At 38.6% G+C, this 115,343-nt stretch carries 104 protein-coding genes and 2 tRNA genes (1 of these 106 only partly in view); 63 read left to right on the top strand and 43 right to left on the bottom strand.

Annotated features, from left to right (window positions below):
• The first annotated feature begins 602 nt into the window (after positions 1 to 602).
• Positions 603 to 1,676, top strand: a complete 1,074-nt coding sequence (gene prfA / locus ACFE6N_RS01540; RefSeq protein ID WP_090983623.1) for a peptide chain release factor 1 — start codon at positions 603 to 605, stop codon at positions 1,674 to 1,676.
• Positions 1,677 to 1,779: 103 nt separating this feature from the next.
• Positions 1,780 to 1,853, top strand: a tRNA-Asp gene (locus ACFE6N_RS01535).
• 196 nt (positions 1,854 to 2,049) lie between these two features.
• On the opposite strand, the gene ACFE6N_RS01530 is transcribed toward ACFE6N_RS01535, so the two are convergent.
• Positions 2,050 to 3,180: a DUF2268 domain-containing putative Zn-dependent protease gene (locus tag ACFE6N_RS01530; RefSeq protein WP_378933131.1), complete on the bottom strand. Its 1,131-nt coding sequence runs from the start codon at positions 3,178 to 3,180 to the stop codon at positions 2,050 to 2,052.
• Between the two features lie 540 nt (positions 3,181 to 3,720).
• On the opposite strand from ACFE6N_RS01530, the gene ACFE6N_RS01525 reads away from it, so the two are divergent.
• Positions 3,721 to 4,842 carry a DUF4932 domain-containing protein gene (locus tag ACFE6N_RS01525; protein WP_378933128.1) on the top strand — a complete coding sequence of 374 codons (1,122 nt, stop codon included), beginning with the start codon at positions 3,721 to 3,723 and terminating at the stop codon, positions 4,840 to 4,842.
• Positions 4,843 to 5,116: 274 nt separating this feature from the next.
• Positions 5,117 to 5,190, top strand: a tRNA-Asp gene (locus ACFE6N_RS01520).
• A gap of 121 nt (positions 5,191 to 5,311) precedes the next feature.
• Here the strand turns inward: ACFE6N_RS01520 and ACFE6N_RS01515 are convergent.
• Together ACFE6N_RS01515 and ACFE6N_RS01510 are read right to left on the bottom strand one after the other, a co-directional pair.
• Positions 5,312 to 6,295, bottom strand: a complete 984-nt coding sequence (locus tag ACFE6N_RS01515) for a transposase (protein ID WP_378933125.1) — start codon at positions 6,293 to 6,295, stop codon at positions 5,312 to 5,314.
• Positions 6,288 to 6,641, bottom strand: a complete 354-nt coding sequence (locus ACFE6N_RS01510) for a transposase (RefSeq protein ID WP_378933122.1) — start codon at positions 6,639 to 6,641, stop codon at positions 6,288 to 6,290. Before ACFE6N_RS01510 ends, ACFE6N_RS01515 begins: the two co-directional genes overlap by 8 nt.
• A gap of 233 nt (positions 6,642 to 6,874) precedes the next feature.
• Between ACFE6N_RS01510 and ACFE6N_RS01505 the strand changes: the two genes are divergently transcribed.
• Positions 6,875 to 7,294, top strand: a complete 420-nt coding sequence (locus tag ACFE6N_RS01505; protein WP_378933119.1) for an Arm DNA-binding domain-containing protein — start codon at positions 6,875 to 6,877, stop codon at positions 7,292 to 7,294.
• On the opposite strand, the gene ACFE6N_RS01500 is transcribed toward ACFE6N_RS01505, so the two are convergent.
• The gene (locus ACFE6N_RS01500) at positions 7,226 to 9,088 is read right to left on the bottom strand and encodes a peptidase domain-containing ABC transporter (protein WP_378933116.1); all 1,863 of its coding nucleotides are present in this window, start codon (positions 9,086 to 9,088) and stop codon (positions 7,226 to 7,228) included. The genes ACFE6N_RS01505 and ACFE6N_RS01500 overlap by 69 nt on opposite strands.
• Before the next feature lie 492 nt (positions 9,089 to 9,580).
• Between ACFE6N_RS01500 and ACFE6N_RS01495 the strand changes: the two genes are divergently transcribed.
• Positions 9,581 to 10,597, top strand: a complete 1,017-nt coding sequence (locus ACFE6N_RS01495; RefSeq protein ID WP_378933113.1) for a hypothetical protein — start codon at positions 9,581 to 9,583, stop codon at positions 10,595 to 10,597.
• Positions 10,598 to 11,168: 571 nt separating this feature from the next.
• Complete coding sequence (locus ACFE6N_RS01490) at positions 11,169 to 11,507, top strand: hypothetical protein (protein ID WP_378933110.1); 339 nt, start codon at positions 11,169 to 11,171, stop codon at positions 11,505 to 11,507.
• A gap of 794 nt (positions 11,508 to 12,301) precedes the next feature.
• Here the strand turns inward: ACFE6N_RS01490 and ACFE6N_RS01485 are convergent.
• Positions 12,302 to 12,823, bottom strand: coding sequence for a hypothetical protein (locus ACFE6N_RS01485; protein ID WP_378933109.1), 522 nt, complete (start codon positions 12,821 to 12,823; stop codon positions 12,302 to 12,304).
• A gap of 124 nt (positions 12,824 to 12,947) precedes the next feature.
• Positions 12,948 to 13,715: a glycoside hydrolase family 11 protein gene (locus ACFE6N_RS01480; protein WP_378933106.1), complete on the bottom strand. Its 768-nt coding sequence runs from the start codon at positions 13,713 to 13,715 to the stop codon at positions 12,948 to 12,950.
• A gap of 218 nt (positions 13,716 to 13,933) precedes the next feature.
• Between ACFE6N_RS01480 and ACFE6N_RS01475 the strand changes: the two genes are divergently transcribed.
• Positions 13,934 to 14,353, top strand: coding sequence for a hypothetical protein (locus ACFE6N_RS01475; RefSeq protein ID WP_378933103.1), 420 nt, complete (start codon positions 13,934 to 13,936; stop codon positions 14,351 to 14,353).
• Between the two features lie 83 nt (positions 14,354 to 14,436).
• Here ACFE6N_RS01475 and ACFE6N_RS01470 read toward each other — a convergent pair whose 3' ends face one another.
• Positions 14,437 to 15,576: a hypothetical protein gene (locus ACFE6N_RS01470; protein WP_378933100.1), complete on the bottom strand. Its 1,140-nt coding sequence runs from the start codon at positions 15,574 to 15,576 to the stop codon at positions 14,437 to 14,439.
• Positions 15,577 to 15,595: 19 nt separating this feature from the next.
• Positions 15,596 to 16,489: a TssN family type VI secretion system protein gene (locus tag ACFE6N_RS01465; protein WP_145857868.1), complete on the bottom strand. Its 894-nt coding sequence runs from the start codon at positions 16,487 to 16,489 to the stop codon at positions 15,596 to 15,598.
• A gap of 118 nt (positions 16,490 to 16,607) precedes the next feature.
• Between ACFE6N_RS01465 and ACFE6N_RS01460 the strand changes: the two genes are divergently transcribed.
• Positions 16,608 to 17,546, top strand: a complete 939-nt coding sequence (locus ACFE6N_RS01460) for a type VI secretion system baseplate subunit TssG (RefSeq protein ID WP_378933097.1) — start codon at positions 16,608 to 16,610, stop codon at positions 17,544 to 17,546.
• A 182-nt stretch (positions 17,547 to 17,728) separates the two neighbouring features.
• Here the strand turns inward: ACFE6N_RS01460 and ACFE6N_RS01455 are convergent, their stop codons facing one another.
• Positions 17,729 to 19,594 carry a hypothetical protein gene (locus ACFE6N_RS01455; RefSeq protein ID WP_378933095.1) on the bottom strand — a complete coding sequence of 622 codons (1,866 nt, stop codon included), beginning with the start codon at positions 19,592 to 19,594 and terminating at the stop codon, positions 17,729 to 17,731.
• A 27-nt stretch (positions 19,595 to 19,621) separates the two neighbouring features.
• Positions 19,622 to 20,056, bottom strand: a complete 435-nt coding sequence (locus ACFE6N_RS01450; RefSeq protein ID WP_145857863.1) for a GPW/gp25 family protein — start codon at positions 20,054 to 20,056, stop codon at positions 19,622 to 19,624.
• Positions 20,057 to 20,235: 179 nt separating this feature from the next.
• Here ACFE6N_RS01450 and tssO point away from each other — a divergent pair, with 179 nt between their 5' ends.
• The 23 genes from tssO to ACFE6N_RS01335 all read left to right on the top strand — a co-directional run bounded on the left by tssO (position 20,236) and on the right by ACFE6N_RS01335 (position 45,910).
• Entirely contained in the window at positions 20,236 to 20,757 is a 522-nt protein-coding gene (gene tssO / locus ACFE6N_RS01445; protein ID WP_378933092.1) for a type VI secretion system TssO, read from the top strand.
• 10 nt (positions 20,758 to 20,767) lie between these two features.
• Complete coding sequence (locus ACFE6N_RS01440) at positions 20,768 to 21,253, top strand: type VI secretion system transmembrane protein TssO (RefSeq protein WP_159435233.1); 486 nt, start codon at positions 20,768 to 20,770, stop codon at positions 21,251 to 21,253.
• Between the two features lie 34 nt (positions 21,254 to 21,287).
• The gene (locus ACFE6N_RS01435) at positions 21,288 to 22,271 is read left to right on the top strand and encodes a PKD domain-containing protein (protein ID WP_090983650.1); all 984 of its coding nucleotides are present in this window, start codon (positions 21,288 to 21,290) and stop codon (positions 22,269 to 22,271) included.
• A gap of 41 nt (positions 22,272 to 22,312) precedes the next feature.
• On the top strand, positions 22,313 to 24,688 hold the full coding sequence (gene tssR / locus ACFE6N_RS01430) for a type VI secretion system protein TssR domain-containing protein (protein WP_378933088.1): 2,376 nt from the start codon (positions 22,313 to 22,315) through the stop codon (positions 24,686 to 24,688).
• A gap of 5 nt (positions 24,689 to 24,693) precedes the next feature.
• The gene (locus ACFE6N_RS01425) at positions 24,694 to 27,180 is read left to right on the top strand and encodes an ATP-dependent Clp protease ATP-binding subunit (RefSeq protein WP_378933085.1); all 2,487 of its coding nucleotides are present in this window, start codon (positions 24,694 to 24,696) and stop codon (positions 27,178 to 27,180) included.
• Positions 27,181 to 27,266: 86 nt separating this feature from the next.
• The gene (locus ACFE6N_RS01420; protein ID WP_090983656.1) at positions 27,267 to 27,713 is read left to right on the top strand and encodes a hypothetical protein; all 447 of its coding nucleotides are present in this window, start codon (positions 27,267 to 27,269) and stop codon (positions 27,711 to 27,713) included.
• An 18-nt stretch (positions 27,714 to 27,731) separates the two neighbouring features.
• A complete protein-coding gene (locus ACFE6N_RS01415) occupies positions 27,732 to 29,120 on the top strand; it encodes a DUF5458 family protein (protein WP_090983658.1) in 1,389 nt (462 codons plus the stop codon).
• Between the two features lie 123 nt (positions 29,121 to 29,243).
• On the top strand, positions 29,244 to 29,816 hold the full coding sequence (locus ACFE6N_RS01410) for an NAD(P)H-dependent oxidoreductase (RefSeq protein ID WP_378933081.1): 573 nt from the start codon (positions 29,244 to 29,246) through the stop codon (positions 29,814 to 29,816).
• Between the two features lie 340 nt (positions 29,817 to 30,156).
• A complete protein-coding gene (gene tssD, locus ACFE6N_RS01405) occupies positions 30,157 to 30,552 on the top strand; it encodes a type VI secretion system tube protein TssD (RefSeq protein WP_090496868.1) in 396 nt (131 codons plus the stop codon).
• 122 nt (positions 30,553 to 30,674) lie between these two features.
• Positions 30,675 to 31,070: a type VI secretion system tube protein TssD gene (gene tssD / locus ACFE6N_RS01400; RefSeq protein WP_090983662.1), complete on the top strand. Its 396-nt coding sequence runs from the start codon at positions 30,675 to 30,677 to the stop codon at positions 31,068 to 31,070.
• A gap of 350 nt (positions 31,071 to 31,420) precedes the next feature.
• On the top strand, positions 31,421 to 33,283 hold the full coding sequence (locus ACFE6N_RS01395; RefSeq protein ID WP_378933077.1) for a type VI secretion system Vgr family protein: 1,863 nt from the start codon (positions 31,421 to 31,423) through the stop codon (positions 33,281 to 33,283).
• Positions 33,284 to 33,285: 2 nt separating this feature from the next.
• Positions 33,286 to 33,456: a hypothetical protein gene (locus ACFE6N_RS01390; protein WP_378933074.1), complete on the top strand. Its 171-nt coding sequence runs from the start codon at positions 33,286 to 33,288 to the stop codon at positions 33,454 to 33,456.
• A 344-nt stretch (positions 33,457 to 33,800) separates the two neighbouring features.
• Positions 33,801 to 34,790 carry a hypothetical protein gene (locus ACFE6N_RS01385; protein ID WP_378933071.1) on the top strand — a complete coding sequence of 330 codons (990 nt, stop codon included), beginning with the start codon at positions 33,801 to 33,803 and terminating at the stop codon, positions 34,788 to 34,790.
• 12 nt (positions 34,791 to 34,802) lie between these two features.
• Positions 34,803 to 35,282, top strand: a complete 480-nt coding sequence (locus tag ACFE6N_RS01380; RefSeq protein ID WP_378933068.1) for a DUF4280 domain-containing protein — start codon at positions 34,803 to 34,805, stop codon at positions 35,280 to 35,282.
• Positions 35,283 to 35,308: 26 nt separating this feature from the next.
• Complete coding sequence (locus ACFE6N_RS01375; protein ID WP_378933065.1) at positions 35,309 to 38,035, top strand: OmpA family protein; 2,727 nt, start codon at positions 35,309 to 35,311, stop codon at positions 38,033 to 38,035.
• Between the two features lie 10 nt (positions 38,036 to 38,045).
• Positions 38,046 to 38,720, top strand: a complete 675-nt coding sequence (locus tag ACFE6N_RS01370) for a hypothetical protein (protein WP_378933062.1) — start codon at positions 38,046 to 38,048, stop codon at positions 38,718 to 38,720.
• Between the two features lie 2 nt (positions 38,721 to 38,722).
• The gene (locus tag ACFE6N_RS01365; protein ID WP_378933059.1) at positions 38,723 to 39,487 is read left to right on the top strand and encodes a hypothetical protein; all 765 of its coding nucleotides are present in this window, start codon (positions 38,723 to 38,725) and stop codon (positions 39,485 to 39,487) included.
• A gap of 172 nt (positions 39,488 to 39,659) precedes the next feature.
• Positions 39,660 to 40,634 (top strand): hypothetical protein, encoded by a 975-nt coding sequence (locus tag ACFE6N_RS01360; RefSeq protein WP_378933056.1) that lies wholly within the window; start codon positions 39,660 to 39,662, stop codon positions 40,632 to 40,634.
• A 2-nt stretch (positions 40,635 to 40,636) separates the two neighbouring features.
• Entirely contained in the window at positions 40,637 to 41,572 is a 936-nt protein-coding gene (locus tag ACFE6N_RS01355) for a hypothetical protein (RefSeq protein ID WP_378933053.1), read from the top strand.
• 93 nt (positions 41,573 to 41,665) lie between these two features.
• Positions 41,666 to 42,448 carry a hypothetical protein gene (locus ACFE6N_RS01350; protein WP_378933050.1) on the top strand — a complete coding sequence of 261 codons (783 nt, stop codon included), beginning with the start codon at positions 41,666 to 41,668 and terminating at the stop codon, positions 42,446 to 42,448.
• A gap of 64 nt (positions 42,449 to 42,512) precedes the next feature.
• Positions 42,513 to 43,295 (top strand): hypothetical protein, encoded by a 783-nt coding sequence (locus ACFE6N_RS01345; protein ID WP_378933048.1) that lies wholly within the window; start codon positions 42,513 to 42,515, stop codon positions 43,293 to 43,295.
• Between the two features lie 1,072 nt (positions 43,296 to 44,367).
• Positions 44,368 to 45,330: a hypothetical protein gene (locus ACFE6N_RS01340; RefSeq protein ID WP_378933046.1), complete on the top strand. Its 963-nt coding sequence runs from the start codon at positions 44,368 to 44,370 to the stop codon at positions 45,328 to 45,330.
• Positions 45,331 to 45,448: 118 nt separating this feature from the next.
• Positions 45,449 to 45,910 (top strand): hypothetical protein, encoded by a 462-nt coding sequence (locus ACFE6N_RS01335; RefSeq protein WP_378933043.1) that lies wholly within the window; start codon positions 45,449 to 45,451, stop codon positions 45,908 to 45,910.
• Here ACFE6N_RS01335 and ACFE6N_RS01330 read toward each other — a convergent pair whose 3' ends face one another.
• A complete protein-coding gene (locus tag ACFE6N_RS01330) occupies positions 45,911 to 46,804 on the bottom strand; it encodes a LysR family transcriptional regulator (RefSeq protein ID WP_378933039.1) in 894 nt (297 codons plus the stop codon).
• A 77-nt stretch (positions 46,805 to 46,881) separates the two neighbouring features.
• On the opposite strand from ACFE6N_RS01330, the gene hutH reads away from it, so the two are divergent.
• Both hutH and ACFE6N_RS01320 read left to right on the top strand, forming a co-directional pair.
• On the top strand, positions 46,882 to 48,417 hold the full coding sequence (hutH, locus tag ACFE6N_RS01325; RefSeq protein ID WP_378933036.1) for a histidine ammonia-lyase: 1,536 nt from the start codon (positions 46,882 to 46,884) through the stop codon (positions 48,415 to 48,417).
• Positions 48,418 to 48,435: 18 nt separating this feature from the next.
• Positions 48,436 to 50,442 carry a urocanate hydratase gene (locus ACFE6N_RS01320; protein ID WP_378933033.1) on the top strand — a complete coding sequence of 669 codons (2,007 nt, stop codon included), beginning with the start codon at positions 48,436 to 48,438 and terminating at the stop codon, positions 50,440 to 50,442.
• Positions 50,443 to 50,613: 171 nt separating this feature from the next.
• On the opposite strand, the gene ACFE6N_RS01315 is transcribed toward ACFE6N_RS01320, so the two are convergent.
• Positions 50,614 to 53,109, bottom strand: a complete 2,496-nt coding sequence (locus ACFE6N_RS01315; RefSeq protein ID WP_378933030.1) for a PAS domain S-box protein — start codon at positions 53,107 to 53,109, stop codon at positions 50,614 to 50,616.
• 85 nt (positions 53,110 to 53,194) lie between these two features.
• Positions 53,195 to 54,097, bottom strand: a complete 903-nt coding sequence (locus ACFE6N_RS01310) for a LysR family transcriptional regulator (RefSeq protein ID WP_378933027.1) — start codon at positions 54,095 to 54,097, stop codon at positions 53,195 to 53,197.
• A gap of 98 nt (positions 54,098 to 54,195) precedes the next feature.
• Between ACFE6N_RS01310 and ACFE6N_RS01305 the strand changes: the two genes are divergently transcribed.
• Both ACFE6N_RS01305 and ACFE6N_RS01300 read left to right on the top strand, forming a co-directional pair.
• The gene (locus tag ACFE6N_RS01305) at positions 54,196 to 54,783 is read left to right on the top strand and encodes an NAD(P)H-dependent oxidoreductase (RefSeq protein WP_378933025.1); all 588 of its coding nucleotides are present in this window, start codon (positions 54,196 to 54,198) and stop codon (positions 54,781 to 54,783) included.
• 12 nt (positions 54,784 to 54,795) lie between these two features.
• Positions 54,796 to 55,080 carry a putative quinol monooxygenase gene (locus ACFE6N_RS01300; protein ID WP_378933022.1) on the top strand — a complete coding sequence of 95 codons (285 nt, stop codon included), beginning with the start codon at positions 54,796 to 54,798 and terminating at the stop codon, positions 55,078 to 55,080.
• Here the strand turns inward: ACFE6N_RS01300 and ACFE6N_RS01295 are convergent, their stop codons facing one another.
• Both ACFE6N_RS01295 and ACFE6N_RS01290 read right to left on the bottom strand, forming a co-directional pair.
• On the bottom strand, positions 55,081 to 55,932 hold the full coding sequence (locus ACFE6N_RS01295; RefSeq protein ID WP_378933019.1) for a DMT family transporter: 852 nt from the start codon (positions 55,930 to 55,932) through the stop codon (positions 55,081 to 55,083).
• 115 nt (positions 55,933 to 56,047) lie between these two features.
• Entirely contained in the window at positions 56,048 to 56,395 is a 348-nt protein-coding gene (locus tag ACFE6N_RS01290) for a hypothetical protein (protein WP_090983697.1), read from the bottom strand.
• Positions 56,396 to 56,513: 118 nt separating this feature from the next.
• Between ACFE6N_RS01290 and ACFE6N_RS01285 the strand changes: the two genes are divergently transcribed.
• Positions 56,514 to 57,044, top strand: coding sequence for a superoxide dismutase family protein (locus ACFE6N_RS01285; protein WP_378933016.1), 531 nt, complete (start codon positions 56,514 to 56,516; stop codon positions 57,042 to 57,044).
• Positions 57,045 to 57,155: 111 nt separating this feature from the next.
• A complete protein-coding gene (locus ACFE6N_RS01280) occupies positions 57,156 to 57,689 on the top strand; it encodes a biopolymer transporter ExbD (RefSeq protein WP_378933013.1) in 534 nt (177 codons plus the stop codon).
• A gap of 429 nt (positions 57,690 to 58,118) precedes the next feature.
• Here the strand turns inward: ACFE6N_RS01280 and metK are convergent, their stop codons facing one another.
• Positions 58,119 to 59,369 (bottom strand): methionine adenosyltransferase, encoded by a 1,251-nt coding sequence (gene metK / locus ACFE6N_RS01275; protein WP_090983701.1) that lies wholly within the window; start codon positions 59,367 to 59,369, stop codon positions 58,119 to 58,121.
• A 223-nt stretch (positions 59,370 to 59,592) separates the two neighbouring features.
• On the opposite strand from metK, the gene ACFE6N_RS01270 reads away from it, so the two are divergent.
• The 5 genes from ACFE6N_RS01270 to hisS all read left to right on the top strand — a co-directional run bounded on the left by ACFE6N_RS01270 (position 59,593) and on the right by hisS (position 65,064).
• On the top strand, positions 59,593 to 60,474 hold the full coding sequence (locus ACFE6N_RS01270; protein ID WP_378933011.1) for a diacylglycerol/lipid kinase family protein: 882 nt from the start codon (positions 59,593 to 59,595) through the stop codon (positions 60,472 to 60,474).
• A gap of 88 nt (positions 60,475 to 60,562) precedes the next feature.
• Complete coding sequence (locus ACFE6N_RS01265; RefSeq protein WP_145857810.1) at positions 60,563 to 60,913, top strand: translation initiation factor; 351 nt, start codon at positions 60,563 to 60,565, stop codon at positions 60,911 to 60,913.
• 267 nt (positions 60,914 to 61,180) lie between these two features.
• Positions 61,181 to 62,854: a sensor histidine kinase gene (locus tag ACFE6N_RS01260; RefSeq protein WP_378933009.1), complete on the top strand. Its 1,674-nt coding sequence runs from the start codon at positions 61,181 to 61,183 to the stop codon at positions 62,852 to 62,854.
• 1 nt (position 62,855) lies between these two features.
• The gene (locus ACFE6N_RS01255; RefSeq protein WP_378933007.1) at positions 62,856 to 63,599 is read left to right on the top strand and encodes a LytR/AlgR family response regulator transcription factor; all 744 of its coding nucleotides are present in this window, start codon (positions 62,856 to 62,858) and stop codon (positions 63,597 to 63,599) included.
• Between the two features lie 73 nt (positions 63,600 to 63,672).
• Positions 63,673 to 65,064: a histidine--tRNA ligase gene (gene hisS, locus ACFE6N_RS01250; protein ID WP_378933004.1), complete on the top strand. Its 1,392-nt coding sequence runs from the start codon at positions 63,673 to 63,675 to the stop codon at positions 65,062 to 65,064.
• A gap of 133 nt (positions 65,065 to 65,197) precedes the next feature.
• On the opposite strand, the gene ACFE6N_RS01245 is transcribed toward hisS, so the two are convergent.
• Positions 65,198 to 65,929: a class I SAM-dependent methyltransferase gene (locus tag ACFE6N_RS01245; RefSeq protein ID WP_378933001.1), complete on the bottom strand. Its 732-nt coding sequence runs from the start codon at positions 65,927 to 65,929 to the stop codon at positions 65,198 to 65,200.
• A 193-nt stretch (positions 65,930 to 66,122) separates the two neighbouring features.
• On the opposite strand from ACFE6N_RS01245, the gene ACFE6N_RS01240 reads away from it, so the two are divergent.
• The 5 genes from ACFE6N_RS01240 (at position 66,123) to ACFE6N_RS01220 (ending at position 72,030) form a co-directional block, all read left to right on the top strand.
• Positions 66,123 to 67,421: an MFS transporter gene (locus tag ACFE6N_RS01240; RefSeq protein WP_378932999.1), complete on the top strand. Its 1,299-nt coding sequence runs from the start codon at positions 66,123 to 66,125 to the stop codon at positions 67,419 to 67,421.
• 240 nt (positions 67,422 to 67,661) lie between these two features.
• On the top strand, positions 67,662 to 68,942 hold the full coding sequence (locus tag ACFE6N_RS01235) for a replication-associated recombination protein A (RefSeq protein WP_378932996.1): 1,281 nt from the start codon (positions 67,662 to 67,664) through the stop codon (positions 68,940 to 68,942).
• 66 nt (positions 68,943 to 69,008) lie between these two features.
• Positions 69,009 to 70,481, top strand: a complete 1,473-nt coding sequence (locus ACFE6N_RS01230) for a DUF5687 family protein (RefSeq protein ID WP_378932994.1) — start codon at positions 69,009 to 69,011, stop codon at positions 70,479 to 70,481.
• A gap of 2 nt (positions 70,482 to 70,483) precedes the next feature.
• Positions 70,484 to 71,176, top strand: coding sequence for an ABC transporter ATP-binding protein (locus tag ACFE6N_RS01225; protein WP_378932991.1), 693 nt, complete (start codon positions 70,484 to 70,486; stop codon positions 71,174 to 71,176).
• 176 nt (positions 71,177 to 71,352) lie between these two features.
• The gene (locus ACFE6N_RS01220) at positions 71,353 to 72,030 is read left to right on the top strand and encodes an OmpA family protein (RefSeq protein ID WP_378932988.1); all 678 of its coding nucleotides are present in this window, start codon (positions 71,353 to 71,355) and stop codon (positions 72,028 to 72,030) included.
• Positions 72,031 to 72,485: 455 nt separating this feature from the next.
• Here the strand turns inward: ACFE6N_RS01220 and ACFE6N_RS01215 are convergent, their stop codons facing one another.
• A complete protein-coding gene (locus ACFE6N_RS01215; RefSeq protein ID WP_378932986.1) occupies positions 72,486 to 72,836 on the bottom strand; it encodes a hypothetical protein in 351 nt (116 codons plus the stop codon).
• Between the two features lie 105 nt (positions 72,837 to 72,941).
• On the opposite strand from ACFE6N_RS01215, the gene ACFE6N_RS01210 reads away from it, so the two are divergent.
• The 3 genes from ACFE6N_RS01210 to ACFE6N_RS01200 are packed head-to-tail and all read left to right on the top strand — an operon-like array spanning position 72,942 to position 75,669.
• Entirely contained in the window at positions 72,942 to 73,979 is a 1,038-nt protein-coding gene (locus ACFE6N_RS01210; RefSeq protein ID WP_378932983.1) for a Gfo/Idh/MocA family oxidoreductase, read from the top strand.
• Positions 73,980 to 73,987: 8 nt separating this feature from the next.
• The gene (locus tag ACFE6N_RS01205) at positions 73,988 to 74,761 is read left to right on the top strand and encodes a zinc-dependent peptidase (RefSeq protein WP_378932980.1); all 774 of its coding nucleotides are present in this window, start codon (positions 73,988 to 73,990) and stop codon (positions 74,759 to 74,761) included.
• Positions 74,762 to 74,778: 17 nt separating this feature from the next.
• Positions 74,779 to 75,669, top strand: coding sequence for a DUF6263 family protein (locus ACFE6N_RS01200; RefSeq protein ID WP_378932978.1), 891 nt, complete (start codon positions 74,779 to 74,781; stop codon positions 75,667 to 75,669).
• A 48-nt stretch (positions 75,670 to 75,717) separates the two neighbouring features.
• Here ACFE6N_RS01200 and ACFE6N_RS01195 read toward each other — a convergent pair whose 3' ends face one another.
• The 5 genes from ACFE6N_RS01195 to ACFE6N_RS01175 all read right to left on the bottom strand — a co-directional run bounded on the left by ACFE6N_RS01195 (position 75,718) and on the right by ACFE6N_RS01175 (position 79,716).
• Positions 75,718 to 76,704, bottom strand: coding sequence for an alpha/beta fold hydrolase (locus ACFE6N_RS01195; protein ID WP_378932975.1), 987 nt, complete (start codon positions 76,702 to 76,704; stop codon positions 75,718 to 75,720).
• Between the two features lie 127 nt (positions 76,705 to 76,831).
• Positions 76,832 to 77,593, bottom strand: coding sequence for a GIN domain-containing protein (locus tag ACFE6N_RS01190; protein WP_378932972.1), 762 nt, complete (start codon positions 77,591 to 77,593; stop codon positions 76,832 to 76,834).
• An 88-nt stretch (positions 77,594 to 77,681) separates the two neighbouring features.
• Complete coding sequence (locus tag ACFE6N_RS01185) at positions 77,682 to 78,056, bottom strand: GntR family transcriptional regulator (protein ID WP_378932969.1); 375 nt, start codon at positions 78,054 to 78,056, stop codon at positions 77,682 to 77,684.
• 16 nt (positions 78,057 to 78,072) lie between these two features.
• Positions 78,073 to 78,885 (bottom strand): hypothetical protein, encoded by an 813-nt coding sequence (locus ACFE6N_RS01180; protein WP_378932966.1) that lies wholly within the window; start codon positions 78,883 to 78,885, stop codon positions 78,073 to 78,075.
• A gap of 3 nt (positions 78,886 to 78,888) precedes the next feature.
• The gene (locus ACFE6N_RS01175; protein WP_378932963.1) at positions 78,889 to 79,716 is read right to left on the bottom strand and encodes an ATP-binding cassette domain-containing protein; all 828 of its coding nucleotides are present in this window, start codon (positions 79,714 to 79,716) and stop codon (positions 78,889 to 78,891) included.
• Between the two features lie 244 nt (positions 79,717 to 79,960).
• On the opposite strand from ACFE6N_RS01175, the gene ACFE6N_RS01170 reads away from it, so the two are divergent.
• The 3 genes from ACFE6N_RS01170 (at position 79,961) to namA (ending at position 82,534) form a co-directional block, all read left to right on the top strand.
• The gene (locus ACFE6N_RS01170; RefSeq protein ID WP_378932960.1) at positions 79,961 to 80,356 is read left to right on the top strand and encodes a DoxX family protein; all 396 of its coding nucleotides are present in this window, start codon (positions 79,961 to 79,963) and stop codon (positions 80,354 to 80,356) included.
• Between the two features lie 2 nt (positions 80,357 to 80,358).
• Positions 80,359 to 81,348: an aldo/keto reductase gene (locus tag ACFE6N_RS01165; RefSeq protein ID WP_378932957.1), complete on the top strand. Its 990-nt coding sequence runs from the start codon at positions 80,359 to 80,361 to the stop codon at positions 81,346 to 81,348.
• Between the two features lie 106 nt (positions 81,349 to 81,454).
• Entirely contained in the window at positions 81,455 to 82,534 is a 1,080-nt protein-coding gene (namA, locus tag ACFE6N_RS01160) for an NADPH dehydrogenase NamA (RefSeq protein WP_378932955.1), read from the top strand.
• Between the two features lie 131 nt (positions 82,535 to 82,665).
• On the opposite strand, the gene ACFE6N_RS01155 is transcribed toward namA, so the two are convergent.
• The 6 genes from ACFE6N_RS01155 to ACFE6N_RS01130 all read right to left on the bottom strand — a co-directional run bounded on the left by ACFE6N_RS01155 (position 82,666) and on the right by ACFE6N_RS01130 (position 90,783).
• Positions 82,666 to 84,984: a TonB-dependent receptor gene (locus ACFE6N_RS01155; RefSeq protein WP_378932952.1), complete on the bottom strand. Its 2,319-nt coding sequence runs from the start codon at positions 84,982 to 84,984 to the stop codon at positions 82,666 to 82,668.
• Positions 84,985 to 85,095: 111 nt separating this feature from the next.
• On the bottom strand, positions 85,096 to 85,383 hold the full coding sequence (locus tag ACFE6N_RS01150; RefSeq protein WP_145857769.1) for a hypothetical protein: 288 nt from the start codon (positions 85,381 to 85,383) through the stop codon (positions 85,096 to 85,098).
• A gap of 340 nt (positions 85,384 to 85,723) precedes the next feature.
• Positions 85,724 to 87,130 (bottom strand): TolC family protein, encoded by a 1,407-nt coding sequence (locus ACFE6N_RS01145; protein ID WP_378932950.1) that lies wholly within the window; start codon positions 87,128 to 87,130, stop codon positions 85,724 to 85,726.
• Entirely contained in the window at positions 87,114 to 88,421 is a 1,308-nt protein-coding gene (locus ACFE6N_RS01140; protein WP_378932947.1) for an HlyD family secretion protein, read from the bottom strand. Before ACFE6N_RS01140 ends, ACFE6N_RS01145 begins: the two co-directional genes overlap by 17 nt.
• An 11-nt stretch (positions 88,422 to 88,432) precedes the next feature.
• Positions 88,433 to 90,100 (bottom strand): peptidase domain-containing ABC transporter, encoded by a 1,668-nt coding sequence (locus tag ACFE6N_RS01135; protein ID WP_378932944.1) that lies wholly within the window; start codon positions 90,098 to 90,100, stop codon positions 88,433 to 88,435.
• Positions 90,100 to 90,783, bottom strand: a complete 684-nt coding sequence (locus ACFE6N_RS01130) for a TetR/AcrR family transcriptional regulator (protein ID WP_378932941.1) — start codon at positions 90,781 to 90,783, stop codon at positions 90,100 to 90,102. The genes ACFE6N_RS01135 and ACFE6N_RS01130 overlap by 1 nt, the downstream gene beginning before the upstream one ends.
• 363 nt (positions 90,784 to 91,146) lie before the next feature.
• Between ACFE6N_RS01130 and ACFE6N_RS01125 the strand changes: the two genes are divergently transcribed.
• The 3 genes from ACFE6N_RS01125 (at position 91,147) to ACFE6N_RS01115 (ending at position 93,907) form a co-directional block, all read left to right on the top strand.
• Positions 91,147 to 91,719 (top strand): TlpA family protein disulfide reductase, encoded by a 573-nt coding sequence (locus tag ACFE6N_RS01125; protein WP_378932938.1) that lies wholly within the window; start codon positions 91,147 to 91,149, stop codon positions 91,717 to 91,719.
• Positions 91,720 to 91,836: 117 nt separating this feature from the next.
• On the top strand, positions 91,837 to 92,895 hold the full coding sequence (locus ACFE6N_RS01120; protein ID WP_378933825.1) for a nucleoid-associated protein: 1,059 nt from the start codon (positions 91,837 to 91,839) through the stop codon (positions 92,893 to 92,895).
• Between the two features lie 451 nt (positions 92,896 to 93,346).
• Complete coding sequence (locus tag ACFE6N_RS01115; protein ID WP_378932935.1) at positions 93,347 to 93,907, top strand: transposase; 561 nt, start codon at positions 93,347 to 93,349, stop codon at positions 93,905 to 93,907.
• Between the two features lie 75 nt (positions 93,908 to 93,982).
• Here the strand turns inward: ACFE6N_RS01115 and ACFE6N_RS01110 are convergent, their stop codons facing one another.
• The 6 genes from ACFE6N_RS01110 to ACFE6N_RS01085 form a co-directional block, all read right to left on the bottom strand.
• The gene (locus tag ACFE6N_RS01110) at positions 93,983 to 95,329 is read right to left on the bottom strand and encodes a DUF58 domain-containing protein (protein ID WP_378932932.1); all 1,347 of its coding nucleotides are present in this window, start codon (positions 95,327 to 95,329) and stop codon (positions 93,983 to 93,985) included.
• Positions 95,330 to 95,397: 68 nt separating this feature from the next.
• A complete protein-coding gene (locus ACFE6N_RS01105) occupies positions 95,398 to 96,375 on the bottom strand; it encodes an AAA family ATPase (RefSeq protein ID WP_378932929.1) in 978 nt (325 codons plus the stop codon).
• A gap of 4 nt (positions 96,376 to 96,379) precedes the next feature.
• Entirely contained in the window at positions 96,380 to 97,546 is a 1,167-nt protein-coding gene (locus ACFE6N_RS01100) for a DUF4350 domain-containing protein (protein ID WP_378932926.1), read from the bottom strand.
• Positions 97,543 to 98,271: a DUF4129 domain-containing protein gene (locus tag ACFE6N_RS01095; protein WP_378932923.1), complete on the bottom strand. Its 729-nt coding sequence runs from the start codon at positions 98,269 to 98,271 to the stop codon at positions 97,543 to 97,545. The genes ACFE6N_RS01100 and ACFE6N_RS01095 overlap by 4 nt, the downstream gene beginning before the upstream one ends.
• A gap of 1 nt (position 98,272) precedes the next feature.
• Positions 98,273 to 99,157, bottom strand: a complete 885-nt coding sequence (locus ACFE6N_RS01090) for a hypothetical protein (protein WP_378932920.1) — start codon at positions 99,155 to 99,157, stop codon at positions 98,273 to 98,275.
• Entirely contained in the window at positions 99,141 to 100,100 is a 960-nt protein-coding gene (locus tag ACFE6N_RS01085; protein WP_378932917.1) for a stage II sporulation protein M, read from the bottom strand. Before ACFE6N_RS01085 ends, ACFE6N_RS01090 begins: the two co-directional genes overlap by 17 nt.
• A gap of 195 nt (positions 100,101 to 100,295) precedes the next feature.
• On the opposite strand from ACFE6N_RS01085, the gene ACFE6N_RS01080 reads away from it, so the two are divergent.
• Positions 100,296 to 101,039 (top strand): RDD family protein, encoded by a 744-nt coding sequence (locus ACFE6N_RS01080; RefSeq protein ID WP_378932915.1) that lies wholly within the window; start codon positions 100,296 to 100,298, stop codon positions 101,037 to 101,039.
• Here the strand turns inward: ACFE6N_RS01080 and ACFE6N_RS01075 are convergent.
• The 5 genes from ACFE6N_RS01075 to ACFE6N_RS01055 all read right to left on the bottom strand — a co-directional run bounded on the left by ACFE6N_RS01075 (position 101,036) and on the right by ACFE6N_RS01055 (position 104,119).
• Positions 101,036 to 101,362 (bottom strand): DUF2752 domain-containing protein, encoded by a 327-nt coding sequence (locus ACFE6N_RS01075; protein ID WP_378932912.1) that lies wholly within the window; start codon positions 101,360 to 101,362, stop codon positions 101,036 to 101,038. The genes ACFE6N_RS01080 and ACFE6N_RS01075 overlap by 4 nt on opposite strands.
• A 7-nt stretch (positions 101,363 to 101,369) precedes the next feature.
• Entirely contained in the window at positions 101,370 to 101,876 is a 507-nt protein-coding gene (locus ACFE6N_RS01070) for a DUF5684 domain-containing protein (protein WP_378932910.1), read from the bottom strand.
• Positions 101,877 to 101,963: 87 nt separating this feature from the next.
• Positions 101,964 to 102,689, bottom strand: a complete 726-nt coding sequence (locus ACFE6N_RS01065; RefSeq protein ID WP_378932907.1) for an SGNH/GDSL hydrolase family protein — start codon at positions 102,687 to 102,689, stop codon at positions 101,964 to 101,966.
• Between the two features lie 42 nt (positions 102,690 to 102,731).
• Positions 102,732 to 103,460, bottom strand: a complete 729-nt coding sequence (lipB, locus tag ACFE6N_RS01060; RefSeq protein ID WP_090983782.1) for a lipoyl(octanoyl) transferase LipB — start codon at positions 103,458 to 103,460, stop codon at positions 102,732 to 102,734.
• 11 nt (positions 103,461 to 103,471) lie between these two features.
• Positions 103,472 to 104,119 (bottom strand): 4'-phosphopantetheinyl transferase superfamily protein, encoded by a 648-nt coding sequence (locus tag ACFE6N_RS01055; RefSeq protein WP_090983784.1) that lies wholly within the window; start codon positions 104,117 to 104,119, stop codon positions 103,472 to 103,474.
• A gap of 71 nt (positions 104,120 to 104,190) precedes the next feature.
• Between ACFE6N_RS01055 and dcd the strand changes: the two genes are divergently transcribed.
• The 5 genes from dcd (at position 104,191) to purD (ending at position 112,053) form a co-directional block, all read left to right on the top strand.
• A complete protein-coding gene (gene dcd, locus ACFE6N_RS01050) occupies positions 104,191 to 104,727 on the top strand; it encodes a dCTP deaminase (protein WP_090983786.1) in 537 nt (178 codons plus the stop codon).
• Between the two features lie 1,437 nt (positions 104,728 to 106,164).
• On the top strand, positions 106,165 to 108,855 hold the full coding sequence (locus tag ACFE6N_RS01045) for a TonB-dependent receptor (RefSeq protein ID WP_378932902.1): 2,691 nt from the start codon (positions 106,165 to 106,167) through the stop codon (positions 108,853 to 108,855).
• Between the two features lie 95 nt (positions 108,856 to 108,950).
• Complete coding sequence (locus ACFE6N_RS01040) at positions 108,951 to 109,712, top strand: enoyl-CoA hydratase/isomerase family protein (protein WP_378932900.1); 762 nt, start codon at positions 108,951 to 108,953, stop codon at positions 109,710 to 109,712.
• Between the two features lie 121 nt (positions 109,713 to 109,833).
• Positions 109,834 to 110,709 (top strand): SDR family oxidoreductase, encoded by an 876-nt coding sequence (locus ACFE6N_RS01035; RefSeq protein WP_378933823.1) that lies wholly within the window; start codon positions 109,834 to 109,836, stop codon positions 110,707 to 110,709.
• 72 nt (positions 110,710 to 110,781) lie between these two features.
• Entirely contained in the window at positions 110,782 to 112,053 is a 1,272-nt protein-coding gene (purD, locus tag ACFE6N_RS01030; protein WP_378932897.1) for a phosphoribosylamine--glycine ligase, read from the top strand.
• A gap of 107 nt (positions 112,054 to 112,160) precedes the next feature.
• Here purD and ACFE6N_RS01025 read toward each other — a convergent pair whose 3' ends face one another.
• From ACFE6N_RS01025 to ACFE6N_RS01015, 3 genes are all read right to left on the bottom strand, one after another.
• Entirely contained in the window at positions 112,161 to 113,315 is a 1,155-nt protein-coding gene (locus tag ACFE6N_RS01025; protein ID WP_378932895.1) for a redoxin domain-containing protein, read from the bottom strand.
• Between the two features lie 98 nt (positions 113,316 to 113,413).
• Entirely contained in the window at positions 113,414 to 114,574 is a 1,161-nt protein-coding gene (locus tag ACFE6N_RS01020; protein ID WP_378932892.1) for an ATP-binding protein, read from the bottom strand.
• A 137-nt stretch (positions 114,575 to 114,711) separates the two neighbouring features.
• Positions 114,712 to 115,343, bottom strand: the 3' portion of a protein-coding gene (locus tag ACFE6N_RS01015) for a formimidoylglutamase (RefSeq protein WP_378932889.1). The gene runs 550 nt beyond the window's last position; 632 of the gene's 1,182 nt are visible here — the last part of the coding sequence; its start codon lies beyond the right edge, outside the window; it ends in the stop codon at positions 114,712 to 114,714.

The raw sequence follows: 115,343 nt of genomic DNA, 5'->3' as shown, positions 1-115,343 counted from the left end.
TGTACCTAAACCCGATAAAACGAAAAGCCCGGAGCGCAGCGAGGACTTGAAGGATAGCGGGACTGCTGGCCGCCATAGTATCGGAACCGTCCATTTTCAAAACTGCTAAAATAATGCCTTACCTGTTAATCGATCTTTAAACTGAAAACTGATGTGTTTTTGGAAAGCAGTGTCTGTAGCATTGTTTAATGTTCGTCGGGCTTTCCGTTATAGTCCCGGTGAAAAATCGGGAGCTGCCACTGCAATCCCGTTTATTAAGGGAGGCCGGTACTACTATTTGAGGTTGTATTAAGCCTAAAATCTACCATACTTTGTTCCTAAACCCGATAAAACGGAAAGCCCGGAGCGTAGCGAGGACTTGAAGGGATAGCGGGACTGCTGGCTGCCATAGGGGAGGAACCGCTCATTTCCAAAACCTTTAATAGTAAGATAACTTTCCTTTTTTCCATTCCTTTGCTGAATGCCCTGTACAGTTAACCGATTTGAACAGTTAACCAATTAACCATTCTCCCCAACTAACTAATTCATCTTTTTTCCTTATTTTTGCATTTCCTGAATTTTTGGGCCTATGCCAACCATCAGGAATTTCAACAACAATAAATATGTTAGATAAATTAGAAGCTATAAAGCTGCGTTGGGAAGATGTAGAGGAATCGTTGAGCAATCCGGATGTAATTCAGGATATGAAACGTTTTGCGGCTTTAAATAAAGAATATAAAGACTTGGGCAAGATTGTAGACGAGTACAAAATCTACAAAAATGTGATGAGCAACATCGATGCCAACAAAGAAATTTTAGCTACTGAAAAGGATCCTGAAATGCGCGAAATGGCAAAAGAGGAACTCGATCTGCTGTTAAAGCAACAGGAAGAAATGGAGAGTAATATCCGTTTGATGTTGATTCCTAAAGATCCGGAAGATGCTAAAAATGCCGTTTTTGAGATCCGCGGTGGTACGGGTGGCGATGAAGCAGCTTTATTTGCCGGCGATTTATACCGCATGTATACCCGATATTTCGAATCTAAAGGCTGGAATGTTGAAGTGGTTGATGTGACTGAAGGTACAGCGGGTGGTTACAAAGAGGTTATCTTAAAAGTGAGCGGTGAAGATGTTTATGGTCAACTGAAATACGAAAGTGGTGTACACCGTGTGCAGCGTGTACCAGATACCGAAACCCAGGGTCGTGTGCATACTTCAGCTGCCTCGGTAGCTGTTTTGCCGGAAGCAGAAGAAATTGATCTTTATATTAACCCTGCCGATATTGAACTGCAGACCTCACGCTCAGGTGGTGCTGGTGGGCAGAATGTAAACAAGGTGGAAACCAAGGTGCAATTAACACATAAACCATCGGGTATCGTAGTGGTTTGCCAGCGTGAACGTTCGCAACTGGGTAACCGTATAATTGCAATGGAAATGCTGCGCAGTAAGCTTTACGATATCGAATTGCAGAAAAAGAACGGGGATATTGCTGCTAAGCGTAAAACAATGGTATCAACCGGTGACCGTTCGGCGAAGATCAGAACGTATAATTACCCTCAGGGCCGCGTTACCGAACACCGTATCGGCTTAACCATGTATAACCTGCCAGCGATTATGGATGGCGACATTCAGGAAATTATTGATGCGCTTCAGTTTGCAGAAAATGCAGAGAAGATGCAGGAAGGTGCTGTTGGTTAAGAAGTTAAATGTTTTTTAAAAAAAAATTTGCGAATTAAGATATAGTCTCTATATTTGCAACCTCGAAAGAGACAAGAGGTTCGAACTTTAAAGAAGAACAAAAGGAGTGGTAGTTCAGCTGGTTAGAATGCCTGCCTGTCACGCAGGAGGTCGCGGGTTCGAGTCCCGTCCATTCCGCAAAAAGCCTTAACTTGAAAAAGTTGAGGCATTTTCGTTTTATGGTTGTGGCAATAATCCGGATCAATACCAAAAGTTGTGGAGCAGGATAACAACATATATAGCTTTGTTTTTTACTATTTTCATTTCACACGCCTTCTACCATAGTCTGTTCTGCTCCCGGCAGATCAAGGTGGGATGGTTGCGGGCGAATAAACTACATTACTTTAAAATGCACAGTATACGGTTGTAACGGATAACCTGTTTTGGACTTGAATGATCTATCGGTAATTACAAAATCATAAGTTTGCCCGGATTTTAAGGCTAATTTAAGCTTAAATGATTTACGGTTGTCTGTAAAACCTATTACACCCGAAAGAGGAAAATGCTCTTTACCGCCTTCTCCAAGGTTAATCGAATAACCTTCGCCCATGGGTTCAGAGAAATTGACGGTGAGTTCAGTTAAAGATGCAGAAACATCTTCCCTCCCATTAATGTCTGGCGTAAGGCTTACCACCAGCGGTTGCAGCTTTTTAAGCTTATTTAATAGCTCCTCCTTGTTAAACGGCTCCTTGTAATATTCCGAATCCTTAAGGAAATCTAAAACCTGCTTTTCATTGCTGTAATCCAATTCTATGATTTTTTTAACCGCCAGTTTTTTGTCGGTTTGGCGCTCATAATAAGCCTTACAGATAACATAACCCATAAAGTAGCCCAGATCCGGATGAGGATTTTTAGAGCCATTGTACAGCCAGTTATCTGTAGCGGTGCCAAACATCTCAATTTGAAACTTTTCCTTGAGTTCCTGTTCATGCTCGCGGCCGTATTTCATATAAGCATTGTTGTTTTTCTTGTGGGTTACCAGTTCCGCAATAAAATCAGCCGATCCTTCCATAATTGTTTGTGCAAGCAAAAGCCCTTCACCAGCTTTTTGTTGTGTATGCACATATTCGTGAACATTAAGGCTAACCAGGTTTGAGGTTTGCTGATCTTTAAATACATTTTTTAACCAATCGCTCAATTCAGAGGCTTCAGTATTTTTGTCTGCCGTTGCAATTTCTGTTCCCACAAGAACCATATCATCTGTCGTAGTACCCCCTGAACGCAGGCCGCCAACGGTGAAATACATTTTAGCCGGGCGCATTTCAGGATACAATTTCCTGAAATTATCTATACTGCTCGTAATGGCCGGCACCTGTTTTTTAATACTGAGCGTGTTGTTCCTGATGCTCTTCCAAAACTCAGGATATTTATGGATTAGTGTAACCCACAATTTTGCATCGTAGTCTCGGGCTTTCATAAAAGCTTTCAGCCCCGGAGTACCTTTGTCCACATATAGCCTTTGCATAAGATCGACTTGCTTTGCAGTATCAATAGTAGTTACAACGCTGTCATATGCTTGCCAATAACGGTCAATATCATCGGTGTTGACGGTTTTTGAATGGTGTTGTTGCGCGTGAATTAGCGGAGGAAAACAAAAAGTAAAAGCGAGTAGGTAAATGTATTTCATGTCAGTTTGAAGGCAATTTTAATTTAAATGTGATATCAATATAAGATTATTTCATCATTACCCTTAAATAAATTGTTGTAAAAATCCTCGCCTTTGATATCGAAACCAGATTATTAGGATTTGCATCCGGTGCCATGCAGACTCATTCCACTTAAGTCCAGCCTGATTCTTTTACTGTTGTATAAGTCGTATCATGGCAATAAATTGCGGTAATAGCGCGTAGATTCGAGTACCGCCTAGTCGGCAAACAAAGTTGAATTATAAAAAATGTCAGATTGTTAATTAAGCGTTTTTTTATGATCAAAATCTGCAAAATACCTAACATTTAAGCCCTGATTTTTATATTTGCTCATCAATAAAACTACGCCATAAAACTCCGTGAAAAAAATTACTATTCTACTACTGTTATTAACAACAGGTCTATTACGTGCCAATGCGCAGGAAAAAGCAAGCTTTGACAAAGCTTTTCAAAAGGCAAACAACGGTAAATCCCGCATAGAGATACCGCCCCTTAAAGAACTGCTGCACATTATGCTGGCCATTACTAAAACCGGGCTTGGCAATGATGATATGGTGAATCAAAGTGGTACATACTATCAGGATGTACTTAAGCATTTTAAGCCATATGCAAACGAGCCCATTATAAAAACCTTTGATTCATTGCTGAACGTTTCGCTCTATAATTATATTTTCATCTCCGGAAATGCGATGTCTTATGATTTTTCGGGGACTACACTAAAGCGCAACCCTAATTACATTTTTCCGGCGCGTGGCGTGGCTAATATGGTGATCAGCACCAATCCGTTAGATACCTATAAAAAAGATATAGAAGCGTTTGCTAAAAAATCGCGGTTTCAGGATTTTTATAGTCAGCAAAAGCCATATTATACTAAAATAATTGCAGAATATAAGTCCGGTACAGACCTGGATAAACAATGGAAATGGCTCGAAAAGAACTTCAAAACCAGCATCAACAGCTACCTGATCCTGTGTTCGCCCCTCATTAACGGGCTCAATTATACCACTGAGTTTAAAGACAAAGGCTTTAGGCAGATCGTTATGGTGCTTCCCATGCTCGACCATGATCCTAAACTTTCAGCTATTCAAAACGAACTTTTCAATACGAGGGTGATGTTTTCGGAAATAGACCATAACTATGTAGGGGTGCCATCAAGTTTTCATAAAGTCAGCATAGATAGTGTATTTAAGGACAGGGCAACCTGGGTAAATGAGAAAGCTGACGGCACCTATGCTTATCCAACGCCGGTTCAGGTTTTCAACGAGTACATGACCTTTGGTACTTTTTTGCTGTATTGCCAGGACAATTATAATAAAGCGCTTTATGCTGAAACCCGAAATAATGTAATCAGTTTGATGACAGCGCGCGGCTTCCCGAAAATGGAGCTGTTTGTATCGTGTTTAGAGCAGGCAAGATCGGCAGCTCCTCAGAAAAAGATTGATGATCTGTATCCACACCTGCTGAAATTGTTGAGTAAATAGCGTTATGCAGTTGACTTTGTTTATTAACTGTGATAAAGGGCTATTCTTATGAATAGAAAGATGATGAAAAAAGTATTGGTCACTAAACAAGCCGCAACAAAAGAAGTTAAGGTTTTTGTTTGGTAGCAGATATAATTAAATATATAGAATGAGGATCAGTGTGTTACGGGCTTAGTGGTTAAAAAAATCGGATACTATGCTGATAAACTGAATATAGTGTCTATATTTGCAATCCTGAAAAGGGAAAGAGGTTCAAACTTTAAAGAGAACAAAAGGAGTGGTAGTTCAGCTGGTTAGAATGCCTGCCTGTCACGCAGGAGGTCGCGGGTTCGAGTCCCGTCCATTCCGCAAAAATAATTTTAAATTTAACTAAAAGCCTGTAAATTAAATACTTACAGGCTTTTTCGTTTTTTGGAAACACCAAATTATTCATTTTTTCGGATCAAGCGGAATTCTTGGGGGAAAGCTTTTAAGCGTATATTTTTGATAATCTGAAAAGAAAGAAATTGATGTCTCTGACGCCTCTGGATGTTGCTCTGAACGCTTTGACTTTGGCATTGAAGGATTCGGCCGATGCATTTGTACTTCTGTTAATGAAGAAGTTTAAAATCGAAAGGTAATGTGACTGTATTGACCTGGCCACCGTACGGAAAGCTTCAATCCCGCAATCCTCAACCTGATTGTACCATAATGCCAGCTTTTTAAAGGCTTGTTCTTTACTCTTGCAGACTTTAAAGATATCCCCGAGCCTTAGTGATAGTTCATAAGCATGTTTCAATTGCGGATATCGTTCAAACAATAGTTCAGCACGTTTGCTTTGTACGGCTGTCCATTTTGAATGGTGTTTGAAAAGCAGGTATCTGCTTCTGGCAAGTAGTTGTTTGAGCGTATCTCCGTTAGAAAGCACCTCTGGCTGATAACCTGCTTTGTCCTTCCTGGCCTGCGCAATAGCTTGGTTTTCAAGATCCAGGGCAGCCCAGCGGTACTTTATCCTGCATTCCTGAACTGCATCGTAAGCCAGTTTCTGTACATGGAAGCGATCAATTACCCGGTGTGCATTGACAAAACACCGCTTAATGGCCAGTTGCATATTTGCAGCCATGTCCATGGTTACCTCCTGTACACGTTTTCTGGAACGCTCAGGAATCTTCTTAAGCACACCGATGATATCTTCTGCTACAGTTCCCTTTATCATTGCTACGATGGCCCCTTTGCGGCCTTTTGCTTCCTTATTGGTAATGATGGTATAAAGTTCTCCGTTGGATAAGGCGGTCTCATCAATGCTCAGCCTGCTGCTTAGGTTACCAGCAAAAAGCATCCATTCATGGGCATGATCCTTTTGATCCCAGCCAGAATAATCGCTGATATGTTCTTTGTACTGCTCCTGGAGCTGCTTGCCCTCAACCTGGAAATAATGCCCAAGGTGATAGCAGCTGATGGGATGGTTATCCAAATATTCCTTTTAAAAAAAGACCGAATTCCGTTGTCATTCGCGCCCCTTTTCTGATCAGCTCCCAGTCCCTGCTGATGATTGTATTGGTCTTTTTAACCTTCCAGCGTCGTCTTCTGATGCGAAGGGCTACCTTTTGTCCTCGGATGGGAAAGTCCTGGATGCTAACCTCAGGAAAGAATCCCTTGGATTCAAGATCTTCCTTCAGGTAGCCTGAAGGTGCGATATTTTTCTCTTCCAGATAGATCTGCAGCTCTTTCTGTTCCTTTTCAACCTTGGTCAGTTCGAAATAATCCAGGATCCCATCGGGAAGTAATAAACTAATAAGGGTTTGCTCGGCTTGGTTCAATGTAAATCAGTAATTGTTCAGAATACAAAGGAACAAATTATTCTTTTCCCCCCAAGAATTCCGCTTGATCCATTTTTTCGCAAGAAAATGGTGAGCAATTCGGTGAGTACATTAAACGATATGAATGCTCACCAATTATAGTTTAAACATTTGTTTATGAGCTAGTTCAATCATTAAACATCTTGACTGTAAGTGACAGAATTAACAATTTTGTTTCACTTTAATCATTTGTCATGAGAACAAACATGAATCTGCTTTTTTATCTAAAAAAGCGCTCCACTTACAAAAACGGTCCGGTAACCATCTATTTAAGGTTTACGGTAAATGGTAGACGGGCAGAAACCTCTACGGGAAAGTCATGTGATCCCAATCGCTGGAACGCACAGGCTGGAAGAGCATCAGGCACAAAAGAAGATACCAAGGTTTTAAATTCTTATCTGGATAAGTTACAGTCGAAAGCTCAGGAGCTTCACCAATTGATGACGGTAGGGAACGAAACCGTTACGGCAGAAACGGTTAAAAATCGTTTTGTCGGAAAAGCTCTGCAATCACGAACTCTTGTTACGGTTTTTGAAGATCACAACTCAAAAATGAAAAGCCTCATCGGAAGGGAAACCGCGCCCTTGTTCGCCCATCATGGTTTGATAACCTAGTGGTAATTGTTCTATTTCTTGCGCAATATTAGCTGTGTGCAAGGCTTTTTTTAGTTTTTCATAATCTATTTTCTCGTCGTCTAAGACGATATTATTCATTATTGTGTCGTTAAAAATTTTACCATCCTGCATTACTGCTCCACACTTATCCCGCCATTGTCGCAGACTAATATTATTTATGTTCATATTTCCAATCATGATTTCTCCATGGGTGGGTTTATATAATCGCAACAATAGCTTTAGCAAGGTAGATTTACCACTTCCACTATCCCCAACTATAGCAGTTACTCTACCCTCTGGGATTACTAATCTGATGCCTTGTAATACTATCTTGCTATTTGTGCTATATTGAAACATCACATTATTAACCACAAGGCTTTTATTTTCAGGTAGCTCAACGTTATTATTTCCTGCATTTTCATGTTCATCCTCTAGTTGATGGATCTCATTCAGTCTTAAAAAGCTTATTTTAGCGAACTGAAAGGAAATAATAAATTGAATAAACTGTACAACAGGGGCATTTAACATTCCAATAATAAACTGGGTGGAAATCATCACGCCAAAAGTAATTTCTCCAGCAATAACGGCTTTGGCACAGTAGAATGTAATAAATAAATTCTTTAAACTATCAATAAACTGAGCTCCAAGATTTTGGGTATTTGTAATACTCAAAACCTTTAAATTTACTTTATATAACCTTGCTTGTATATCTTCCCACTTCCAACGTTTTTGTTTTTCATAGTTGTTGATTTTTATATCCTGTATGCTGCCGATCGTTTCCACCCAGTAACTTTGGTTCTTGCTTACAAGATCAAAATATTCCCAATCCAGTTTTTTGCGTATTTTTAAAAAGGCCATAACCCACATTACATATACTATACTGCCTGCAATGAAAATATAAAATATTGTTGGGTTGTAAATGAACATAATTACGCCGAATACTACAAATGTAAGTGTCGAAAAAATCATGTTTAGTGAATTGTTCATGATAAAACTCCGTATACGTTCGTGGTCTTGCGCGCGTTGCAGAATATCACCAGTCATCTTATTCTCAAAAAAAGTAACAGGTAAACGCATAAGTTTAATGAGATAATCGGATATGAGTGCAATATTTACACGCGATGTTACATGGAGTAAAATCCAATCCCTGACGAGATTGCTCAACATTACGCTAACAATGATTGCGATATTAGCAATTAATACAATATTGATAAAATCTACATCGTGGGTTTGTATCCCTACATCGATAACTGCTTTGCTGATAAAGGGCAATAAGCCTTGTAAAACGGTAACTAAAAACATTACTACAAAAAGATTTAGAAAGCTCTTTTTGTATGGCTTAAAATACGACAAGAAATTTTCAAAAGTTTTTGCACGCTGTATTTTTTCGTCACCTTGTCTTTGATAAAAATCAGATTGAGGCTCTAGGGCCATTAAAAGGCCTGTTTGAATGCCGTGTGGAAGAGAGGATCCTTTGTCTTGGGCAATCCATTTGGACGCAAACTCTTCTTTGGTATAGATGACAGTTCCCTTACCTGGATCTGCAACATAAATCTTTCCACCAACTTTTGTTTTGTAAACCACAATAAAGTGGCTATTATCCCAATGTGCAATTGCTGGTAAGGGTATTTTGTTTAGAAGATCCTCAATTGTGCATTTTATAGATAGTGTTCGAAGGCCAATGTCCTCAGCGGCATGACTAAGATCCAAGAAACTTACTCCTTCTTTTGTTACACCGCACTTATCTCGTAGATATTGTAAACTATAAAACTTACCGTAAAACTTGCTTATCATTTTTAAGCAAGTAGGGCCGCAGTCCATGGTATCTAACTGCCGTTCGACAGGGAATCTTCCAGTTCATAAATAGATTAGCGTTAAAGAATTGTATCTACAAACATACATTTTAAAATGTATTACATGGTGTTTCAGCGTAATATTTGTATTATTAAAATATTATCGCATATTTACAAGAAAACAAATTAATTGAACAATGAAAAGAAAAGCTCTCAACATCAATCAGCTAAAACATGAATTTCAAGTAATTCCCGATGAGTATCTAAGAACTGTCCTCGGAGAATAACATTTGCAAACTGGTATGAACTTGTAAAGTACATTGCCGATAATGGAGTAGACGATAATATTGCAAACACCCACTGGGACTTAAATGGCGAAGGTGGATTAAATCGTATTGACATAGTCCAAAAGGAAGGGGTTTGGGGCTTCTATGCAACTACAGGAAGTGCAAGCGGCCCAGATATTGCAAATGGTCAATCTGGGACAATCTCCGTGAATGTAAACTCTACTTGGGTTCCAGTTCAATCTGCTTCCATAAACAACGGGGCAAAAGCATATATAGAGGCAATAAATAAGGTATATGGTCTTGGGAATGGTTATGTGATGGGTTTTAAAACCAGTAGCGACGCCACTTATGAAAATTTTTGGAACCGCACGTTTGATTCTCTTACTGGCGCAGTTATAGGCGCGGTGTCTGGTGGAGGAACCGCAGCAATTGAGGGAATATTAGGTAGCATTTTTGGTGGCGTAGTAGTTGATCAATTGAATGGTCTTGTACCTACTTCAACTTTACACAGTGAGGTTGACAAATTGAGAAATGATATTGTTCTCGATATTTTACAACAAAATTCGATAGCCAATTATACGCCAGGTATGACAATGGGCGGGACCATTCGCTTCACGAGTATTGACCTTTCTCCAATTGCCTTGACAATTGACATGAAAGATTTAATGAACGCTGTAAAAGATCACATGAAACGTAATGATGTATATAACGACAGTTCTGGAGAAATTAATGAGAATGGATTAGAAGCTTATAAGACTGAATTTAAGCAACTAGTAGATGGCTCGGGTAGTATGATAGAAATAATGCATCGATTAGGGTATTCATCAACTAGGACTGATTCCGGACAGAATACAGGCGGAGGAGGCTCTAGTCATGGATCAGGGGGTGGCCTTGGTCAAGGATCAGGCAGTAATTATCAATCACCTACAGGTCCAGGTTACACAGAACCACTCCCAGATGGGACATATTATCCATCTGAGGGTTTTGAACAACCAGAATTCTTTTTTTATAACCAAGTACCAATTCCCGAAAATGATCCAGCTGTTACATCAGCTGTTATTGAATATGTAAATCCAACCAGTAGTAACGTTAATTCGGGTATTTATACAGACGAAAATGGGGTCAGGTGGATCCTATACTATTGTGATCAAATTCAAGATCCATCAAATACTGATGGATATGGACTATCTATGGGTACATGGGCGGCATCAAAACTACCTTAGTGAACAAAATTATTAAAATTCATGCTTAGAAAGGTCCTTATCTTCATTTGGCTAGCCTATATCCTCACAGTCTGTTTTTGGATTTGTTTAAGCGCCATTTTTACGGATTCCGTAGCTGAAACAGAGTTGCGAAATCAGCTTTGTGGCTCCTGGCAATTGGTATCTTACCCTAAAGACACCAAATATCATTTTTTAGTAAAGCAAGGTGAAATCATTAGGTTTAGTAAATATTTCTTCGACACAAAAGATACATTTCTGCCAAAACAATATAAGATTAAAACAATTTCTTATAAAAAGGGGGGGCACTTGTTTTACAATCGACAAGAAATTTTTTTTTCAGCAAAAGGTGTCCGTTCAGATTATGGATATGTGATATCAGGTATATCTTCTGATTCACTTATACTATTTCCATCATTTATGATTAACTTTCGAGTGAAGGAGGGAAATTTTTTATTTAAAAAAGTTACGAGAAATTGATATGCTAAAAAAACATATAGAGAATGGAATCAAAATTTCAGTTTATATCCCTTTGATAATAATATTGTTCATCGGATGTAAGGACAAAAATAAAATGATTAAACAGCTTGAAGGTAAATGGTATGGACAACGACAAGCATTGGGAGACACCTTTTCAATTGCAGCCAGTAAAATATTAGCAGATGAAAATAGTGGCCGGATAAAAAATGAGTATGCAAACTTGACTTTTAGAGATGGGATTTTGTTTCTGGCTTTCAAAGATAATGATCAAAAAATTGTTGATTCAGCGAAATACAGCTTGAGTGAAGATAGTATTCTAACATCTGGCCACTATAAAACTAAAGTTATTAAGCTAACTAATGACAGCCTTTTACTATATTCAAAGGACGAAAAAATTCTTAAATCGCTTAGAATATTTACCCGACAAAAATGAGTTTGATGTAATCAATTTGGTTGTGATTAAGTTTCCTTGAAGTGATATTTATCAGGAACTGCTATTTATTTCATAAAGGTCCGTAAAGATATTATTTATGAGGGCCTTTATTTTTTACCTATCGTCACTTGCGCCTATTTTTTGTTTAACATATAGGGATCTCTGGCATAAAACTGCATGAACTGGGCTCTCTAGCTTTGATGACATAGTGACAAAATATATACAACTTTTTAATGCCCACTAATGTGGACGCCAAGCGAGTAGGCTTCTAGCAGCCATGTCTTAAAAAATAAACTTGAATTTTGTGTAGTAGTGTACGGTCTTGAAATCGTTGAATTATAAAATCTTGCCTATGAACTCAAGAATAACATGCTAAATACTATCTAAACGATGATATTTGAAGTAGGGGAAATACCAATGTGATCAAGTAAACCATATTTTGGTAATAAATACATTGCAAAGCATTGAAATTCAATTTTTATTGCAAAAATATCAGTTAATTGCTATCTTTAAGTAGTCATTTACAGCCAAATAGTAACAAAAAAATGGTGAGCGTTTGGTGAGCGTATTTAGTTTTTAATATTTAATGTATTTATAGGTGGTTATGGAATTTGGGTCAGTCCCGTCCATTCCGCAAAAAAAAAGTTTATTCAAGTAAAGCCTGTAAATTAAATGTTTACAGGCTCTTTTTCATTTTCTGGAAAGCTCAAAATTGGCATGTTTAAAAAAAGACGACGGATAAAAATCTAAGAATGGTATTCAGTAGTGCGCCCTGTAAGGCCGTCAAACATCGTTCACCTGCTTCCCGTTTTCTTTTTTAGAAGTTCCTCGTATGCCGGGCTGTTCTGTTTTTCCATTGGATTAGAAATCTTGATGCCGGCTTTTTCAAACTCGCCGATCAATCTTTTGTCGAAATCGGCGATATATGATGCAAATGATATAGAATCCTTTTCTTCAGGGATGGCTTTAAAAGGAATATCCGGTTCTTTAAATCGGTGCAAAACGGCTTGCGTGCCATCATTCCCATCTAAAAGAATAGAGTCGCCATAATTTGTAATCTTGGCTTCATAATCTTTGGTAAGGTATTTTAAAGAATCATTTTCTATTTTATAAGGAAGTTTAAAGCGGCCAACTTTCTGGTTATAGAAAACTACAGATTGCGAATCGATATCAAATTCACTATAGCCATTTGCGGTCGAAAACCGATGCCATTTTCCGATTATTGATTTTTTATTTCCACTCCCATTTTTAGCTTTTGGCGAATTGCAGGCGGATAGGATAGAAATGCAGACAGCAAAGCAAAGTATGGTTCTCATGATAATCTTTGTTAAATAATATTTAAGTGTCATCAATCCACGTAAGTGGACAAAAATAGCTGTACAATATACTGCCCGATTTGCGGTCGGGCAGTATCTTACATAAAGTGATTAAACAAATATTTTATTGTGCCCAAATGGTACAGTTAATGTTACCATTTGTATTTGAACCCCATGTTTCCGAAACCATAATAGCTGGAATGTTTAACTGACCAAGGGTATATCCTAAACTTTGCCATTTGTTATAGTGATTGGCAAAAGTAATGGTATGATTTTGTCCGGTAGATGTTTTTGTAACCCTTGAGCTGTAAATCTGCCTGAAACCGTCACCACCGTCGATATTTTTACCTGTCATCCATCTGGTCCATACGTTATAACCTGCACCATCCGTTTCAAATGTGCCTAAATAAGTACCATCGTGTGGTGAAACTGCACCCCAGGTTTCATTCACATAATACTCATAATAAGGGCTTCTGCTCCATCCGTACCAGCCAAAAGTGCCACCACCCGAGTTTGAATAGGCGCCCAGGTTATATCCTATCTTATAGGTTGGCGATCCTACCGAATAACCTTTACCGCAGGTAAAATTACCGTTAAATCCATTCCAGTTCACACTGTAATTTCCACCGCTACCATTGGCATAGTTAACGGTGCCGGTTGCGCCGTCACTCTTCCAAAGAGACCAGAAAAAGCCGTTATTTGTGCCTGATTGATAGGATTCTACCGTAGCGACAGCTTTGTTTGAAGGAGGTAAAGCAGTGACAGCCTCTGGCTCCATCTTTTCATTTTTTTTACAGCCTGTTAAACCTGCAATGCCTGCAAACACCAAGGTTGCAGCTACAACAAAAGTAACCTTCCTGGTTACACCTGTTAGTGAATTTTGTTTTTTCATAATGAAATATATATTGGTTAGGAAAGCAAAATAAGTGTATCCAGATGCGATAGATAGCTAATAATCAGCAAATTTATTATACAAATGTTTATACTTGTTTGTATTCTTAGTTTTGTGTTATTGTAGTTTTTAATTGTGTTGCTGTTTTTTTTTGTATGCTCATCCTACTTACCTGTAACGTTTTGATAGGTTTTGTCGTTTTGCTTAAAAAATATATGATGAAAAAAATAATGCTCGTATTGTTGGTAAGCATTGCCTTACTAAACTGTAAAAAAAATAAAGCAACATCTGATTGTGGGTCTAAAATCTGTACTGAGGAATTTGTTTCGGTAATGATTAAATTTGTAGATAATAAAGGTGCTGGTGCTGAGGTAAAGGCTTTCAATGTAATCAACCAGCGAACAGGAAAGCGGATAACGGCTAATTCGAGTATCTCCACGAGCACTACGAAAGGTGTATTTATTGTTGTTGATGACCAAAATAAACCTGACTTATCTGAACAGGGCGATGATTTAAAAATAACAGGTACTTCTGTAGATACCCAGCAAACAAAATCTGTTGTTGTTAAAGTAACTGGCGGTAAATGCGCATGTCATATTAATAAAATCTCAGGGGCAGATCAAGTTGCTTTCGATTAGGCCTGCTGAATTTAAGTCAATAAAAAAGCTGTACCCAATTTAAGGGGTACAGCTCCATTATAAAATTTACTCCGATAAATATTTTAATCCAGCAATGTCCAGGTTTTCCTGGCCTGTACCTGTTGTACCACCTGCTGTTCGGCAACCACGATATTTTCCTTACGCTGGCCAATGTATTCTAATCCACTTAATTTATTCCAAAGTGCTACCAATACGTTCATAAACTCGCTGACCATTACCATGCTGTTGTTAATCTGTTTGTGATCATAAACCAACTCGATGGTTTTGGCCAAAAGCTCTTCAAAATTTCCAGGCGTAACATCTTTCCACTCGTAAAAATATTTGAGCAGTTCTTCCCGTTCACGCGGATCAATCAGTTTAATGGCAGTAAAAAAGATATGTGCCAGACTGGAGAAATAACCGGTTAAAACAACGGGCGATTCACGGTGTGCAATGTTTCTGTATTCGTAAAATAAGCCGGCAATGTAATCCACAATTTTTTCAGAAATCAGACGGATGTTTTTGCCCAGCGGTGTAATATTGTCACGCCCTCCTGTCTTGTCGATAATTTTGAAAGCCGCCAGCTGCAGATCGTTTAATAAAACACTGAACGATTCGTAATATCGAATTAATGCCGGGTGACTGGTTATGGTTGAGCTCGGCGGGATATAACTATTATTGATGGACAATCTTCCATTCTCGTAATAAACCTGACCGATCGTTAAAAAATAGCTGTCGGCGGTTTGCGAACGCACTTCGCTTTCTGGTAAAACGGTAATTGAATAACTTTTAGTCAGCTCCGGATAGCGGATCGGGTTTTCTTCAGGGTTTGGCGTGCCTGTTGGTACCCGGTTAAATGGACTCACAACCAACAGAATAACATAGTTACGTGGTTCTGACTGGCCAAAATAATGGTTGTGCACCAGGGTATCCATATTATCAGATTGTGTAATATCAATGTGGCAGCCCTCGGGGGTAACTGCATTACAGTACCTCACTCTGATTTCGATATGATTGGTTGCTTTTTCGATAATTTCGATGTCGTGCGAACTTTTATAACCAGCAAATGGAGGTAAAAATCCGTAATTGCTGTTATTGAGCTGTAGCGATACGGCATCTCTCACAAAATCCTGCAAATAGAGATCACTTACTGTAAAATGATCACTGGACAGCTTCATGCCATTAATCCAGTTGATGGATTTATATTTAAGCGGCTTTATCATGGTAGATGTTTTTTATAGATTAGATAAAGATAGCACTTTCGCCAACTTCGTTAGGCTTATTTACGTTTTCTGATACGCGTTTAGCGTAAATGGTCATTTTCTCTGTAATGCCGTTTTCGATGATATCCAGATCGGGATCTATGAAGATATTGCGTTTAAAAAAGGAAGTTTTAATAAAAAAAATCCATTTATAATTCTCCTGGTCTTCGCTTCTGAACTCCACCGGGCTTTTGGCAAACTTCAGGTTGTAATCGTCAATAAACTTATGAAACCAGATGCCAAAGTTCATGTTTTCTACAGCTTTAACCTTCACCTTTAATGGTTCAGGATCGGTGCTTCTTTTATAGAGTTCTAACTCCAGCACCAAAAGCCTGTTGAAATCTACATGGTCCATATTGATATCCAGCGGAGTATCAGGATACTTCCATATTTTGTAGATTTCAGACGGAATGCTAAGCAGTGACACATAGGCCCACCAGAAAAGGAGCGGAACAAAGAAACAGGCAATGCTGCCCGCACCAAACCAGCCAAAATTTACTGAGCTTAACCAATTAAAGGCGAGCTGATATAAATAGACTGATAAAATGGCCGCAACCAAGGTGGCGAAAAAGATAAATAATTTACGTTCCAGCAAATCCTTAGGGTAATACTTCGTCAGTAAATAAACAAACACTACACCCATTAAAATATAAAAAATGCAGCATATAATGTAGCCCCATGGCATAAAATTAAAATTGAGGAAGCCTAAAAAGCCAGGAATGGCTAAAATAATGCCGATGATCAGAACACTTACAATGAGTTTTTTGTTATTTAGAAACTGGTTCTTTTTGTTGATGACAGAGAGTACCGCCGTTGAGACCATAAAGATCAGCGGAAACAGAAGAAAGCGAATAAAAAATGATTTAACGTCCATTAATTTTTTATAGATGTGATGTACTACAAATATAGTATCTTTCGTATTTGATATGATTCTTATTTTTTTTCGACAACAAAAATCAATCCTATAACAAAACTGCAAGCTTAAAGTTTACATGAAAAACGAAACTTTTATTAATAACGAACTCTTTACGGATTACAAGGCGGTGGCTCATGCAGCCGATTTGATAGAACGTGATGTTATAGCAGCCGATCGTGTTGAAATTATCCCCTTAGGGCCTGATAAACGGGCTTTTGCTAAAGACATCGAAAATACGAGCTTTTATTATTCTGAAAAAAGAAGGCAGGATCGTATCCGTATCAGTACCAATAGGGAAGGTTTATATGATATGCTGCCCGAAGGGCTTTTCCACCGGCCGCCAACGGGTAGTGCGGGTATGGATGAAGAATCCATGATTAAGGATATCAGAGAACGGAGGGAGGAAGAAAAACAGGCACGGTTATTTTTTACGCCATTTGATGCCGAAATTAACCATGTAAGAATCATGACCGAGCTGTATGAAAACATGCTCGATAAAAAAACGACCTATTCTGATTTAAGCCGGATCTTTGAATTCGGCTGGGACGAATTTAACCTGCTAAACAAGGAGCAGAGCATCATTTGGATGCACCTGTTGCCTGAAATTCAACAGAAGAGAAACGATATCGATTTTGTTTCAAAGGTGCTTACCGCATTATTTAATTTGCCAATCGCCATTGTAAATGCCACAGCTCATGTTAAGCCGATAAAAATTGCAGACCACCTACAGGTTGAGTTGGGTTCGGGGGCATTGGGTATCGATACCATTATAGGAGATAGTTTTACGCCGGAAAATGAATCTTTCAATATTAATATCGGTCCAACTTCTCCACAAGAGTTGGTCAGTTTTATTCCAGGACAAAAAAACAGGGCCATTTTGGATATGGCCATAAGCTATTTAATGCCTGTAGATGCTGAGGTTGATGTTGAACTCCTTACCGCACCCGATTTACAGGAAACGGTATTGAGTGCAGATGGTGAACGTGCCTATTTAGGTTATACGGTTTATCTTTAAGAATATATTAAAACTGCCGGAGGTCGTCATTGATGAGTACGAAGCCGTTCTACACGATCGCCACCTTCGCAATGCATTCACTTCCAGAGGAATGTAATGCAGAAGCGAAATCTATCTATGCAAACACTCCGTTACACGGCGTTCAATCCGATTGCTATCGAATTGAAATGGGGCACCTATTATTACACCGCCCTATACAATGCCGGCTTCAACATTAACCGATAATGCACATTCATCGTGCTTCTTAATTTTAATTTCGCTAGGGTAAGACTTAAAAGTTCGTCCCAATCTTGTGTACTAAGTTGAAGGTTGTCTGCAGGTTCAATGATAATATCTGTCGTTTTAATAAAGCCTGCATTTGGCTTGTTATCCATAATAATGCCTTTAGCCAGCGTAACGCCTTTTAACTTATTGCCCAGTTCGTAACGGCAAAAATTAATGACGTCTGCTTTGGTGATAATCCGGTCTGCTGTGGTCAATCCATATTTATAGGCCTGTACGCTGTTCGTTGCATTTAGCTTCGATCGGCCTCCTTTGGTCTGGCTCAACAAAAAAATACTTTCTGCATTTACCTTATTATTATCGTATAGCGCTAATCGGCTACCGGCATTAATGTGGTTAGCCTCTTCGGCCTGTGTTACCCAGATATCCAGAAATAAAATATCGGCATCGTCAATTGGTTTTAATACAATATAGCTAGGTAACTCTTTGATGTCTTTTAACGCCGAACGGCTCTTTTGTTCGATAAGTGCTATATTTTGTTCTAAATTTTTAAGAATTGTACTTAAAAAATCAGGTCCATAGGCAGAGAATGAAGCTTTCTCATCCCGAAGCAGTTCAAACAGATAATCGACCAGTTCTTTTGCATTTCTGGTATCGAAACGCTCCGTGCCGCCATATCTGATCGAAAACGAACCATCCCCCTTATCATTCTCATTGGTGTAAGGGATTTCGTTATAGCTTTTGCCTTTATTGTCTTTCAGATTTTCTACCGCAAGCATCTGGTCCATCGCCTCGGTTTTAATCGGAATGATATTATTCATGGTTTTAAGCCGGTGTTTAATCTGGCTTAGCTTTTTATTCACCACCGGAAAAGCATTAATATAGATATGAAGTTCGTTCAGCATTTCCTGGTTAATGCCGGCGGGGAAGACCACCTTTAGCCATTTCACTTTTGAGTCAATCTGGTTTAGTGCATTTGGTTGAAAAACGTGTGAAAAAGCAACTGGTAATTCCTGGCTGTCATCAATATTGAAATCATTAAGATCGCCAAGCGTAATAAATCTATTGTTGTAAAACTGTAAAACATCGGCCTTAACCAGATTAAGCAACTGTTTGTGATGAAACGGTGCTTCTATTTTACCTGTTAAAGGCTCGTCCATAAACCTTTCTGTATAAGCCGTAATTTCGTTGTCTTTATAGAACCATTTACCCAGCGATAACAGGTCGTAAGTGTTTTCTGGTACTGAATAATTCTTCCAATCGAAAAATAAGTTCAGTTTATTAAAATCCATCCAGTTTTTTATCCCGGTAAAACCAATATACACGGTGTTTTTTTCTAATGAAAAACCAGGCAATGTATTGAGCACTGGCTGTTTGCTCATGTGTTCTACATTAAAGAGTGTAGTTCCGGTGGCAATGTATTTTACAGTTGCATTTTTAACTTTTACAGTGTGTAAAGGGCTAAAGAAAATATCTGTTTTTTTAGCCTTATCGTTTTCCTGCAGGATATTTTTCTTAAAAGAAAACTGGGTATATGGCGATAGATAGTCCTCTTCTTCAATAGCACGGGCATGGATGATGGCATGGGCAGGTAATGATGAGGTTAAATGATCCGGCGCAAGGATGCGGCTAATTTTATCGAAGATTCTATTCTCCAGGTTTTTTACATCATTGGATACATTAAAAAGCTCATTGCTCAGGGCATCAATAATCAGCTTTACAAGTGGATCAAAATCGTTACTGTCTTTAACATTCCAAAAATCTTCGGCATTTTTTAGAATTCTATTCCTGATTTCATCTTTTGATGAATAAAAAACTGGTTTCATGTGTAGAATATTTTGAGCGTTTTAATTTTAGGTTGATAATGGGCTAAGAAATAAAGCGGTATTAAAAAAGTATTTTTCTCCGGTGGTTTTTATTAGTGCCCTCACACTAATATCTACTTTCTTTTTGATCTCGGTTATCTTACGTAACGGATATACATTTTCTACCTCGGTAATGTGCACTTCAACGGAAGTATTATATATCCTGAACTCATAGTCGGTAATCGATTTTAATAACGATTTGCGGAATTTTTCCTCCCAGATACTTTCGCTTACAATTAATTCAAAGTCAAGGTCCCATATCTCGCACCCAAAATCGTTGTTGAACCGATGTTCTCCAAACCGAGTAAAAATAATTAGCTCTATGTGGTTAGAAATCGATTTACCCAGGTCGGTTGGCTGAAGGCCACTGCCCGAAAAAACGGACTTAAATCTGAAGGGTTTGTGATAAAAATTTTCAGACATCGACGATTTGGCTTAAAGTTTGTTAAAAATAAAAGAAATAAAATCGTTTTTATTACCAAACAACGAATATTGAAAATTGTTATAGTACGGTGATAATTTGAGAAGAAATGTGTGATTTTAAGTGAATGTGATGTCAGATTAATCATTAAACTATTGTTATGCGAAACTATTAACCTTCTATGAAACCTATTAACGCCGTCGAAATTAGGAGTGCTTATACCAAGTTTATCTTAGACTTTGTGCTACTTGCATTATTCTCTATTTTGTGTGTCTATCTTTTCTTTGCAGCTTCCGATTACGAGTACAGTCTACTCGATAAAAAGGTAAAAGAAACCGATAAACTCTCTTACTTAAGAAAAGATATCAATACAAATTTTGATCTTATTCAGGTTCGTTTTAAGGAGCTTGCCCAATATCGCGATTATAATGCAAACGAAATGAGCAAGCAAAGTATCCTGCTTAGTGATATCCAGAGCGCTAATAACCGGATCAAAGAATTGATTTCCAAAAAAACTGAACCCAGTGCGAGTTTTGATCTGTATGAGAAATTAAACAAAAATGTTGGTGCAATGGCCGATCTGCAGGATTCGCTTTTCCAGTCAAGGAGCGATATACAGCGGTATAAAGAACGGATAAACGAATGCCAAAGGGCAAATCAATCTGCGGCACAAAAAATAAGAAGTGGCAGATACGGCAGGTAATTAATACGATATGATAAAATTAAGCATAAAAGAAAGGCGCGAACAATTCCTGTTTTTTACGGCGTTGTTCGTTTTTACGGTAGGGCTTTTAAGCTTCGGGATTTTCTATAGTGATAAATCAAGGTATGAAATTTCTAAAGAAGAACTCGAAGTAAAGATTAATGAGAACGAGGCCTTCGAAAATATGGTTAAGGAAACCATGCCCACTATTGATACTACTTTTAAACAAATTACCCGTTACAACCCGAATGTGCAGGCCGTTTTTCTAAAAAACGATATCCAGCTTTCATTAGGTTCAATCAAAGCTGCATTTGACCGTAAGGCATCAGATTCCCGCTATAAAATCTTTGTTCATACTGCACAGTTATACGACAGATTATTTTACGATAGACAGGAACAAAACAGAAATATTTCAGATATCGAGCTGCATAAAAGACAGTTGGATGATTGTATCACCAATAGACGTCAGTTACAGCAAACCATATCTGCAAGATAAACATCACCAAAAACAACCTATAAAAACGCTACCTATGTCTGAAACAAACACCAAGCAAGTTAATTCAAATTCGCAGGGCTATGTTATTCTCTACATCCTGTTGGCTGTACTGCTCTTAACAGGCCTGATTTTCTTATTCAAGAGTTCATTGTTCGAAAAAAGGACAATTGATGCGAGAATCCTGAAGGATGAAATTTATTTAAATGAAGATCTGGTTTTCACCGATAATACCCCAAAGGCTTCCAAATGGTTATGGGAGTTTGGTAATGGTGAAAAAGCGACAACGAAAACAGGAACTTACCATTATACAAAGCCCGATACCTATATTGTGCGCTTAACTGTTGACGGTGAACTCCGTCAGGAATTTCCGGTTACCGTGCGCGATACCGTGCATACACCCGTTTTGGATAGTATACTTACCATTAGCGGGCCAACAGCCGGTTTGGTTAATGAAGAGATCAGGCTTGAAGGCGACGGTCCCGGAAAAGATTTTGAATGGTCTTTTGGCGAAACCGGCCGCGTTGACGTTAAGGGGAAAACAGCCTTGTATACCTACCGTAGCCCCGGAAAATATGTAGTCCGTCTTCGGTCAGATAAAGCCCGTAAGCCAGCCTTTCTAACCGTTCTGATTACCGATCCAAATGCCGAAATCGTTGAGGATTTAGTTGCGCCTGGTGATGGAGAACGTAAAACCATTGATGATATCAGGGCCCGCTTACAAGCCATAGCCAACGGTGCAGATTTTAATTCCAACTATTACTACCTCATTAACAAATACATGTGCAACAACGAAAAAGTAACGGTAAATGTAGAAATGAATGGTAAGAAAAAACAGACTGATATTTATTCGTACTGTATGGGCTTAACATTTGGAGGCGAAATAGCGGTGGATGAGGCGCAGTTAACGATTAAGCCAAACTCTACCTGTGCCAGTTTATTAAATATTAAACAACACTCGGCAACGGCCCAGCCCGCAACAACAGCAACCACTGATGCTCAGCCGGCAAAAACGAAATAGATTAACATCTTCACCTAATTTTAAGCTCATCTACATAGAATATGAAAAAATATTATGCCTTAACCATCCTATTTTTAGGAATATCGTTTGCCTATGCACAATCACCGGCATCCTTTGGCAAAAAAGTAAAATACATGCCTAAATCTTACGAGAGGCCGGCCGAAACCATAGATATTAACGATAATACCGGCAGAAGCAGCCTACCATGGATTGTTTTTTCCGACCGTGAAGATAATTATACCACAACGGCGCCTGGTGGAAGCCTTATTATGAAAAAAATCAGCTTTATGGAACCTTTTTATGTTTCTAAAGAAGAGAACGGCTATTTGAAACTGATCAAATATAAAGCGGGCATGATCAGGGGGAGGAAAATCAATGATAAAAAGAGCGCCATCAGCTACGGATGGATAGCAAAATCAAAATTGCTTTTATGGCAACGTGCATTCTCTAACCAAAAAACAGGTTATGCTGAGAAAGCCATTGGTATTGTAAATGGCAAAAATGCCTTAACCGAACCAAAATTTTATTTTGATACCACCGATTCCATCTTGGTTTACAATACGCCTGAACTTAAAGACAGAAGGGCAAAAGTGAGGTTGCACGAAATTGCTTACATCTATAAAAAATCAGAAGATGGTAAAAAATACCTGATCGGCTCTGATGACCAGTTGGTTGCAGATAGTGCGCTGAAAAGTGTTTATGGATGGGTTTCTGCTGAGGCAGTACACCACTGGGGTGATCGTTTATACATCACCTCCATTAAACCTGGCGATTACGACAAGGATGATTCTACCTCAATGGCCATTAAAAACGGAATCGATAACGGAACTGCTTTTGTAATAGACCCCTTATTGCCAAGAGAAAACCTGATTCTGCGTAGTGTACCTGTTGTTTCAAATGATGATGGCGCTAACACAGTTGGCATTGCCACCGATGTTTACAATAAAAAAGATAATAAGCTATTAACTATTAACGGTTCATCCCTTTCTTATCAGGATTATTTGAATCTGCGCAAAAATAGAACAAAGGTAAATGTTGTTTTTGTAGTGGATGGAGGAAGTCCAATGACCAAATATCTTTCCGGGATGACCAATACCATTGGTTCATTCGAAAACCTTATGGGCGATTTTGGTAAGGGTACAAAGGTAAACTATGGCGGTGTAGTGTACCGGGGCGAAACCGGCTGCGGGCAGCAAGGTATTTTTGTAAGCCCGATCCAGGATGATTACCGGAAGTTTATGAATTTCTTATCAAACCAGGCAAAAAACACCATGAGGTGTAATGGAGAGATTACCGAAAGTCCGGTTTTTAGTGCTTTAAAAGCTGGAATAAATTTATTTAAAGGAATAAAGAACGAAACCAACTTAATTATTTTAGTGGGCAGTACCGGAAACACAGGCGGCACCAATAATTACCTCATCAATGAGTTGAGTGAGCAGGTGGCCCTTGCCGATGCCCGAATTTTAGCCTTACAGGTATATAGCGATTTTAACCAATCGTTTAATGATTTTGTTATCCAATCTCGCAAACTGGTTTCAGAATCAGCCATCCGTGCGGCCGAGTACAGAAAAAATACTATGGTTAAAGGAGAAGGATTGAAAAGCTTTCAGCCTTACAACACCAGCCTGCAAGACTCTATTTCTTACTATCTGGACTATCCTAAAAATAGTTTGATACAAGGCGGTGTGGTTTTCCCGACCAAAGGATCGGTAAACTCCAACCAGAGTATGACGATTGCCTTACGTCGTTTTATAAAAGAAACCAATATGGATATCTTCAGCCAGATCAGCTCTTTAGATAGTGCTTTCCGTTTAACAGGTATTTCACGTAAAAACCTGTCAGCCGATGTGGAAGCTTTATTACCTCAGCCTGTCGGTATGGAAGTGGCCGATCGTATGCCGCACAATGCTTTTAAATATTATACTACTGCCAGTATATCTGCCGATGTAGTAAAAAATAATCCGACCACCTTACAATATGCAATTGTACTGAACAATATGGAGTACAAGCAGATTGTAGATGTTTTTTCGATTATGTTAGGGCAAAACCTGCAGGCAGATCAATCCTCTTTCAGGAGAAAGCTGGTTAAAAACTATGTAAGGATGCCTAAGCAGTTGTTGGGTATGAAGATGTCATCGGGTGATATCAAGGCCATGACGCTAACAAACTACATTAAGTTGGTTACAGGTTTACCTCTAAACAATGAGTTTTTATCGAAATATACGGTAAGTGATTTAAAGAACACCTCAAAAATGCCGCTTGATCAGTTTGAAGCCTATATTAAATTATTGGATCAGTCGGTTCAGCAGATAAAGAGAGCTACGCAGATTGAACAACAGTTCATTTCGAACGGCAAAATCTACTACTACATTACCGAAAATAATTTTAACCCGGCAGTATTGCCTGCAACCAACTAAAGGCTATGGCAGTTACAAATTTAAGTGAATCGGTAAAAACAGCCTTGCATATTGCGCAGTCGCTGGCAAAGGAATACAGAAACGAAGTGTTTTCTGCAGCTCATCTGTTAAAAGGATTAATGCATAAAGATGTAGGTTTAAGATCGTTTATCACTTCCATCGGTAAAGATGAGGAGTATATCAGCGAATGGGCTGAAGTTCGGATAGATGAACAACCAAAAGCGGCAAGCCTTAGTGATACCGTTAGCGGTGCCCCGGAAATTGCGGTGATTTTTGAAGAAGCCGATAATGTGCGTATTAAACTCGGGTTAGATTTAATTACCCCGGTTTGTGTATTAACCGCACTGGCAAAACCGGGTATCGGCTTTCAGCCAGATCAGTTAAAATCATTTCCGATCAAAGAACGCGAAATTTTGGATCTCTATGTAAAGGATGAAGAAATTTCGAAGGTAGTTTCGCCGGATAAAACAAGTGCTGGTCCGGAAAATAAAAGTACAGGCAATGCGCTGTATAAATATTGCTTGGACCGCTTGCAAATGGTTAGAGATGGCAAAACAGACCCCATAATTGGTCGTGACAAGGAAACCCGGCAAATGATGGAAATCCTTTGCCGCAGAACCAAACCCAATGTTATTTTAACTGGCGATGCCGGTGTAGGCAAAACAGCATTGGTTGATGGCTTTGCGATTGATATTGTAAACCAGAACGTTCCCGATCGTTTAAAACCGGTTCAGCTTTTCGAATTGGATTTAGGATCGTTAATTGCAGGTGCATCTTATAAGGGAGAAATTGAGGACCGTTTAAAAAACATTATTAAAGAAATAAAACAGTTTGAAAAAGCAGTACTCTTTATTGATGAAATCCATACCTTATTAGACAGTAAAGGTCCTTTGGGGGCTGGGATTGGTAATTTACTGAAACCAGAACTTGCCCGTGGCGAAATCACTGTGATCGGGGCGACCACTATTGATGAGTATCGTAAGATTATTGAGCCTGAGCAGGCTTTTAGCAGGCGTTTTGAAGTACTTCAGGTAAATGAACCAAATGAAGAAAGTACCATAAAAATGTTGCAGAAACTGGCTGTTAAATATGAAGAACACCATGCTTTAACCATTGAGCCGGATGCTTTAGGGGAATGTGTGCGTTTGGCCAAGCGTTATATGAAAGACAGAAGGCTGCCTGATTCAGCTTTTGATCTCTTAGACCGGACCATGGCGGCGATGAAAATGATGAATGATACCTCCGACCAGGCCATTGACAGTTTGGAGGTAGAATTAGAAACATTAAATGCCAATACAGAGGAATCAGAAGCTGATCGTTTTGCAGATTATAAATGGCTTTATTCCTTACTTCAAAATAAATTAAGTCCGGTTTTACTGGGGCGTTTAACAGATGAAACACAGACTGACGCCTTCGAAACCGCTGATGAATACCAGGGTTATATCAACAGCAGCCTACAAGAATTAAAAAAATATGCTGCAGAAAAAAGCGACCGCATCTCTAAACAGGATATCGCTTCGATAGTGGCCTATAAAACAGGCATCCCAATGGGGAAACTGCAGGCTGGTGAGAAGGAAAAACTGCTCAATATGGAACAATACCTTAAAAAACGGGTAGTAGGTCAGGATCAGGCTTTAAAAGCTGTTTCTGATGCCATATTGGAATCGCGCAGTGGCTTAAACAAAAAAGGACAGCCAATTGGGTCTTTCTTTTTGCTGGGTCCAACGGGTACAGGTAAAACCGAACTGGCCAAATCAATTGCCGAGTTTTTATTTAATGATGAAAAGGCAATGATCAGGTTCGATATGTCAGAATTTAAAGAAGAACACAGTGCAGCCCTGCTTTATGGAGCGCCCCCGGGCTATGTGGGCTATGAAGAAGGTGGTTTGTTGGTGAATAAAATCAGGCAGCAGCCTTACTCGGTACTATTGTTCGATGAGATTGAAAAAGCACACCCTTCGGTTTTCGATACTTTTCTGCAGATTCTGGATGAAGGCCATATGCACGATCGTTTAGGAAAAGAGGGAGATTTTAGCAATTCGCTTATTCTTTTTACCTCAAATATCGGCAGCGAATGGATCGCAGAACAGATAGGAAAAGGCGTGATTCCGGCTTCAAACCAATTAATGGAGGTTATGGCCGGGCATTTCCGCCCTGAATTTTTAGCCCGGATTTCTGAAATTGTTCCGTTTGCACCAATTAACGAAAGTAATGTGGTGCGCATTTTTGAAATTCAGTTAAACAGTTTGGTACAGTCGCTGAACAAAATGGGTATCGAATTTGAAATAGCAGAAGATGCCAAGAAAATGATTGCTTTAGATGGCTTTACGCCCAAATATGGAGCAAGGCAATTATCAGCAGTGATCAGAAATCTATTGCGCAGGCCGATTTCCAAATACATCATTTCTGGCGAGCTTAAAAAAGGATCGAAGATTAAAGTAAGCAAACATGCTGAAGAAGATAAAATAGAGTGGAATATTATTCAGCCATAAGCCATTATATTGGAACAAAAATTGAGTTAAAATGTTAACTATTATATTATTAGTATAAATTAATCGTAAATCTAAATCAACATATTATGTTTAACTATGAAATTGGAGGTAACGAGCGGAAAATTGATACCTCAGAAGCCTTCGCAGAGATTGCCCATAATAAAACGCTTTTCGTACAAAAACTTACCGATAACGAACCCATAAAACCTGAAAAGGTAGAAGGACTAAAAACCGTTAAGGAAGTATTTGCCCATTATAAACCAAATGTAAAAGTAGCTTTTGAAAAGCAGGATGGATCTACCGTTGGCGAAACCTTAAATTTTAATGATCTGGGCGATTTCGGTGTCAAAAATATCATCAATCAAAGCAACTACCTCACCGATGTGAACATTGAGCGGGAGATGTCGCTTAATGTGATTAAGCAGTTAAAATCGAACAAAACCTTAAAAGCTACATTGGATGATGAAGAAACTAAATCGGCCTTCATCAGTGCTTTGAAGAACTTTGTGGATGAATTGGAGCAAAATAAATAATCTTAACGCAGAGAAAACATGTCAAATCCTCAAGAATTAAAAGCAGACCAAAATATATCCGAAGCAGGTTTTAGACCGGCAGAAGGTAAAACCATAGAAAAAACATCGCTTAAAGATAACTTAGAAAAACTGGCCAGGGTGGGCGGTTTCGATTTGTTGGAAGCAACAGTGGATGGCCTTCAGAATTTAAATCCGGAAAGAAAAGCACGGAAACAGATTTTTTTAACCGGCGACGAAAAGAAGAAAGAACGCGAAGAGTTGAAAAAGAAAATCCAGCTTTGGATAGAAGTACTGGAGTCTTCCGGCTCGGTGGCCGATATGGTTGAAAAAAGTACTGAAAAACTGAATGCTGCAGAAGAAAACTTAAATAAGAACATTGCTACCGCGTTAGAAAGTACCAGGGAACTGGAACAGGCTTATCGTTCGGTGCATTTATTTTATAAAAATACCGAGTCAGACAAACTGAAAAATGTGGTGCTGTTAAATGCTTCAATGGATCAGATCAAAGATCTTGATAATCCGCGTTTCATAGAGTATGTAGATGATGAATTAAAGCAGAATTACGATCGTTTGGATCTTCGTAACAACTATTCATTGATGGTTGTTCCGGGTTATATGGGATCTAATAAAGTACTGGAAAGATGGGCTAAGATCGCACACAACAATAAAGCGATGCTGGTAACCGATTTTGCCGATTTGGATCAGCCGGACGATGTACTTGATTTATTTACCGCCGCAAACTTCACCGGCGGAGATGCCTTTAGATCGAACGTAATCATGACCTGTAACTGGCTGGTAGGTCGTGGTAAAGTAGCAGAGGTAGGAGAGGAAGATGATCTTACCGTGCCAGGATCGGCAGCTTTAGCCGGTAAAATGTACTATACCCTGATGTCGCAGGTTACGGCGGGTAAAAAACATGGTGCTATCAATGAAGTTGATGGTGTGAAATTCGATTTAAAGAAAAGTGAAATCTCTCATTTAGAGCGGGTAGGTTTAGTGCCAATGGTTAATGAGTACGGTAAAGTTATGGCTTTCTCAGCTAAAACATTATTTAATGGCGATAATATTGGTTTACAAACCTATTCAGTAGTGCGTGTATTCGATTATATTACAAAAGTATTGTTTGATTTCCTGAACAGAAGGGCTTTCGAGAACTGGACTTCCAAAACCGAACAAGATCTTCGCGGACAGATTGTTAAATTTTTGGATGGTATCCAGGGTGCCGACCGTTTGATTGAGCGTTTCAAGATTATGCGTTTTGAAAGGGATGAACAGCAAAAAGACAGAATTCACCTGGATATCCACATTACACCGTATTTCCCGGCCAAAAGTTTTGTGGTAAAACTAGACGGACATAAAGGTGAAGATGAAAGTACCACCTGGAGCTCAGAATATAATCAGCAATAGTTTTTGATAGCTGAAAATAAAAACCCAACCCTGGCGTTGGGTTTTTTTATGGGGTATGCATAACACTTAACAAATTCTTTATAATTTTGTAATGCATCAGCCCAATCAGATTAATCAAAAAAAATGAAGCAAGTACTTATCCTGAATGGGGATATCGAAAAAAACGCGTCTACAAATTTCCTGATTAACGCTTATAAGCAAGGTGCGGAAGGTGCTGGCGCTACCGTTAGGGAGTTGGCCATTATCGATCTGATATTTAACTCCAACAAGCTATTTAACAATAGACAGATTGCCGAGTTAGAGCCTGATTTGCAGAAAGCCTTAACGGCAATCAGGCAAAGCAACCATATTGTACTTTTTTGTCCGGTGTATGTGGATCATATTCCGGCAAAGATTAAAGGCTTTTTTGACCGTTTGTTTATGCCTGATCAGGTTTTTGCTACGCAGCAACAAAACGTGAATAATAACTTCAGTGGCCGCTCGGCGAGAATTGTATCCATTTTAGATGAAGCCACTTTTAAGGAGTGGAAAGCAAATAAAAAAACTACTTACCTTTCTATCAAAAAAGTGGTTTTTGAAAAATGTAAAATGAGTCCGGTATTGACCAATACTATAGGCGAACTACATTCGCTTGAAAATCACTACAGCCAGAAATGGTTGGCTAAAATGGAGAAATTTGGATCGCAGCTGATTTAAGAGGCTATAGTCTATTTCTAATAAGTTCAGCCTTTCATTTTGGCAACAACTTGTCCTAAAATGCTACACTTCGTGTATAATCGCTACATTTTTGTTGTGCGTTTAACTACTCTAATGTATTTGTTACAATAAATATAGTTTAGGTTTTTCCACAGTTTTTCCACAAAATGCAATTCATAACTGCGTTTTTAGGCGATAAACGCCCATCCGGTATATTAAAAACTTTGCTTGCTTATAACTGATAGGCAATATATGGCACGTTTGGCCTGATATTTGGTCGACATTAAAAAGTAGCGGAGGCTACTGATAATCAAATTTTTAACCTTTAAATTTTAAAACTATGGCTTTCAAAGCTAGATTAAATTTTTCGGGCAAGGAGTACGATGTGCTTCACTGTGCCTATGCGTTAAACCGTGATGTAGATGCAAAAGGAAGACCCTCTTCCGGAGTTTACGGCGGTACCATCGACATTGAGATCGAATCAACTGAAGACACCTCAATTATCGAGGCGATGGTGAACAACCAGTACAAACCTATTACAGGAACCCTTCTGATCAAGAAAACAGAGGAAGATGCCAAAATGAAAGAAGTTCATTTCGAAGATGGCTACATTGTTAAATATTCCGAAGGGATAAACATTGTGGGCGATCATCCAATGACGCTTAAGTTCCAGATTTCGGCCCGCAAGCTAAAATTAGGAAATGCAGAACACCTTAACGACTGGCCGAAGGCCTAATTGAGGTTGAGGGTAGGAAGGTAGAAGGTGTAAGGCTTTAAACGCCTAACGCCATACGCCATGCCCCTACGGCAACCGCTCAGCGCAATTCATTCATTTAAAAACATTTAAATTTTACTACAATGGCATTCAAAACCCGTTTAAACTTAGGATCAAAAGAATTTGATGTACTACAGTGCAGCTTTTCATTAAATAGAGATGTTGACGCAAAAGGTCGTCCATCGTCAGGCGTTTATGGTGGTACCATCCACATCGAAATCGAATCTACAGAAGATACTTCCGTAATCGAATCGATGGTGAACAACCAATACAAGCCGCTTTCAGGCAACATCATCTTTAAAAAAGGCGAAGAAGATGCAAAAATGAAAGAACTGTCTTTTGAAGATGGTTACATTATCCAATATAACGAAGGTATTGCAGTAAACGACAATACACCTATGACTTTAAGTTTTGTGGTATCGGCGCGTAAGCTGAAACTAGGCAATGCCGAGCATGAAAACGATTGGCCTAAGGCTTAGTCCTTTTATGCATATCAATTAATTGATGCGCCCCGATTTTTCGGGGCGTATTTAGTTCAACGCGCTTCAATTCTGTTACTATATAGTAGATCTAAATTATCTTCGAACGGTAGTGGGGTTATCCCGTCAGCTACTTTTACATTAAAGCTCAATGATGTCTGGCCAACGCAAATATATTGCAGTAGAAAACAATTACCAGTCTGGTAAAGTGTTTGGTTTGGCATACGCACACAAAGATCATCCGAAGAGTCTTTTTATAAAAGTGGAATCATTTTTATCAAAAGAGTTATGCTTTAAAACCCGGCAACTGGATTTAGCTTAGGTAATTTTTGTGATCAAGATTAATCAATATGGAAAAGAAACTCATTGCAGAAATCAATATAGAGGATAAGGAAATTACCCATTTTGCTTCCTTTAGTCTCACACAGGCTTTTAACGAACACCATTATTTTGAGCTGCGTTTCAACCACGATCAGATGGGTGCGCCCGGGCTGATCACTTTAGATGATAGCCGCGATTTCGTAGGCAAAACCTTAACCGCATCCTTTGGTCATTCGCCAGAAGGTATGCAGAATTTTAAAGGCCTGGTCTCTAAAGTCGAGCTATCACAAAACCATGGTTACCATGGTGTCTTAATCGTAAGCGGTTATAGCCCCACCATTTTAATTGATCGTGGGCCCGATCTGGGTTCTTATCTGGATAAAGATCTGAATGAGATCGTAAAACTGGCTACGAAAGATACCCCCGCTAACGATTTAAAGGTTGTGGCTAATGCTGCCAGAACTTCATCTATTGATTATATTATTCAATATAGGGAGAGTGATTTTGCTTTTTTAAATCGTCTCTCAGCCGAATACCACGAGTGGTTTTTTTACGATGGTAAACAGCTTAATTTTGGTAAACCCAATATACAGAAAGAAATATCTTTGTTTTATGGTAGAGATGTGCAGGAAATGCAGTATGCCATGGAAATCGCGCCGATCAAAAACAAGCGGTTCTCCTATAATCCCAGGCAGAACGAAATGCTGCAAAGTGAAAGTACGGGCAAGGTAGAAGGAACCCCTGATCTTTCGCACGCGGTTAAAGCTTCCAACTTAACTTTTAGCAAAACTTTTAATCAGCCTGCTTTAATCAGGGTTGGCAATAACAACGATATCAAAAACCTGGTTGAAAATGAAGAAAAGGCCAATACCAGTGAACTTTTAAAAGTTACCGCCCGGGGTGATAATGCAGGATTGAGCATCGGAAGTATCGCTGAAATTACGATGAGCCTTAGAAAAGAAATGGCATTTACTACCGAAAGTTTGGGCAAATTTTTGATTACCAGTATCAAACACCACATCGATGAGAATGGTAAATACCATAATAATTTTGAGGGAAGAATATCCACTACCGAACGTATCCTGGTAAAAAACTTTGAAAAACCGCAGCCCGATATGCAGTTGGCAGATGTAATCGATAATAACGATCCGCAGGGCCAGGGCCGGATAAAGGTGAAATTTAAATGGGAATGTTTAACCAATGATGTTACGGAATGGCTGCGTGTAGTTACTCCAAGTGCAGGTATCGGGGATAGGGGTAATAACAGGGGTTATTTCGCTATCCCTGAAATAGATGATCAGGTGATGATTGCTTTCGAAGAAGGCAATATTGCGCGGCCGGTAGTGATGGGGAGTGTTTATCATAGTTCCAGCGTAGACAGCAGTCCTTTAATTAAAAACCACCTTAAAAGTATTATTACCCGGAGCGGTCACCTGGTTGAGTTCGATGATGATGCCGGCACACAGGGAATAAAAATTACCGATATCCATAATAACATCATCCATATCGATACCAAAGGCAATAACATCACCATTACCGCTTTGGAGAACATGACTTTGAACTGTAAGAATATGCAGATTAATGTGCAGGAGAATATGGATGTAAGTGTAGGGCAAGATCAAAGTACAAGTGTTGGGAATAATCAAACAACAACTGTTAATAAAGATATCGGTACCACAGCTGGTAATAATTATTCACTTAGCGCTACGGGCGATATTCAGGAAACTTCAGATAAAAGATCGGAATTTGTGACCAAAGATTTCATCAGGCAGGCGGAAACGTCTAATGAGTTGGCAAATGAAATTACTATGTTCAGCCAAAAGGAGAATATGAGTTTGCAGAGTGGCAAAACGGTGGAGATAAACAGTGCTGAAAAATCTAAATTATTCTAATTATGGGAATTATAAAGCAATCAAATAATATGAGAATTAAAGTTAACTCTGATTATAGTATGGTTGTGGGACTAAAGACAGAGAAAATAGCCGATAAATTAAATATTGAGGCGATGTATAATAATTTAGTTTTGGCCAGCAATAAAAAAATTGTTGGAGAAGGAAATAAGTAATGGTAAAAAAGCTGAGGTTTTATTTAGCGCAAGAAATAGTATGTTACTAGTCAAAACCTATTAAAAATATGCTGTAAATGAAAATTCTCATTTCTCATTAAAGAATATTTTAGTTCTTGGAAAAAGACAAGAGGTTGATTTTTAAAAGAATGATGAAATAAACAGGGTAAAGTGCAAAATGAACCATCTGGATAGAAGTTTTTACCGATATAGTATAAGCATTTATATACGCTATCTGAACAGGGAGTAGGTATAATGGACAGTTTAGGAAATAATGCACCGATTGATATATACAGTAGATCATCCACTTGGTACGGATAGGATTGATAAATATATTTTAAACTATGTTTGATAAAGATAAAAGTATATTTTTTGATAATTTATCAAGAGTTGAGGTCAATCCAGAAACCCCAACTGCTGCTACACGTGTACTACAAAACAGGCGCTTTAAACCGCAATGGCCTGTAGGTCATAAAATGGATTATGGATTGCGAATGGAAATGTATGCAGATGAAAAAATCCACGAAATTAAATACGAATTACAAGTTGAAAGACTCGAAAATACTGTAGAAAATTTTACATCCTTTGCCATTAACCGTACAGGGCCGGTTTATATTAACGAAATTGAACCTGATCTAATTGCTGATCAACTGGCATATAAAGTAAGCACGATTTTTTATCCCATGCATGTAGGTTTAGATGCTCATGGAAAAGTATCTGAGATTCAAAATATTTCAGATATTAAACGCAGATGGCAAACTGTTAAAGCAGAAATACGACGAACTTTTGAAGGTGCCGTTTTAGACGAATACATGGACAGGATGGAAAAAAACATCAATGATCCATTTGTTCTTAATCTTGCCCTTAAAGATCAGGATTGGTTTCTAAATGCTTTTTTTCTACCAATTTATAAAAATTATTATATACAGGATGAACCGGCTTCAGCATTATATTTCCCAATATTGCCGTTTAGGAACATTGGTTATTCATCTTCTTTTTTTTTAAGCCCGCATTTTAACGATCTGGGTATGATTGAAATAAACGTGAACGGTAAAATAGAAGATGGAGATACTGAAAATTATGCAGGAAACTATACTGGCAGATATCTATTGCACCCGCACAATAAACAAATTTGGATGATAAAATCCGTGTATACATTCGAATCGGCAGTAAATCAGAAATATGTTAAACTCGATATTTTTTGTTTAAAGGATAATGGACAGGATTTGGATTTTAGTTTCGAACAGACTGCAAAAAAAGTAACTGGATCGAGCTTAGTGATAGCAGATCAGGGATCAAAAAAGAAAAGTATCTGGAAGAGTATTTTTAGATAAAAGGATACAATTATGGCTGAAAAATATATTGTGGTTCAGGGGGCGGTTTGTATTTGTAATTTCGGTACAGCCCCAGATAAATTAAAGGTGCTTACACAGCAGAAAGAATATGTAAATGATAAAGATGGATCGAAGAAACTTATTGCAACAGATAAGGACATCGGTACAACTTTTGAGAAAAATATGTTTGGATCCTGCTCAAAAATGAATAATAAACCATGTACCGCAGCTGTTACCAAATGGTCGGGATTTTATACTGATACCGTATTAAGCAATGAGGGTAAAATCTTGCTGGAAGATAGCAAAGCCACATGCCCGATAGGAGGAACAGACTGCATAAAGATTGTATTCCATGGTCAGGTAATGGAACCTGGCGCATCAAATTTTGAGAATTCTCCTCAGGAAGTTCAATCTGCGATTAATCCATTAACCACTTATGGGCATGGAAAACCGATAGACGCTTCCGGTTTTGGGGGAGAAGTAGTAAAATAAAACGGATAGATAAAAAACGATAACTGATGCCTAGAGGAGTAAAGAAAATAGCTTTAGATGCCCATCAAGTCAGGATGAAGAATATTAACATTCCAAATGGCTTTGTTCTGCAGGGAGGTACACCTGTGAATTTCGTTGTATCTGAATGGTTACCCGATACGAATGCGACGGATCAATCACTTGTTCAATGGATGCTTGAAGATAATGAACGCAAATCTATCATTAAAAAATATCCTGGTTCAGGTCAAAGATTGAAAAATTTTGTCATCAACAAAAAACTATCAGGTAAGCAGCAATATTATATAGAAGCTTCCCTTTCAGGTGAAAGAGACTATAAGAACCCGGCAGGTGTGTATGTACGTGGATATGCACCACCATTAATTATCAGGTCGAAATGGTCGATAACGGAAGGCGGTGAATCTTTGAAAGCTACACCTATCCAATATGGTGATAGTGTTGTACTTTGGATAGAAACGGAGGGCTTAAATGGCAATAAACTGATTATCGATGTCTATAATCGAGTAATAGGTAACAATATTCATGTAAAAACTTATATTGATGTTCCTTGTGAAGGAGGGGAGGTAAATATCACCATTGGCGACACGAGTTTGTGGTATTCTAGAACCAATGATGTTTCATTACGTGAGTTTTTTATTACAGTAAAAGATCAGGACACAAAGCAATTGATTCTGGATTCTGGAGGAGATAAATACCATGCCCGCTTTTTGAGAATACAAGGCCGTAAAATAACCAATAATGTAGCCCCACCCAGAACCAATACTGCCGGTAAAGTTGGTCAGCAACCTGTAAATGGTAAACGTTACGAACCTTGCGGCTTTACCAAAATTGAAATCAATGATGGGGCGAGGTTTTTACTTTTCGACGAAGGGAAAATAGGATTAAAAGGGATAAAATCTGATGGTTTCTCTAAATCCATGTCGATCCATTTTGATTTTAACAAGTGGAATGTCACGTCAAAAGCACAAACAATCTTAAATGAACTGGCTGAATATTTATTTCAGAATCCTTATTTGCCGGTTGAATTAGGTGCACATACCGACATTCGAGGGACGGATGCCTTTAACGACGAATTGTCGAACAAAAGAGCAAAGGCTGCAGTAGAATACCTAGTTAAAAAAGGTATAGATAACCGAAGGATAAGTGCAAGAGGATATGGTAAACGGGCATTAATCCATAGAGGAGAGAATATTACTGACAGTCAACATGCAGAAAATAGGCGGGTAACCATCAAATTCAAAATCTTTGAGAATAATGCAGAAACGATTCTATTTGAAACCATCGGACCAGGTCAGTCGTTAAAGAAAAAGCTGACACTTAACGTTGACAACTATACGCCACCAGAAGGATGTATATTATCTGGTAGTAAGCACCAGGCTACTATTTTGAAAAAATTAGATAGCAAAACTAGTCCTAATACCGATTCTTTGAACGTTACGACAGTAGTACAAAAGAATAAAAAGGCAGATGACATGGTTTTTTCACCCATGGATAATAAAGTATTCGCCTTTGATTACTTTATGCCACACTCGCAGGCACCAAAGCAGTTTTTTTATTACATTAATTCATGCAGATACTTTAGTGATAAAAACAGGCCAACCGTTCAAGTGAATGTATATTCAGATATCCGTTGGAAATTTAAGTTTTTTGTAAATATGTCTAGCCCGCTGAATGTGGATTGGAGTAATATTCCAGTAATTAGCCAGCGATATGAAAAATTAAAAGAAACGGCCCAAAAACTGGGTACTAGTTATGATGCCAAAACAAGTGATTTTGAATGGGGCGTAGAGTTAAATGCCGATTGGAATCATGATGGCAGCAAGTTTACCAGAAATGATAATTACACCCTCAAATTTGAGGGCAAGATTAAGGATATTTTTAACATCATTACTTCAGTGCGCGATATTACACGCGCCTTAGGCACCGCTACAAAAGGTGGAGTAAGAAAAATGCCTTTTGCCGGGAAATTGCCTTTAACGGTATCAATTCTTGCACCAAAGTTTGCTGTTTCAGTAGATTGGTACTTGGCACATGGTAAAAGTAAAGGTGTAGAAACCAATAAGATCGGTACAGAATTTTTAATTGATGTATACTTTGACCCAATTATTGGTGTGGAAGTCACTTTTGACTTATTGGGACTGGTGGTTACCGCAGCATCAGTAGCGGCAACTGGTAATACAGTGGCAGCAGATCTTTTTATGTATGCCAAAGAGTGGGCAGCAAAAGGTTTTAAATCCAAATATGCCGAAGCTAAATTGGATATGTACATCGATGCTGTATTTGTTGGCTCAATAGCCGGAGGTCTCAAAAACGCCAAGATAAATACTGCTTCAGATCAGTTGCAGGCAGAAGCCAAGATCGAATCTAAAATTGGTGTAACATTAAAAGCCGGAATAGTTGCCAGCGCGAAAGCCATGTTTTTAGAATATGGCAAAGCATCTGCCAAGGGTGGATTAACCGCAGAAGCCAGTGTAGCCATCCGCGGATCATATAATTTCCAGTGGGATACATACAAAGGTCTTTTGTTAAAACCTGGCCTGATCCTTGATCCTTGTGTTGCCAAAGTGGCGATGTTCTTGGAAGTTGGGCTATCTTATAAGGTAGTATCTGCCGATTGGAAACCGATTAACATTACTGAAAACCGGACATTCTGGAAGGCATACGATGTAATGCAGGGTATAGCTAATTTTACGGGCAGATCGCCAGAATTTATTACTTATAAAACAAAAAGCTAATAATTACCAAATGAAAAAGTTAAATTTTATTTTGTTGATGTGTATTCCGTTTTTATTTCAATCTTGTCAAGGTCAGAATCTCGATTTAGAGAAATTACCCCTTCCTACAAAAAGTGATCAGTTAAAAACTTTAAAATTATCAAATTCTGGTGCCGGTATTGGAACCCGGGAAATACAGTATACCTCTTATATTCCTGATGCTGAAGGAGGTATAGCTTTCGGCGGATTGTCAATTCCTAAATCAACTTCAAGTTCTGAGGCAATAGCCCGTTTTTTCTCGAAGGACGAAGGTAAAAACTTTCAGGGTTATACCTTAAACCTGTTTACGCCCGATGCTATGCAGAAAGTTTTAGCCTTCCTCCTAAAGGATAAAAGCCAGTTCAAACTCGTTTTTGACGATGGAAAAGATAGCGAAGAACGTGCTAGAGTTTTTATTTCTAATAAAAATGGTGTTACGTATTTATTATTGTCGAGAATAAACGGTGATGGAAAAAAAATAGGTTATATTGACGGTATTGCTAAAGGCGAAGAAGCTTTATTGTCATCAAGAATTGGAGGGTCATTTGGCTATTATGAAGCATATCTTGAATATAAGAAACATAAAACAGGTAATTTAAGCTACTTGGATTTCCTCCGCGAAACCAATAACGACTTATATAAACAGAGCAATAACTTAAAACAATAATCATGTCTAAACCCTATTATCTTTTAGAGTTTTCTGTATCTGCATGTAGGTTTATTGTTGAAATTAACGACCTCGAAGTACTGAATCTGGCTATTGAAGATGGTATGAGCAGCATGCTGCCACTTAATCATGGCATTTTTAAATCTGGGAATCAAAAAGTGAAAATTACCTTAGACTCACTTAATGAAGGAGTTTTTCACTTAGAACCGTCAACTGGATTTAAGATTATCGAATATAGTTCAGGCCATACCCTCGAATTTAAGAACGATATAAAAGCCTTTACCCCTGATTTTAAAGATAATGGCAAGAAACATTCTTACGAAGCTCAAACAAACTTTAATGCGATAATGCCATATGAAATTGCATCTTGGGCGGAAGGCGTTAATTTAACAGATATCAATAAGCTAGAAGAGAGACTAGCCCATTTTTATGCAACTGTTAAATCACTATTCAAAAGAAAAGAGTATGATAAGATAAGAGAAGTCTTCTCTAAAAAAGAAAATAACATTGCATCTATGATGTATCTTGATCAGGAGCAATCAGAAGCCCGCTTAAATTCTATATTTCAGGATATGGAAAACGGTTTCGAATTCGATGATAGCATAGTAGCAATTCCTTATTTTCTAAAAAATGGAAAAGTTGTTTCATTTAGGAATCCATTGGGAAGTCCCGCAATTAAATTAGTGAATGCAGAATTGGGAGAAGAAATATATGTAGAGTTGAACGTGATGATGGATAAATCGAAAATGATTTTTGAAGTAATCTGATCTCTAATTACAACAAAATACATGTAGGTAGAATTAAAGGTCTCAAATTATTAAAATATCGGAGTATGCTGATTAAATAATAACAGTTTGGAAGCTAAAATTGAAGTGTTAAATGTTGAATAGGTTAAGCATTTATTAAAAATGGTTTGTAAATAACAGTAAATTAGTTTTTATGTCGAATGTTAAATTTGGTGATTATAAACCACAGGAAGATCCTAAAGATACCTTACAATACGTTTATTATACACGTGAAGGAGAATATCTTGGTGGGATTGCTGGGAGTGCTAAAATATTTACGACAACCAAAGAGAAATATGATCAGGCTGTAGCAGCAAAAAATTGGGAGTCTTTAAATGTGGATGCAAACATGGTTAAGTATGATGGTAAAGCACTTTCGCATTCAGATTTCCGCTACATTGCCTACATTGTGAGTCATGAATCTGGTAATGCTGACATAAAAGAGCTTAGGTGTGTAGCTTTTACAAGTCGTAACAGGGCTGTTTCCACCAAAAAAACATGGCGCTCACTACTTGCTTCCGGTTACTCTTCCGTGCCAAATAAGAAAGAACTACCGGATAAAAATGATGAAAAGTCAAAACTCGCCAGATATGCAGTACTGGATGTTTGTTTCGGTGTTAAAGATATTACAGATGGGGCCGAATTTTGGGATGGAACTGATTTTCTTGCTTGGGGTAATTCTGAAACAAACCCATACAATAAGTTGGGGCAAAATAAATTTGATGAGTATAAATTCGTTGAAATTCCAAAAGCCGTATACGATGATTTTGTTGCTGCAAATGGTACTTCAGCCAGATATAAAGATAAAGGTAACCATGATGCCAATACAGATCAGGGTACACATGAACACCTGAAAAAGAAAGTTAAAAAACCAGTACTTGGCGCTGATGGCAAGCAGGTAAACGGAGCGGATGGAAAACCACAATTTAAAGAAGTTGAAGTGGCCGACAGAATTAAATATGCCATTCCATCAGCCGATTTTCAAGACCAGCAATACTGGACGAGTGGAAATTTTTATTACGAAACCAATGTAAAAACTACAAACGGTATTTCCGCTACCATTACTGCCGGGAAAAGTATATTCTGGAAATTAACACCCAACCGTTTAACGGCTGTAACTGCAAAATAAATATGAATAAGCTAATACCGGTATTTATACTCCATTTTTCGATTGTTTTTTCCGTAAATGCACAACAATTACTTAAAAAAGCTAATTCCTATAACGGAATTTTATTAACGCAATTAACGGAAGTTAAATCTGAGCAAGAGCATGAAAGAGATACTTCTAGGATATTATATATTCAAAACAGTTCAAAGGACAGTCTTTTTGTATATAAAATTGCTGAAAGTGTTGTCTCCGAAGCCAAGACTTATTTTTTAACAGGTAATAGTAAAGGACTCTGTTTAACCGCTAAATCTATATTAGGTGATGCTGAAATACTTAATAAATTGCAAATTACGTTTTCTGACACCGAACATGCTATGTTCATTAATCAACAAGATAAATATGTGTTATATCCGAAATTTTATGCTTCGATTAAACAAAAAGTAAATTCTAACCATGCTGTTGCTGATTTATTTGATCTTTTAGAAGATTATCTGGAGGATTACTCTATTCGCGATATTTACCCAACCTTATTATCTGAGAATAAGGCAAGATGGGATAGAATTATTCAACACGCGAAAATAACAACACCGCGGAATCAGTCGGACTTAAAAGACACCTGGAATTACAAATATCAATATAACAACCAAAGCAAACTGGCATCAGTTAAAGCTACATCAGCAGAGGAAACGCATTTTAGTAAGAAAATGAGTTATATCAACTCTAGCACAGTTAAAATGGATATTTACCGGAATACAGAAGATCGTCAGATTTTATCCAGAAAAATAATCTACAATCCTTTGAAAAACAATCAGCTTAATATAACCGATCAGGTTGAAGAAACAGGTCTAAACAAAGAAACTATGCTGATTACGAAGATTGATAAAAGAAACATAGGGCAGGTAAAATCTTTACATCTATCTAATATGGAAATCAAGAAAATAATTAAGCAATTAAAATGAATATAAGTGATCTGGTTTAAATGATCTATCATAAGAACTTTCTCAAAGTTATTAATTCATTTTTTTCAGTCTGCTCAATTAACTGATAATTAAATGAGTTTTCAATTGAAAATTGCTTGGTTAGCTATAAAAGTTAACCCATTACACATTTATATTTTTATGGTACAGTTTTCTTGTTACATGAAAAAAATTACTGTCATTTTATTTTGTTTGGCGCTATGGAGTTGTAGTCAAAAGAAAATCGATTTAAAAGATCTTATAGTAGGTCAAAAGCCAAATATTGATCTTTCAGCTTTTACCGATAATATCAAAGAACAGCGTGGACGTTTTGAAATGCCAACAGAAAATGGTGTTCAACTAGTTGATAAAGGCGAAAAAGTAGTATATTATTATTTTGCAGGTAAAAAAAACATAACTTTCTATAAGGCTAAAATTGCAGATGTTTTAGAAACCAAAGTTGTGACCTATAATGGTTTAGTGAGCTTTATAAGCGTGCATCCAGATAACAGAGATGCTGTAAGTTTGCTTAAAGATTTGCTTAAAACTTACGGCGCCCCCGATTCGATTTCCTATGATACAAGAAAATTCATAGGCTCAGATAGCGAAACCGCTAATGTTTTAAAAAATGCATTACCACGCTATGTAAAGGAGGTAGCAGATGAATTTGATAATAAGTTAACACAATATCCTCAGCAGTTTTTTTGGAGCAAAAATGATATACTTACCCACATAACAATAGATCCGACAAACGCAAATCTCAATATGTCTGTTAAGATTGTAACCAAACGAGCTTATATGGACCACATTGTTCAAGAATACGCAAAACCACTATTAAAAGAATATGATAGTCCCTTTGCCCACCTTTTTAAAAAATAGTGGATCACCCAATTTGGGTATCCGACGAACAAAGACTAATAGTTAGTTTGTACATAAATTACTAATGATGAAAGAACCTTATTACTTAGTAGACTTTAATGTCTCACTAGCAAATTTTGATATTTTGATCAATGATGTGCTTGCCTTTTCTTATAACGATGGGGGAAGCATTTACTCAAATTATCCTATTAACCATTTTATCCTAAGCAGTGGTGTACAGCAGGTTAAAGTAAGGTTCAAACCTTTAAAAAATTCACAAACCATACATCATGAAGCCGAAGCCATTATCAAAATCCAATACCTTGATGCTTCTACAATGGATCAGGAGCAGCTGACAACCGTATATGAGTATAAAATGCCAAAGGCTAAAAGGGATACATTGCCGATGTTAGAATCAATAGGCGAATTTAAGGCAGAAGTACCCTACCGGTTAATAGGCTGGAGTGATGCAAGTATAATCGATATTAAAAATGAAGTTGCTCTTGAACGGATACATAACTATTACCGCCGTATTTATACCCTTTTTAAAGATAAGGATGTAAACAGTCTTGCCTTGCTCTTAAAAAAAAGATATGAAGAAACAGATGTGTCCATGTACCTCGACGAAGATAATATAGCTGGGTTAAATAATATCTTTAAGATGCTGGAAGCTGAAGGCTATATCATGCAGGATTTTCCTGAAACGCCACAGATATCTTTGTATGCGAAAAATAGAATAGTGAATTTAGTTAGGGAGAATACATCACCTGTTATTTTTTATCTAAAAAAGGAGACGAATGAAGAATTTGGGTTTCCTTTCTACATTCATCTGCCTAAAGGCAAAAATTCTTTTGAAATTATCCGATAGATAATTTTTATTAACGCATAAATTAACTTCGTTTTTATCTTTTTGGATTGCGACATTCCAAATATAACCTAGAAATGAAATTGATTGGTAAATGTATATGTGAATTAAGAATCATGAAACAATCACTTACTGATCAAGATATATACAGGCTTTACCTCCCCTGAAATGGTAAATTTTACGAAAGGTCATGAGAAAGAGCAAATGACTTCGAAAAAGATCTATCAGGTCGATGCTTATAGCATGTAAACGGTGTAAATTTGATAGCGGTATTTATTAAAAGCATGATCGTCAAAAGAATTTCAATTGTCATATTTTGCTATTTCCTGCTTTTTAGGCTTTATGCTGTTTGCTCATTATTCTATTCTTTCATTAGCCAGGCCCCAAATAAAGCCCTGATAAGAAATACCAACGATGGTTATCAGCTGACCATTTTTCAGCTTGAATTTTATTTTTTCCTTATAGTTTTATATAGTTTCAGGCCTTCACGTTTTAAAAAAACGATTGCTCAAAGCTATAAGCAGAGTGGTACTGAAACGATCTCTAAAAAATCATTTTTCTGGATCGTCTATGTTGGTATGCTACTCGCCGTTTTTGGGATACCTTTATTAATATTACATGATTCAATCGCTGGTGTATTTGAGATCATTACAGTAGCCAACCAGTATATTATTGAAAGCTTTGGGTTACTGATGATGGCTGTTATATTTATTGGTTTAAATATAATGGGCTTTTACTACGATTTCATAAACGCTTTTGATCATGCCAGGACTCAGTTTGTCAGGTCTTTGTTCGCATTTATATTAACCATCCCAATCTCAGCTTTTTTGTATTTTATTTCAGTTCTACTACAGAAAAAAGCCGATGCACTAATCATAATTTGTTTGGCCTTTAATCTTTCTTTTCTCTATCTAAGTATTATCGGCCCTTTAACTAAAATAATTTATAGGTCTAAAAGAAAAACTGCTAAATAATTACTTGGGAAAAACCAATCAGAGATATTTGGTGCATGGTTTGTGGATTAGATGTGTAAATCCAAATAAGAAGACCGCTTAATTAAATTTTAATAAAGGAAATGACAGATAGGTTGATAAAATTGATTGTACTAGGAGTTTGTTTAAGTTTACCATCCTGTGCACAGGATAAAAAAGATACAGCTGCCGAAAATAAAATCGCAGGGAAAACAGACTATCAAAAGGAAGGTGTTTTGTTTAAATTAAAGCATGAGCATTTAGACTGTTCGTATGAAATATTGTTGAATGACATGCCGATAGTTACTTATTTTGGATTAGGCGAAAGATCTGGTTTAACGGTAGATCTCAATCAATATATCTTGAAGCCGGGAAAACAGGAGGTAACCATAAGAATGTTCCCTGTAAAGAAAGAGGAAAATCATTTTGCTCCAAAGCTACCTAAAAACGCTTTTGTTAAAATAGAAATCACAAAAAACAAAGAGCCCATGACGATGCTTGATCAGTTAAATGCTAGAGGGAAAGGAAAAGAATATAAATGGGCAACATTAACCTATCAAACACCAAAGTTAGATAAACCGTTGCCATATACAGCGTATAAAACGTCGTTTGTAGTTGATGAGAAAGATGTTAACTGGAAAATTGTGGGCTGGAGCAAAAGTAAAAAGTTAAATAACGATCCAAACCTTCGTAAAGAAGTTGATGAATTTTATAACAATTACAAAAAGGTATTGAAAGAGGGTGATAGAAATAAATTTCTTTCATTAGTAAGAACTGCAATTGATGAAGAAGCAGCATCAAAACCCTGGGACAAAGAGATTGAAAATCAGCTTACCAGGAATATGATTGATTATGCTGCTGAAAAAAGAAATTTTATATACTCCTGTACAAAAGCAGAATTAAAATTTTTTGGAGATGGGAGAGTGGTAACTTTGGTGTGTGCAGATACACTTACATTCGGATATGCTCCGCTGATTTCTAAGACTGCTAAAAGTATGGTGCCAAAATCTCACACCTTTTATCTTCACAAACCAGCAGGTACCAATAAACTCGAAATTATCAGATGATAAAAGAAAGTTTTTTATCTTTTTATTAAAATAGGTCCTTAACTTTTTATTTCTGGTATCGAACTTGAATAATAAGACTTTGGAAGCACTTTTAATAAGATAATTTATATTGTAAAATATGTTTTATAAAATCTATTTAGAAAATAACGAGCTGATTATTCAAACATTTTTTTTAAAGGAAAAAATTGCTATTGATTCAATTGATGACATCATTATTTTCTATAATCGAAGTTTTAATAAACATAAACTATTTACTTACTTTAATAAGCCAGTACAATATGAACTAACCAGGAAATCCTGGTTTTATCAAATGTTATTTCAAATATTTTTAGTTTTTAATACAGAAAAGTTTAGAATTTACCGGGTTTATGAAAACGAAATCATCACTCTAATGTTCAGCTTATTAAAGCCGTACCTTCCTACGCTCATTGAAACCAAATATCTGGATTTAGACAATAGTTTTATATGGATGACTGAGGATGAGGGTGGACACTTTAAGCAAACGAAACTTGTTTATAGTAGGGAAGGCTTAGGTTTGAAAAGAGTAATGTTGAAGCATAAGATATTGATGCAGAAATAGCTAAGTATTATCTTTCAACAGTAATTTAATCACATTTTTTAACGCAGGATTCCGGTTAGATTCCTTCCAGATCATATACAGTTCCGTTCGCTGCGGAATATGGGTAAGTTCTACAAACTTTACATTTTCCTGGTAGCCATATTGTAAGCCGGTGGGTACAATGGCAATACCTAAGCCTTCCTCTACCAGTTTAAAAATTGTTAACGCATTAACGGATTTATGATAGGTTTTGGGTTTAAAACCATGATCCTCACAAATGCTCATCATTAAGTCGTAATAAAAAGGACTGTCCTCACTCGAGAAAAAGATAAAGGGTTCGTCGCCCAGTTTTTTTACCGCTTCGTAACTGGCCTTTTTCATCGGGTGACTTTTAGGCAATACCAGCGAAAAGGTATCCTGATGGATCATGTGTTTAGAAATGCCAGGATTAAACTGCTGCATTCTTACAAAACCGATGTCGAGCATATCTTTTTCCAGTAATTCGATCTGTAACTTATTGGGCATTTCATCCAGATTGGTGCTGATTTCCGGAAAATCTTTGTTCAGTTTAAAGATCACTTCAGGTACAATTTTTTGTGCTGCAGAACCCAAAAATCCAATGCGGAGTTCGCCCTGTTTACCCTCATTAATATTACTGACCTGTTTTTTAATGTTTTCGATATGGCTGAAGATAAAGTCTACTTCATCTTTAAGGTAAAGGCCTGCTTCTGTGAGTGCGACTTTTTTCTTGTTCCGGTCAAATAGCGGTGCATTAAAAATCTCCTCCATTTGCTTAATCTGCCGGCTTAGTCCAGGCTGCGAAATAAATAAGCGGTCTGCAGCCTTCCTAAACTTCAGTTCCTCCGCCAAAACCTGAAAATATTTCAAATGCCTAAGCTCTATCTGATAACTCATGGTTATTACGTGATGATGTAATTGGTATTTATGGGTATCAAATATAGCGCTTATTTTTGTTTAAAGCCTTCATCGTTATGAACCAACAAGAGATTTTTAACTACGGAACCGATCATTTAACTGCTAAATTGGCTTTAGCCATCAGTAAGGGTGAAGTGAAAGGCATATTAAGCGAAAGCACAAAGGAGAGAGTGCTTAAAAGCAGCGAAGTGGTTGAGCGGATTGCGGGTTCCGGGCTGGCTGTTTATGGTATCAATACAGGTTTTGGTCCGCTTTGTACTTCCATGATCTCGGCTGTTGATACGCGAAAGCTACAGGAAAATATCCTGAAAAGTCATGCTGTGGGTGTTGGTGAACCGATAGATGATGAAATATCAAAGCTAATGCTGGTATTAAAATTACAAGCACTGGCTCAAGGTTATTCGGGCATTAAGATCGAAACGCTTGAACGAATGATCTGGTTTCTGGAAACCGGCGCCACACCTCTGGTTCCCAAGCAAGGCTCTGTTGGTGCTTCGGGCGATCTTGCTCCCCTTTCTCATCTCTTTTTACCTTTGATTGGTTTGGGTAAGGTTCACTATAAAGGAGAAACTATAGCTACAGCTGAACTTTTAAAAGAACACCAGATGCAGCCTTTACAATTAGGCCCCAAAGAAGGCCTGGCTTTAATTAATGGTACACAGTTTATTGCTGCGCATGCCGTTAAAGTAGTGCAACGTTTAGCGAATGTGCTGGCATCAGCAGATATTATAGCGGCAATGATGATTGAGGGCTTACAGGGATCACAAAAACCTTTTCATGCAGGACTCCATGAGCTGAGGCCATATCCTGCAAATATTTCGGTGGCTGAACAGGTGCGCAAACTCCTGAAGGGTTCTGAAATTATGAAATCGCATGCCAACTGTGCTAAAGTACAGGATCCGTATTCTTTAAGATGCATTCCACAGGTACACGGCGCTTCCAGAACGGCCTGGTTACATTTAAAGGAAGCTTTAGAAATCGAACTGAATTCGGTAACCGATAACCCCGTGATATTTGATGATGATTTAACCATCAGCGGAGGTAATTTTCACGGTCAGCCACTGGCTTTGCCCCTTGATTATGCTTGTTTAGCAGCTGCTGAAATCGGAAATATCAGCGACCGGAGAATTTATCTCTCGCTTGAGGGAAATACCCCCGGTGTGCCGAAATTGCTGATGAAAGAGACCGGATTAAATTCTGGTTTTATGATTGTCCAATATACTTCCGCAGCTTTGGCCAGCGAGAATAAAGGTCTCTGTTTCCCGGCCAGTGCGGATAGCATCCCAACTTCTTTAGGTCAGGAGGATCACGTGAGTATGGGTTCGATCAGCGGACGTAAAGCGCTTCAGGTGATCGAGAACGTAGAGAAAATTTTGGGTATAGAATTATTTTGTGCTGCACAGGCTGTTGACTACCATCATCCATTAAAGCCTGGTAAAATATTGGCTGCGGTACATGATTTCGTGCGTACCGAAATTGATCATTTTGAAGAAGACCAAATCATGTATGATAGGATGGAACATGCCATCGAAATGGTGCAGAAGGGTAAAATTGTAGCCATTGCCAATCAAGCCGCATCTACATTGAATTAACAATTTAATTTTCAGATTATGGATTTTAAAGCACAGCTATTAGCTGGTATTCCGGCTACATTGCCCGCAAAAAAGAACCGGAATCCGGTACTGAACCATGCTCCTGTAAGGAGAGCTGTCTTAAATACTGAAGAGAAAAAGCTAAGCATTAAAAATGCTTTACGTTATTTTCCAGAAGCATGGCATCTGGAACTGGCACGGGAGTTTTTGGGCGAGCTGGAAAGTTACGGGCATATTTATATGTATCGTTTTATGCCCGATTATGCCATTTACGCCAGACCAATAAGCGAATATCCCTGCCGTACACTACATGCAGCCGCAATTATGCTTATGATCCAGAATAACTTAGATCCGGCAATAGCGCAGCATCCTGAAGAGTTGATTACTTATGGGGGTAATGGCAGTGTATTCCAAAACTGGGCCCAATATCTTCTAACTATGCAGTACCTCGCTACCATGACCGATCAGCAAACGCTTAATATCTATAGTGGGCATCCGCAGGGGTTATTCCCCTCTAATGCCACGGCGCCCCGTGTTGTGGTGACGAATGGCATGATGATTCCTAATTATTCCTCACCAGAAGATTTTGAAAAGTTTAATGCCTTGGGGGTTACACAATATGGTCAAATGACTGCGGGTTCATATATGTATATCGGTCCTCAGGGTATTGTACATGGTACGGCCATTACCCTAATGAATGCTTTCCGTAAACAGGGGTTTTTTGGAAAAGAGGTAGCAGGTAAAATCTTTTTAACGGCCGGTTTGGGCGGCATGAGTGGAGCCCAGACCAAAGCTGGGAATATTGTTGGTTGTATCACGGTTTGTGCCGAGGTAAACCCAAAGGCTGCAATTAAAAGGCATCAACAAGGCTGGGTAGATGAGCTTTTTGAACATTTGGATGAACTGGTGAAAAGGGTTCTACTGGCCCAAAACGAAAAACAAGCGGTTTCATTGGCTTATATTGGTAACGTAGTGGATGTTTGGGAACGCTTTGATCAGGAAAATATTGAAGTTGCAATCGGTTCTGATCAAACTTCGCTGCATAATCCGTATGCCGGGGGTTATTATCCGGTAGGTTTAAACTTTACCAAGGCTAATGAAATGATGGCTGAAGCGCCGGATCAATTTAGAGTTTATGTACAGGAATCGTTAAAAAGACAGGCAAACAGCATTAACAACCATACAGCTAAAGGAACTTATTTTTTTGACTATGGAAATGCCTTTTTATTGGAGTGCAGCAGGGCAGGTGCCGATGTAATGGCTCCAAATGGTATAGATTTCAGGTATCCATCCTATGTGGAAGATATTTTAGGGCCCCTTTGTTTCGATTATGGTTTTGGCCCGTTTAGATGGGTTTGTACTTCAGGAAATGAAAAGGATCTGGATTTAACTGACCGTATGGCTCAAGAAGTAATGGAAGAGCTAAAGCGAAACGCTCCGGAAGAAATACAACAACAATTGCAGGATAATATTAACTGGATTACTGCCGCCAAAGCAAACAGATTAGTAGTCGGTTCAAAAGCCCGAATTTTATATGCCGATGCTGAAGGCAGGGCAAAAATTGCGCTGAGATTTAATGAGGCCATTAAAACAGGTAACTTATCGGCGCCCGTAATTTTGGGAAGAGATCATCACGATGTAAGCGGAACGGATTCGCCTTTTCGCGAAACCAGCAATATTTACGACGGAAGCCGGTTTACGGCCGATATGGCCATTCATAACGTGATTGGCGACAGCTTTAGGGGTGCCACCTGGGTTTCGATCCATAATGGCGGCGGTGTAGGCTGGGGCGAGGTAATAAACGGTGGTTTTGGGTTGGTATTGGATGGAACTGAACAGGCTGCCGAAAAATTGCAGAACATGCTCTTTTACGATGTAAACAATGGAATTGCCAGAAGGAGCTGGGCACGTAATAAAGAGGCCAGGTTTGCCATAGAACGCGAAATGGCACGTACAGCAGATTTAAAGATTACGCTGCCAAATTTAGTCGATGAAGAACTATTAAATGATTTGGAGATAAATTAACTCTTATCGCATGTACCTTTTTGTCATTCTGAACGCAGTGAAGAATCCTTTATGCTTGAAGAAAGATTCTTCGTTTCACTCAGAATGACAAACTAAAACCATTTTTTAGAAAAAACTTAACTCACTCCGTGAAAAACTCAATGTACTTTGTGGTAAAAAAAGTTGTAAAAATTAAGTCAATGGCAAAGTAAAATGGAAAACCGAACCCTTACCTTCTTCACTTTCAGCCCATATTCTGCCACCATGCCTCTCTACAATTTCTGCACTTAGATAAAGCCCAATACCAAAACCCGAAATGGTGTGATTGCCCTGTACCCGGTAATAACGTTCAAAAAGTTTTTCAATGTCTTCAGGCCTTATCCCGATGCCTTCATCTTTAATCTGAACTTCAACCTCTGTGTCACTTAAATTACAGCTTATTTCGATCGATGTTCCATTGTCAGAATATTTTATCCCGTTACTGATCAGGTTGGAAATTACGTTGCCGATTTTATCCCTATCTGCATAAATGTCGACCCCACAGGTTGGGTGTAAGATAATCTGATGAGAAGATTGTGAAATATAAGTTTCCTCAATGGTTTCTTTCAGCAGGTCATCTAAATTGAAGTTTGTTTTTTCGATCAGTAGTTTGCTGGATTCCAAACGCGATACATTCAAGAAGCCGTTGATCATGGTTGTCATTTTTCTGATCTGGCTGTTGGTTTTTTCCAAAGCCACCATCGCATAATTGTCTTCATCTTTTTTAGCCTTGCGTTGCAAAACCTGTACAAAGCCGTTAATGGCTGTTAATGGAGTTTTTAGTTCATGACTAACCATTCCGATGAAATCATTCTTTCTGAGTTCATCCAATTTTTGCTCCGTGATATCGATAAAGAGTCCAGAATATTCTGTTATATGGCCATGCTGATCTACAAATACCCTTCCTGTTGTCCTAATCCATTTTTCTTCACCTGTAGTTAAATTGGTTATCGGATATTCATTGTCGCTTGAAGAATGACTGTTTAATGCATCTGCAAAAGACTTTTTCAATTCATTATGATAGTCGGCATGGATTGCACTCATAATGTCGCTCGTTTTAGCAGGCTCGTCAAGTGGTAGGCCGAGCAGGCTTTTCACAAATCCCGATACCGTAATTTCAAGTGTTTTAGGATCGATGCTCCAGGTACCCATTTTTCCGGTATCAATGGCTTGAAGCAACCGTTCCTCGCTATCGGCTAACTTTTGGGTATATTGAATCAGGTCTTCATGTGTTTGTGCGAGTTCTTCATTGGTTGCTGCCAATTCCTCATTTGCCGCTGCCATTTCGATGTTGATATCCTGCAGCTCTTCCTGATGGAGTTTTCGTTCGGTAATATCCGGACTTACCGTAGCGATCGCCGTTACTTGAGCTGTTTCCTGATCTTTTAAGGCAAAACCACTCCATTCAATCCAAAAAGGATTTCCCGTTATCTCGTTCCAGAAGCGGATTTCCTGTTTAAAATCAATGCCTTGTAAAACTCCCGATAAAAGTTCTTCAGCTGAAGGTCTGTCAGCAGGGAAAATAACCTCCAGCATGTTTCGGTTGGAAATGTTTTCCCACCCTAACTTTCTTAATCCTGCAGGATTTAAGTATTGGATAGACATATCCAAGCCGATCAAAGCGATAAATTCTGAACTGGCTTCGATGAGTTTATTCAAATTTAAACGCTCCAATTCGATTAATTTTCTTTCTGTAATATCAATACACGAACTGATATAACCTGCAAAAGATCCATCGGCGTGGAAACGTGGTGGACCACTGGTAAGCAGCCATCGGTAATCGCCTTTTTGAGTCAGGACCCTAAACTCTCCGGTAAACGGCTTTTTATCGCGAAGGGCTGAAAGGTAAATATCCAGATACCGGTCCCGATCTTCGGGATGGATCAGGTCAGCCCAGCCGAAAGCGAGCAGGGCATCCATTGATCTGCCCGTTAAGTTTGTCCACGGTTTATTAAAATAAATCGCATTTCCAAACTCGTCGCCAACAGTAATGAAAATGTCAGTTCCCTCTGCCATGGTTTTGAAGCGTTTTTCACTTTCAGACAGTTGGTTAAACCTTTCTGCAACCCTTAATTCCAGTTCGTTATTTAACACATGTAATGTTTCCTGTGTTTCCTGTAATTCTTCGTTTGTGGCCACTAGTTCTTCATTGGTAGCTGCAAGTTCTTCTACTGTGGCCGCTAGCTCCTCATTCAGTACCTGTTCCCGCTGTAAGGCCTCATCTTTCTGCTGCTCCCTTTCTATAGCCTCACGCCTTAATACGCGCTCGCTTACATCAACCGCCGTATGTAAAATACAGATGGTCTTGCCTTCATCATTTTTGATTGCCCGGTATTCAAAATCAAAATAAAAGGTCTTTAGCTCCCCGTCAATAATCAGGTCTGCTGCTGTATCCTTTCCTGAAATGACAAGGCCTTCCAGCCAAACCTTCCTGAACATCTCAATAAAAGGCTGTCCTTTTAATTCAGGCAGGGCATCTTCAAGCGATTTTCCGATTACATTTCTGTCTTTGCCCCAAATTCTGAGCATCGCGTCATTTGCAGTCTGTATAATGGCCGTTTCTCCTACATGAACTGCGGTTGCGGTATGGGTATAATTAAAAACTTCTATTAATTGATCATTACTTAAAAAAGGACTGGACTGGCTCATTCTGGATTTTTACGGCGTGATCTAAAATAATTATTTACTTAAGTTTCAAAATAAACAAAACCTAAGCAGGATTTTCCAATGTAGATTATATACTAACCATAACCTCTTTAAAAAGGTTTTTGATTAAATGAATTTCTGATGCATATTGGGTGTTTTTTCTACAACCAAAGTACAAAGTGTTGGTGAGTTTGGATGTACCTTCCCAGATTACCTTTATTTTTTCATCCTCAACTTCTTTGTTGCAAAGAAAGTCGGGGATAATGGCCAGGCCTTTCCCCGCTGACAGGCAGCGGACGATCGAATTAAGGTTAGGTACAATGTAGTTTGGACGGAAATCGGCGTGCTTGCCAAAGTTAAGTTGCCAAAAACGTAACAGGTGTTCCATGTCTCCGGCAGTACCATACCATTTTTGCTGTTTTAACCAGGTCTCCATTCCTGAGAGATTTTTCTTTTTAACCAACGCATCAAAAGCCTGTACATCAGTTTCTGTTCCACCTACTAAAACAATGGTTTCTGAAGAAAAGGCTTCATGTTCTACATTTGGCGAATTGCCTTTTTGTGGGGTGATAATGAGGTCTAAAATACCTTTATCCAACTGGTCTAACATCTCTGGATATTCTCCAAAACGGATAATAACATTAAACGGAAGCGTAGAAATATATTGCTCAAGCGTAATCTGAAAAGTTTCGAAACACATGCCCACGCTGATGGTTGGAGTATGTTTCTCCGTACTTTTCTGGAAATGTTTTTCTGCATCTTCCAGTTTGGTTAAAGGTTCTACGATAAAATTGTATAGTACTTTTCCCTTTTCCGTGGGAATCATTTTCCTGCCCGTTCGCTCGAACAGTTTATAGCCCACGTAGCTTTCTAAAGAGCTTAAATGTAAACTTACCCCAGGCTGAGAAATAAACAGATTCTCTGCTGCACCGGTTAAGGTTCCTGTTTTATAAACCGCCTTAAAACTTCGATACCACTCTAAATTAACCAAACCAAACTATTATAATTATGATACAAAGGTATAAATTAACTTATTTTAATGATACTTTATATTGCGATAATTTTGTGTCAGTAAATAGCAAAGACAAAATGACAAAAATATTCATCATCAACGGCGGACAAAAATTTGGTCATTCCGGTGGCAGATTTAACGAAACGGTAGCCAATGCTACTGTCGATTTCTTCTCCTTACAAGAGGGATTTGAAATTAAAACAACCAATATCAATAATGAGTATAATCCGAAAGAAGAAGTAGCGAAGTATGTTTGGGCAGACATTGTAATTTATCACACCCCGATCTGGTGGTTCCAGTTGCCGCATGGATTTAAAAAGTACATTGATGTGGTATTTACTGAAGGGCACAAAAATGGGATTTACATTAGCGACGGGCGGAAAGCTGATCATCCAACCCGGAATTATGGTACTGGTGGCATGTTGCATGGTCGGAAATACATGGTTACATCATCATGGAATGCGCCCAAAGAAGCATTTACCTTGCCCGGAGAATTTTTTAAGGAAACCAGTGTGGATGATGGTGTCTTGTTCGGTTTCCACAGGATGAATGCCTTTACCGGGATGGAACAAATACCAGGAATTCATTTTCATGATGTAGAAAAGAATGCAGATATTAGGACTGCACTTAAATTGTATCAGGAACATTTAAATCAGATTTTTTAAATACAGTAATATATGAGCATTTATTTGACAGCGATAGTTAAAAGCAAAAAAGAAACCGTGGATGAACTAAGAGCCATGCTGTTGGATATGGTTGCAAATTCGCGTACCGAGGAAGCTTGCATTCAGTACGATCTGCATGAGGCAGGAGATACTAATACGTTTATTTTTCAGGAGGAATGGAAAGACCAGGCAGGTTTGGATCTGCATAATAAGCAGCCTTACCTCTTAGGTTTTGTCGCACAAGCCAGTCGGTTAACCGATGAGATTGTGATCTATAAAACAGAAAAGTTAGCCTGATTATCCTTTACTATATTTAGTAGTTAAGGAAGAGCCTACGGAAGCAATTACAACAAAAGCAACAGCAAAACACTCTTTTAAGCTGAGGTATTCCTGTAAAAATACAAGTGCTGCTAAAGAGGCCATAGCAGGCTCAAGACTCATTAAAATACTAAAAGTACGAGGCGGAAGCTGCTTAAATGCTTTCATTTCTAAGGTGAAGGGTATGGCGCTTGAAAGTAGTGCAAGTGCCGCTCCCAATCCCATTAATTTAGGATTCAGCGTGCTCAAACCACCGCCATAAATGCCGAAAGGCAAAATGACCAGGGTAGCAAATAACATCCCGATAGTAACGGCATCGCCTCCTTTCATCATTTTGGAAATTCTACCACCTAAAATGATATAACCTGCCCAGAAAACACCGGCCAAGAGTGCCAGCAGTACGCCGGTTAAATTGAGTCCTGTACCTGTCCATGGGGTGATTAATACAATGCCTGCAGCAGCAAGTACCACCCATAGAAAATCAATAGGTTTTTTTGAACCGAAAATGGCAACCCCAAGCGGACCAACAAATTCTAAAGTTACTCCCAAACCGATCGGGATTCGTGCTATGGCCATGTAAAAAACCATATTCATTACTCCTAAACAAACGCCGTACAGGATCACGTATTTCCATTGTTTGGCATTTAATTGATAGAGGTTTGGCCTAAAGGCAAGCAGTAAGATTAACGCTGATAAACCAATGCGTAAAGATGCGGTTGCAGCAGCTCCAATTTGCGGAAAAAGGCCTTTTGCAATTGCCGCCCCACATTGTACACTGATGATAGACAGTAAAACAGCAGGTATCGGCGGAATATTGACTTTGCTTTTCATCCAGGGATGTGTAAATGAGGCGCAAAATTAGGGAATTATAAACTGCCGGAGGTCTAAAATGAAAAAAGGAGAATCAGATTACGCTGCTTCTCCTTCGATTATAAGCTGAATTTTATCAACAGAACAGTTCCTGTTCATCCCGGTTTTCAGTAGGAATTTTCTTTAAAAAATCGTCAAATGCCGGCCCCTCATTATCCGAATATGTTCCGTAAGCATCCAGTACATACCCAATATTTTTTTCTCTATCTTCTATCAGATATAATACTGAATTGTCAGCAGGGTCAGAATCTCCTTCAAAACGATAAGTTTTAACAATTGTCAAATCTTCGGGTTTATAAATTTTTCCGAGTGATTTACTTTGCATCTTACCGTGATCAGACATTTTTAATTCGTTATCTTTTCCTTTCAGCCTCAATTTTTCCAAAATTTGACTTAAAGTGTTCATTTCATTTGGCTGTTCCATAGTTGTACTATTTTATAGTGATTAAACAAGTGGCGTGCAAAATGGTTTTGCCATCATTCTTTTTAAACCAAACTAAATGATTGCCCGTCTGTTCTTCATTAAACTAAAATCTAATCATATGAAAAAATACTTTTTAAGCTTAGCAATTGCTGGTATTGCGGTTGTAAGTGCTTGTACCAAAACCGATAAAGAAATTGCTCAGGCCACTTTGACTGAAACAGCAGACAATACGAAAACCATCGGAACAGCAAAGTTTTATGAATTGAGCGATGGGAAAATTAAGATGGATATTGAAATGAATTTTGCGGCACGCGCCGACAGCAATGTGGCGGTTCACTTTCACGAACATGGCGATTGTGGCAACATGGGTGAAAATACCCACGGCCACTGGAACCCAACTAAAGAGGCCCACGGCAAATGGGGATCGGCAGCGTACCACAGTGGCGATATCGGCAACATCAAGCTAGATGGTAAAGGCCATGCCACACTTTCGGTTACTTCGGATAGATGGAGTGTTAAAGATGGCGACATTAAAAATATTATTGGAAGGGGAATTATCGTGCATGGGGGTACGGATGATTATACCACGCAACCAACGGGTAACTCAGGACCACGGGTGGGCTGTGGTGTAATAGAAGCGGTGAAATAATTTGCGTTAAAAATCGGTCATTACTGACCTTTCTCAAGCGGTTAAATTTTTAGCCGCTTTTTTTATGCAATTTGGCGAGCCTTGTCATCATTATTAAAAAACCTAAATCATATGGCAACGCTAAACGAATCTCAAAGCGGCAAGGCTGCAAAAGGAAGAACCAAAAAAGTAACACCAAGGGTAGATCTTACTGCAATGGTAGATCTCATGTTTTTATTGACCACATTTTTTATGCTCACCACAACGTTGAGCCAGTTAAACGCTGCCGATATTGCTAAGCCAGATAAGAAGGATATTAATATCAAAGCAAATTTTCCCGAATCTCGCACCATGACTATTGTATTGGGTAAAGATAATAGGGCCATTTCTTACATGGGTACTATTGAAAAGGCCAATATGAAAGTAATGCCTGTTGCAGATCTACCAAAGGAAATTATGGCGAATAAGCTACTGGTTGCAGCTACCCATCATAACAATCCATTGAAGCATATGATCGTAATCATCAAGCCAGGCAAAACTGCCAGATTCCAAGATTTTGTTGATGCAGTTGATGAGATGAAAATTGCAGATATTAAATCATACAGCATAGATGATGAGCATTTCGATGATAAGGAGTTATTGTTTATGAAAAATAATGGACTTTAATGCTTTTATTGTAGTGTTGGATATTTGTGGTGTTTGGATGTTACCATCCGATACAAAATCGGCATAGTAAAGAGAAAAAGTTAAATATTGTTTGTTGTTTTTTGGAAAGCAGTGGCAGTGAATCTTTTTAATGTCCGTCCTGCTTTTTGCTTGTAGTCCCGATTAGAAAAAAAATCGGGAGCTACCCGCTTCAATCAGGTTTGGATAAGTCAGGTTTTTGCAAGTATTATTTGTGGTGTTGGATGTTACCATCCGACACAAACACCTGCTTAACTTAGCAGGACTTTCGGAAACGATAGATGCGGAACCCTGCTTTTCAAAAAAAACATAGTGGTTTTTCTACTGTTTGATGAACCACCAAACAGGAAAACAAAAAAGGCGTTTTGCAATGTCGCAAAGACGCCTTTTTATATCATTTTATTAGAAGGATTAAATACCGAAAGCAGCTTTAACCTGATCTACGTAATCTAATTTCTCCCAGGTAAACAACTCAACTGATACGGTTTTTTCTTCGCCGTTTGGCGTTCTGAAAGTTTTGGTCACTGTTTCTGGTGTACGGCCCATGTGTCCGTAAGCAGCAGTTTCGCTATAAATTGGGTTTCTTAATTTTAAACGTTGCTCAATAAAGTAAGGGCGCATATCAAAAATCGATTCTACAATTTTAGCAATCTCCCCATCCGTTTTACCTACTTTACCTGTTCCATAAGTATTGATGTAAATACCCATTGGTTTCGCCACACCGATTGCATATGATACCTGAACCAAAATTTCATCAGCAATGCCGGCAGCCACTAAATTTTTAGCGATGTGACGTGTAGCATAAGCCGCACTTCTATCTACTTTACTTGGATCTTTACCTGAGAAAGCTCCGCCACCATGAGCACCTTTACCTCCGTAAGTATCAACAATGATTTTTCTACCGGTTAAACCCGTATCGCCATGCGGACCGCCGATTACAAATTTACCGGTTGGGTTAATATGGTACTCAATCTGATCATTAAATAAATGCGCATACTGCGGATTGTTTTTGATGATGCGCGGAATTAAAATATTAACCAGGTCAGTTTTGATTTTGGCCAGCATGCCTGCTTCTTCATCAAAATCATCATGTTGTGTAGAAATTACAATCGCATCAATGCGAACAGGTTTGTTATTATCATCGTATTCTAAAGTCACCTGACTTTTAGCATCCGGACGTAAATAAGTGATTTCATTATTTTCGCGGCGTAAAACAGCAAGTTCCTGTAGTAATTTATGAGAAAGGTTTAATGCCAAAGGCATATAATCTTCAGTTTCATTTGTAGCATAACCAAACATCATACCCTGATCGCCCGCGCCTTGTTCTTCTTTGCTGCTTCTATCTACACCCTGGTTGATATCTTGCGATTGCTCGTGTATAGCCGATAAAATACCGCAGGAGTTGGCCTCAAACATGTATTCGCTTTTGGTGTAACCGATTTTCTTGATTACATCGCGCGCAATCTGCTGTACATCTAAATATGTTTTAGATTTCACCTCACCCGCCAAAATAACCTGACCAGTAGTAACCAAAGTTTCGCAAGCTACTTTTGATTCCGGGTCGAAAGCCAAAAAGTTGTCAATTAATGCATCCGAAATTTGATCGGCGATTTTATCTGGGTGACCTTCAGAAACAGATTCTGATGTAAATAAATATGACATTTATTAAATAATTAATGATAAATAAACAAATTTATGATTGCCAAACCCCTTGGAAACAGGTGTTGAAATGATTGAAAGGAGGCATTAGCAATTTTTTTAAGTGGTTGCAATCCGGTCCCGCGGTATCGGGATAGCAAATCAATCCACTTTTTACTGCGGCAAAATTAGCATATTTTCTTTATTTCAAAAATTATAGATTATTTTGTGCACTCAATCTTACACTTTGCACACAAAGATCAATATTCTCTTTATCATAAACCCCATCTCCGGTGGGAGAGGGAAACGGCGTATCCCCGATTTTATAGATAAATATTTAAATAAGGAAAAGTTTAGTCCAAATTTCGTTTTTAGTGAATATGTGGGGCATGCCAGCGAATTGGCAGATGAAGCGGCTACCAAAAACTTTGATGTAATTGTTGCTGCGGGTGGCGATGGTACCATAAATGAAGTGGCTACAAAAGTATTAAAGCACCAGAAAATTTTAGGGATTTTGCCGCTGGGATCAGGTAATGGCCTTGCCCGCTTTCTGAATATTTCCAAAAACTTAAGGTACGCACTTTCCATCATCAATGATTTTAAGATCGATAAAATTGATACGGCCGAGTTTAATAAAAAATGTTTTTTCAACCTGGCCGGAATGGGATTTGATGCTCACCTGAGTGCTGTTTTTTCGAAGGATAAAAAACGCGGGTTATCTGGCTATGTAAAATTGGGCTTTAAGGAAGTTTTCAATTATAAGCCGCAACTATATCAGCTGGATATTGATGGTAAAACTCATAGCCGGAAAGCCTTTGCTATTAGTATTGCCAACTCATCTCAATATGGAAATGATGTGTACATCGCACCAAATGCATCGGTAAAAGATGGATTACTGGATGTTTGTATTATTAAACCTTTTCCCATAATAAAATTACCATTATTGGGTTATGTAATGTTAAATGGGAAAGCCGAAACATCTGATATGATCGAGATTATTAAAGGGAAAAATATTAAAATCATAAGAGAAATGGCCGGTGCGGTGCATGTTGATGGGGAGCCTTTACAGATGGGCGCTGAGATTGAAGCGATGGTGAATCCACTCTCTTTAAAAGTGATCGTTCCGTAGTTAAGTTTGGAGCTTGGCGGTTAGAGTTGCGGGTTAATTAACCATCTGTCATCATCCATTTTACATCTCCCATATTACATTTATAACCATGAAATCGAAGAAAAATAGTTTAAGCGACCTTGGTGGAATTATGTATTCTACCAATCCGGAGTTCGAATACGAAGAAGAAGTTGATGATACCGTTACTTTGCCAAACAATCAGCAGGATTTAAGGGTGATGCTGGATAAAAAGAACCGTGGAGGTAAGGCCGTGACGTTAATTACTGGTTTTCGAGGGCGTTCAGAAGATTTAGAGGTGCTGGGCAAAATGCTGAAGACCAAATGTGGTGTAGGTGGCTCTGTTAAAGATGGCGAAATCATGATCCAGGGTGATGTGCGCGATAAAGTGATGGGTATTTTGCAAAAGGATGGTTATAAGGTGAAAAAGGCCGGGGGATAACAGTTGTCATCCTGAGTGAAACGAAGGATCTTTCCAATTGTGTAATTCCTCATATTAGTTTTCGGCTCCGCTCAGACTGACAGATGTTAGTTAACACCCCTGGTATTAAATTATTTTTTGGGTTTTACCTATTATCGGCCAATTAACTATTTTTCCCAAATATAAATCCTATCCCAATCCGACCATTTACAAGTTTATTCATGCTACATTCTATCTTAATGTTTCGTAAGTAGATTTTTTGCAAGATGTTTATGGAAAATTAAACGCATGAAAAGAATAATTTCCTCCCTTCTCATTTGTTCATCGCTATACTCCTTTGGACAGAAAAAAAAAGATGCTTTCTTAAGTGAAGCAAATGGTAATCCAACGTATTATGGAATTTCCAGACCGAATTCAAACTGTCCTGTGTTGCTTCGTGTTGATGAAAGAACCAAGTGGATTTCTTTCAGCAATCCTGAATCGAGTGATTCACTGAAAAATAATGTTTTCCTTGGAGAGGCAGAAACTATTCATCTGGAAATGAGGATCCACAAAGACAGCCTAAGATATTATAGGTATTCTGTTATAACGAACGATAGTGTTTACCTTGTGGATGATGCCATTCCGAGTAAGATAAACTTTAGATGGCCCAAAGGGAGTGATTTTCCAAATTATTTTACAATGAGTTTGGGCGATTATAATGTTGTTGGCAAAAAGATTATAGTTAAAATATACAAACTGCCTCAGAAATTTAAAGTAAATACCATTGTAATTTATAATCAGCCTCTTTTACCTCCTAAAGTATTGATTAAGAATCTGTTTTTAGAATCAATAAATAAAAAGGGATTATCTGTTAGTGAAATGACCAGACTAATGATAAAAAGGGGACGGAAATCATTTTTTCTCAAACGGCAACCTTTTAATAATGGCGAAGCTATTGCTGTAAGTGATAGTATGAAATTAATGTCGATTGGTATAGAAAATACAGGTGTTAATTTTATTTACAAAGTAAAAATAACCCGATACGGTAGTGATTACCCTGAAGAAACTGTTCTAACAACCAGCGATTGGGATAATTCATACATCTCGGTTGATGCTGAATATTTTAAGAAACCAGGAAAATATAGGGTTATCATTGCGCCAGATATATACCGATCGTTGGATTTACCAAAAGGTGCATCATGGACATCTCCCCAGACCTCTTTTGAGTTTACTGTTACTGAGAAAAAAAATAAATATTTCTCCAAAAAAGAGTTTATTATTTACGGCCTCATATTATGCGCCATAGCCGGAGCAATTTTTGGCGCCGCTGTAACCTACATCAAAAAGAAAGAAGCTAAAAAGCTCGCTTTACAATACAGGGATAAAGAAATCGCCAAACTCCAGTTAGAATCTGTACGCTCGCAGTTAAACCCACACTTTTTGTTTAATGCTTTGGCGGGCATTCAAAATCTGATGAACAAAAACGAAATCGACAACGCTAACCGTTACCTTAGCAAATTTGCACGTTTAACCAGGAATGTTTTGGGTCATAAAGAACTCATCAGCTTAACATCAGAAAAAACGTTATTAGATGATTATCTGCAGATGGAGCAGTTGCGCTTTGGCTTTCAGTATAATATTAGTGCTTCACCAGATCTTGATGTGGAGAATATTGAAATTCCGGCCATGCTTTTACAGCCTTTTGTGGAAAATGCGGTGAAACACGGTGTGGCCGAAAAAGGAAGTAATGGTCAGATTGAAATTAATTTCATCAAAGTTGAAGCTGACCTAATACTAAGTATAACCGATAACGGGACTGGTTTCGATACTGCAAAAAATTACGATGGTTTGGGGTTGGCACTAAGCAAAAACCGGATATCTTTACTGAATTCAATTTATAAAGAAACACCATTTATGCTCGATATCCAGTCAGGTGAAAACGGTACTACCGTTAAAATTACATTTACCCAATGGTTATAAAATGCGGACAATTTTAGTAGACGACGAAGCTGCCAATCTGGAAAATTTAAAGATTTTACTGGCCAAATATTGCCCAGAGATCAAAGTAGTGGCTTGTGCTACCACGATAGAAGAGGCTTTTGCGCAGGTTAAACTGCATCATCCAGATTTGCTTTTCCTGGATATCCAGATGGGTAAAACAACAGGTTTTGACTTGTTGAAGCAGCTTACAGAGAAAACTTTTGAGGTGGTTTTCGTAACTGCTTATGATCATTATGGTATCCAGGCGGTAAAGTTTGCGGCTTTAGATTATCTGCTCAAACCTGTTGATCCCGAAGAGCTGAAAGCTGCGGTAGAAAAAGCCACAATCAGGATCAAAAACAAAATCGATGGCGACCAGCTCAATTTTTTGCTGAGCCAGATTAAAAAAAGTGAGGCAACTATTCCTAAAATAGCGCTGCCGCAACAACATGAAATCCGATACGTCTCTGTTAATGATATTGTGCGCTGCGTAGCCGATAATACGTATACGTTTTTCTTTTTAAGCAATGGTGATAAAATCCTGATTTCGAAACCGTTGAAAGAATATGCAGATCTGCTTAAACCGCAAGGCTTTGTGCGGGCGCACCAAAGTCATCTGGTGAATCCCAAATTTGTAAAAAGCTGGTTAAAAGAAGATGGTGGAACGCTATTGATGACCAATGGCGATAAAATCCCGGTTTCTAAGCCGAACAGGGAAATGGTGAAAGAAGTATTGGGGAAATGACATTTTAAACCTCACAGGTTTCAAAAACCTGTGAGGTTTAGACATTACCTTACATTTTTGTACTTTTGCGGCTATGTCAGTTATTAAACCCTCATTAGCAAAAGGTACCCGTGATTTTACCCCGGTTGAAATGGTTAAACGCAACTTTATTTACGATACCATTAAAACGGTTTTCAGGAAATATGGTTATGCCGAAATCCAAACGCCAAGTTTCGAAAACTTGTCTACCCTGACCGGAAAGTACGGCGATGAAGGCGATAAACTGATTTTTAAAATATTAAACAGCGGAGAATATCTTAAAGATCCGAAGAAAAAATCCTTTGATTTTGCTGAAAAAGATAATAGTAACAAGCTGATTCCTTTAATCTCTGAAAAAGCATTACGTTACGATTTAACTGTACCTTTTGCCCGTTATGTGGTGATGCACCAGCACGAAATTACTTTGCCTTTTAAGCGTTTCCAGGTACAGCCGGTATGGCGTGCCGATCGTCCGCAAAAAGGCAGGTACCGTGAATTTTACCAGTGTGATGTGGATGTAGTGGGTTCGGAAAGTTTATTGAACGAAGCCGAGTTTATTCTGATCTACAACGAAGCTTTGAGCAAATTGGGCTTAAAAGATTTCACCATCAAAATTAATAACCGTAAAATTTTATCGGGTATTGCTGAAATTATCGGTAAGCCGGATTTGATTATTGATATGACGGTGGCCATTGATAAACTGGATAAAATCGGCTTAGATGGTGTAAGTAAAGAATTGTTAGAACGGGGTTTTACAGAACAGGATTTAGAAAAACTCCGTCCGGTAATTTTGTTAGAAGGTTTTAATGAGGAGAAACTGGCCAGCCTGAAAGAAGTTTTAGCTGAATCTGAAACCGGTTTAAAAGGTATTGCAGAAATAGAACAGGTTTTCGACTATGTAGAGAGCCTTATTGCTTATGGTTTACCTTTAACTGCGAAATTAGAATTAGACATTACTTTAGCCCGTGGATTAAATTATTATACGGGTTGTATTTTCGAAGTTAAAACCAACGAAGTGGCCATGGGCAGCATTGGTGGCGGTGGCAGATATGATGATTTAACCGGTATGTTTGGCTTAAAAGGCTTAACAGGCGTAGGTGTTTCTTTTGGCGCAGACCGCATTTATGATGTATTGGAAGAGTTGAACCTTTTTCCTTCCTCAGCAGAAGTGGGAACGAAAGTTTTGATCAGTAATTTCGATGAAGCGGCGGAAAAATATGCCCTGCCGATTGTTCAGCAGCTAAGGAATGCAGGGATTTCGGCAGAATTATATCCGAGTTCTGCGAAACTGAAAAAACAAATGGCTTATGCTGATGCCAAAAACATACCTTATGTTATTTTAGTTGGTGGCGATGAAATTTCCAGCGGAGAGCTGACCTTAAAAGATATGAAAAGCGGCGAACAGAAAAAGCTAACTGTTTTAGGTATACTGGAGTTGTTGAAATAATACTCATTTTTTACTGAAGAGAAAATCCGTCATTGCGAGAAGGCTTTTTCAGCCGACGAAGCAATCTTTATGGTAGAATCACTTAGCATAAAAGATTGCTTCGTCGTTCCTCCTCGCAATGACGAGTGCTGGATTATCGGCCAACCCGCAATAAAACCGGAAAATGCACATCCTTTTCTGCATCATCACCCCAGGCTTCTTTTAGTTCGGTAAACATGTATTCTAATGGATTGCGTTTGTTAGCTTTTTTATAATGTTGTAATGCAGACCAGGTATTCAAATAACCGGTTAACTGTTTAAAATTCCAGGTCGTTTTGATCTGGAAATGCGGCGCAATAATTTCTTTAAAAGGAAATGGAATGGTTTTATAACCTTCTTCAATATAACGGCGTTCACTATCCCAGTATTTTCCCAAGATATCTTCATATAGCTTATGGACTGCTGCATCTACTTTTTTATCAATAACCATTAAACCGTAACCTATTACCGCGAAAAGGCCATCTGGCTTTAGTGTTCTTTTTACTTCCCCATAAAACGCTTCGAAATTAAACCAATGGATGGCCTGCGCCACCGTAATTAAATCGAAACTATTATTCTCCACCAAGATTTGTTCTGCTGGTTCTACTTTATAAGTGATGTTGGGCAGCTGTAAAGCATTTTTTAACTGATTTTCGCTAATGTCTGTGGCATAGACCTCATTAAAGTGCTGTGCCAATACCCGTGCAACCTGGCCATTTCCTGTAGCACAATCCCATGCCGTTTCCTTATTTTTTACCAGGGCAAACAAATAATCATATAACGTTTGTGGATAAGTGGGCCGGTAAATGGCATAATCGGCAGATTGGGTTGAAAAATTATCTTTCATTGTTATAATGATTGAGTGTTGAACGATGAAGGAGTGAGTGGGTAAGGGCGGATCTGACTTCGCTCTTTCTTATAAAATTATTATATTTTTGATAAACAAGTGTTATTAATTTAAGTTTCATATTCGGCAATTACTCATTCAAAATTCTCTCAATCAATCATTTTATTGCTCATTCATTCAATAATTCTACACCATGGAAAAAACAGTACAAAAAGACGAAATTAAGGATGTAGAATACCGGTTAAAATCTATATTTGGTGGTTCGGTCGGGAACCTGGTTGAATGGTACGACTGGTACACCTACTCTGCTTTTGCATTATATTTTTCTCCTGCCTTTTTCCCGAACAGCAATCCCACGGCACAATTGTTAAACACAGCTGGAATTTTCGCGGTAGGGTTTTTAATGCGCCCTATTGGTGGCTGGTTATTTGGAAGTATTGCCGATAGACTGGGCAGAAAACGTTCCATGACACTTTCTGTGCTGATTATGGCTATAGGGTCTTTAATTATCGGTTTAACTCCTGGCTACAAAAGGATCGGCATCGCTGCTCCGTTATTGCTCGTTATTGCCAGATTGATTCAGGGTTTGAGTACCGGCGGCGAATATGGAACGTCCGCTACCTATCTGAGCGAAATGGCCACCAAAAAACACCGTGGATTTTATTCAAGCTTTCAATATGTAACACTTATCGGCGGACAATTATTGGCTTTAGGCATTCAGCTGATCCTGCAGAACTGGCTGCTTAGTCCTAAAGAACTACATGCCTGGGGTTGGCGGATTCCCTTTTTTATAGGTGCTGTCCTCTCGTTCTTTGCACTGTATCTGCGGAGGCATATTGATGAAACGGCTGCTTTTAAAAGTAAGAATACCGAAGGCAAAAAAGGCGGAATGGCTGTGCTGTTAAAGTATCCGAAAGAGGTTTTTACCGTAGTGGGCCTAACATTGGGCGGAACCATCGCTTTTTATACCTTTAGTACCTATATGCAAAAGTTTCTCGTGAACACGGTTCAGCTGAGTAAAGAAACTTCTACAACTTTATCCTTCATTTCGTTGTTGGTTTTTGCCATTATGCAGCCTTTATTCGGCTTGCTGTCTGATAAAATCGGGAGAAAGCCGCTCTTAATCGGATTTGGGATATTGGGTACCTTATTTACCTATCCTATTTTAACGGGCTTAGCCGGCGAGACCAACAAGACGATTATCTTTTTATTGATGATTGGTGCGTTAATTATCGTCAGCGGGTATACGAGTATCAATGCGGTAGTGAAAGCTGAATTATTCCCCGCTGAAATCAGGGCTTTGGGTGTGGGTTTACCTTATGCTTTAACCGTTGCTGTTTTCGGTGGAACGGCAGAATATTTTGCACTTTGGTTTAAAAATATTGGTCACGAAAGTTATTTCTATTGGTATGTAACCGGATGTATTTTAATCTCGCTGATTTTATACGCTACGATGAAAGATACCAAGCATCACTCCAGGATAGAGGATTAGACTTTAGCTCTTTTTTATATGCGATCGTCGCCCTGATCCGATAGCCATCGAATTTATCCCAAATGGTCCTCGTTTGTAACGGGGATTATTGAGATCTGCGTTACAAACGCGGACGATAAAGAATTTTACTAATAAATTACCTCTTCGTTAATCTATGCCTTTGTAGCAAACTTATGCCGCTCCTGTTTGGTTGGTAAATTATCGACAAACAACATATTCAATTTTTATATATTTACCATTATGCAAAACCTACCTCCTTTAGCCGAACGTATGCGCCCTCAAAACCTCAATGAATATGTTGGCCAGCGGCATTTGGTAGGAAAGGGGGCTGTATTGCGCAAAGCGATTGAAAGTGGCCAGCTGCCATCCATGATTTTCTGGGGGCCGCCCGGAGTTGGTAAAACCACATTGGCCTATATTATTTCGCAAGCTTTAGACCGGCCTTTTTTTAATTTGAGTGCCATAAACAGCGGCGTAAAAGATATCCGTGAGGTGATTGACCGTGCCGCACAGTTAAAAGATAGCTTTTTGGGTTTGCCTATTTTGTTTATTGATGAGATTCATCGTTTCAGTAAGTCGCAGCAAGATAGTTTGTTGGGAGCTGTAGAGCGGGGCCTGGTTACTTTGATCGGCGCTACGACAGAAAATCCATCTTTCGAAGTTATTTCCGCTTTGCTTTCCCGTTGTCAGGTTTACATTTTAAAATCACTTACTGAAGAGGAATTGGTCGGCTTATTGCAAACAGCCATTAAAAAAGACACTGTTCTTATAGAGAAGAAAATTTCGATTAAAGAACATGAGGCTTTAATCCGTTTATCAGGTGGTGATGCAAGGAAATTATTAAACGTACTCGAAATTGCCATCAATGGTATAGGCGGCGATAAAATTGTGCTCACCAATGAGAATGTTCTGGCTCATGCTCAACAGAACCTGGCACTTTATGATAAAGCCGGAGAACAGCATTACGATATCATTTCGGCATTCATTAAATCAATCCGTGGTAGCGACCCGAATGCGGCAGTTTATTGGTTGGCCAGGATGATAGAAGGTGGAGAAGATCCATTGTTTATCGCCCGCAGGTTGTTGATTTTATCTTCAGAAGATATCGGCAATGCCAATCCAAATGCACTGTTATTGGCGAATAATTGTTTCACGGCTGTCAATGTAATCGGCTATCCGGAGGCACGGATTATTTTATCACAATGTGTAACCTATCTGGCCAGTTCGCCAAAAAGTAATGCGGCTTACGAAGCCATTAACAAGGCACAAGCTTTGGTTAAGCAAACGGGTAATTTGCCTGTGCCGTTACACATCCGCAATGCACCTACCAAACTGATGAAAAATATCGGCTATGGTAAAGATTACCAATATTCGCATGGATATGAAGGTAATTTTTCGCCACAGGAATACTTTCCTGAAGAATTAAGCGGCACAAAACTCTACGATCCGGGTAAAAACCCCGCAGAAGATAAACTGCGCGAAAAGCTTAGGCAAAACTGGAGAGACAAATACAAATATTAGTGTAACATTTTGTACCTAATGTATACTAATAGATAAACTGACTAAAATCAAACACCTAAACTAAATATGCTGAGTACTTTTTTAAGCCATCAAAGAAAATCTTTCTGGCGTTCGCGGAACCGGGGCAGCAGTATTGCCGGCCAGATTGTTTTGGGTTTCTTTATGCTGTACTTTTTTACGCTGGCACTAGGAGCCGGACTAGGTATGTCTCATTTATTGGCCTACTTTTTTCCAAATCAGGATGTAGTTAAAAGTTTCAACGGCATCATTCTTTATTATTTCGCATTCGATTTTATCATGCGTCTGCAGTTTCAGGAGCTCCCGACCTTAAGCATCATCCCTTATTTGCATTTAAGGATTTCCAGAAGCCAGATCATTAGGTTTTTAAATGTAAAAGCATTGTTTTCGGCATTTAACCTTTGGCCGTTTTTTATTTTTCTGCCCTTCTGTTTTATTAAAATAGCCCCCACACTGGGTGCCGTTACCACCATCATGTATATGGTTTCGATATTTTCAATGATGGTTTTTAACAATTACCTGGTGTTATACATTAAGCGAAAGTCCATTACCAATACACTTTATACCTTTATCGGATTGGTGATCATTGCAGCATTTGCCTCTTTGGAATATTATAAGGTTATTTCAATTATGGCCGGCTCCGATTTTGTGTTCCGTGCCATTGCTGCCCATCCTTATTATGCGTTCGCATTTACCTTTGCGGCGATAGCTATATTTTATTTCAACTCCGGTTTCCTGCGTAAAAACCTTTACGTGGAAGAGTTAAGCAGTAAACAAGAGAAAAAGGGCAGTACCGATTATGCTTTCCTTAACCGCTTTGGAAAAGTTGGCGAGCTGGCTGCTTTAGAATTAAAACTAATTCTCCGTCATAAACGTCCACGCTCTGCAGTGATTATGGGCTTCTTTTTTCTTTTTTATGGGTTTATTTTTTATAAGGAAAAAGCAATCAATAGCGATGCTTTTGGCCAGATGATGTTTGGCGCCATATTTATGACGGGTATTTCGATCATTATTTATGGCCAGTTTATGTTTGCCTGGCAAAGTGCCCACTTTGATGGCATATTGGCCAATAAAATCAATTTTAGAGATTACATAAAGGCCAAATTTTTGCTTTTCACTATTGGTTGTACGATTATTACGGTGTTGGCAAGTTTTTATGGGTTTTTGAGTCCAAAATTATTGCTGCTGCATTTGGCTGCCTATTTTTATAACATTGGGTTTGGAACAGTGGTAGTGCTTTATCTGGCTACCTTAAATTATAAAAGATTAGATATTACCAAAGCCGCAAGTTTTAATTACCAGGGAACCGGTGCTACGCAATGGCTTTTAATGTTTCCTTATGCACTCACCCCCATTATCATGTACGTGCCATTTGGCATATTAAATAAACCCTACTGGGGATTGGCCGTGGTGGGTGTATTTGGTTTAGCCATGCTTTTGTTAAGAGGCTTTTGGGTAAATTACATTGCGAAACGACTTGAAAAACAACGATATAAAATAGCCGAAGGCTTTAGAGAATAATTATGATTTTAGAAGTTAAGAAATTACAAAAAGTTTATGGCGATAAAACCGTTGTAAACATCGAAGATCTGCAGATTACGGCCGGCGAAACCGTTGGTTTAGTAGGGAATAACGGTGCAGGTAAAACTACTTTCTTTAGGATGCTTTTAGATCTCATCCGCCCAACTTCAGGCGAGGTTTTATCCAAAGGCGAAAATGTAATGCAAAACGATAACTGGAAAAATTATATCGCATCTTTTTTGGATGAAGGTTTCCTGATCGATTATTTAACACCTGAAGAGTATTTTATTTTTATCGGAAGTTTACACAATTTAAGCGTTGCAGATGTTTCTGCATACCTTAACCAATATGGTGAGTTTTTTAATGGTGAAATCCTGAACAGTGGGAAATACATCCGCGATTTCAGTAAGGGGAACCAGGTAAAAGTAGGTATTGCTGCCGCTTTGATGCAAAAGCCCGAAATATTGATTTTGGATGAACCTTTTGCCAACCTTGATCCAACCACCCAGATCCGTTTGAAGAACTTGTTAAAGGCACAGGCGGGCAACATGACAACCTTTATCTCTAGTCACGATTTAAACCACGTTACCGATGTCTGCAATCGCATCGTGTTAGTAGAAAAAGGGCAGGTAATCAAAGATTTTAAAACAGACGAAAACACATTAAAAGAACTGGAAAGTTATTTCTCCGCTTAGTTTTGTACTAAGATTGATACAATGTATGTCAAGGGTCCTGATTTATCAGGACTTTTTTTTGCGAAAAGAATTGCGGTTTATCAGGGGTAGTGGTAAAAATGTATTGAAAACCGAGCGTTATATATTTTTGGCATTGTGTTTGAATATATTGGTGGAAATTATAAATCTAGCATATCATGAGTATTTCAAAAGTAAGAATAGCCACATTAAGTATAGGATTAGCCGTAGGATCGATGGCATTCCAAAGTTGTGATAGTTTAACTAAAACACAAAAAGGTGCTGGTATTGGCGCAGCGGCCGGCGGTGTAGTTGGCGCATTAATCGGTAAAAAAGCAGGTAATACAGCCGTTGGTGCTTTAATCGGTGGGGCAATAGGTGGTACAGCCGGAGCTTTTATCGGCCGTAGGATGGACAGACAGGCTGCTGAAATTCAAAAAGCTATTCCTAATGCAGAAGTGATCCGTGAGGGTGAGGGTATCATTGTAAAATTTGATAGTGGTATTTTATTCGATTTTGATAAAACTGCTTTAAAAGACGCAGCGAAAACCAATATTCAGAGTTTAGCTTCTTCGTTAAACCAATACCCTGATACAGATATCAAAATTATCGGCCATACCGATAGTCGTGGTACCGAACAATATAACATGGGGCTTTCAGAAAGAAGAGCGGCTGCAGTTAAAGCTTATGCCGTTTCTCAAGGTGTTCCATCTTCACGATTAGTTACCATTGGTAAAGGTTTTTCTGAGCCAATTGCAGATAACAACACTGATGCAGGCCGTGCAGCTAACCGTCGTGTAGAAATCGTAATTGTTGCAAATGATGCCTTAAAATCTACCGCACAAAAACAAGGTTAATATCACGGATTCCCTCTACCTATGAGGTCAATATATATTCACCCCGGTGTACAACCACTGGGGTTTTTTGTGGTGTCTGATGTTACCATCTGACACTGGATAATACTTTTCTTTGGTTTTTGGAAAGCAGGTTCCTGTGTTTATAGGTTGCGGTAATCCCGCCATCCGCTTTACCTTCCCTACGGTCGGTGCCCGCTACTGTCAGGTTTAGTTAATATTGGGTTTTTGCTTCGATGCTACCCCCCTGCAATCCTAAATAGTTGTACCAACAAAATGTCTTAAACGGGATTTTAAATAAGCTTGTTCCGGATGGTAAAATCCAGCACCACGATGCATGCTGCGCAGTCTGATGTTAGCTTTTGGTTGAGTAAAATAGTGTCAGATAGAAATATCTGACAGCACGGGGAAATAAATATAGATTTGTGTCGGATGGGAACATCCAACACCACTATAAATTAATCTGCAGGATAAATATCCTCAAAATAACTTACTACAAGCGATTTCATCAACATTTCCTGCTCCAACATGGTGTAGGGCGGAATGGCTTTAATTAATTTCCAGTGTGGCCAGCCATCCTGGTCTAAGCCCTCGAGTTCATAAAATCCCATTTCGCTTAATAAACGACAGGTGGCAATGTGCATCAGTTCTTCTTTCTGGCGCTTACTGTATTTTTTCGGGCCTTTGCCCAGTTCCTGAACGCCGATTAGAAAAAGCATCACCTTTAAATCAGGAAAATCTGATTCAAATTCGGTTGAAATCCTTTCCTGTAAAACTTTCCACTTGGCATTAATCTCCGATGGCTTCATAAGCGCAAAGATAGTGCAAAAACGTGTAAGCCTTAAGTAAAACGTTTAGGCTTTTTAACATGGGGGCTTGAATGGTAACGGTATTTTTGGTTACATTTATAACCTATGGATACAAATAGCAACAAAACAATTAATGCGGGTTTATTAGCTTATGGTATGTCGGGTAAAGTGTTTCATGCCCCTTTTTTGCAAGCACACAGCGGCTTTAACTTAAGGGCTGTAGTGGAACGCAGCCATAAAAACGCAGTAAGTGATTATCCGGCTATTATAAGCTATAATAGTGTTGAGGAACTATTAAATGATGACGAAATAGAACTGGTGGTAGTTAATACCCCAAACAATCTTCATTACGAACATGCAAAAGCAGCTTTAAGTAAACACAAACATATTTTGGTGGAGAAGCCTTTCACTGCAACAACCGCACAGGCCCAAGAGCTATTCGAGCTGGCTGATAGCGTAGGCAAACAGATCTTCTTTTACCAGAACCGTCGCTGGGACAGCGATTTTACATCCGTACGTAAGGTGATAGAAAGTGGTAAGCTAGGTAAGCTGGTCGAAATGCATTTACGTTACGATCGTTACCGCAACGTAATCGGACCAAAGAAATTTAAAGAGAACCCCGTTGAGGCCAGCGGACTCCTATATGATTTAGGGCCTCATCTTTTAGATCAGGTAATCAGCCTGTTTGGCAAACCTTTAAATTACCATAAAATTTTGGGTAAAAACAGGGAAGGTACTTTGGTAGATGATTACTTTTCAATTCAACTGACTTACCCTGATAGCCTGCATGTTTTTGTTACTTCGAGCATGTTGGTGGTAAACCCACAGCCAGGATTTGTTTTACATGGCGTAAACGGCAGCTTCATTAAACAAAGAACCGATATTCAGGAAGAACAGTTGCTGGCAGGCATGAAATTAACTGATCCGGGTTATGGTATTGAGCCTGCAGATAAAGATGGTTTATTAACGACCATTGATACTGATGGAAAGAAAACCGAGGAGAACATTCCATCGGAGGTAGGGAGTTATCTACCACTTTTCGAAGCCATTTATCAGGGGATAATCAATAATAAACCCTACCCGGTAAAAAGAGCAGACGTTTTAACGCAAATTGAAATTATAGAAAGTCCGGTAACAGCATAATCCTGATCATGAATTCTCTCCCTTTTATATACCTGATTCCAATTTTCCTGATTGCCCTGTATTTAATCCTGAAGAAAAAAAAGATAACGGTAACGCCTCTAACCGATGTAGACAAGAAAATACTGGATGATTATGTGGATTATTACCATAATCTTGATTCGACAGATAAACTTAGGTTTGAAGAAAAGGTAGCTACATTTTTCAGTACGGTTAAAATCGAACCGGTTGGTTTAGAAATGACCACATTGGATGAATTGCTGATTGCTTCTAGTGCAGTAATCCCTATTTTTGGTTTTGACGATTGGCAATACAAAAACCTAACCAGCGTTTTGTTGTATCCGGATACTTTTAACAAGGATTTTCAGTTTGATAGTGGCGAAAGAAATATCATGGGCATGGTGGGCACAGGTTATATGAACGGACAGATGATTTTATCGCGTTCGGCATTGCGCCACGGTTTTTCTAAAAGTGCAGGCAAGGAAAATACTGCCATACACGAATTTGTGCATCTTTTGGATAAATCTGATGGGGCAACAGACGGTGTTCCTGAAAATTTACTGGCACATGAGTACACTTTACCCTGGATTAAAATGATGCATGAGGAAATGGAAAAAATTGAAGATAATAAGTCGGATATTAATCCTTACGCCATCACCAACCAGGCAGAATTTTTTGCGGTGGTATCGGAATATTTCTTCGAAAAACCCGAGCAGCTAAAAGATAAACACCCTGAATTGTATTTTCAGTTAAGTCGCATTTTTGCCCAGCAACCTGCCGGATAGTTTGATCAATAAAAAAGATGAAAATAATATTCACTTTACTCTTCAGTTTAACTTCGCTCGTTGTATGCGCGCAAAAAACCTATGTGCTTAAGCAGAATTATCCGACAGGTAACAAGTATGATTTTTCGTTTGTTTCAGATCAGATTATCAATCAAAAAATTACCGGGAAAAGCATTAATTCCACACAAACCATCGGCACAGATTACATTTTTGATATTACTGAGGGACATAATGGCGATAAAGATCTAAAGGTAACCTACAACAGGCTGTATATGAAGTCGAATGCGATGGGAAATGCCATGACATTAAGCTCCGATGATCAGGATAGCACAAAAAAGAATCCTTTTAGCGGTTTGAAAGGGGCGTCATTTTATATGACGATCAGCCCAAGCGGTACGATTAAAACTGTTGCTGGCATCGATCAGATGTTGGATAATATGGCAATAAGGATGACTAACGATACCAGCCAAGTTAAGCAGATTAAAAATGCACTAAGTAAACAATTTAGCAATGAAATTGTGAAGCAAACAATGGAATCGTCATTTAAAATTTATCCTGATAAGGCAGTTAAAATAGGCGATAGCTGGACCGTTGACACTAAAATGCAAATGAGTATGCCTATTGAAACGATTACGCAATACACGCTCAAAGAAGTGAAAGACGGTATTGCCATCCTCAGTGTAAAAGGGACATTGGTTTCAAAAGGCAATTTTGAAGCAATGGGGAACAAAATGGAAACAGATTTACAAGGAACCAATTCCGGAGAGGCCTCTTTAGATATCAAAACCGGTATTGTGTTGAACAGCCACCTGCGTGTGGAGTTGTATGGAAAGATGAAATCGATGGGGCAGGATATCGATTTTGAAATGCAGGGCATTAATAAAATTACCGGGAAAGAGATTAATTAATTGATTCAGACCTCGCAGGTTTCAAAAACCTGCGAGGTCTTTTAAAGACTATAAACTACCCGTTAGCGCCACCAAAAACTCCGTAGGAATCTCGATATGAGGGATATGCCCACAAGCATCAAACTCAATAATTTTAGCGCCTATAATTTTGGCTGCGGTTTGCTTTCCTAAAAACTTATATTGCCCGTGTAAAGCTTTCTGATCTGGTGTAAGTAAGCTTTTTCCCACAATGGTTTTGTCTTCCTTACCGATGAATAGAACAGTGGGCACTTTTAAATTCTGAAATTCATATACCACAGGTTGCTCATAAATCATCGTGTAAGTTAATGCGGCAACTTTAGCCCAGCGTGGATAATCTGAACTATTGGTAACTCCGCCGGCAATGCTGACCAAATATTCATATTCTGGTTTCCAGTAAGTAAAATAAGAACCCTGATAATATTTTCTAATACTTTCTGCGGTAGTTTTAAGCTCGGTTTGATATTGTTGTGCTGTGGTAATGTAGGGGATAAAAGTTTTATAATCCTCTAATCCGATCGGATTTTCAAGTAAAAGCTTTTCTGTTCTTTCAGGATACATCAGGGCGAAACGGGTAGCCAGCATTCCACCCATACTATGGCCTAAAACTACGGTTTTTTGGACGCCCAGCGTATCTAAAAGTCTTTTGTTCCAGGTAGCCATTTGATGGAAACTGTAATGGATAAATGCTTTAGACGATTTACCAAAGCCAATCTGATCAGGAACAATTACCCGATAGCCGATATTAGTGAGGGCTTTGATGACGTTGGTCCAATAGTAGCCGCCAAAGTTTTTTCCATGAAAAAGGATAGCTGTTTTGCCATTGGCATTTGAAGTGGGGGCAACATCCATATAAGCCATTTTAATATCCTGTCCTTCCGTATTGATCGGGAAATATTTAACCGGATAGGGATATTTTACATTATCCAATGTGATGGACAATGTATCTGTTTTTTGTGCTTTGAGCTGGCCAAAAACGAATAAAAAGATGGCAAATAAAATGAAAAACTTCTTCACAGGTCTGGTTTTGATGTAAAAACTAAACTAATTGGCCCAAGTTAAACTTTTGCCAATTAGTTAGCTTAAAAATCATGCCTTTTTTACATGACCGATGAATAGATGTGTAAGCTTTATGCGTTTCGAATTAATCTTTAAGCATCTGTTTCAAATATTTTACAGGCATCTGAACTTTGGTTTCATCTGATAAACTTCCTGAAATTTTGTTGATATTAACTTTGTTTATTGTGATTTCAGACTTTTCAAATGTTTTAACAGTCAAGTTTTCGACGCTTTTGTTTTCCTCTTCCTCAGCACCCTCAATGTTAGCGGTTGAATTTTTGCAGATAATATTTAAGTTCTTGTAGTTGTTGTTTCCCGAATAGAATCCCGTACTATCCAAGTTAATGGTTAATTTCTTAATTTCAGTTTGGTTGATTACCCTCGTAATTTTTCCATCTGTACTAAATGTGACTGGTGAACCAAACGCTAGTTGGCCTGAATTTTTCACATTGATATCCAGACTGTCTGTTTTTGCCGTTAAAACAGTACTGGAAGCATTATTCAGGTTTAGTTTATCAATATTTGGGCTGTAAACTAATATCACAAGGCTATTGCGATGGTTGCCTGACCTGTTAAGCTTATCGCTAAAGTTAATTTGTAACATCCCTGCTTTATTAATGTTAAAAGCGATATTATTTTTCAGATATGAAGGTATTTTAACCCCTGATTGTGTGCTTTTTATAAAATGTAACTCTAAGTATATTTTTTTTGCATCAGGAATATCCACTATTGAGAAAGGTGTTTTAAGAGGGATGGAAATCCTGTCTTTACTCATCCTTTCAAAGGGTTCTTCATTTATCTCTTGCTCTTCTACAAAATTATCACTTGTTCTGGTGCGGTAATTCATTTTGACATTTACGGCCACAACAATTATCGGGATAATAATCAGCAGCACTGCAAGTGCGATGAGTAATTTATTACTTGTTTTCATGATTTTAAGTGTTAAAGTTTTCTTTTACGAACGTTTTGTATTGGTTTTCAAGTTCATCAAAACCGATGTTAAGCAGGTAAATATTCCTGAACACTACAGGTAACTCATCTGCTATAAATTGTTGCTTTCGGTAGCTTTTTACCTGTTCAGTTGCAGCTTCATCTACAAAAAAGCCTATTCCTCTTTTATTTTTGATGATGTTTTTATTTTGAAGCAACTCGTAGGTGCGCATGACTGTATTGGGATTTACTTCCATTTCTACAGCAAGTTCCCTTACCGAGGGAACTTTCTCGTCGGCTTTCCATTTTCCTAGCAAAATATGTTCGCAAACGTATTCTGCAATCTGAAGGTATATTGCCTTATTATCTCTAAATTCCATATCGATACCGTTAAATTTAAACTTCTTTTTCTTTAAGGCGAACATAAGTGATTAACCATATAATCAAGCTGAGCGCAACGGATGACCAGAAAAAGATTTTAAAAACAAAATCCTTTTCTAAATAATCTACAGCATATACGCGCGTTTTACCTTCGGTCATCAAATTTCCAAACTTGATGGTTATGAAAATGATAAATGAAAATAGCGCTGTTACCGATAATGCGGTTTTGATGTAATGAAATCGGTTAAAATATATTGAACCTAACAAGAAAATACTTGAAAAGAAGAAGGGAAGCGCAAAGAAAAATTTAAATTCTCTTTCCGAAGTTAAATCATCAAACAATGTGCTAAAAGAAACTGCGGTTAGCTTACCCGTATTGTAGTTTGTAGCTTTATTATGCTGCCATAACTCATTGAAATAATTTAAAAAAACCGCATCGACTATGTAAAAAATAAGCAGATAACTGATGAGGCTAAGAATGGTCGAGAAGAGAATTGCACAAATAAATTTTTCGGTAACGGAGGCTGGTGTCATTAATTCCATAATGGCCTTTGGTTTTTGACCGAAAGCATTAAAATAGGCACTGGCAACAATGGTTAAGAACAGGAAACCGATAGCCATAAAAGTAGGTAGTCGAAAACCCAGCTGAACATGACCATGATCGTCCCATCTATAAAGTGACCGGTTTAAATCGGGGATATTAAAAAAATAAAAGGCAATTATAATTCCGGTTAGTACCACCAGACTCATTAGGTAAATTTTTCCAAATTCCAGCCATTGTCTTTTAAGCAATAAGCCAAATCGATTCATATTAAAAGTGTTGTTCATCGCTTAACTGAATAAAGGTTTAAATTTGATTTTTTCTGCAAGTATGGCATTGAAAAGAAGCTCCATATCTAATTTACTTTCTTCCTGGTGGTAATTTGGCATCACGGCATTGTAACCAGAGAGGGATGGCTCAGCATAAAAGATGCTGTCGTCAACCTCTTTTACTTTTTTAAAGGTCAGTTTTTCCGTAATTTCCTGTACTGTAGCTTTAAGGGCAATGTCATTCTCATCAAGCATAATTACCGTGTCAATCAGGTTATCTAAATCCCTTACCTGGTGGGTAGATATGATGATGCAACGCTCATCCGTCATGGCTGATGCCATAATTTTCCTGAACTGCGCCTTTGATGGAATATCCAAACCATTGGTAGGCTCATCCATAATGACCAGTTTGGCCTGTGTAGCCAATCCAAAAGCAATAATTACTTTTTTCTTTTGGCCATAACTCATATTGATGAGTTTCTGTTCAACCGGAATATCAAATTCCTTGATCAAATCATTGAAATAACTATGATCGAAGTTTTTGTAGAAAGGAGCATTGGCTTTTAGGTAGGTGCCAATTTTTACCGAAGGCAGGTAAAATTCTTCTGGTATAAAACAGATCTGTTCTAATAGTGCGGGCTGCCTTTTTGCCGGATCGTAACCCATCACATCCAGGGTGCCACCCTGTGCGTACACCAAACCTGCAAGATTTTTTAATAAAGTTGATTTGCCGGCGCCATTTTTACCCAGCAAACCATAAATATGGCCATTGCTTAACCGCATGCTCATATTTTTAAATAATGGCTTATGTTTATTATAGCCAAAATTAAGATTGTTAATATTGATCATACCTACTGTATTAGTTAAATAATACACTAAAGTATAATTTAATTTTGTTATCTCCAAATTTTTGAGGAAAAAGTTTAGCGCTGATCGGATGGTGTTTTCATGCGGTGCGTCCTACGCTAAACGCCAAACGCTAGGCGCCTTTCCCTGGGGCTCCGCCATTGAAAGGTAAAATATCAGTCTAATCATTCCCGCATTAAAACATCCTTCATGCTCAGATTGTATGTTTGTAATACATCAATGTTGTATGGATAAAAAATGGGCATATCTGCTTGGTCGATTAGCAATCGGTTTAAGTTTTTTCGGACATGGTTTGGTTCGTTTACCAAAACTTGCCGCTTTTAGCCATTGGATGGTAGGGCAATTTTCTAGATCATATTTGCCCGATGCACTCGTCGTTCCCTTCAGTTATATTTTGCCGTTTGCAGAATTGATAGCAGGGCTGATGATTGTAATGGGTTTATTTACCAGGCAAGGATTATTGTTGGCAGGAGCAATTTCATTGATGTTGATTTTCGGAACCACCCTCATTGAAAACTGGGAAGCGCTGCCTTCGCAACTTATTCATGTGGCGTTTTTATCCGTACTACTCGTTTACTTACCGTATAATAGTTATGCGGTGGATCACATCATTAAAAAATAATTATGGAATACAGAAAAATTGGAAATTCAGATTTAGAACTATCAGTAATCACATTTGGCGCATGGGCCGCCGGGGGCTGGATGTGGGGAAGCACAGACAGGAACGATGCAATTAATGCCATTAAAGCCAGTTATGATTTAGGGGTTACTTCAATTGATACCGCACCCATTTATGGTCAGGGAGATAGTGAAGAAATTGTAGGTGATGCCATAAAAGGCATTTCACGCGATAAACTGCAAGTGGTAACTAAATTCGGGATGCGTTGGGATTTAACAAAAGGCGATTTTGGTTTTAAGAGTAAAAACAATGATGGCGCAGCCATTGATATTTATAAATATGCCGGAAAAGAAAGTGTAATTTATGAGTGCGAACAATCTTTAAAGCGTTTGGGTACCGATTATATAGATCTTTACCAGATCCACTGGCCAGACTCTACTACCCCGATCAGCGAAACTTTCGAAGCGGTGAGCAGGTTAATTGAGCAGGGTAAGGTTCGCTACGCAGGGGTTTGCAATTATGATGTAGCGCAATTAAAAGAGGCAGATCAGACCCTGGAAATTATTTCCAACCAAATTCCATTTAGCATGGTAAACCGTGGTGTTGAAGCGGAAACGGTTCCATATTGCATCGAAAATAATAAATCTGTTTTGGCGTACAGCCCAATGGAGCGCGGTTTATTAACCGGGAAAATGACCGCTGATTACAAGTTTGAAGAGGGTGATCACCGTCAGGGGAATAAATTTTTCTCACCTGAAAGTATCGAAAAAACGAATGCATTTCTGGCCAAAATAAAGCCGTTGGCTGATGAAAAAAATGCGACCTTATCTCAATTGGTTTTGCGTTGGACGATTGAACGCCTGGGTATTACCATCGCGTTAGTTGGTGCAAGAAATGAAAAACAGGCTGTACAAAATGCAAAAGCGGTAAACGTAAAATTAAACGCTGAAGAAATTCGGTTCATTAATACCGAATTAGAGAAAGCTGGTTTTTAACTTCAACTGCAAAGAAAAGAAGGAATACGCAAAGGATACAGAGGTTAATGCTTTTGATTTCTTCGCAAGAAAACTTTGCGTCCTTTGCGGTTAAACAAAAGAAGATATGTCGAAATTATTTTCTCCTTTTACCATAAAGGATGTAACCTTAAAAAATAGAATTGTGATTTCGCCGATGTGCCAATATTCTGCTGTTGATGGCTTTGCCAACGATTGGCATTTGGTACATTTAGGGAGCCGAGCCGTTGGCGGTGCCGGATTGATTATTCAGGAAGCTTCTGCGGTTACTGCCGATGGAAGAATTACTTATGCCGATTTAGGCATCTGGAAAGATGAACATGTAGAAAAACTGAAGCAGATTGTTTCCTTTATTCATGATCATGGTGCTGTTGCAGGAATCCAATTGGCGCATGCCGGCAGAAAAGCCAGCTGTGAGGTACCGTGGGATGGTGGTGAGCAAATTGCTGCCGGTGAAAATAGCTGGAAACCGGTTGGACCTTCGCCAATTCCTTTTAAATCCGGCCAGGTGGAGCCACACGAATTAAGCATTTCAGAAATTCAGGATATTGTTTTTGCTTTCAGGGCAGCTGCAAAACGTGCACTTGATGCGGGCTATAAAGTTGTAGAAATACATGCTGCACATGGTTATTTATTGCACCAGTTTTTCAGTCCGCTGAGCAATAAACGTACGGATGTTTACGGCGGAAGTTTCGAAAACCGCATCCGTTTGGTTATAGATGTGGTTGAAGCCGTACAATCGGTATGGCCAGATAAGCTGCCGTTATTCGTCCGAATTTCGGCAACGGATTGGACAGAGGGCGGCTGGAATGAAAATGATTCTTTGCAGTTGGCTGCGGTGCTAAAAGATCGTGGCGTGGATTTAATTGATACTTCGTCTGGTGGAAATGTACCTGATGCTGTTATTCCTGCCGGACCAAATTATCAGGTTCCTTTTGCTGATAAAATCAGGAATGAGATCGGCATTTATACCGGTGCAGTTGGGGTGATTGTTGAAGCCCGCCAGGCTGAAGAGATTTTGGAACAGGGAAAAGCCGATTTGATTTTTATTGCGCGTGAATCATTACGTGATCCTTATTTCCCAACGCATGCTGCGCAGGTTCTCGGAGATGACGTGGAATGGCCAAACCAGTATGTGAGGGCGAAAAGGGAAAAGTTTAAGAAGTAGTTTGAGCTGGCAATACGCTCCCTCAAGTTACCGTCATTTCGGGCGGAGTGACGATTCATCTTAAATGTAATAAATAAAAAGCGGAGTGATCTCATCGATCAACTCCGCTTTTTGTCTTTAGTGATGATTATCTATTTAGCCACCGTAAAAGGAATATACAATCCAAAAGTAATGTTTCTACCTGGGTTGTAAACACCTAAATTAAGGTTTTCCGAATCTAAACGGCCCGGTTTTAATCTGCTCAGTGCATCGTAATACTTATGATCTAACAAGTTATTTGCAGAAACTGAAAGTTTAACTGGTTGTTTGCCCAGGTTAAAAGTTGCTCCTATGCCTGCGTTCAATAAAGTGTAACCGCTGGTTGGCGTTTCAAAAACTTCATCTACACGGGTTTGTTTAAATGCTGAATTAATTCCTACAGAAAGGTATGCATCATTTGTACCTTTAAGTTTGGGCTCAAAACGCAGTTCATTTCTCAATGTTCCGGCAGGTATGAAAGCCAGTGGCCTATCTAAGCTATTGTTGTGTGCATGAACATAGCCAAAAGTATTTTCAAAATGGATAAACGGAACAGGGTGGATGGTTAAGCTGGCTTCAGCGCCATAAAGATTGGCATTTACCTGGCCATAACGGTAAACCGGATAATTACTACCTTCAGCATCTATTCTTTCTCCGTTTGTGGATGCATAAATAAAGTTGTGTACATAATTATTGTATACACTTGCGCTGGCACTCACAATTTTGCCTTCGTATTCTAAGGCCGCATCTACCTGGTAACTGCGTTCCGGGCTTAAATTAGGATTGCCTATTTCATAACGGAATGTTCCTTCATGTACACCATTTGAAGCTAATTCAGCGGGATTTGGCGCACGGAAAGCAGAACCTGCGTTGGCTTTAAAGTTTAATTCTTCATTAAATTGATGAGTAAAACCTAATGCACCACTCACGTTAGAAAATTTATTCTCAAAAGGTGCGAACTGTTCTTCATTATCTACAAATAATTGTTTTCCGTTATTCTTTCTGTAATCATAACGCGCACCAATACTAAAAGTGCTGTTATCCCAGTTTTTCTTGGCATAAGCAAAAACACCAATACCATAAGTATCATAATCCGGGATTAAAAACTCATCATTTGCCTTGTTTTCGCTGTGACCTGCATCAGCGCTTACGCCAAATACAGGTTGCCATCCGTTTGTTTCATGGATGTAGTATTTTAAATCAGCATTATAAGTTTTAAGATCGAAAAATAATGATGGATCTGGGCCGTCTTCCAGTTCACGGCGCTGATTCTGTTGATAACCAAAATCAGTCTTTAAGTTGCCGTTACCGATAATGAAATTGTTATTTAAGGCGATTTTGAAGTGCCTGATGTCCTGGCGTGGATATTCTAAACTACGGCTTTTATAGTCATTGTTAGTGAAAGCACTACCATCTTCTCTTACAAAATTCCCGTTGTCATCTAAATGAGGATCATAAAAACCGATGTTATTGTGAAAATTGGAAACATTTAAATGAGTATAACCCCAGCTTTTGTTTAAACCAATCATTCCGCTTAAATCTGTTTCGTTAAAGCCGGAATTAGGAAAATAACCTGTAGGTGTTTTAAAAGAATAAGCATTTTTATAGGTTCCACGGGCTCTCCAAACAAAGCCGTTTTCGTTACCGTTCAACATTAATGAGTTGGCGGTAAGTCCGTTGTTGGTAGCGTAGTTGGTGATGAATTCTCCCTTTATCTGGCCCTCAGGTGCCGTAGTCGGCTCTAACAGATTAATTACGCCTCCAAGTGCATCAGAACCATACATTAGCGATGCGGCGCCACGTAAGATCTCCACTCGGTCTGATTTAAACTGGTCAATTTCAATACCGTGTTCGTCGCCCCATTGCTGGCCCTGTTGTTTAATACCATCGTCTAAAGTTACAATTCTGTTATAACCTAAGCCTCTAATTACTGGTTTGGAAATAGATGGGCCGGTAGTGATCTGAGATACACCAGGTACTTTAGCCAATGCATCGATTAAGTTGGTGGAAGGCTGCAATAACTGATCCTTACCTACTATGGCTGATGAAGCACTATTTCGCTTACTTGTGCTGCTGATTAAACTTCCGGTAATTACAATTTCCTTTGTTTCTATGGCGGTGGGTTGTAAGGCAAATTCCAACCCGGCTGCGTTGGCAAGGTTGACAACTTGTACAGCCGTTTTATAGCCCACATAATGTACCTCAATTAGGTAGCTTCCTTTAGCGGGCAGGTTATTTAATGTGAATTCTCCATCGTTATTGGTTACTGACGAAACCTTTAAATCAGGAATAAAAATAGTAGCACCTGGTAATGTTTGTTTTGTACTGGCATCAATAACCTTACCTTTTATATCTTTAAGTAGGGCAGCAAAAGCGGTATTGCTTAATAATGTATATAGAATTACCAGGCCAATAAGCTGTAATTTTTTCATGTGTTGTGTGTAAATAAAATGAACGAAACGCCAAAACAATAGCTTAAATGAAGCCGGTTTTAGTTTATCGGATAAATAATTTGACTAGTGCGAATGCGCTATAAGAAAGAATTAAGCCAAAGGGGGGCCACGTAAACAAGTGCGCTTTACTTCGGTAAAGGCATTCTTGAATGTGGGTTCGGTACGGTTGAAAATTTTGGCTGATAAAAAGATTCTGTAAATGTGATGCGTTTGCACATAGTTTTTTTCAAAACTTGCGTTACAGATCAAACAGGTATCGCCATGGGCCTGAACATGACTAACATGTTTGCAATTAACTTCTTTTTCAACAACAGGAAGTGGATTATGATGGTGAAGCACGCTCCATGGAGTTAAAGCAATAGCAAATACGATCAGCATGAATACTGATAAATATTGATGAATGTTTTGTCTATGCTTTTTCAACGGGTCAAAAATAATAATTCCGAAGCAATTAAATGTATTTGAACGGTAAGATTGTTTTTATATGTTTTTGACTGGATATTTGATCATTGGTTTAATGTAATTATCTATTTTCCAGTGTGGTAATAAGTTTGATGCGGTAAAGGTGAGATTTTTCAAAAAGTAATATTTTAGTGATTTTGCCATCGGCCGATTGAGTTGGACAGCGCTTAACACGATGTTTTGTATTTACGGCTGATGTTTTGAAAAATTATTTTGTAGGTTAAAGGCATGTATATTTATAATTAAAAAGCCCAGTTTACATCCTGAAGTTTTCCTTTGTCCATTTTAGCTGATTGTATCCCCTCAAAAATTTCAGTCTCAACTCTAACAGTTTTTCTTGAACTTCGATAAGCTTGGTCTCCCGGGCGTTGATCAGAAAAAGCGAACTTTCTCCGTTATTATATTTCGTTTGTTCCGCCTGGAGTAGCCGCTGGTAATTACTGGTGTTTTGAAATGCAAGACTGATTTGCTGGTTATAGTTAACGACCAGGTATTTATAGCTATTGATTTTTGTGTTTATTTCTTGCTTTTTATAATCAGTATCAAGCTGGTTTTGCCGGATCTTGAATTTAGCTATTCGGTAATCTGCCCTTGCTTGTCTCAAAAAAATGGGAATCTCCAGCTTTAACCCATATTGATAATTGTTTTGAAACAAGGGTAAAAAATTGGAAGCGTAGTTTTCTTTGTTGAGGAAGTTATAGGTGAGGTCTATCTTGGGCAAAAGGCTCTGAAATTTCAGCCTGCGTTCACTCTCCAATATATTTAGCTTGCTCGAATACATCAAAATGGATGCATGGTTAGACAAAGATAAGTCATCTATTTCTTTAATGAGCGACAGATAGTTTTGGTAAGCTGCATTGTCGGTAAGAGACTCTTTAGGAATAATCGGTTGCGATATATCGTAGGGCTGTTGGTTTTCCTGCCAAAGAAATAAAACTAATTGTTGATTGGCTTTTACAAATTCCAGGTAGGCATCTTTTTGTTTGACCTGGAAACTCTGTAGCTGCGAGAGTGCTTCGGTTGTATCAATCGCTGCTTTTTCGCCATACTGATATGTTTTTTTGATTAGCGACAGCCTGTCTTCGTTGATTTTTACTGCCTTGTTTTGCAGATTTAATACCTCATGCGCTTTAACCAGCTCCCAATAGGTATTTTCGGCCTCCAGCATTAAGTTATTCGTAAGCAGTATTTGTTCTGCCTCTGTTAACTGAGTGGCAAACCTGGCTTGTTCCAGTAAGGCCCTGCGTTTATCGTAAAGTAAGTTTTTGGCCAGCGGTAAAGTAATACCGAATTGATATAGTCCACCCGGTGTCTGGCTATTGTTTAATTTCTGCCCTTCAAGGTAATTATAGCTCCCGTTAAATGATATTCCATACCAGGTTGGTATGTCAAGTTCAACAGTGCTTTCTTTATAATATTCTGTGCCATTTATGGTTTTCAAGCCATTTTTCGCTGCCAAAACAGGGTCAAAATTACCTCTTGCACCTTGAACTTCTGCTTTTGCAATTTGATTTTGTAAGCGGTAGCGAAAAGCCAGGGGGTGATATTTTTTTACCACCGCTATAAATTCCTGATGCGAGAGTTTTAGGGTGTCCTGCGCCCTGGCACATTGTGCCAGACCAGCCAGCATTAGCAATAAAACAAGGCTACTTAGTCTTTTCATCACTTTTTGAAGTTTTAACTGTGTAATAATCAGGAGGGAAACCATTTATATTCCGCCATAATTCATACCAAACAGGTACATCGTTTAAAATGGCTATGCCCTGAACGCCAGTACCCATTTTGATCTGTGGAGGCCAAGGCCTGTCTGCCGAATCTTCGATTACTAATGCTTTAAAAAGACCGTTTGAACTGATATTGCTTTCGACTGCGACCACTTTGCCCTTAAATGTTCCATAGCTGGAATTTGGCCACCCAGAAAATATGATTGCTGGAAAGCCGTCGAAGATGCACATAACATTCTGGCCTTCTTTGATCAGTGGGAGATCAACAGGTTTTATATATATTTCCACGGCATATTTTACTTTATTTGGCACGATGGTTCCTATGCTCTCTGTATCTTTAAGAATTTCGCCAATACCAGCTTTATTTAATGACACGACTTGGCCATCCTGGGACGCCAGTACAAAGTATAGTCCCTGCCTTGCTTTGTAATTCGCTATCTGGTTTTGCAATTTGGCAATATCACCATTGCTACCCTCTATTTGTCCCAGGTTTTGAAAGCGTTCGCCTTCAGTTTTACTTACTTTTTCCGCATAGTCCTGTATCGCCGCATCCTGCTCAATATTTACCGTTCTGATCTCTTGCCGTGTTTGAGCCAGCTTATTTTCTATGACAGTTTTTTTAGCCAATACGTTTTGAAACGATACGCTTCGTTGTTGAAACTGTGTAAGCGAGACCAAGCCATCATCGTACATCTTCTTCTGGCGGTTATACTGGTCTTCGCTTAGCTTTAATTCATTGTTTGCCGCTGCAAGTTCTGCTTCTTCGGCAGCCAGCTTATTGTTTAACTGGCCAATTTTTACCTTTAGCTGGGTTAACTTTAGCACTCTGGAAGCATTTAATGCGTTGAGTTGACTGTTGGTGGTGCCCACTTTGGCCTGATAATAATCACGTACTCCGATTTTTGCCTCTACTTGCTGTTGGGTACGCTCAACTAATAGCGGATCCAGGTAATCTTCTTTTACCTCAGCCAATTGAAGGAGCGTATCTCCTTTTTTTACATAGTCGCCGTTTTTTACGTACCACTTTAAAATTCTACCCGGAATTGGTGAATTAAGTTGCTGTGGGCGTTGGCCTTGATAAAGTGTGCTTACCGTGCCCCTTGCTTTGATATTTTGAGTCCAGGGTAGCAACAATACGATGAAACAAAGGCCTATGAAAATGAAAAACCAACGTTTTACACGAGAGTCTCTATGGATGTGATAAATATGGTCTACTGATTTAAGCTTCATTACTTACGAAATTAGATTTTTTGAATGGTACCATTATCAAGATGTAATTGCTGATCTGCAATTTGCGTAAGCTCTGGCGCATCTGATACAATCACTATTGTAACGCGCGCCTTAAGTTTCCGTAAATGTTCTGCCATTTTGGTGCGGAAATCGGCATTCATCCCGTCCAATGGATCTTCCAGCAATAATAAACGGTTATCTCCAAGTAATGCCCTGAGCAGCAGGATTTTCTTTTTAGAACTAAATGAAATCTCTGTATCCGTTTCGCTCAATTGGGTGTTGAAGCCATTGGTGAAATTTCCCGATAAATTATCTATGCCGATGGCTTCAGAAAGTTCAAGTATATCTTCGGTGCCCATATTTTCTCTGCCTAACAAGATATTCTCCTGTAGTGTACCTTTAATGATTTGCATATCATCCATGTACATTCCGAAGTGCTCTCTTAAAGATGTCTTTTCCAGATTCTTTAATGGGATTTTGTCGAAAAATACAGTTCCGCCCGTGGGTTCGTAAAATCCTGCAATCATGTTCATGAGCAAAGATTTGCCGGCACCAAGGCTCCCCGTAATGAGGGTAATGGTATTTGGCCGGACATTAAAGTTGATGTTCGACAGAATCGGCTTTTGGTCCCCGAATGAAAACACCACATCTTTAAAGCTGATCTCCATTCCGTCCGACTTGGGTTCCAATGCCAGGTTTTCGGTAGGCTCTTCTGCCAGATCGGTAACTTTTTCGAGCTTTACCAGCGCCGCGACTACATCGTAATAGCTTTCAAGACTTTTAATCAGTTTTTCAACGGCGGCCATGATGCTTAATACCACAATTTCGGTAGCAATAAATGCACCTATATTCAATTTCTGGTTCACTAAAAGATAAGTTCCAATCGCAAGCATCACCAAAGTAATAACAACTTTAAAGCCTATAATGGCCTTGTACTGGAAAACCAGTACTTTAAAATGTTCGGTCCTGCTATCCAGATATTCTACTACACGTTCGTCTGTACCCGAAAGATGCATTTCGGTTTTAGAGTTGATCTTGAAGGTTTTAATCGATCCTGCAATGTCTTCAAGCCAGGAGGCTACGTTATATTTATGGGTACTTTCGTCGAGGCTGGATTGAATGCCGGAAGCCATAGTAAACCGAAAGATGATGATCACGATCACGACCACGATTGATCCAAATACCAGAAACCAGGGATGGTAAAAAGAAAGCAGCAGTATCCCAAAAAGGATCTGGATCAACGCAGTGGGAATTTCGAGCAGAATCTTTGAAATACCCTTTTGGAGATTCTGGGTGTCGAAAAACCTATTCACCAGTTCTGGCAAATAATACTTCTTATTGGCTGATAGGTCAACCTTGGGAAGTTTCTCGGCAAATGCAAGCGAATATTCCACAAAAATCTTCTGCTGGATTTTTTCAATAATCTGCATCACTTTCAATCTGAAAAAGCCTGCAAGAAAAGTACCAAGCACCACAAAGCCAATAAGTATGTATAAAGAGGTCACCATGGTGGCACCCATTACAAAACCTACAATGGCCTGAATACCTAAAGGAATGCTCAGCTGTACCAAGCCACTTAGTATAGCATAGATGTAAATCGCCGTTACATCCTTTTTTTCTTTTGTAATATATTTAAATAGTGCTCGACTACTTTTGGTATAATCCTGATCGTGTGCCATTATTGATAAGAGTTAATTGCAGAAAATGCCAGAAAATTCAAATAATTTAATACATATTTCTTGTGCGTAATTTTCGATTTGTTATCTGCGAGTTTAGGAAGGTGCTCACTAAAAAAATGCTGATCATGGGCTGTTTCCAATAACGTACTTGCCAATGCATTTGGATAGGCAAATTTTGGATTGACCTGTAAGATGACCTGCCCCACAAACTGGCAAAAACTTTTTAGCGGACTAAATACAAGCTCCTGGTTAATCTCATCAACCTCTTTGACCAGATAGGCCTTACTGCTTTCGGAAATTACGATGCCATGGAGCTTTTCCAGATCATAATCTACAATCTGAGAGTCGCTGTCGAAGTTATGGGTAATGATTTCTAAAATCAACTTTAGTTTCTGGGTGGAATCGCCTAATTCTTGCAAACTCATCTTTGACACGAACTCCAGGTAACACCAATACCAGTTCAATATATAGATTAATAATCGATACTTGGAAGCAAAGTACCGATAGATGGTCGCTTCCGTTGAATTTATCTTTTCGGCAAGTTTTTTAAATGTAAACCGCTCAAATCCTACTTCACGGATCAGATCGATCCCTTTTTCTACGATCAGTTTTCCAACCTCGCTGGATTCTGGATCACGAAGAAACAGGCTTTCATTAATTTTAAACTTCAATAGGATTTGCATATAGGTATTTTGGATAAAGTCTTTTCGTATACAATTATATGTAAAACATTGATGAGTAATAGTCATTATAAAGTAAACAATTGTTTTGCAATCTATAGAGATAGTATTACTATTATTTGTTTGAATTTTACTTTTTTATGGTTATGGATATTAATTGGGTATAAAAAGTATTTCTGAAAGGAATAGCAGGAGCCTGATATTAGAGAATAGTGATGGTTTGGCTAAAGGTGCAGCATTTATTCCCAAAAGTGTTTGCCTCATACAAAATTGCGGTTTAGAATGCCGGCCAAAATGTATCGTAAAGGTAGATGGCTACTTATAAAATTTATTTTCATTATCATTGTTGCATTTGAAATAAAATCAATGAAATTTATCCAAAAAAATATATTCAATGCACTGTTGATCATTATCCTTTTGTTAATTGTTCTTGTGCCTGACACAAAGGTATTTTTTATCAAAGGCTTAATGGAGATCGGTTTTTACAAACCCAAGGTTGAGATACCAAAAGAAAATGTTGATGGCCTCAAGGGAATCAGGTTTAAAGATGTTAACGGAAATCTGGTTGATCTTGGCGATTTAAAGGGGAAAGTTATTTTTCTCAACTTTTGGGCAACATGGTGTCCGCCATGTAGAGCTGAAATGCCTTCCATCAATAAGTTATACGATCAATTTAAAAATGACAAGGATATCATTTTCATTTTTGCAGATGCTGATGGCGATCTTACTAAATCATCCCGGTTTATGGCTGACCGTAAATATACCCTGCCGGTTTATAAAGTAGAAAGTAACATTCCCGAGCAGCTATTTACGGGTGCGTTACCTACAACTGTTATTTTCGATAAGCAGGGCAGGCTGTCCTTCAAACATGAAGGTGTGGCCAATTATGCCGATCAAAAGATTGTTGATTTCTTAAATCGGTTAAAAAGCGCAAACTAATTCAACGCCAGAAGCAACCGAATGCTGATCCCAGGTAAAAGAAAATTGAAAGGGAGAAAAGAAAGGATGGCGAATTTTGGACATGGGGTAACCAATGATTTTGCTATTTTTGCGCCTATGATTTCATTTTTCGAGGCTTCCCTTAAGCAAATTTCCATCCATCATACGGGGAATAAACTGGTTGAGGAATATTATAAACTATCAGATGCACCGTTGAAGATAGATGATGAATTGTTGGGAAACCTGTTGCTGCAGTATTTCTTAAAACCTTTCGAAAAGGTGAATGAAGTTTACCGCTTTTACCATCCTAACGATAATTTGGAATTGAACGAAGTATTCCATTTCGTCCATGAAATTTTCGAGAATAACGAACTTTTTCACGAAGATTCGCAGCAACTGGCCAAACATTTATATGATGTGGCCAATCATCCAAAAATTAAATCCGGCGAATTGTATGTTGCCTATTTTGAAAAAGTGCAGATAGAGGGTGAACAATTGGATGTAGTTGGGATTTTTAAATCTGAAACGAAAGATACTTACCTAAAAGTGTATCCGGAGCAGGATGGCTTTAATGTAAGTTATGAACAGGAAGCGATTAACATTAATAAGTTGGATAAAGGCTGTTTGATTTTTAATGTAGAAGGAGAAGAAGGTTATAAGGTTGTAGTATTGGATCAATCTAAAAGTAGCAATGATTCTGCCGTTTATTGGAAAGATGAATTCTTAAAGCTGAAAATCAGGAATGATAGTTATAACCAGACCAATAATGTTTTAGGCGTTTATAAAAATTTTGTCACGCAGAAGCTTGATGATGAATATGAAATCAGCAAAGCAGATAAGATTGATCTCTTAAACCGCTCTATGAAGTATTTCAAAGAAAAAGAAACCTTTGATATGGAGGAGTTTGGAAATGAGGTGATTGGCAATGCCGAAGGAATCGAGTCGTTCAAAAACTATAAGAAAAACTACGAAGAAGAGTACGAAAGTCCGATAGCTGATCATTTTGAAATTGCAGAATCAGCCGTAAAAAAGCAGGCAAGAGCCTATAAAAGTGTGTTAAAACTAGACAAGAATTTCCATATCTACATTCACGGTAATAAAGACATGATCGAGAAAGGTTACGACGATGATAAATCGATGAACTTCTATAAGGTATATTTTAGGGAAGAAGAGTAGGGGGTAGTCCTGAGTCTTTAGTCCTGAGTCATAAGTCGGCTATGGACCTAATTACTCGGTCTGTGTCCTCACAGACCGAAACAAAAGATTTAGCCGTTAAATCTTACAGTACATTGGTCTGTGGGGACACAGACCAAGGATAATATAGCATGATTAAATTACATTGAGGTTAATTTTCTAATTCCTCGGTATGTGTCCTCACAGATCGAAACAAAGATTTAGCCGTTAAATCTTACAATACATTGGTCTGTGGCGGCACAGACCAAGGATAATATAGGATGATTAAATTACGTTGAGGTTAATTTAATTCTAATTCCTCGGTCTGTGTCCTCACAGACAGAAACAAAAGATTTAGCCGTTAAATCTTACAGTACATTGGTCTGTGGGAACACAGACCAGGGATAATATAGCATGATTAAATTACATTGAGGTTAATTTTCTATTTTTAATAATGGAAAATAATCTGTTTAGACAAGATCGTAATTCAAAAATGCTTTTAGGTGAAGTATATTTTTGGACAGACACAGTTAAGGATTGGAACCAGGTATTTTCTTCCGAAAAGTATAAACAGATTATCATTAAAACCTTAGAAGAATTGGTTAAGAGGAAAAAGATTGAGGTTTATGCTTTTGTGATTATGCCAAATCACCTGCACTTGGTATGGCGAATGATTGAGGTAAATGGAAAAGAGATGCCTCATGCAAGCTTTAATAAATTTACTTCCCATCAGATTTTTCAGGATATTAAACTTCAACATCCGGAGAAACTATCGGATTTTAAAGTAACAGATACAGAAAGAAATTTTCGTTTATGGCAACGGGATCCATTAGCCATTCTTATGGATACGCACAATAAACTTGAACAGAAAATAGACTACATCCATCTCAACCCTTTACAAGAAAGATGGCAATTATGCGAAAAACCTGAAGATTATGATTGGTCATCAGCCAGATTTTATGAAACGGGGTCAGATAATTTTGGATTTTTAACCGATTATAGAAATCTTTTGTAGTGTTTTGGTCTGTGAGGACACAGACCAAGGATGCCGTGATAAAGTGACTATGGACTTGAGACTACAGACTAATGACTAAATCCGCTGTTGTGCCTTTAGTGCGAGATATTGATTAATTACATTTACGGTAAGCTTCTGTGGTGGGGTAAGAATAGCCAAAATGCCATGTTTGTTCAATTCTTTAACCATCAGCTTTTTCTCGTAGATAAATTTCTCGGCGATGGTTTTGTGATAAATGCCTTCTACATCTTTAGCCGGTTCTGTACTTAATCCTTTTAATTCGGTATTTTCGAAAAATACAACCAGCAATAGGTGGTATTTAGCAATTCTTTTTAAAAAAGGTAACTGACGTTGCAGGGCTGATAAACTCTCAAAATTGGTAAAGAAAACCAGAAGGCCACGCTGTTTTACAACGGAACGGACTGTAGTATACAGGGCTTCGAGATTGCTTTCAAGATACCTTGTTTTTTCTTTATAAAGTACATTCATAATGCTGCCCAGCTGCGAGGCCTTACGGTCAGCTGGTACGATCGATCCGATCGTTTCCGATAAGGTAATCAGGCCAGCTTTATCTTCTTTAAGCATGGCTACTTTCGAAAGCGCCACGGTAGCATTGATGGCATAATCAAGTAAGCTTAATCCTTCAAAAGGCATGCGCATCACGCGCGATTTATCAATGATACAATAAATATGTTGTGATTTTTCATCGACATAGGTGTTCACCATCAAACTGCTTTTTCTTGCAGTGGCTTTCCAGTTGATCGTGCGGATATCGTCGCCCCCGACGTAATTTTTAATTTGATCAAATTCACTGCTTTGTCCGATCTTTCTGATCTTTTTAATCCCAAATTCAGTTAAATAACGCGAGGCTGCCATTAGTTCGTATTGGCCGAGGTTGATGAACGACGGAAAAACAGGTAAAATCCTGGTGCCATCGAAATTGTAACGCCTGCTAATCAAACCTAACGGCGAACTGATATAGGCCCTGATAAATCCGAAATCATATTCACCACGTTTTGTTGGACGTAAATTATAGTGGATTGATTTTATTTCTGCAGGTTTTAAATGGAGCTTAAAATCTTTATCACGGATCTGGAACTGAAAAGGTATCTCGTCAATTACCCTTGCATTTACCACAAAGCCATAATCATTTTTTATTTCGATCTGTATCGGGTTTTCATCGCCGTTACTTAACCGTTTAGAAGTTAGTCTTCTGGCTCCAATGCCATTGTTATTACGGTATAGAATAAAAATATCAATAAAAAATAATAGGATAACCGCACCTGTTGCAATTTCAGGAACATCACCTAGCCACTGAAAAAAGAACTTCAGCAAAAAAAGTAAAATGCAGCATCCTAAAGCCGCGAATAAACGATCGGTCAGGAATAGGTTGCTATAATATTGCTGAAAGAATTTTTTCAATGTTGTTTAATCGGTTAATTGTTTAAATCGGTTAACTGGTAACTGCTAACTGGCAACTGCCAACTGACTTATCTCGGTACCTCAATCTTTTTAATGATCTGATGTATGATGTCGCTTGTCGTTAATCCCTCCATTTCCTTTTCGGGCGATAATAATACCCTGTGCGCCAATACGGGGATAGCAACAGCAATGATATCATCAGGTGTAATAAAATCGCGGCCCTGGATAGCAGCAAAAGCTTTTGCACTATGTACGATGGCTAATGATGCCCTGGGCGAAGCACCTAAGTAAAGCGATGAGTTGTTACGGGTTTCACTTACAATTCTGGCAATAAATTCCAATAACTTTGGTTCTACAAACAAACTGCGGATCACGCTTCTGGCTTCCAGTATCCGCTGAATCGACAATACCGGTTTTACTTCATTCAGCAATGTTTTATTAACCAAGCTATGTTGTGCCATTAAAATTTCGGTTTCTTCTTCCAGTGAAGGATATTTGACTTCAATTTTAAATAAAAACCGATCTAATTGCGCTTCGGGTAAACGGTAAGTGCCTTCCTGCTCAATAGGATTTTGGGTGGCCAAAACCATAAAAGGCTCATCCATAAGGTAGGTTTCTCCATCAATAGTTACCTGGCGTTCTTCCATCACTTCGAAAAGTGCAGACTGGGTTTTGGCTGGTGCACGGTTAATCTCATCAACCAAAATAATATTACCAAAAATCGGCCCTTTTCTAAATTCAAAATCTCCTGTTTTGGTATTAAATATCGGAGTTCCCAAAACGTCAGAAGGCATTAAGTCAGGGGTAAACTGTACCCTCGAAAATTGTGCTTCTATGGATTTGGCAAGCAATTTTGCACTAAGTGTTTTCGCTACTCCGGGTACGCCTTCAATTAAGATGTGCCCGTCGGCAAGCAAACCAACAATTAAGAAATCAATAACTTGTTTTTGTCCGATAATGATATTTCCAAGTACATTTCTGATCTGATTTACCGCTTCATTTAAGGCGCTTAAATCGGTACGTGGGTTAAACTGTTCTTGTTCCATCGCTTTACGTATTTTTATAAAACTGTTCTATGCTTTCGTTTAAATAAATCAATTGGGTATCACTTAAGTTGCCCATGGTTGGTGTCTGTGTAATATGATTGGTAATGGTTTTGGCCAATGCTTCGTTAATACCTGTTTTCTCCATCAGTATTTGCACAAATTTGCCGTCAATTTCGTTGGTTTTTATATGATATCTGGTTCTCAAATATTCCAGAAAATAGTTGATCTTTTTTAAGGCGATATCGAGGTTGTTGCGTTCGTGGTAATAAACGCTGCCTACTACATGAACAAAAGCCAATGAAGAATTGGTAAGCGGATCGGCTATTGGAATTATTCTCTGACGGCGCTTCATATCGTAAAGCACGAAGATGATCAGGCTGAATATGGCCAGGTAGTAGGCATATTTGAGCTCAGGATGTTGGAAAAATACCCTGAGCATATCGGTAGTGGTGGTTTTTTGTGCAGTAAAATACTCATCAATAATGAGCTGCTGAGTTCCTTGTAAATAACTTAAGGTTTTAGCGGCATATTCTGCACCGTATTTATCCAGCAGATTAAAATTAGTGTAAAAACCTGGCTCCGCGATCAGGTACAGATTTCCTTTACCATAGCTGTAACGGACAAAGTTGGGATTGCCATCTCCGTTCACACCGAGTACAGTAGCCTTATTGGTATCGATTTTATCATAATATTGGCTGCCAATTCCTCTTGCAAAGCCGTAGTTTGCCTCCGTTTTTAGGTTTTGATTGGTGAAATTCAGTGTGCGGCCCTCTGCTGACATGGCGCTAAGTGCTTGAAGCTTTAGGTTTTTTCCTGTTTTTCCCAGGTCATAGCTGGCGATAAAAACGTCATTACCGGTCTGCATGTATTTAACCAGCTGATCGAAATCTGTTTTGTTGATTTCTGCTTGTTGTGCAATAATTAAATATGCGGTTTTATTAAAATTTTTGTCCTTTAATGTATTGTAAATAGCAGTTTTAGATAGCCTTATTGTTGCCTTTGGTAAAATATCTTTTATCCGGTGGTATAAAATGTAGGTTCCATAAGGAATTTTATCCCTTACAGCATAGGTGGGAGCCCAGTTTGTTGGGGTGGGTTTGTTGTATTGGGCAACCAGGTACAAGAGGATCAGTATGGAACCAATAATCAGATATATTTTATAACCTTTCATTTGATCTGGCTGTTAAACTGATTAAACGATCGGTTAATAGGCTCGAATCTAACTTCATCAATAGGGAAATCGCCATACCAGATGTAATCAAACTGTATGGTGAGTTTACTAAAATCATTTCTTAGTTCGGGCTTATCGATTTCCATTAAATAATGGTAATTGGTTTTATCAGGCTGCCAATGGATGATTTCGGCATCACTCAGTTTTTTTAATGCCCTTAAATATAGAAGCCTAACTGCCAGGCGGAATTTTCTTTCGGCAACCAGCCTGTGCAATTCCTGTTCATAATCTATGTCATGGATATTTTCGGTAATTACATCGTACGGAAGGATTGTGGCTTTCGGTTTTTTCCTGAATATGTTCTCGGCCCCGATGGTTTTGATTACGATAAACAAAATAAGTGCTACTCCTAATCCGATAAAAATATACCTCGAAATTAAATTAGAGGTTGCACCGTGAATTAAGGAACCGATTAAACGCCAGAACCACATCCAGAATTTATCCCACCACGACAATTGCTGTTCGCCGATTTCATCATATTGAAATTCTTTCTGTTCTTTATAACTACCAATGGAATCTTTATCGAATTTTAAAGGAGTAAGTTGAGTACTATCAACACTGATCTCTTTAATAACAGGTTTAGGCTTAACGGTTTGCGCTTTGCTGATTACCGGAATAAAGAACAAAGCTGAAGCGAGAAGGTATCGGAGTATTGCGCGTTGCATTTTAATATTCTTCAGGTCTGGTATCAATAGGCTTTTCGGTATTGCCGAAATTAGAAATCCTTTCCATTAAGCCGGTACTTTCTTTTTGTTCAACCAAACTGAAATAGGACAATGATATGGTAATAATGGGGATAATGGTAAACACCTGGCATAATGACTGCAAAACTGTTGTGATCATGGTAAGTGTTAACGACATGTGCGGGCTTTCGTGCGTAAACATCCCAATCATATTAAATAGGCTGGTAGGTAAAATAATCATGCTCATACAGGCATAAACAATAATCCATACCACGATCAGTGTGCCAAACGTAACCCAGAAATTGTCTTTAATGATATTGAAACTTCTACCGAAGGAATAGCCCAGTGAACCATTTTCAATCACCATTATGGGAAACATCATGGCCACATATGGGAATAACCAAAAGCCGGGCACGAGGCAAAACACAAACGCGATGATCAACATCATGATTAACAAAAAAGAACTGCCAAAAATCCTGAAGAAGTAATGTTTAAAGTACCCCCATACCTCATCAGTAGTAGGTGTTTGGTTGCCTTTTTTTACGTAAATGGCTATATAAGAAAGTATGGCAACACTCATACTGGTATAAGAGGCCAGAGAAAATAAAATAGAAAGAAAATATTCTATTCCGTATAATCCAGAAAAGCCTAAGCCATTGCTGTTTCTTCCATTGCCAATAGTATTGATAATATTAACCATTTTATATTGCTGCAATAACATAGTTAACATGCTGGCCAATACAAACAGACCACAAAAGGTAAAGTATATTTTAATGAGTGGCTTAAAATTTTGGCGTATAAAGGTAAAAGTATCATTGATCACTTGTCCGAAATCCCTTCTTTTCTTAAATTCAATTTTCCCTAGCATATTGCTTGTTATGATGGATTTTAATGGGGTAAATAAATATATACCAGATGATAAAAGCTGCAGAAGACAGTAAAATCAGTAGACTTAGCCATAAAGGCATCCCGGTATGTCGGGTAACAAAGCTTTCAAAAAACGCAGCCACGATAAAAATGGGAATCAGGCCTATTACGATTTTTAACCCATCTTTTGCACCTTTTAATACAGAAGCCATTCGGGTATAGGTTTTGGGGAACAAAAGACTGTTGCCCAAAACTAAACCTGCCGCACCTGCCAAAACAATAGCCGAAATTTCCAATGTCCCATGAATCCAGATCACCAGAACTGATTGAAAGCCCAGGCCTTTGCTAAAAAAGAAATATTGAAACGAGCCGAGCATGATACCGTTTCTGAATAGGGAAACAACAGATCCGAAAGAAAATATGATGCCCAAAACAAAAGTGTATAGTGCAACAAAAATATTGTTAAACCCAATTTGCACAAACATCATGAATTCATTACTCTGCTTATACACGCCAAAAGGATCACCTTTTGCAATATTCTCGTTCGTCATATTCACATAGGCATCGCCCATAATCAGACGAACAAAAGTATCATCGTATTTAGCCGATAAGGCGCCAATGGCGCAGGAAACCAAGAAAAATACCAGGGCATATAGTACCTGTTTTCGATGTTCGAAGAATATTAAGGGAAGTTCGGTTTTCCAGAAATGGATAAAGCGGTTCGATTTTTCTTTCTTATTTTTATAAACAGATTGGTGTAATTTGGAAGCCAGGCCATTGAGGTAGGCCGTAGTTTTCGAATTTGGATAAAACGTTTTTGAGTAGGCCAGATCATTGGTAATCTCGATAAACTGATTGGCCACTTCATCAGGACTTGCCTGTTGCATCGAATCGTAATGCTGCCACTTCTTCGAATTTTGTTTAACAAATAATGCTTCTCTCATTTAAAGGCGTTACCAAATCTTGGGTTAAAATAGCTAAATTTTTATGGAAATAAAACCCGATTTATTTCCATATGTTTTACCCGGCAAATAAATATACATAGTTAAACCAGCGCTATTGAAAATATAATAAATCTTTAGTTTCAAAAAATAAAGATTTCCCTGCGGCTATTATCTTAAAAAAAATTATGTTTGAATATGGATACCATCAGAATTAGCACGGCTCAGAATGTTGATATTGATTACGAGATTGCCGGCCTTGGAGAACGGATAGCTGCAAGATGTATAGACTTGGCCGGATTTGCAATTCTTGCTGTAATTACCCTGGTAGTTATGGGTGCTGCCCAGATGGCGATGTCTGGAATTGCTGCAATAATTATTTTTTTTATTTTCCTGGCCATTTTTGTTTTTTACGATCTGGTTTGCGAAATCACCATGGATGGACAAACCTTTGGAAAAAAAGCGCTGAAGATCAGGGTGATCAGCATAGATGGTACACAGCCAACCTTGGGGCAGTATATTTTTAGGTGGTTATTCCGGATGATTGATTTTGGCTTTCCTTTTGGCTGGGGCGTCGTTGCGCTGGTATCGGTAGCAGTAACTAAAAATCACCAGCGATTGGGAGATTTACTGGCTAAAACCACATTAATTAAAATCAAACCACGCACCGAATTGACCAATGTAGCATTCAGCTTTAGTCTGCCTGAGGAATATGAACCGCATTTTAAAGAAGTACTGCATTTAAATGATCGGGATATAGAGCTTGTTCATGAAGTATTAACCAGCTATTATCAGACAGGGAATGCCGATTTAATTTATGCTATGGCGGCAAAAACCAAAGCCCATATTCTGGTAAACATTCCGGCAGGAATGAACGAATTGCAGTTTTTAGAGACGGTATTAAAGGATTATAACCACCTTACAGCTAATATGAGTGTTTAGCTAAAAAACATTTTTTGCAAATAGCAGATCATTACAAAATTACCGATAAGGATAACCAATGTTTGAAAGATAAAGGAACGTTGTTTAAACTGAAATTTATACAATAATGCAGTTGAGATAAATAAAAACAGTAAAGGAATAGTAGGTGGATAAAGCGACCAGCTTTTTGATAAATCGCCGTGGATCAGCGCAATAAAAGATCGTTGAAAGCCACAACCCGGACAATCGATTCCTGTTAAAGCTTTAAAAGGACAGGGGATTAAATGATTTTGCAGCCAATCAACCAGGTTGATTAAGCTGCAAAATATAAATATGAAAAACATCCTAAAATTATACTACCGGTGGAGTATCATTGGGGTTATTTTGATGATCAGTTGGTTTGTTGAAAGGATTGTTTGTGTTGTTAAATGGGTTATTTGGATTGTTAAAAGGATTATTTCCAAAACCTCCATTTTGTGCTTCTGCTGCTGACGGGCCCAAGTATTTAGCATCTCCAAAACCTAAGATTGGCCAGAAAATGTAAGGGAAAATAACCATACCAACCGTAAAACCTTCCGATTTTCCAAAGCTTTTGCTAACTAAGTTGTAAAGCCAGATGGCAAATACAACGTTAACGCAAGGAATGATCAACCATAAAATCCAAATCATGGGTTTGCCAACAATTTCTAATAAAATAATTAAATTGTAGATAGGAATAATAGCTGCCCAGCCTGGTTTGCCCGCTTTTTCGAACACTTTCCACATGCCCACAATCATTACTACGATTATTGCAAGATATAAGATTGCAATACCGCCTCCAATGCCCGCGGCTACTCCGCTTGATTCATACTCATTCATAGATTTCTGTTTTTAATAGGTGATTAATTTAAATTGTCGAACTAAAATAAATTTTTTAATTTAAAAACAGTATAAATGAGCGTTGAATTATTTCAACACAGCAGATACTTTGGGGAATAAAGCGCTGGCCCATTCGGTATACATTTTACCACTTGGGTGCAATCCATCGTCTGCTACCAGCGATGGATCAGTTGATGCATTTCTGGATGCGGGTGTGATATTGGTGTAGCTCACGCCGGCTGCAAGTGTTATTTCCTGATTGGCGGCGTTAAAACTATCAATTTCACTTGCAATGGTTTGTGTGCTTCTTCCGGAGTTTTTGCCAAAAGGAGTAGCACCCCAATCGGGTATGGAAACCACAAAAACCCTTGATTTATTGCCTCCTGCATAAGTAATTGCCGTTTGTAACAATTCTGAAAATTCCTTTTTATAGGTATTTAACGGGTAGCCCCGGTACTGATTGTTTACACCAATTAAAAGTGTCACAAAACTAAAGGTACCAGTTAAATTTTCGCTTTTAATGGCCGCCTGAAGCTCATTGGTGGTCCAGCCTGTAACCGCAATAATTTTAGGATTGGCTACAATGAGGTTTTGAGCCTGTAATAAACCCTGAAGCTGATAAGGAAATGATTCTGCTTGCTTCACCGATTCGCCGATTGTATAAGAATCGCCGAGGGCTAAATAAGTAAAATTTCCTGTTCCTTTTGAAGGATTTGTAGCTGGATTGGTTGTTGGCTCGTTAATCATCGGGGCTTTTTTAGTACAGCCCGAAGTTAAGAAAGAAAATAAAATAGCGCTTAATAAAATCTTCATCACTCGATTTACGAAGTAACATCCAACTTGGTTTTATCGCTACTAAACCAGCTTCATCTTAAATAATTTAGCTATATGGTTTTTCAGTTTGCCTTTCACTTCTTCCATATCCAGCTGATGTCCTAATTCTTTGGCCAAAGAGGTTACCGCTTTATCATCAATGCCACAGGGAACAATATTTTTGAAATAATCTAAATCTACATTTACATTAAAGGCAAACCCATGCATGGTCACCCAGCGGCTGCAACGCACGCCCATAGCACATATCTTGCGTGCCTTTTCATTGTCGGCATCTAACCAGACCCCCGTAAAGCCGGGATAACGGCCTGCTTCTATTCCATAATCTTTTAAGGTAAGGATAACGGCTTCCTCCAGGGTGCGCAGATATAAATGGATATCGGTAAAGAAGTTATCAAGATCAAGGATCGGGTAGCCTACAATCTGCCCTGGCCCATGGTAAGTAATGTCGCCACCCCGGTTTATTTTATAGTACGTGGCTTGTTTATCTTTTAATCCCTGTTCATCCAACAGCAAGTTTTCGGGATGTCCGCTTTTGCCTAACGTATAAACATGCGGATGCTCGCAAAATATAAGATGGTTTGGCGTAGGCTTATTGGTGTTGTTTATCCGGTTTTCTGTTTTAATGGCCACCGTTTTATTGAGCAGATCTTCCTGTTTATCCCATGCCTGCTGGTAGTCTGTTAAGCCCCAGTCTGCAAAAATGGTTGGTTTTAAATCCTTGGCAATTGCTTTATCTGCTATCTCATTCATCTCTATGTATATTAAGAATTGCCGGCTACATAGCCCAACATGTATCCGTCTTTTGTTTTAAAGTAATTAATGGTCAACTCCCGCATACCCGAAGGCAGTTCTACAAGTGCATTTAATGAGCCTTCGTTTTTTAGCTTAAAAGGTTTAATATGGATATGTTGCTTAAATTCCAGTCCTTTTTTTCCATGCCACTTATAAATAGCCTCTTTGGCACACCAGGCTACATATAAGCCATCTGTGTTATCGCCAATCTGTTTTTGGGCAAGCTCCAAATCGCTTAAAAACTTGTGTTTAATGCTTTTTATTTTGTGTTTAATAAGTTCAATATCAATACCAACAGGGTGGTCCTTACTAATCATTACGGCAGCATAATCATACGAATGGCTTAACGAAATATGGTAGTCAAAATTAACCAGATAAGGTTTACCATGTTCATCAAACTGGCAGTCGATATATTCTGTTGTATTCAACATGGTTCTCAAAAGCAACCTCGTGCTTAACCAGTGCAATAGCCTTTTGCCACTGTTTAGCGATGAAATAATGTCATGTTCATGCTGCTTAAGCTGCAGTCCGGCCAACAACTCTTCTTCTGTTTCCTCAATTTTCCAAATGGCTAAAACAGAATGCTGATCAATATTTTTGTGGTAAATTATTGGCATTGATTAAATTGGAGATTACATGCAAAATTATCTTAAATAAATGATAATTTAGGCCAAAAATACGTATAAAAATGATATTATCTGATAGCAGGATATTAGAAGAAATGGAGAAGGGAACAATCATTATTGAGCCTTTTAAACGCGAGTGTTTAGGAACCAACTCATATGATGTGCATTTAGGGAAATATCTGGCTACCTATAAAAGTCGCGTGCTTGATGCGAAGGCGCATAACGAAATCGAACATTTCGAAATTCCCAAAGATGGTTACATTCTTTACCCGGGTACCTTATACCTTGGTGTTACGGTAGAATATACTGAAACGCATGTGCATGTACCTTTTTTAGAAGGGAAAAGCAGTACCGGGCGATTAGGGATTGATATCCATGCTACAGCAGGGAAGGGAGATGTTGGATTTTGCAATACCTGGACATTGGAAATATCGGTAGCACAACCGGTAAAAGTTTATGCCGGAATGCCTATTGGCCAATTGATTTATTTTGTTGTTGAAGGTAACATTGAAACCATGTATAACTCAAAGGGTAACGCGAAATATAATAATAAAACCACCAGGCCGGTAGAAAGCATGATGTGGAAGAATAAGTTTTAAATTTTTTTTAATCTGTTGCTAGTCCGCAATGCGTTTCCTCTTTTTTTGGAAATGAAAGTTGGCGCGCTGTGGCGGTCTGTAGCCCCGCCATTCGCTGTGGTCCCGATAGAAGAATCGGGAGCCGCCGCTGCTGTCGGGTTTATGATTCACAGTCTGTTTTCAAGGTGCACAAACCTTTGTAAATAAACCCGATAAAGCGGAATAGCCCGGAGCGCAGCGAGGACTATAAGCGAAAGCGGGACTAGCGCCTTCCAAGAATGATGGACTGCTCGTTTCCTAATAAAAAAACACCATTTTTTGGAGCGCAGGTTTAGTACAAAACACGGAGTTTCCTCCCGTTTTCCGCTTGTACGCTTCGCCGCCTCGTGCCTCGTTGCTGCAGGGTACCGCTGCAACCGGGGCTATTTGGCTACACCCGTATTTCATTTGTAGGATTGCCAGTTGCACAAACCTTTGTTCCTAAACCCGATTGAGCGGAATAGCCCGGAGCGCAGCGAGGACTATAAGCGAAAGCGGGACTGGTGTTTTCCAAGAACCATGGACCGATCGTTTCCTAATAAAAAAATGCAGCATTTTTTGAAGCGCAGGTTTAGTGCAAAACACTGAGTTTCCTCATGTTTTACGCTTCGCGGCATAGTGCCTCGTTGTTGCAGGATACCGCTGCAACCGGTGCTATTTGACTACACCCGCATTCATTTTCAGGGTTGCCAGTTGCACAAACCTTTGTTCCTAAACCCGATTGAGCGGAATAGCCCGGAGCGCAGCGAGGACTATAAGCGAAAGCGGGACTAGCGCCCTCCAAGAACCAGGAACCGCTTGTTTCCTAATAAAAACACGTCATTTTTGGAGCGCAGAGCCTGTATAAAACACCAAATTTCTTCCGTTTTCCACTTGTACGCTTCGCTGCCTCGTACCTCGTTGCTGCTAGGTAAACGCTGCAACCGGGGCTATTTGGCTAAAGCAGTATTGTATTTTTAGGGTTTCCATGTGCACAAACTTTTGTTCCTAAACCTGATTTAGCGGGACTAGCGCTGCCAAGAACTGCTATATGCTCGTTTCAAAGTGGTCCCGATAGAAGAATCGGGCGCATCCCCTTGCTGTCATTCTGAACGTAGTGAAGAATCTTTAATAAGTTGGTAACTTACACAATTAAAGATCCTTCGTTTCACTCAGGATGACGACTAAGAAATAGTTCAGAAATCAAGGATTGAATAATTGGCTGCAGCAATATTTTATTTTAGGGTTTCCAAGGTGCACAAACCTTTGTTCTTAAAGCCGGCGCTTGTAATTACAATCATAATGCTGTTATTCAATGAATAAAGCATTTTTGAAATGGTTAACTAAAAAATTAGAAGTAAAACTAAATTTCATGCTTACTTCATAAAAGTATGCCTTAGGTTTTGTACCTTGACACGTATTTAATTGTACCCTAACCACATGAAACTCAAAATTACTCTCGCCATTAGTTTTCTATCTCTGCTTATCGTTTTTGGCGCATTTAAAATGGATGATGATCCGTTTAGTCAGCTTTTAAAGAAACTGGATGATTACACTTCTAAATATCCTCAGGAAAAAATCCACCTTCATTTAGATAAGCCTTATTATGCCATTGGAGATGATATCTGGTTCAAGGCTTATGTGGTCAATACCAAAACTTCGGCACCTTCAGATATCAGTAAAATACTGTATGTAGAGCTGATTAATGAAAAAGATTCGTTAAAAAGGCAGGTTAAATTACCGATCATGGGTGGTATCACATGGGGCGATTTTAAGTTAACAGATTCACTTGCTGAAGGGAATTACAGAATCAGGGCCTATACTAACTACATGCGTAATTTTGGCACCGAATTCTTTTATGATAAGACCATTAAGATTGGAAATAGCTGGGCTAACAAAGTTTTTACTAAAACAGCTTACAGTTTTACGAAAGAGAACAACGCAGATAAGGTTACCGCAACCATTCATTTTGAAGATAAAAATGGTATTGCTTATAGCCAGAACGAAGTAAGTTATGATGTGCAGTTAGATTACCGCTCGGTTAGCAAAGGTAAAGTTAAAACCAATTTAACTGGCGATGCTGTAATTAATTTCACCAATAATCAGCCTTTTCAAAATAAATCCGGAAAAATTATCGCTACCATAACGCTAGACAATAAACAAAAAGTAATTAAATCTATCCCGATTACTTCAACCTCTAACGATGTTGATGTACAGTTTATGCCCGAAGGAGGTACGCTTGTTGAAGAGTTGCCGCAAAAGGTAGCCATCAAAGCGATTGGCTCCAATGGCCGCGGTGAGGATGTTCAAGGTAGTATTATAGATGAAACGGGAAATGAAGTGACCACTTTTTCTACCGATTTCCTGGGTATGGGAAATTTCGTGTTTAATAGTCAGCCAGGCAGATCATATTCTGCAAAAGTTAAGTTTAAAGACGGTTCCGAGAAAACAATCAAACTTCCGGTAGCGGTTAAGAGCGGTTATGCACTTTCAGTAAATGCTTTAGATACGGGTAAAGTAGTGGTTAAGATTATGGCTAGTGCCGATCTTACTAACGGGACTGAATTAAAAGTTGTTGCCCAGCAAGGCGGCAATGTATGTTATGGCTCTAAAGCCAAAATGGATAAACAAGTTTTGATGGCGAGTATCCCAAAAAAGAATCTGCCAACAGGAATTGTTCAGTTTACTTTGTTTTCAGGCAGCAATCAGCCTTTAGCAGAACGTTTGGTATTTATCAATAACAAGTCTGAGTTAATTGATGTATCGCTTAATTCATCCGGTCTATCAAGCTCAAAAAGAGGAAAAGCAGCTTTTACTTTCAGTGCAGATAATGATCATAAACCTGTATTAGGCAGCTTTTCGGTAGCGGTTACCAATGCCACAAAGGTTGCACCAGATGAAAACAACGAATCAAATATTCTTGCGTCACTATTACTTACCTCTGATTTGACAGGATATGTAGAGCAGCCTAACCATTATTTCTTAAAAGATGATCTTCAAACACAAAAAGAACTCGATAACCTGATGCTTACGCAGGGCTGGAGAAGGTTTCTTTGGAAAAATATCATCAATAATGTTGGTCCGAATATTACCTATAAGCCTGAACAGTCTATCACCATCAGTGGAACGGTGACGAAAGGCAATAAGCCTGTGCCTGGTGGTAAGGTAATGCTCATGGCCACAAAAGGAACGATGTACATTTTGGACACGGTAACCAATGCCGAAGGAAAATTTGTTTTTGACAATTTAAGTTTTGGCGATAGTACAAAGTTTGTGGTTCAGGCAAGAACGAAAACAGAACGGAAATTTGTAGACATTAATCTTGATATTGTTCCCGGGCAGATTGTGACGAAGAATAAAAATGGAGCCGATGTCGACATCAACGTAAACAATACTTTAATGAAGTACATTAAAGAAAGTGATAACTATTTCAATGAGATGACCCGCTTGGGCCTGCTGGAGCGGACCATTAAACTTGAGGAGGTAACCATTACGGAAAAGAAAAATCCGGCTAAAAATTCATCCAACCTCAATGGAGCCGGCAGAGCAGATTTTATCATGACGGCCGACCAGTTGTCTACATGTGTTACCTTATCCCAATGTTTGCAGGGACGTTTGCCAGGGGTAATATTTAAAGGGAATGTGCCATACCTGATGCGTAGTCAGGATACGCCTATGGGAATTATTGTTGATGGAATGCAAATGGAGGCCGATTTCCTTGATAATGTTGTGCCGATGGACGTAGAATCTATTGAGTTGCTGAAAAGTATTGGCAATACGGCTATCTACGGTTCACGAGGGGGAGGAGGTTTAATTATTATCACCACTAAACGTGGTGACGGAGGCAGAAGTGTAAATAAATATGCCCCCGGCATTCTAACACTTAATCCTAAGGGATTTACGGTTTCAAGAGAATTTTACTCGCCAAAATACGATACTGCAAGCCCTGAAAACAAGCCCGATTTAAGAACAACTATTTATTGGAACCCACAGGTTGTTACAGATAAAGATGGAAAAGCACAATTTGATTTTTATAATGCGGATGAGGCTGGAACCTATCGCGTAGTAATAGAAGGAATAGATGCTGCGGGGCATTTGGCCAGAAAAGTTTATACTTATGATGTTAAATAGATAAAAATAGATAAATTTGAATTAGTATGCATGCATAGTTTATGCCGAGATATTTGTCTTGATACTGGATTCTTAAATCTTGATACTATTTAAATATGAATACAATAAAAGTAAGTGTTAAAGATCGCCTGGCAACCATCACATTAGATAGGGGGAAATCAAATGCCCTAAACCGGGAGTTGATTACTGAACTAAACGATATGCTTAGAAATATTGCTGCCGATGATAATATTGGTGGTGTAATATTAACCGGAACAGCACCTTTCTTTTCTGCTGGGTTGGATTTAGTAGAGCTTTATAATTATAACGAAGAGGAAGCCAAATCTTTCTGGCAGTTGTTTTTGGATTTTACAGCTAATATGGTTTCGTTTAAAAAACCAATGGTAGCTGCCATCAGCGGACATAGTCCGGCCGGCGGTTGCGTAATGGCATTGGCATGCGATTATCGGGTGATGGCAGAAGGGCAGTACATTATTGGCTTAAATGAAGTGCCGGTAGGTATCATCGTGCCTAATAGTATTTTCCAGTTATACGCTTTTTGGATCGGTAAAGCCGAGGCCACCCGCAGTTTACTTTCTGGTAAGTTGTATAGTCCTGAAGAAGCTTTAAAAGTTGGCCTGGTAGATGAATTGGTTAAGAACGAGAGTTTATTAACAGCAGCCGAACGTAAGATTAAAAAATACATGGAGCTTGAAAGCAATACCTGGTCGCAAAGTAAAGTAAATATCCGTGAAGAACTGATTGCTGCGGTATCTGCCGACCAATCGGCCACTTTAGAAAAAATGCTCGCACAATGGTGGTCGCCTGCAACACGTCATATTTTACAAACAATTTTAGCTAACCTGCAAAGGAAATAGTTTTCAGTTTACTGGTTGCAGTTTCCAGTTTGCAATCTGCTGTATGCAGTTGCTAGTTTCAACAAAATAATCCTTTCAGCAATTAACCGATTTAACACTTAACCAATTAACCAAATTAATGATGTTCAATTATAATTCACCGATGCTCAGAGAAGATGCTTTAAAAGGGAAAACCATTGTGATTACAGGTGGCGGAACAGGACTTGGGAAAGCAATGGGCGTTTATTTTTTGAAGTTAGGCGCTAATTTAGTTATTACCAGCCGTAAGCAGGAAGTATTGCAAAAAACTGCCGATGAAATGGAAGAAAAAACCGGCGGGAAAGTGTTGGCAGTTGCCTGCGATGTACGGGAAATTGAACAGGTAGAAAACGTATTGGCGAAAACGTTAGCGCGTTTTGGTGCTGTTGATGTATTGTTAAATAATGCCGCGGGTAATTTTATTTCTCCCACAGAACGGTTATCAGCCAATGCCTTTTCATCCATCATTGATATTGTTTTAAAAGGAACGGTTAACTGTACACTTACTTTTGGTAAACATTGGATTAAAGAAAAACAGGCAGCAACAGTTTTAAATATAGTTACCACTTATGCTTTTACAGGCTCCGCCTATGTTGTGCCATCGGCCTGTGCAAAGGGCGGTGTTCTGGCATTAACCAGATCTTTGGCTGTAGAATGGGGTAAATATGGTATACGTACCAATGCCATTGCGCCCGGTCCATTTCCAACTAAAGGTGCATGGGAGCGTTTGTTACCAGGCGACTTGGCCAAAAAATTCGATTTTAAAAACCGGGTTCCCCTAAAAAGAGTAGGTGATCATCAGGAACTGGCCAACTTAGCTGCATTTCTGGTAAGCGATTTTTCTGGTTACATTAATGGCGAAGTGATTACCATTGATGGTGGTGAGTGGTTACAGGGTGCAGGCCAGATGAATGGTTTGGAAGCCATTCCGAATGAAATGTGGGATATGCTGGAGCAAATGACAAGAAGCGCTAAATAAAGTGACTACTTGATACGCGCTACTTATTACTTGATACTCGCTACTTCCTACTAAAATATTATCTTTGCCGGTATGAATATCTTACTTTTAGGTTCAGGCGGCAGAGAAAGCGCATTCGCTTGGAAATTAAGCCAGTCTTCGCACTGCGATAAACTAATTATTGCCCCAGGTAACGGAGGTACAGGGGCTTATGGTACCAACATCAACATCAGTGTAAACGATTTTGATGCTATCAAAAAAGTAGTGCTTACTGAAAACATCGGACTCGTTGTTGTGGGCCCTGAAGAACCTTTGGTAAATGGTATTCATGATTTTTTCCTCGCTGATCAAGCCATTGCCCACATTCCCGTTATAGGGCCTAAAAAAGAAGGAGCCATTTTAGAAGGGAGTAAAGATTTCTCTAAACAATTTATGGAGCGTCATGGTATTCCTACCGCGGCTTCAAAATCTTTCACGCCCGAAACTTTGGAAGATGGATTGGCTTACCTGCAAAACCATGCTTTGCCAGTTGTTTTAAAAGCTGATGGTTTAGCCGCTGGTAAAGGAGTATTGATTTGCACCGAAACCATCGAAGCTCAGGAAGAATTAAAACTGATGCTTGGCGGTAAATTTGGTGCAGCTGGCGCAACAGTTGTTATCGAAGAATTTTTAAGCGGAATAGAACTTTCAGTGTTTATTTTAACTGATGGTGAAAACTACATTACACTGCCTTCTGCTAAAGATTATAAAAGAATTGGTCAGGGCGATACTGGCTTAAATACGGGTGGTATGGGTTCCGTTTCTCCTGTTCCTTTTGCCACACCAGAATTTTTGGCCAAAGTAGAAGAACGTATCATTAAACCAACGGTTGAAGGTTTAAAGAAAGATAGTATAGATTATACAGGTTTTATCTTTTTCGGATTGATTAAAGTAGGAGAAGAGCCATTTGTAATTGAATATAACGCACGGATGGGTGATCCTGAAACTGAAAGCGTAATCCCTCGGGTGGAAAATGATTTGGTAGAACTGTTTTTAGCTACCGCTAACAAACAATTAAACAAGGTTAAATTGGTTATTTCAGAACAAACAGCTGCTACTGTAATGATTGTTGCAGGTGGCTATCCAGGCGATTACCTGAAGGGTAAAGCCATTACCGGAATCGAAAATCTCCGTCATTCCAATGCATTCCATGCCGGTACCTTGTTAGAAAATGATGTAGTGAAAACAAATGGAGGCAGGGTAATTGCCATTACCAGCTTACAGAAAGATTTGTTTACTGCTTTACAATCAGCAACAGCTGATGCTGGCCGGATTTATTTCGATGGGAAATATTTCAGGGAAGATATCGGGTTCGATTTGATTTAATAGCAGATGAGTTGGAAAAAAATATGAATAAGTTGAGGTCAATTTTTCCAATAAAATAAAGAAAGTCCCAATTTTTAGTTGGGACTTTCTCATTTAAGGCATATTTCTTATTTCGATTTACTTCCTAACAATTCCTGAAGTTTATCTTGTAAAGCCTGTTCTCTTAAGCCTTTTGCAATAATTTTACCTGTTGGGTCAATTAAGAAATTGGCCGGGATTGATTGGATGCCATACATTTGAGCCACTTCGTTATTCCAGCCGTTCAAATCAGATACATGTGTCCAGGTTAACTTGTCGGCGTCAATGGCTTTTTGCCATGCTGCTTTAGTTGTTTTAGTATTTCCTCCATCCAACGAAACACCCAATACCGTAAAACCCTTATCTTTAAATTTGTTGTAGGCGGCTACCACATTTGGGTTTTCCTGACGGCATGGTCCACACCATGATGCCCAAAAATCAACCAAAACATATTTACCTTTAAAATCAGATAATTTAACTGGTTTCCCGGCAGTATCAGCCTGTGTAAAATCCATCGCCATTGCACCTACAGCAGTCTTTCTTCCTGCTTCAAATATCTGAGCAATTTTTTTACCTGTGTAAGTCGCCTTAAGCTCAGGTGACAGTGCTTCAAAAGCTTTCTGCGCTGCGGCTGCCTGGTCAGGATCTGAAGTCAGCTGGTTTATTGAATTAAGGCTTACAAATGATTTAGGATTGCTATTGGCAAACTGTAATAATAATGGAGGCATCGCTGCAGCTTCTTTTTCATAACGTGCACTTAAAGCTTCCATTACTGCCTTGTCTTGTTTTTGTTCTGGTGTATAACCAGCATATTCAGCATTAATTGCCGCAAGTTTGTCTGCTACAGGTTTAGTTAATGCTCTTAACTTTTTCGCATCATCATTAACAGGAGAACCCGTAATTGTTGCTTTCTTTAAAGAATCTGCCGCAGCCAGTTTTATATTTCCAGGCTCTACATAAAGTGATAAGGCATCTATTTTCTCACCCTGTGCCGGGCGGTTTACATAAGGGTTTTTGTTTAAGAAAAGACTTCCCCCGGTTGGGCTTGCCAGCTTTCCTTTAAAAGTAAAAGCACCGTTTGTTACAATTGCCGAGTCGGTAATGCTTTTACCATCTGTTTGATAGATAAGGTAAACCTTATCTCCGGTTTTTAGGCCTTTTATGTCGCCATTAACCGTAAATGGCTTCTGCGCCATTGCTGCAAATGGCAATAAAGCCATTGCTGATAATAATATTTTTTTCATGAAGTTGGTTTAATCCTATTCAAATATAGAAATCTGTATCGCTAAAACGTAAATAGCTGTGTAAAATTATGATATACTGTTTGTAATGGCTTAAACGTCTACTTTATCCGTTGCCAACTTAATACTTTATACTGGCTGCGTTTTTGGTTTTCTGATCCTCCGTAAATTAACGTTTTTTCCACTTTTTTAGAACTTGCGGTAACTTCAAACTTATTCATGTTTTTAAAAAGATCAGGAGTAACGGTTTGTGTAGCCTTAATTTCAAATACACTAAAGCCCTCATCTGTTGGTTGAAGTAGATCTATTTCATTAGCATGGCTATCTTGCCAAAAGTAATATTCGTTATTTAAGTAGTTATGATAATTTTGTTTTTGGAATTCTGCAATTACCATGTTCTCAAAGATGTTTCCTTTTAGCCTATTTTTTAATAGGGCTTCGCTGGTTTTAATTTTAAGTAAATGGCACAATAAACCTGAATCGTAAAAGTAAAGTTTTGGTGTTTTTACTAAACGTTTATTAAAATTTTCGTGATAGGGTTGTAGCAGATATATGATATAACTACTTTCTAAAAGAGAAAGCCAGTTTTTTGCGGTCGGTTGTGATATATTGCAGGCATTAGCTAGTGCACTTAGATTAAGCAACTGACCGGCCTGGTTGGCGCATAATCCGATAAAGGTTCTGAATGCATGCAAATCTTTAATATTTAAAAGTTCTGTTACATCTTTTTCTACATAGGTTTGTATATAATTGGTAAAATATATATTAGGTTCTATTTCGCGATCGTAAATGGCAGGATAGAAGCCTTTAATACAGGCCTCTGCAAACGAAGGCTGAAGTAAGTTGTTGGCTTTAAGCTCCGATAAATCAAAAGGTAAAAGTTTAAATAGTGCTACCCTTCCCGCAAGGCTTTGTGTTATGCCATGCATTAAATGAAAATTCTGTGAACCTGATAAAATAAACTGCCCCATTATTTTAGATTCGTCAACCAATCCCTGTAAGTAAGAAAAGAGTAATGGAGCTCTTTGTACTTCATCAAAAATCACTTTATCATCATATTCACTTAAAAAGCCATTAGGATCTTCGGTTGCAAATGCCCTAATATCTGGGTTTTCAAGGGAAATATATCTGTAGTTACTAAATAAATTCTTTAGCAATGTAGTTTTTCCCGATTGCCTTGGACCAGTAATGGCGATAATAGGAAATTTATTTTTTTGGTGTTCTATATGTTTACTTATATGCCTTTTAACTAACTGTTGCATAGTTGCTTGTTTAGTCAAAAGTAATAAAAAAGATAAGTGTATACAACTTCCACTTTGAAATTACACGGCTTCCACTTTGAAATTGCACAACTTCCACTTTGAAATTACACGGCTTCCACTTTGAAATTACACAACTTCTAATTCAGCTTTTGATAGGTCCTCCACCACAAATCGGGCATCTCGCCATTAACTGCAATCTGGTAATCATCATATCTGCAGGGTACCAAATGATAACGCTCGTTTTTGGATTGGCCAGATGGGTAAGGAACCTGCATCCACCAACGGTCTGATTTTTTACTTTTTACAAACGTCATTTCTCCCGAACCATCTTTTAAACTGGTTCTATAGATGATATACTGCGATTTTGGTGTAAGTGGAAAATCCTTTTTACGGGCGTAGTATCCATCCACAAAATACCATACCATTTGAGCAAGTAAGAAGGCCGTTTGTCCGTTATTGTCGTAAGCAGGGTTAAACTCGTAAAAGCCTATTGAAGTTAACTTATCATTCATGCCGGCGTAGCGGGCAATCCGACAGGCCTCTTCACCATCAAAACCATTTGGAGTGGTATTGGCATTTGCTGCAGCATCAGCAGACCGGATAGCGCCAATATCAAAGCTGATCATGTTGGCATTGCGGATGATGGGCTCTGTTAAGGTAATATCCTGGGCAAATTCACCCAAACGGTGTACATCAAAATATAATTTGTCCATTACGCTCAAACTTTCTTGATTTACAAAATAAGTTTGATAGCCTACATTGCTGAAAT

This window comes from Pedobacter sp. BG31, assembly GCF_042464845.1.
GTDB lineage: Bacteria > Bacteroidota > Bacteroidia > Sphingobacteriales > Sphingobacteriaceae > Pedobacter > Pedobacter suwonensis.
This window is presented reverse-complemented; position numbering and strand designations above follow the sequence as displayed.

Coding starts and splice junctions, on each gene's coding strand:
- prfA (WP_090983623.1), top strand. CDS start 603: ATGTTAGATAAATTAGAAGCTATAAAGCTGCGTTGGGAAGATGTAGAG.
- ACFE6N_RS01530 (WP_378933131.1), bottom strand. CDS start 3,180: ATGCAAAGGCTATATGTGGACAAAGGTACTCCGGGGCTGAAAGCTTTT.
- ACFE6N_RS01505 (WP_378933119.1), top strand. CDS start 6,875: ATGAGAACAAACATGAATCTGCTTTTTTATCTAAAAAAGCGCTCCACT.
- ACFE6N_RS01500 (WP_378933116.1), bottom strand. CDS start 9,088: ATGATAAGCAAGTTTTACGGTAAGTTTTATAGTTTACAATATCTACGA.
- ACFE6N_RS01490 (WP_378933110.1), top strand. CDS start 11,169: ATGATTAAACAGCTTGAAGGTAAATGGTATGGACAACGACAAGCATTG.
- ACFE6N_RS01485 (WP_378933109.1), bottom strand. CDS start 12,823: ATGAGAACCATACTTTGCTTTGCTGTCTGCATTTCTATCCTATCCGCC.
- ACFE6N_RS01480 (WP_378933106.1), bottom strand. CDS start 13,715: ATGAAAAAACAAAATTCACTAACAGGTGTAACCAGGAAGGTTACTTTT.
- ACFE6N_RS01475 (WP_378933103.1), top strand. CDS start 13,934: ATGAAAAAAATAATGCTCGTATTGTTGGTAAGCATTGCCTTACTAAAC.
- ACFE6N_RS01470 (WP_378933100.1), bottom strand. CDS start 15,576: ATGATAAAGCCGCTTAAATATAAATCCATCAACTGGATTAATGGCATG.
- ACFE6N_RS01465 (WP_145857868.1), bottom strand. CDS start 16,489: ATGGACGTTAAATCATTTTTTATTCGCTTTCTTCTGTTTCCGCTGATC.
- ACFE6N_RS01460 (WP_378933097.1), top strand. CDS start 16,608: ATGAAAAACGAAACTTTTATTAATAACGAACTCTTTACGGATTACAAG.
- ACFE6N_RS01455 (WP_378933095.1), bottom strand. CDS start 19,594: ATGAAACCAGTTTTTTATTCATCAAAAGATGAAATCAGGAATAGAATT.
- ACFE6N_RS01450 (WP_145857863.1), bottom strand. CDS start 20,056: ATGTCTGAAAATTTTTATCACAAACCCTTCAGATTTAAGTCCGTTTTT.
- tssO (WP_378933092.1), top strand. CDS start 20,236: ATGAAACCTATTAACGCCGTCGAAATTAGGAGTGCTTATACCAAGTTT.
- ACFE6N_RS01440 (WP_159435233.1), top strand. CDS start 20,768: ATGATAAAATTAAGCATAAAAGAAAGGCGCGAACAATTCCTGTTTTTT.
- ACFE6N_RS01435 (WP_090983650.1), top strand. CDS start 21,288: ATGTCTGAAACAAACACCAAGCAAGTTAATTCAAATTCGCAGGGCTAT.
- tssR (WP_378933088.1), top strand. CDS start 22,313: ATGAAAAAATATTATGCCTTAACCATCCTATTTTTAGGAATATCGTTT.
- ACFE6N_RS01425 (WP_378933085.1), top strand. CDS start 24,694: ATGGCAGTTACAAATTTAAGTGAATCGGTAAAAACAGCCTTGCATATT.
- ACFE6N_RS01420 (WP_090983656.1), top strand. CDS start 27,267: ATGTTTAACTATGAAATTGGAGGTAACGAGCGGAAAATTGATACCTCA.
- ACFE6N_RS01415 (WP_090983658.1), top strand. CDS start 27,732: ATGTCAAATCCTCAAGAATTAAAAGCAGACCAAAATATATCCGAAGCA.
- ACFE6N_RS01410 (WP_378933081.1), top strand. CDS start 29,244: ATGAAGCAAGTACTTATCCTGAATGGGGATATCGAAAAAAACGCGTCT.
- tssD (WP_090496868.1), top strand. CDS start 30,157: ATGGCTTTCAAAGCTAGATTAAATTTTTCGGGCAAGGAGTACGATGTG.
- tssD (WP_090983662.1), top strand. CDS start 30,675: ATGGCATTCAAAACCCGTTTAAACTTAGGATCAAAAGAATTTGATGTA.
- ACFE6N_RS01395 (WP_378933077.1), top strand. CDS start 31,421: ATGGAAAAGAAACTCATTGCAGAAATCAATATAGAGGATAAGGAAATT.
- ACFE6N_RS01390 (WP_378933074.1), top strand. CDS start 33,286: ATGGGAATTATAAAGCAATCAAATAATATGAGAATTAAAGTTAACTCT.
- ACFE6N_RS01385 (WP_378933071.1), top strand. CDS start 33,801: ATGTTTGATAAAGATAAAAGTATATTTTTTGATAATTTATCAAGAGTT.
- ACFE6N_RS01380 (WP_378933068.1), top strand. CDS start 34,803: ATGGCTGAAAAATATATTGTGGTTCAGGGGGCGGTTTGTATTTGTAAT.
- ACFE6N_RS01375 (WP_378933065.1), top strand. CDS start 35,309: ATGCCTAGAGGAGTAAAGAAAATAGCTTTAGATGCCCATCAAGTCAGG.
- ACFE6N_RS01370 (WP_378933062.1), top strand. CDS start 38,046: ATGAAAAAGTTAAATTTTATTTTGTTGATGTGTATTCCGTTTTTATTT.
- ACFE6N_RS01365 (WP_378933059.1), top strand. CDS start 38,723: ATGTCTAAACCCTATTATCTTTTAGAGTTTTCTGTATCTGCATGTAGG.
- ACFE6N_RS01360 (WP_378933056.1), top strand. CDS start 39,660: ATGTCGAATGTTAAATTTGGTGATTATAAACCACAGGAAGATCCTAAA.
- ACFE6N_RS01355 (WP_378933053.1), top strand. CDS start 40,637: ATGAATAAGCTAATACCGGTATTTATACTCCATTTTTCGATTGTTTTT.
- ACFE6N_RS01350 (WP_378933050.1), top strand. CDS start 41,666: ATGAGTTTTCAATTGAAAATTGCTTGGTTAGCTATAAAAGTTAACCCA.
- ACFE6N_RS01345 (WP_378933048.1), top strand. CDS start 42,513: ATGATGAAAGAACCTTATTACTTAGTAGACTTTAATGTCTCACTAGCA.
- ACFE6N_RS01340 (WP_378933046.1), top strand. CDS start 44,368: ATGACAGATAGGTTGATAAAATTGATTGTACTAGGAGTTTGTTTAAGT.
- ACFE6N_RS01335 (WP_378933043.1), top strand. CDS start 45,449: ATGTTTTATAAAATCTATTTAGAAAATAACGAGCTGATTATTCAAACA.
- ACFE6N_RS01330 (WP_378933039.1), bottom strand. CDS start 46,804: ATGAGTTATCAGATAGAGCTTAGGCATTTGAAATATTTTCAGGTTTTG.
- hutH (WP_378933036.1), top strand. CDS start 46,882: ATGAACCAACAAGAGATTTTTAACTACGGAACCGATCATTTAACTGCT.
- ACFE6N_RS01320 (WP_378933033.1), top strand. CDS start 48,436: ATGGATTTTAAAGCACAGCTATTAGCTGGTATTCCGGCTACATTGCCC.
- ACFE6N_RS01315 (WP_378933030.1), bottom strand. CDS start 53,109: ATGAGCCAGTCCAGTCCTTTTTTAAGTAATGATCAATTAATAGAAGTT.
- ACFE6N_RS01305 (WP_378933025.1), top strand. CDS start 54,196: ATGACAAAAATATTCATCATCAACGGCGGACAAAAATTTGGTCATTCC.
- ACFE6N_RS01300 (WP_378933022.1), top strand. CDS start 54,796: ATGAGCATTTATTTGACAGCGATAGTTAAAAGCAAAAAAGAAACCGTG.
- ACFE6N_RS01295 (WP_378933019.1), bottom strand. CDS start 55,932: ATGAAAAGCAAAGTCAATATTCCGCCGATACCTGCTGTTTTACTGTCT.
- ACFE6N_RS01290 (WP_090983697.1), bottom strand. CDS start 56,395: ATGGAACAGCCAAATGAAATGAACACTTTAAGTCAAATTTTGGAAAAA.
- ACFE6N_RS01285 (WP_378933016.1), top strand. CDS start 56,514: ATGAAAAAATACTTTTTAAGCTTAGCAATTGCTGGTATTGCGGTTGTA.
- ACFE6N_RS01280 (WP_378933013.1), top strand. CDS start 57,156: ATGGCAACGCTAAACGAATCTCAAAGCGGCAAGGCTGCAAAAGGAAGA.
- metK (WP_090983701.1), bottom strand. CDS start 59,369: ATGTCATATTTATTTACATCAGAATCTGTTTCTGAAGGTCACCCAGAT.
- ACFE6N_RS01265 (WP_145857810.1), top strand. CDS start 60,563: ATGAAATCGAAGAAAAATAGTTTAAGCGACCTTGGTGGAATTATGTAT.
- ACFE6N_RS01260 (WP_378933009.1), top strand. CDS start 61,181: ATGAAAAGAATAATTTCCTCCCTTCTCATTTGTTCATCGCTATACTCC.
- ACFE6N_RS01255 (WP_378933007.1), top strand. CDS start 62,856: ATGCGGACAATTTTAGTAGACGACGAAGCTGCCAATCTGGAAAATTTA.
- hisS (WP_378933004.1), top strand. CDS start 63,673: ATGTCAGTTATTAAACCCTCATTAGCAAAAGGTACCCGTGATTTTACC.
- ACFE6N_RS01245 (WP_378933001.1), bottom strand. CDS start 65,929: ATGAAAGATAATTTTTCAACCCAATCTGCCGATTATGCCATTTACCGG.
- ACFE6N_RS01240 (WP_378932999.1), top strand. CDS start 66,123: ATGGAAAAAACAGTACAAAAAGACGAAATTAAGGATGTAGAATACCGG.
- ACFE6N_RS01235 (WP_378932996.1), top strand. CDS start 67,662: ATGCAAAACCTACCTCCTTTAGCCGAACGTATGCGCCCTCAAAACCTC.
- ACFE6N_RS01230 (WP_378932994.1), top strand. CDS start 69,009: ATGCTGAGTACTTTTTTAAGCCATCAAAGAAAATCTTTCTGGCGTTCG.
- ACFE6N_RS01225 (WP_378932991.1), top strand. CDS start 70,484: ATGATTTTAGAAGTTAAGAAATTACAAAAAGTTTATGGCGATAAAACC.
- ACFE6N_RS01220 (WP_378932988.1), top strand. CDS start 71,353: ATGAGTATTTCAAAAGTAAGAATAGCCACATTAAGTATAGGATTAGCC.
- ACFE6N_RS01215 (WP_378932986.1), bottom strand. CDS start 72,836: ATGAAGCCATCGGAGATTAATGCCAAGTGGAAAGTTTTACAGGAAAGG.
- ACFE6N_RS01210 (WP_378932983.1), top strand. CDS start 72,942: ATGGATACAAATAGCAACAAAACAATTAATGCGGGTTTATTAGCTTAT.
- ACFE6N_RS01205 (WP_378932980.1), top strand. CDS start 73,988: ATGAATTCTCTCCCTTTTATATACCTGATTCCAATTTTCCTGATTGCC.
- ACFE6N_RS01200 (WP_378932978.1), top strand. CDS start 74,779: ATGAAAATAATATTCACTTTACTCTTCAGTTTAACTTCGCTCGTTGTA.
- ACFE6N_RS01190 (WP_378932972.1), bottom strand. CDS start 77,593: ATGAATTACCGCACCAGAACAAGTGATAATTTTGTAGAAGAGCAAGAG.
- ACFE6N_RS01185 (WP_378932969.1), bottom strand. CDS start 78,056: ATGGAATTTAGAGATAATAAGGCAATATACCTTCAGATTGCAGAATAC.
- ACFE6N_RS01180 (WP_378932966.1), bottom strand. CDS start 78,885: ATGAACAACACTTTTAATATGAATCGATTTGGCTTATTGCTTAAAAGA.
- ACFE6N_RS01175 (WP_378932963.1), bottom strand. CDS start 79,716: ATGATCAATATTAACAATCTTAATTTTGGCTATAATAAACATAAGCCA.
- ACFE6N_RS01170 (WP_378932960.1), top strand. CDS start 79,961: ATGGATAAAAAATGGGCATATCTGCTTGGTCGATTAGCAATCGGTTTA.
- ACFE6N_RS01165 (WP_378932957.1), top strand. CDS start 80,359: ATGGAATACAGAAAAATTGGAAATTCAGATTTAGAACTATCAGTAATC.
- namA (WP_378932955.1), top strand. CDS start 81,455: ATGTCGAAATTATTTTCTCCTTTTACCATAAAGGATGTAACCTTAAAA.
- ACFE6N_RS01155 (WP_378932952.1), bottom strand. CDS start 84,984: ATGAAAAAATTACAGCTTATTGGCCTGGTAATTCTATATACATTATTA.
- ACFE6N_RS01150 (WP_145857769.1), bottom strand. CDS start 85,383: ATGCTGATCGTATTTGCTATTGCTTTAACTCCATGGAGCGTGCTTCAC.
- ACFE6N_RS01145 (WP_378932950.1), bottom strand. CDS start 87,130: ATGAAAAGACTAAGTAGCCTTGTTTTATTGCTAATGCTGGCTGGTCTG.
- ACFE6N_RS01140 (WP_378932947.1), bottom strand. CDS start 88,421: ATGAAGCTTAAATCAGTAGACCATATTTATCACATCCATAGAGACTCT.
- ACFE6N_RS01135 (WP_378932944.1), bottom strand. CDS start 90,100: ATGGCACACGATCAGGATTATACCAAAAGTAGTCGAGCACTATTTAAA.
- ACFE6N_RS01130 (WP_378932941.1), bottom strand. CDS start 90,783: ATGCAAATCCTATTGAAGTTTAAAATTAATGAAAGCCTGTTTCTTCGT.
- ACFE6N_RS01125 (WP_378932938.1), top strand. CDS start 91,147: ATGAAATTTATCCAAAAAAATATATTCAATGCACTGTTGATCATTATC.
- ACFE6N_RS01120 (WP_378933825.1), top strand. CDS start 91,837: ATGATTTCATTTTTCGAGGCTTCCCTTAAGCAAATTTCCATCCATCAT.
- ACFE6N_RS01115 (WP_378932935.1), top strand. CDS start 93,347: ATGGAAAATAATCTGTTTAGACAAGATCGTAATTCAAAAATGCTTTTA.
- ACFE6N_RS01105 (WP_378932929.1), bottom strand. CDS start 96,375: ATGGAACAAGAACAGTTTAACCCACGTACCGATTTAAGCGCCTTAAAT.
- ACFE6N_RS01100 (WP_378932926.1), bottom strand. CDS start 97,546: ATGAAAGGTTATAAAATATATCTGATTATTGGTTCCATACTGATCCTC.
- ACFE6N_RS01095 (WP_378932923.1), bottom strand. CDS start 98,271: ATGCAACGCGCAATACTCCGATACCTTCTCGCTTCAGCTTTGTTCTTT.
- ACFE6N_RS01090 (WP_378932920.1), bottom strand. CDS start 99,157: ATGCTAGGGAAAATTGAATTTAAGAAAAGAAGGGATTTCGGACAAGTG.
- ACFE6N_RS01085 (WP_378932917.1), bottom strand. CDS start 100,100: ATGAGAGAAGCATTATTTGTTAAACAAAATTCGAAGAAGTGGCAGCAT.
- ACFE6N_RS01080 (WP_378932915.1), top strand. CDS start 100,296: ATGGATACCATCAGAATTAGCACGGCTCAGAATGTTGATATTGATTAC.
- ACFE6N_RS01075 (WP_378932912.1), bottom strand. CDS start 101,362: ATGTTTTTCATATTTATATTTTGCAGCTTAATCAACCTGGTTGATTGG.
- ACFE6N_RS01070 (WP_378932910.1), bottom strand. CDS start 101,876: ATGAATGAGTATGAATCAAGCGGAGTAGCCGCGGGCATTGGAGGCGGT.
- ACFE6N_RS01065 (WP_378932907.1), bottom strand. CDS start 102,689: ATGAAGATTTTATTAAGCGCTATTTTATTTTCTTTCTTAACTTCGGGC.
- lipB (WP_090983782.1), bottom strand. CDS start 103,460: ATGAATGAGATAGCAGATAAAGCAATTGCCAAGGATTTAAAACCAACC.
- ACFE6N_RS01055 (WP_090983784.1), bottom strand. CDS start 104,119: ATGCCAATAATTTACCACAAAAATATTGATCAGCATTCTGTTTTAGCC.
- dcd (WP_090983786.1), top strand. CDS start 104,191: ATGATATTATCTGATAGCAGGATATTAGAAGAAATGGAGAAGGGAACA.
- ACFE6N_RS01045 (WP_378932902.1), top strand. CDS start 106,165: ATGAAACTCAAAATTACTCTCGCCATTAGTTTTCTATCTCTGCTTATC.
- ACFE6N_RS01040 (WP_378932900.1), top strand. CDS start 108,951: ATGAATACAATAAAAGTAAGTGTTAAAGATCGCCTGGCAACCATCACA.
- ACFE6N_RS01035 (WP_378933823.1), top strand. CDS start 109,834: ATGTTCAATTATAATTCACCGATGCTCAGAGAAGATGCTTTAAAAGGG.
- purD (WP_378932897.1), top strand. CDS start 110,782: ATGAATATCTTACTTTTAGGTTCAGGCGGCAGAGAAAGCGCATTCGCT.
- ACFE6N_RS01025 (WP_378932895.1), bottom strand. CDS start 113,315: ATGAAAAAAATATTATTATCAGCAATGGCTTTATTGCCATTTGCAGCA.
- ACFE6N_RS01020 (WP_378932892.1), bottom strand. CDS start 114,574: ATGCAACAGTTAGTTAAAAGGCATATAAGTAAACATATAGAACACCAA.